The following is a 100,805-nucleotide window of genomic DNA, read 5'->3' on the forward strand; positions in this document are numbered from 1 at the left end:
GCAGGACGACGGCCACGCCGTCATCCACGGTCACTTCCAGGGCCTCATAAGGACCGGTCAAGGCTACAGGCATGTTCATTTGTATTCCTGCGTGTTCGATGTAGCGCTCAGATCACCTTGCGTTCGCGCAGCGCCTGGATGCGCGCGGCATCCAGGCCCAGCTCGCGCAGCACTTCGTCGGTATGCTCGCCCAGCAGCGGCGGCGCGCGGTCCACGCGCAATTCCGCGCCGCCGAAGCGCAGCGGATTCATGACCTGGGGCACGGATCCCGCCACCGGGTGCGGCAGATGGCGCAGCATGGCGCGATGCACGACCTGCGGGTCGTCGAATACCTCCGGCACGGAATTGATGGAGCCCGCCGGCACGCCCGCTCTTTTCAGGCTGTCCAGCCAGTACGCGCGCGGCCGCGCCGCGAAGATGGCGTCCAGCAAGGGATCCAGGGTGGCCTGGTTCCTGACGCGCTGGCCATTGGTGGCATAGCGCTCGTCGCGCGCCAGCGCCGGCTGCCCTATCACTTCGCAGAGCGCGACGAATTGCGCATCGTTGCCCGCCACGACGACGATGTCGCCATCGGCGCAATGAAACGTCCGCTGCGGCTGGATATTGGGATGGGCGGTGCCGGTGCGGCGCGGTACCCGCTTGCCCAGCAGGAAATTCATCGCCTGGTTCGCCAGCAGCCCCACCTGGACGTCCAGCATGGCCACGTCGACGTATTCGCCCTGTCCCGTCTGGGTGCGGCGCAGCAGCGCCGCGACGATGCCCAGGGCCGCATAGACGCCGGTGCTCAGGTCGACGATGGGCACGCCTACTTTCTGCGGACCGCCGCCGGGCTTGTCGTCGCGCTCGCCGGTCACGCTCATCAGGCCGCCCATGGCCTGGATCAGAAAGTCGTAGGCCGGCTCGGCCGCGCGCGGACCGGTCTGGCCGAAGCCGGTCACGGAGCAATACACCAGCCGAGGGTTGATCTTCGACAGCGCCGCGTAGTCCAAGCCCAGGCGCGCCAGCGTGCCGACCTTGTAGTTCTCCAGCACCACGTCGACGTCGCGGCACAGGGTCTTGACCAGCTCCTGTCCTTCGGCGGTCTGCAGATCCAGCGTGATGGAGCGCTTGCCGCGATTGGTGGCGACGAAATACGCGCCATCGGCCGTATCCTGGCCGGCCTGGTCTTTCAGGAAGGGCGGCCCCCAGGAACGGGTATCGTCGCCGCGGCCCGGGCGCTCCACCTTGATGACGTCGGCGCCCAGGTCCGCCAGGATCTGGCTGGCCCACGGGCCGGCCAGGACGCGGCTCAAGTCCAGCACCTTGATATTCGATAACAGCGGCTGCAAGGCCTACCCCCTCTATCTCAATGGGGGCCAGTCTAGGAAACGGGGGCCAGGCCGGGTACTGCCTGGGACCGCAAAGCTGATATGTGCGTGGCGCTACAGCGCACGACGGCGCAAGCCGGTATCGTCGCGGCTAGGCCCAAGCCAGTAACGACGAATAACGACGAATAACACGGACGGCGGAGACAACATGAAAACACTCGCATCCCTGCGGACGGCCATGATCGGCGTTTCGCTCTTGGCCGCCGCGGCTGCGGCGCCGGCCGCCACCGCGGCCAGCGACGCGGCCACCGGCTTTCCCAACCATCCATTGCGCATGATCGTCCCGTTCACGCCCGGCGGCGGCGCGGACCTGACCGCCCGCATGATCGCCGAACCACTGGGGAAGGTACTGGGACAACCCGTCATCGTGGAAAACAAGCCGGGCGCCGGCGGCACGCTGGGCGCGACGCAGGTCGCGCGCGCCGTGCCGGACGGCTACACCATGCTTTACACCACGCCGGGCCCGCAGATCACCAACCCCTATCTGATGAAGAGCCTGCCCTACGACCCGCGCAAGGACCTGGTCCCGGTATCCAAGCTGGCGGTGGTGCCGGCGGTGCTGATCGTAGGCAAGCGCCTGCCGGTGTCCACGGTAAGCGAACTGGTCCGGTACGCCGCCGCGCATCCGCACGAGGTGCGCTTCGCCAGCGCCGGCATCGGTTCGAGCAGCCACCTCGCTGGCGAGCTGTTCAAGGCCATGGCGGGCGTGGAGATCGATCACGTGCCGTATGCCGGCACGAGCGCCGCCCTGCGCGACGTACTGGGCGGGACGGTGGAAATCGCGCTGGATAGCGTCGCGGTCTATCTGCCGTATATCCAGTCCGGCACGGTGAAAGCGCTGGGCGTCACGACGCCGGCCGCGCTGCCCATGCTGCCCGGCGTCCCGCCGATCGCCAGGGACCTGCCCGGCTTCGATGCCGCCCCCGTCAACTATCTGACCGCACCCGCCGGCACGCCGCCCGCCGTCATCGCGAAGCTCAACGCCGCCGTCGTAAAGGTGCTTGAATCGACCGAGCTGCGCACGCGCATGATGGACATCGGCGTACTGCCGGAAAGCAGCACGCCGCAGGCCATGGCGGCACTGATCGATGCGGAAGCCGCGCGCTGGAAGAAGGTGATAGAAACCTCGGGCGCGCGGCTCGACTGAACGAGGATCAGGACGCCGTGCGCACCGGCACGCGCTGTGCCAGCGCGCACAGCAACTCGTAGCCTATAGTGCCGGCGGCCTGGGCGACCTCGTCCACCGACGGGCCGTCCACACCCCAGAGCGACACGGGCGCGCCGACGCCGGCCTGCGGCACGGGCGTCAGATCCACCGCCAGCATATCCATCGACACCCGGCCCAGCACGCGCGTGCGCGTGCCGGCCACCACGATAGGCGTGCCCGTGCCGGCATGGCGCGGGTAACCGTCGGCGTAGCCGCAAGCCACCACGCCGATGCGCATGGGCGCATCGGCGACATACAGGCCGCCATAACCGACGGCGTCGCCGGCCTGCAGGTCCTGCGTCGCGATGATCCGCGAACGCAGGGACATCGCGGGTTTCAGGCCGAAGGACGCGGCATTGGCGTCGGCGAATGGCGATGCGCCATACAGGCAGATGCCGGGGCGCACCCAGCTGGCCATGCCGGGGCGCGCCAGGGCGATTTCCGGATAGCGCAAGGTGGCGGCGGAGTTGCAGATGCTGACCGGCCCGGGCAGTCCGCCGGTGACCCGCTGGAACACGCCGAGCTGTTCCGCCACCCCGTCCGGCGCATCCGCGTTGGCGAAATGCGTCATGCGGCCGACGGTGCCCACGATGCCCTGGCTGTGCAGCTCCAGGGCGCGCGCGTGCGCGGCCGCATAGGCGCCGGGCGCGAATCCCAGGCGGTGCATGCCGCTATCCAGTTTGACGAACACGTCCAGCGGCCGCGCCGGCCGCGCGCGCGCCAGCATGTCCAGCTGTTCGGCGCTGTGCACGACGGAGGTCAGACGATAGCGGTCGGCGTAGTCCAGGTCCGCCGGCTCGAAACAACCTTCCAGCAGCAGGATGGGACCGGTCCAGCCAGACTCGCGGCATTCGATGGCTTCGGCCAGATCCAGCATGGCAAGCCCGTCCGCCTTGGCGAATCCCTGCACGCCCTGCGCGGTGCCATGGCCATAGGCATGCGCCTTGATCACCGCCCAGATGGACGGTGCCGTCGCGGGCGCTCCGTCCGTGTTGGCCGCCGCCGCGGCCGCCTGCCGCAGGTGATGGCGGACGACGGCAAGGTTGTGCGCGAGCGCGGAAACGGAAATAGTGACGGAAATCGGTCGTGGCATTGCGGCTATCCTGAGGCCCGATAAGTCTACCCGATCGATCCCGCCCGCATGCGCCGCGCGGCGCGGGCGCGGGCCACGTCACCGCATGGGCGATCAACGCCCGTCCGAACGATAAAATGCGCGATTGCATGGACAGGGCCCACTCACCCGCCGCTATGGCCGTCGATCACTACGAGAACTTTCCCGTCGCTTCGCTGCTGCTGCCGCGCCGCTTGCGCGCGCCGGTGCGCGACATCTACCGCTTCGCGCGCAGCGCCGACGACATCGCCGATGAAGGCAGCGCCGACGATGCGCGGCGCCTGGCGCAGCTGGAAGCGTATCGCGCGGAACTGCACCGCATCGCGCAGGGCAAACCCGGCGCGCGTCCCGTGGCCGATCCCGGACTGGCCGCGATCTTCGATCCGCTGGCGGCGACCATCGCCAGCCACCAGTTGCCCATCACGCCGTTCTACGACCTGCTGTCCGCCTTCGAGCAGGACGTGCGCGTCAAGCGCTACGCCGACGACGCCGCGCTGCTGGACTACTGCGCGCGCTCGGCCAATCCGGTCGGCCGGCTCATGCTGCATCTGTACGGCGCCGCCGACGCGGACAATGTGCGCGACGCCGACGCCATCTGCACGGGCCTGCAGTTGGTGAATTTCTGGCAGGACGTGCACATCGACTGGCGCAAGGACCGCGTCTATCTGCCGCAGGATGCGCTGCGCCGGCATGGCGTGACGGAAGAGGACATCGCCACCTGCCGGCTGACGCCGGCCTGGGAATCGCTGATGCGCGACATGACCGGCCGCACGCGGGCGCTGTTACACTCCGGCGCTCCCCTGGCCCGCCGGCTGCCCGGCCGCATCGGCCTGGAGCTGCGCCTCGTGGTGCAGGGTGGACTGCGTATACTGGAACGCATCGAGCGCGCGCGCTACGACGTGTTCATGAATCGCCCGGAATTGGGTGCAAGGGATTGGGGCGTCATGATGTGGCGCGCTTTCAGCTGACATGACTCCCGACGAATACTGCCAGGACAAGGCCGCCAAGAGCGGCTCCAGCTTCTACTACGCTTTTCTCTTCCTGCCGCCCGAACGGCGGCGCGCGATCACGGCGCTGTATGCCTTCGGCCGCGAAGTGGACGACGTGGTCGACGAAGCCAGCGACGCTTCCGTGGCGCGCATCAAGCTGGCATGGTGGCGCACCGAAATCGATCGCCTGTACGGCGGCGCGCCGGAGCACCCGGTGACGCGCGCGCTGCAACCGCATCTGCAGGTCTACGGCATACCGCGCGACCGCATGCTGGCGGTGGTCGACGGCATGGAAATGGACCTGGACCAGACGCGCTACCTGGACTGGCCGGGACTGCGCAAGTACTGCTGGCATGTGGCAGGCGTCATCGGCGAGATGTCGGCGTCCATCTTCGGCTACACCGATCCCTCCACGCTGGTCTATGCCGAAAAGCTGGGCCTGGCCTTCCAGATGACCAACATCATCCGCGACGTCGGCGACGATGCCCGGCGTGGGCGCATCTATCTGCCCATCGACGATTTGCAGCGGTTCGAGGTCAAGGCGGCGGATATCCTGAATGGCCGGTATTCCCCCAACTTCAGCGCCTTGATGGCCTTCCAGGCGGAGCGCACCCGCACGCTGTACAAGGAAGCCATGTCGGCGCTGCCCGAAGCCGACCGCCGCGCGCAGCGGCCCGGGCTGATGATGGCGGCGATCTATCACGCCCTGCTGGACGAGATCGAACGCGACGATTGGCAGGTACTGCACCAGCGGATTTCCCTGACGCCGCTGCGCAAACTGCTGCTGGCCTGGCGCACCTGGGTGGGTGGCGGCCGCGGGCTGGTGCGCCGGTTGTCGCGATGAAAGCCGCGGTCGTCGGCGCGGGCTGGGCGGGCCTGGCCGCGGCCACGGCGCTGCGCGAGGCCGGCGCCGACGTCACCGTCTATGAAAGCGGGCATACCCCGGGGGGACGCGCGCGGCGCGTGCCGCATCCGCCACACGATGAGGGCGCGGCCGCCTTCGACGGCCCGCTGGACAACGGCCAGCACATCCTGCTGGGCGCCTATACCGACACGCTGGCGCTGATGCGCCGCCTGGGCCGCGATCCGGAGGCCCTGTTCCTGCGCCTGCCGCTATGCATGGCCTCCCTGGATGGCGCCTTCCGCCTGGCCGCCCCGCGCCTGCCGGCGCCATGGCATGCCGCCGTGGCGCTCCTGCGCGCGCGTGGGCTGTCCTGGCGCGATCGCCTGGCCAGCCTGCGGCTGATGCGTGGCTTGCGGAATGCGAACTGGCAGGTGCCGGCCGGCGAAACCGTGGGCGGCCTGATGCGGCGCCATGGCCAGCCGCGCGGCGCCGTGCGGCTGCTCTGGGAACCGCTGTGCCTGGCCGCGCTCAACACGCCTGTGGAACAGGCCTGCGCGCAGCTTTACGCACGTGTATTGCGCGATAGCCTTGGCGGCCCGCGCCCGGCCACGGATCTGCTGCTGCCGCGCACGGACCTGTCAGCGCTGTGGCCCGATGCCGCGGCTGCCGGCTGCCGGATGCGCTACGGCCATGCCGTGCGCGCGGTCGCGCCCGGGACCGACGGTATCTCGATAGACGGCGAGCGCTATGACGCGGCGGTGATCACGGTGCCGCCGCAATCGGCCGCTCGCCTGCTCGGGGCCGGACCGGCGCGTGAACTGGCCGCGGAGCTGGATGACCTGCCGCATGCGCCCATCGCCACCCTGAACCTGAAGCTGCGGGCGCCCTGGCCTTTGCCCTATCCCATGATGATGCTGGCCGACGAGCCTGCGCGCGGCTACCACGGGCAGTGGATCTTCGACCGGACCGCATTGCTGGGGCGCGACCAGACCGGTGCGCTATCCCTCGCCGCGCTTCAGGGCGCGGACGCGCCGCCGACTACCGACGCGCCCAAGGGCGCGGGCGCGCCGCGGACCGCGAACGCAGCAGGGCGCGCGGGCGCCGACATCACCATCGTCGTCAGCGCGGCCATGGCGATGGCCGGCCAGGACCGAGCCACGGCCATCGGCGCCCTGCTCGCCCAGGTGCGCGAACAAGCCTCGCGCGCCGGCCTGCCGCCCATGCCGGCGGTGGCGGCCTCCGCCCTGCTCATCGACAAGCGCGCCACCTTCCTGGCGGTGCCCGGCCTGCGGCGCCCCGCGCAACATACGGTGTGGCCCACCCTGGCCCTGGCCGGCGACTGGACCGACACCGGCTACCCCGGTGTGCTCGAAGGCGCCGTCCGCAGCGGCCTCGCGGCGGCGGCGGCCATTCTGGAGCAGCGGCGCGGCTGAGCCATACGTTCGATCCCCAGCGCGATCCGGGGCTTCTGATCGCCCAAGCCATCGCCAAGACTTTGGCGGCCCACGGCCATAACGCGGTTGGCGACGCCGCCGTGCACGCCTGGTATCGGTAACGCATGGAGACCGGCACCTGGCCGCCCTTGCGCTGACCGCGGTGCCGTCCCGCCGCTACGCCAGGCTGCGCACCGTATAAAGCCCCGCCGCCGTCAACAGCAGGGAGCCGGCCAGGCTGGCGCCGGCGTACAGCAGGGCGACGCCGTAGGCGCCCTCTTCCACGAAGGCAACCGTTTCCGCCGAAAAGGTGGAAAACGTCGTCAGGCCGCCGAGGAAGCCGGTGATGCAGACCAGGCGTATCCACACGGGCCATTCCGGATGGCCCGCGACCAGCGCGACCATCACCCCTATCAGATACCCTCCGGCCAGGTTCGCCGCCATGGTGCCCCACGGCCAGCCGCCCGCATTGAAGAACAGGCCGAGCACCCAGCGCAGCCAGGCGCCCAGGGCAGCCCCGATACCGACGGCGAGAAAATTTCCAGCAGTGAACATAGTCTTGCCCCGCGCCTGCGCGCCCGCTCAACGGAAACGAGCCGGATTATCGCAATAAACGCCGGCGCATCAATATGGCGGCGATCCACACCGCCGCCACGCCGCTGACGACAAGCTGGATCAGGTTAGGCCACAGTTGCGGCGGCCGCTCGCCCAGCGCCAGCGGCCGCAGGATATCGACCGCCGCCGACAGCGGCAGCCAGCGCATCACGGCGACCAGCGGCGCGGGCAGCTGCGACACCGGGAAGAACACGCCCGACAGGAACACCATGGGCGTGATGACGAGGGTGAAGTAGTACATGAAGAAGTCATAGCCGCGCGCCAGGGCGCTGACGATGATGGCCATGCCGGCGAACAGCAAGCCCATGGGGACCAGCACCAGCGGCACCCATGCCAGCGTCGCGGCGCGCGAGATATCCAGGGCGACCACGACGAGCAGGATGGCGAGGCCGCTTTTCATGGCCTTGGCCGCGGCCCACAGGATCTCGGCCCACACCACATCGTCCAGATCGAGAGGCGTATTCAGCATGGCGTCCCAGGTGCGCTGGATCTGCAGCCGCGAAAACGCGTTATACGTCGCTTCGAACGTGGCGCCGTACAAGGCGCCCACGCATATGGAGCCCGCCGACAGATAGGTGACGTAGGGCACGCCTTCCACGCCCGGCAGCATGCCTCCCAGGCCATAGCCCAGCGCCAGCAAGGCCACCATGGGATCCAGGACGTCGCCCAGGATGGTGGTAAGCGCCGTTTTGCGCCACACCAGGAAATTGCGGCGCACCACCGCGAAGCTGCGCGTGGTCGGCCAGGGCCAGCGCCACAGCGGCGGCATGGTGGACGTGCGGTTCGCGGGTGTCTGCATCGGCATGCCCTAGGTATCCTCGCGCATATCGCGGCCGGTCAAGCGCAGGAAAAGATCTTCGAGATTGGCGGGACGATGCAGATACCGTACCCCCGCCGCCACGCGCAGCGTGCGCACGATCGGATCGGCATCCGCGGTGTAGCAGAACGCCGTTTCGCCGCTGACTTCGATGCGCGCGGCCAGCTCCCCGCGCCAGGCTTCCAGCCAGGCCTGCAGGCCATCGCCATACGCTTCCACCACTTGAGGCTCGACGTGCCGGTCTATCAACTCGCGCGGCGTCCCCTCGGCGATCATGCGGCCACGATCGATCACGCCCAGGCGATGGCACAAACGCTCGGCCTCGTCCATGAAATGGGTGGTCAACAGGATGGTCTTGCCGCGCGCCAGTAATGCCTTCAGACGCTCCCAGATCAAATGGCGAGCCTGCGGATCCAGCCCCGTGGTCGGCTCGTCCATCACGATCAGCGCCGGGTTGTTGATCAAGGCACGGGCCAGCGTCAGGCGCCGCTTCATGCCGCCCGACAGCTCGCCGATGCGCGCATTGGCCTTGCCGGCCAGCGCGGCGAAATCCAGCAATTCCGGAATGCGCCCGCGGATCTCCGCATCGTGCAAGCCGAAATAGCGGCCGAACACCAACAGGTTTTCCACCACAGTGAAGTCGGGATCCAGGTTGTCCATCTGCGGAACGACGCCTACGCCCATGCGAGCCTGGCGGGCCAGCGCCGGAACCGGTAATCCAAGAAGTTCGATGCTGCCGCCATCAAACGGCGTCAGTCCCAGCAAGGTGCGCAGCGTGGTCGTCTTGCCCGCGCCATTGGGTCCGAGCAACCCGTAGCACTCGCCGCGGCGCAGGAAAAAAGAGAGGTCCCGCACGATGGGGCGGCCGTTGTAGCCCTTGCGCAGACCTTCGACGCGCAAGGCGGCGGACTCGCTGGCGGATGAGGGAGTAACGACGGTCATCGCCGCATTCTAGCCGCGCGCCAGGATACGCGCCGAGACATCGGCCGCGCTTTCGCGCATCAGGAACCAGGACGGGGCATTTCCACTGGCTGGAAATGTCGCCGTGCCGCTGGCGCCGCCGTCCTCTACACTCGCCGCACAACAAGCACCGCGCCCATCGACCGCGCGGCCGAGTGTCGCCGGCACCTGGCGTGCCGGATGTGGAGACAAACCATGCAGCATTATCCCGCCCGCCGCCGCGTGCTGACGGCTGCCGCCGCCATCGCGACCACCGCCCTCGCCCCCTGGCCGGCACGCGCCGCCACCGCCCCGTCGCCGGCGCTGCCCAACAAAACCTTGCGGCTGATCGTGCCTTTCGCACCGGGCGGCCCGGTCGACAGCCTGGGACGCCTGCTCGGCAAAATCATGAGCCCCATGCTGAAGCAACCCGTCGTCGTGGACAACCGTCCGGGCGGTGGCGGCGTGGTCGCGCTCAACGCCGTCAGCAGCGCGCCAGCCGACGGCTCGACGATGGTGCTGTCTTCCATCACGCTGGTGACGACGCCGGCCATGATGCCCGTCGCGTACAACGCCGAAAAGGATTTCGAGCCCATCACGGTGGCGGCCTTCATTCCCCATATCCTGGTGGTGCGCGCCGATTCCCCGGCCAGGACGCTGGCGGACCTGGTGACGGCCGCCAAGGCCAGGCCGGACAGCATGAGCTACGGCTCGTCGGGCAACGGCACATCGGCCCATCTGGCCGGCGCGCTGTTCGCCGACCGTGCCGGCCTGCAAGTCACCCACGTACCTTATCGCGGCGCGGCGCCGGCGCTGACCGATCTGCTGGCCGGGCGGCTGCAGTTCATGTTCCTGGACACGCCCACGCTGCTGCCTTATCTGCGAGCCGGCAAACTGCGTGCGCTGGCGGCGGCGCCGGCCGCGGGCGCCAAGGCCTTGCCGGATGTACCGACCATCGCCGCGTCGGGTTACCCCGGTTTCGATATCCATGCCTGGTATGGGGCGCTGGTCAAGGCTGGGACGCCGGAGCCGACGCGCCAGGCGCTATACGACGCGGTTCGCGATGCCCTGGGCAGCGACGAGGCGCGGCAATATCTGGCGTCGGTAGGCATCGACCCGGGCGGCATGCCGCCCGGGCAGTTCGCCAGCCTGATCCATGACGACCTCGCCCAATGGAAAGACACCATCGGCCGCCTGCATATCTCCATCGGCTGACCCGGCTGTTCCATCACCGCCTTTCGAAGAGAGCACCATGCGCATCGCGATTCCCGACGACTACCAGGACTGCGTACGCGGCCTGGACTGCTATGCCCGGCTCGCCGGCCACGACGTCACCGTCTTTCACGACAACGTGAAGGACATCGACGCGCTGGCGGAGCGGTTTCGCGATGCCGAAGCCATCGTGCTGACGCGCGAGCGCACGCAGGTCGGGGAAGCGCTGCTGCGCCGCCTGCCCCAGCTGCGCCTGATCAGCCAGATCGGCAAGGTGGCCCCGCATCTGGACGTCGCGGCGTGCACCGCCCACGGCGTGGCGGTGGCCGAAGGCTCGGGTTCCGGCGCGGCCACGGCCGAACTGACCTGGGCGCTGATGCTGGCCAGCCGCCGGCACCTGGTCACGGAAGCGAATCGCCTGCGCGACGGCCTGTGGCAAGGCACGCTGGGGCAGGAGTTGCGCGGCCAGCGCCTGGGCGTCTGGAGCTACGGCCGGATCGGCAAACAGGTGGCAAACTACGGACGCGCCTTCGGCATGAAAGTCTGGGTATGGGGCGGCCCGGGTTCGACTACCCAGGCGCGCCAGGACGGCATCGAAGTCGCGCCCAGCCGCGAGGCCTTCTTCGCCGAAAGCGACGTCCTGACGCTGCACCTGCGGCTGGGGCCTGCGACGCAGGCAGCCATCGGCGCCGCGGACCTGGCCCGCATGAAAACCACGGCGCTGATCGTCAACACCAGCCGCGCCGAGCTGATTGCCCCCGGCGCGCTGGAAGCGGCGCTGCACGCGGGCCGGCCACGCTACGCCGCGGTCGACACGTTCGAATCCGAACCCATCCTGGGCGCGGACCATCCCCTGCTGCGCCTGCCCAACGCGCTATGCACGCCGCACCTGGGCTTCGTTGAGAAGGACAACTACGAAGCCTATTTCGGCACGGCTTTCGACAACATCAACGCGTTCTGCGCCGGCACGCCGACCAATCTGGTCAATCCGGAGGTGTTGCGTACCGAAGGCTGACGGCGCGGCAGGCGGATGGCGCCGCGCTCCTGCGCGATTGCGCGATTGCGAACCCCGCGGCGAGAGCGCGGCGCGCCGCCTCATTCCTTCAACAGCCGCGCCAGGCGATCGAGCAGCGGACGCTGGCTCTCCAGTATCTTCTCGTGCGCGCGCGGCAGGCTGAACCAGGCTGCGCGGTCCACTTCCGGAAAGACCTGCAGCCGTCCGCTGCGCGGCGGCCACTCCATCTCGAAGGTGTTGCTGCGCAACGCCGCGACATCGAAGTCGCCCGCCACCGCGAAAGCGACCACGCGCTTGCCGCCGCGCTGGACGATTTCTCCCAGGGGCAGCAGCGGCTCGCCGGGAGCGGCGCCCAGTTCTTCGCGGAATTCGCGCACGGCGGTGGCAAGCGGATCTTCACCCGCATCGATTTCGCCCTTGGGTATGGACCAGGCGCCCGCGTCGCGCGCCCGCCAGTACGGTCCACCGGGATGGACGAGCAGGACGGACACCTCCATTCCCGGTCCGGCACCCGCGGGGGTGCCGGACACGCGGTACATCAGGATGCCCGCGCTGGCCTTCGCCACCTACAGCACCGCGTGCGCCTTCACGTAAGCCTTTACGGCCTGGGCGTCGCAATCCATGACCTGCACGCGCTGGGGCAGCGATTCCAGATCGGCCAGCCCGGCCGGCGGCGGCACCGGACGGCCCAGGGCTTCCTGGATCGTGTCCGAGAACTTCGCCGGCAGCGCCGTTTCCAGCACCAGCATGGGCACGCCCGGCTCGACATAGGCGCGGGCCACCTTCACCCCGTCGGCGGTATGCGGATCGATCAGCACACCGGCTTCGTCGTAAGTGGAGCGGATGGTGGCCAGCCGGTCCGCGTGCGTGCTGACCCCGCCGACGAAACCATAGTCGGCTTCGAAGGACGGCTGCAGCGCCGACAGGTCGAACTGGCCCGTTTCCGCGAGTTCGCGCCACAAGGCCTTGACGCGCGACGCGTCGCCGCCCATCAGGTCATACACGAAGCGCTCGAAATTCGACGCGCGCGAAATATCCATCGACGGACTGGAGGTCGCGTACGTGTCGACGGCGGATCGCGGCCGGTAGATGCCCGTGCGCAGGAACTCTTCCAGCACATTGTTTTCGTTGGTGGCCAGCACCAGGCGCCGCACCGGCAGGCCCATGCGGCGGGCGATATGCCCCGCCAGGATATTGCCGAAGTTGCCCGAGGGCACCGCGAAGGAAACCTGCTGGTCCGCCCGCGTGGTCGCGCGCAGCCAGCCGTGGATGTAATACACCACCTGCGCGGCGATACGCGCCCAGTTGATGGAATTCACGGCCCCCAGACGGCAGCCCGCCTTGAAGTCCAGGTCGCCGGCCAGCAGCTTGACGATGTCCTGGCAATCGTCGAACACGCCGCGCACGGCGATGTTGTGGATGTTGGCGTCCTGCAGCGAATACATCTGCGCGCGCTGGAAGGGGCTCATGCGGCCGTGCGGCGACAGCATGAAGACCGCCACGCCCTTCTTGCCGCGCAGCGCGTATTCCGCCGCGGAGCCGGTATCCCCCGAGGTCGCGCCCAGGATATTCAGCGTGGTGCCGCGCTTGGCCAGCACGTATTCGAAGACCTGGCCCAGGAACTGCATGGCCATGTCCTTGAACGCCAGGGTCGGGCCGTCCGACAGGCCCAGCAGGCTCATGCCCCCGGACAGCGGCCGCACCGGCACGATGTCTTCGCTGCCGAACACCTTGTCGGTATAGGCGGCGCGGGTCAGGCGATGCAGGTCGTCCGCCGGAATGTCGTCGGCGAACAGCCGCAGCACTTCGAAGGCCAGATCGGCATAAGGCAGGCCGCGCCAGCCTTGCAGGGTCTCGGCCGACAGCCGCGGCAGGGTTTGCGGTACCGCCAGGCCGCCATCCGGCGCCAGGCCTTCCAGCAGGATGTCGGAGAAATCCTGCGGCGCCATGCCGCCGCGCGTGGATACGTATTTCATGACAAGGTCTCCATGCGGATGCGTGTCACCCGGGAACGCACGAAGGGCAAGCCTTCGATGCGGCCGATGGCTGTGTTGACGGCGCCTTCCACCGCTTGATGCGTCAGGAAGATGATGTCCGCGCCGCCGATATGCGACGGCTGCTGGATCATGGAGCCGATCGAAATCTTGTGCTCGGCCAGGATGCGGGCGATGTCCGCCAGCACGCCGGGCTGGTCGTCCACGCGCAGGCGCAGGTAATAGGACGTCGACACCTGGTCGATGGACAGGATGGGCGTATCCGCCATCGCGTCCGGCTGGAAGGCCAGGTGCGGCACGCGGTTGCCCGGGTCGGCGGTATGCAGCCGCGTCACGTCCACCAGGTCGGCCACCACGGCGGACGCCGTCGGTTCTTCACCGGCGCCCTGCCCGTAATACAGCGTGGGGCCGACGGCGTCGCCGCGCACCAGCACGGCGTTCATGGGGCCTTCCACATTGGCCAGCAGGCGCTCGGCCGGGATCAGCGCCGGATGCACGCGCAGTTCGATGCCGTCGGGACGCCGGCGCGTCATGCCCAGCAGCTTGATGCGATAGCCCAGGCGTTCGGCGTGCGCGATGTCTTCCTGCGCCAGCGCGGAAATGCCTTCCACATAGGCCTTGTCGAACTGCACCGGCACGCCGAAGGCCAGCGAGGCCAGCAGCGTCAGCTTATGGGCGGCATCGACGCCTTCGATGTCGAAGGTGGGATCGGCTTCCGCATAGCCCAGGCGCTGCGCTTCGGCCAGGACTTCGGCGAAGGGCTGGCCGCGCGTGCGCATTTCGGAAAGGATGAAGTTGGTGGTGCCGTTGATGATGCCGGCCACCCACTCGATGCGGTTGGCGGTCAGGCCTTCGCGTATCGCCTTGATGATGGGGATGCCGCCGGCGACAGCGGCCTCGAAAGCCACCATCACGCCGCGCGCCGAGGCCGCGGCGAAGATTTCGTTGCCATGCTTGGCCAGCAGCGCCTTGTTCGCCGTGACCACGTGCTTGCCCTGGGCGATGGCTTCCAGCACCAGCTCGCGGGCCAGCGTGTCGCCGCCGATGAGTTCGACGACGATATCGATTTCCGGATTGCGCACGACCTGGTGCGGGTCCGTCGTGATCGCCGCCGCGTCGCCGACGCGGCTGGCCGCCTTGGCGGCATCGCGCACGGCGATGTGGCTGACTTCGATGCGACGGCCCGCGCGCCGTGCGATTTCTTCGGCATTGCGCGACAGCACCGTAAAGGTCCCGCCACCCACCACGCCCAGGCCCAGCAGGCCCACCTTCATGGGATTCATTTTGAGTTATCCATCACGCTTCAAATCACCCGCATCACATGACACGGCTCTCCCCAAACGCAGACGCCGCGGATCCGGCTCCGCCGGTCCGCTGGCGTCGCCCCCTTGAGGGGGAAGCGCACAGCGCTTCGGGGGTGGGCCTTCCCTCCGGTCCGCTGGCGTCGCCCCCCTTGAGGGGGAAGCGCGCAGCGCTTCGGGGGTGTCATTTCAGCAATCCGTCCTTGCGGAACATCTCTTTAATGCCGCGGACCGCCTGGCGGGTCCGTTGCTCGTTTTCGATGAGCGCGAAGCGCACATAGTCGTCACCGTATTCGCCGAAACCGATCCCCGGCGAAACGGCGACCTTGGCGTCGGCCAGCAGGCGCTTGGAGAACTCCAGCGAGCCCAGGGCCTTGTAGGGCTCCGGAATCTGCGCCCAGATATACATGGACGCCTTGGGAATCTCCACGTTCCAACCCGCTTCGTGCAAGCCGCGCGCCAATACGTCGCGCCGGCTGCGGTACTGTTCGACCACCTGCTTGACGCAATCCTGCGGCCCATCCAGCGCCGCGATCGAGGCGACCTGGATGGGCGTGAACGTCCCGTAATCGTGATAGCTCTTGATCCGCGCCAGCGCATGGACCAGCTCGCGATTGCCCACCATGAAGCCGATGCGCCAGCCGGCCATGTTGTAGCTCTTGCTCATGGTAAAGAACTCGACCGCCACGTCGCGCGCGCCGGGCACCTGCATGATGGACGGCGCGACATAGCCGTCGAAGCAAATATCGGCGTAGGCCAGATCATGCACCACCAGGATGTCATGTTCCTTGGCCAGCGCCACGACGCGCTCGAAGAAGCCCAGGTCCACGCATTGCGCCGTGGGATTGCTGGGAAAGCCCAGCACCATCATCTTGGGCTTGGGTATGGATTCGCGCACGGCGCGCTCCAGTTCCTCGAAAAAGTCCACGCCCGGCGTCATGCGCACCGAACGGATATTCGCGCCCGCGATGACCGCCCCGTAGATATGGATGGGATAGCTGGGATTGGGCACCAGCACGGTATCGCCGCGATCCAGGGTGGCCAGCATCAGGTGCGCCAGGCCTTCCTTGGACCCGATGGTGACGATGGCCTCGCTGTCCGGATCGATATCCACCGCATAACGGCGCTGGTACCAGTCGGAGATCGCCTTGCGCAGCCGCGGTATCCCCTTGGACACCGAATAGCCGTGGGTATCGGGCCGGTTGGCGGCCTCGATCAGCTTATCCACGATATGGCGCGGCGTGGCGCCGTCCGGATTTCCCATGGACATGTCGATGATGTCCTCTCCGCGCCGTCGTGCCGCCATTTTCAATTCGGCCGTGATATTGAAAACGTAAGGCGGCAGGCGCTCGATGCGCGAGAAGTTCCTCATGACGGGAATCCTTGATGCGGGAGGGGAATTAGGGGCTAACCCGATAATCTAGCCTATGCAGAGCAACCCGGCAAATGGCACGAAAAAAGCACTTTTCCCCCGTGTTGAGCGCGCAACATGCGTGCATTGCGATGCGCTATCATCCGCACAACAAGCCGGAGTCCTTATTGAAGCTGCATACTGAGCCTGCGTCGGCGCTGAATACCGTGACCGCTTATGGTGACGGATACATCGAAGTCAACCTGGTACGCTTTTCCCACGCGGTCGCCTTCGGGCCCGAAGGCGCAGTCGCCGAATGGCCGGTCAAGGCCGCGGACCAGATCACCTCATCGCTCTTGCGACAGGCCGCCGGCCTGCCCGAACCGGTCCGCGATCCGCTCGCCTTCCTGGACGAGCCCGATACCGCGCCCGCGCTTCCCCCCAACGCCCCCGAAGTCCTCCTCATCGGCACCGGTGCGCGCCAGCGCTTCCTGCGGCCGGAAGTGCTGCGTCCGCTGCTGACGGCGGGCATCGGCATCGAAACCATGGATACCCAGGCGGCGGCACGAACCTACAACATACTGATGTCGGAAGGCCGGCGCGTCATCGTCGCCCTGATTCCGACCGGAGAATCCGAAGAATGAAGCCGATCATAGGCAAACCGGCCCCGCTTTTTACCGCTGACAGCACCATCGGCCCGATCAGCCTGGAGCAATGCCGAGGCCGCGCCGTGGTCCTGTACTTCTATCCCAAGGACAACACGCCCGGCTGCACCACCGAAAGCCAGGACTTCCGCGACATGCACGCCGATTTCCTGGCGGCGGGCTGCGTGGTCATCGGCATCTCCCGCGATTCGCTCAAGTCGCACGAAAACTTCCGCTGCAAATACGACCTTCCCTTTCCACTGATCACCGACCCCGACGAAACCGTGTGCAATCTGTTCGGCGTCATCAAGCAGAAAAACATGTATGGCAAGCAGGTGCGCGGCATCGAGCGCAGCACCTTCCTGATCGATGCCTATGGCGTGCTGGTGCAGGAATGGCGCGGAGTCAAGGTTCCGGGCCATGCCAAGGAAGTCCTGCAAGCCGCCAAAAGCATCGGTTGACCGATTTCCCGTAGTTCGGGGTCCGTCCGGGCCCCAGTCAGGCGATATTGCCGGCCCCCCAAGGAGAGTGACTCCATGCCGCTTCCCAAGTTGCCCACCCGTCCCGCCGCTATCCTGACCTTCCCTTCGGGCGAAGCCGCCCGCGCCANGCAGGCCGCCCGCTCGGTCAAACCGTCGGCCGAACAACCCGAGCGCGAAGTCGTCCAGCCCCAGCTGGCCGGCATCGCCACCCCCCAACCGCAGCCCCTGGCGCCGCGCAAGACCGCCGCGCGCAAGGAAACCGGCCGCAAAGCCGCGGCCGCCCAGCCGGACGCGGCGCCCGCCGCCGCACCGGTGCTGCGCGCCGCCCCCACGCCCGCCGCGACACCGTCGCGCAGGCCCCGCGCGCGCCCCGACACCGGCGTCCGCAAGCTGTTCGTGCTGGACACCAACGTGCTGCTGCACGACCCCACGTCCCTGTTCCGCTTCGAAGAGCACGACATCTTCCTGCCGATGATGACGCTGGAAGAGCTGGACCATCAGAAGAAAGGCATGTCCGAAGTCGCGCGCAATGCGCGCCAGGTCAGCCGTTCCCTGGATGCCTTGGTCAGCGACACCGTCAAGCTGGACGAGGGCCTGGCGCTGAACGCGCTTGGCAATAAGGACGCCGCCGGCCGCCTGCTGCTGCAGACCACCGCGATCCACAGCACGCTGCCCTCCGACCTGCCCATGGGCAAGGCGGACAACCAGATCCTCGGCGTCGTGCGCGCCCTGCAGGAAAAGTACCCCGAGCGCGAAGTCGTGCTGGTGTCCAAGGACATCAACATGCGCCTGAAGGCGCGTGCGCTGGGCATGGCCGCGGAAGACTACTTCAACGACCACGTCCTGGAAGACTCGGACCTGCTCTACACCGGCGTGATGCAGCTGCCGGAAGATTTCTGGAACAAGCACGGCAAGGACGTCGAATCCTGGCAGCAGGGCGGCACCACCTTCTACCGCATCAACGGGCCGCTGTGCGCGCAGTTCGTGGTCAACCAGTTCGTGTACTTCGAAGGCCAGATGCCGCTGTACGCGCAGGTGCGCGAGGTCAGCGGCAAGACAGCCGTGCTGGCCACGCTGCGCGACTACACGCACGGCAAGAACAATGTCTGGGGCATCACGGCGCGCAACCGCGAACAGAATTTCGCGCTCAACCTGCTGATGAATCCCGAGTGCGACTTCATTTCGCTGCTGGGCCAGGCCGGCACGGGCAAGACCCTGCTGGCGCTGGCGGCGGGCCTGACCCAGGTGCTGGAAACCAAGCGCTATACGGAAATCATCATGACCCGCGTCACGGTACCCGTGGGCGAGGACATCGGCTTCCTGCCGGGCACGGAAGAAGAAAAAATGCTGCCGTGGATGGGCGCCCTGGAAGACAACCTGGACGTACTCAACATGGGGGACGGCGACGGCAATGGCGACTGGGGCCGCGCGGCCACCATGGATCTCATCCGTTCGCGCATCAAGGTGAAATCGCTGAACTTCATGCGCGGCCGTACCTTCCTGAATAAATACCTGATCATCGACGAGGCGCAGAACCTGACACCCAAGCAGATGAAGACGCTGGTGACGCGGGCGGGCCCCGGCACCAAGGTCATCTGCCTGGGCAATATCGCGCAGATCGACACGCCGTATCTGACGGAAGGCAGCTCGGGCCTGACCTATGTGGTCGACCGTTTCAAGGGCTGGCCGCATTCGGGCCACGTCACCCTGCAGCGCGGCGAACGCTCGCGCCTGGCCGACTATGCCGGCGACGTGCTGTAGCGACGGGGCGCGGGACCATGCCATGACCTCGGGCGCCGCGGGCATGCGGGCGTGGGAAGCCTCGGTGTGCGAGGAGGACGCCGCATGACGGCCGTGCTTCCCCTTGGCATCACCATGGGCGATGCCGCCGGCATCGGTCCCGAGATCGTCGTGCAGGCCTACGCCCAGGGCCTGGCGGCCCCCGCCATCGTTTATGGCGACGCCGGCGCGCTGCGCCGCGCGGCGCAAATGCTGGGCGCGCGCCTGGACATCGAGGAGATCCCGGACGCTGCCCATGCCGCGCCACGCGCGGACCTCATTCAGGTGGTGGCCTGCCACCCCGCCCTGCCCGCCGACCTGCCGCCCGGCCAGGTCGACGCGCGGGCCGGACGCGCCGCCTACGAATATGTATGCGCGGCCATCGACGACGCCATGGCGGGCCGCATCCGCGCCATCGTCACCGCGCCGCTGAACAAGGCATCCATGCACGCCGGCGGCATCGATTATCCCGGGCACACGGAAATCCTGGCCGACCGCAGCGGCACCCGGGATTTCGCCATGATGCTGGCCAACCGCGAATTGCGCGTCCTGCTGGTCACCATCCACCTGGCCCTGGCCGATGTTTTCGCCCGCATCACGGTGGAATCCGAATTGCGCGCCATCCGGCTGGCCCACGCGGCCTGCCGGCAGATGGGGATCGACCGGCCGCGGGTGGCGGTGGCCGGCCTGAATCCGCATGCCGGCGAAAACGGCAAATTCGGCCGCGAGGAAATCGACGTCATCGGCCCCGCCATCCAGGCCGCGCGCCAGGAAGGCATGGATGCCAGCGGTCCCTGGCCCGGCGATACGATATTCATGCGCGCCCGGCGCGGCGATTTCGATATCGTCGTCGCGCAATACCATGACCAGGGACTGATCCCGGTCAAATACCTGGGCGTGGAAGAAGGCGTCAACGTCACCGTCGGCCTGCCCTTCGTCCGTACCAGCGTCGACCACGGCACCGCCTTCGATATTGCATGGCAGGGCGTCGCCGATCCGACCTCGCTCATCGTCGCCTTCGACCTGGCCTTGGCCATGACAGGCCATTGAAAGAATCGCGGATCGTCCAGGTCTACAATAAGCGCCTTCTGATTTTCACCATCCCGGCCGGCTGGCGCGGTTCGCGCATGGCATGACCGTCTTCCGTCGCAGCTCATGAACCGCTTCACTCGCTTTTTGCCGGACCGCTTCCTGCTGTTCCTGGTCACCACCGTCATCCTCGCCAGCCTCTTTCCCGCGCACGGTCGCGGCGTGCCGATATTCAGCAACATCACGAATATCGCGGTCGGACTGCTGTTTTTCCTGCACGGCGCCCGCCTGTCGCGCGAAGCCATCGTCGCCGGCATCACGCATTGGCGCTTGCACACGCTGATCTTCACGACCACCTTCATCCTGTTTCCCCTTATCGGACTGGCGCTCAAGCCCGTGCTGATGCCGCTGGTCACACCGGAGCTCTACCTGGGCATCATGTTCCTGTGCTGCCTGCCCGCCACCGTGCAGTCGGCGATCGCCTTCACGTCGATGGCGCGCGGCAATGTACCGGCCGCCGTATGCAGCGCGTCCGCGTCCAGCCTGCTGGGCATCTTCATCACCCCGCTGGCGGTCGGCCTGGTGGTGGTCAATGCCGGCAATGCGCCCGTGTCCTTCGACGCGGTCGGCAAGATCATGCTGCAGTTGCTGCTCCCCTTCGTACTGGGCCAGGTACTGCGGCGCTGGATCGGCGGCTGGGTGCACAAGCGCAAGTCGCTGCTGAAGATCGTCGACCAGGGCTCCATCCTGCTGGTCGTGTACACCGCGTTCTCGGAAGCCGTGAATGAAGGCCTGTGGCACAACACGCCCGTGCCGGCGCTGCTGGGCCTGATCGTCGCCTGCGGCGTCATCCTGGCCGTAGCGCTGCTGATCACGGCGGTGGCGGGCCGCGTGATGGGCTTCAGCGTGCCGGACCGCATCACGCTGATGTTCTGCGGTTCGAAGAAGAGCCTGGCCAGCGGCATCCCCATGGCGCAGGTGCTGTTCGCCGGCCACGCGGTGGGCGCCATCGTGTTGCCGCTGATGATGTTCCACCAGATCCAGCTGATGGTCTGCGCCATGCTGGCCGGCCGCTTCGCCAAGCGTCCCCCCGCCGGCGACGGCCACGGCCACGACTGACCGGCACATAAGGCCGGCCGCCTTGTAAAGATCCGGACACACGGCTGTAAAGCGGCTGACACGCCGCTGTAAATCGCCGGAAATGCAGGCGGCGCATGCTGGACCCCGCTCATCCCATGAGGGCAATCCGGGGTCCGCCAGCATGAACCGCACCACCTACGCCTGTATCCTGCGCGCCTGTGCGCCCGCCCTTGCCGTCCGCACGCTGGCCAAGGGCCGATCAGATCCCCTGTACTCCACCGCCCTGTGGGAGCGTTTCGGCTTCGGCTATGCCCTGCCGACCAGCGGCGTGGCGCCGGTCTGGATACACGCGGTCAGCCTGGGGGAAACGCGCGCCGCGCAGCCTCTGGTGCAGGAACTGCTCAAACGCCGCTGGCCGGTCATCCTGACGCACGCCACGGCGACCGGCCGCCGCGAAGGCGCCCGCCTCCATGGCGCCGCGATCGACGCGGGCCAGTTGCGCCAGGCCTGGCTGCCCTACGACACCCCAGGCGCATGCCGGCGCTTTCTGGAAGAGGTAGCGCCGTCCTGCGGGATCCTGCTGGAACGCGAAGTGTGGCCCAACATGATCCACGAAGCGAACGCGCGCAACGTCCCCATGGTGCTGGCGAGCGCGCGCTTGTCGGAACGTTCCGCCAAACGCGGCCGCTATGCCGGCCGCGTCCTGCGCGATGCCTATGCCGGGCTCGATCGCGTGCTGGCGCAGACCGAGCAGGATGCGGAGCGCTTGCGTTCCAGCGGCGCCCGCAATGTGCAGGTGTGCGGCAATATCAAGTTCGATATGGCGGCGCCCGGCGACCAGATCACCCTGGGCCGCGCGTGGCGCCAGATGTGGGGCAGGCGAGTCGTGGTGATCGCCAGCACCCACGAGGGGGAGGAAGCGGCGTTCATCCAGGCCTACATGGCGCGCGAGCAAGGTGGACGCGGCACGCCTGGCCGACATGCCGGGCATGCCGCCCAGCACCGCGAAGTGCCGCTGCTGATCATGGTCCCCCGTCACCCGGACCGTTTCGACGCCGTGGCGGCACAGCTCGCCCACAGCGGCTTGCGCTGGGCGCGCCGCAGCGCCGTGGACCTGTTGCAACCCTTGCCCCCCGCAACGCAAATCCTGCTGGGCGATAGCATGGGCGAACTCTACGCCTACTACGCCGCCAGCGACGTCGCTATCGTCGCCGGCAGTTTCACCGCAGCGGGCGGCCAGAACCTCATCGAACCCTGCGCCGTCGGCACCCCCGTGGTAATGGGACCGCAAGCGCGCAACTTCTCCCAGGCGACCCTGGACGCGCTGTCCAGCGGCGCCGCCCGGCGCGCGGCGGACGTGGCCGACGCCCTGGACACCGCCATCAAGCTGCTGGACAACGCCCCCGCCCGCGCCGGCATGATCGCCGCCGGCAGGGATTACGTGGCATCCCACACGGGTGCCAGCGAGCGCATCCTGGGGACGGTATCGCAACTATTGTCCGAACGAGGCCTGATCCCCGGGAAGCTGGGCGCGGTACCGCGCAACATCCCGGCTCTGCAATTCCTGTTCTAGGCCCGCTTCACCACTGGTAGCGCGCGGTCGCCAGTACGGTGCGCGAGGCGCCCCAGTAGCAGATCATCGGGCTGGTGCAGTACGCCAGATATTCCTTGTCGAACAAATTGCTGGCGTTCAGGGCCAGCCGCCAGCGTCCCGTATCGTAGTGCACGGCCGCATCGATCAGCACGCGCGACGGCAGGACAAGATCGTTATCGGCCGCCCCATAAGTCTTGCCGACATAGCGCGCGCCGGCCCCGAATCCCAGCCCGCTCAGATCCCCGCCACGTATCGTGTAGTCAGCCCAGGCCGAGGCCATATGCTTGGGTACGCCGGTAGGATGCTTCCCTTGCGTGGCAGTGGTGGACTTCGTCACCACGTTATCCAGATAGGCATAGGACGCGATCAAGCTCAGCTCGCGGCTCAACTCGGCATGCCCCTCCAGCTCCACCCCGCGCGAGCGGATCTCGCCCGCTTGCACCGAGGCCAGCGGATGGCTGGGATCGGGATCGGGCGTCACGACGTTTTCCTGACGCAGATCGAACACCGCCACGGTCGCATAACTGCGCGACCGCTCGGGCTGGAACTTGATCCCTACTTCATATTGCTTGCCGCGTGTCGGAATGAAGGGGTTGCCGTCCCAGTCGGCGCCGCTCTGCGGCTGGAATGAGGTCGAATAGCTGACATACGGCGCTATCCCGTTGTCGAACTTGTAGCTCAGTCCGCCGCGCCATGTGAAGGCGTGGTCGCCGGTGCGGCTCGATGCCATATTGGCGCCAGTCATCGCGCTATCCTGCACGTCCCGCGTGCTCGCATAGTCGCGCCGGCCGCCCAGCGTCAACAACCATCGATCCCAGCGCAGCTGCTCCTGCAGATAGGCGCCGATCTGCGCCAGCCGCGTCGTCTCGTCCACCGTAACCGGCACCCGCGGATAGCCGTTGTAATCGGGATGGAAGATGTCGATGGGATAAGCCGAAAAGAATTGCCCGCCGCGCCGGATATCGTTTTGCAGATACTGGTAATCCACTCCCGCCAGCACGGTATGCCGCACCGGACCGGTACCGAAATCCAGCTGCGCCTGGTTATCGATGGTGAACTGCGACATGTGTTCGCGGTTGATATTCGCCCACATGTAAGCGCTGCGCTGGTCCGGCGTCAGTGGGCTGGACAGCGAGGTCTGGTAGTAATCGACGTCGTCATGCAGATAGCGCACGTTCTGCCGTACCTGCAATAGGTTGTTGAAGCGATGTTCCAGCAGATAGCCCGCCGAATACTGCGTACGGCGAAACCTGTCCGTATCAGGATTGCCCAGATACTCATCCGGATGCAGATGCCCATTCGGATTCCATCGCACCGTGCCGGCCGCCGGCACCGGGTTGAACAAGCCGCCCTCCGGATCGTATTGATAGCTGCCGAGGAAGGTCAGCTTCGTATCGCTGCTGGGTTGCCATGTCAGTGCCGGCGCAATGCCGATGCGCTGCTCCTCGACATGGCGGGTCTGGGTATTCGCATCGCGGCCCAGGCCCGTCACGCGGTATAGCCATTTGCCGTCCTGGTCGACCGGTCCGCCGAAATCGAAGCCCAGCTGATAGCGCTGGTCGTTGCCTACGCCCATCTCGATCGAATGCAGCGGTTCAGCCGAAGGACGCTTGGTGACCATATCCACCAGGCCGCCGGGGCTGGCCTGCCCATAGAGGACCGACGCGGGTCCGCGCAGCACATCGATGCGCTCCAGGAAGTACGGATCGATGCGTGGATTGGCGAACCAGGTCGTGCGGTTCAGCTTCATGCCGTCCAGATAGGAGTCCGCCGCGAAACCGCGTAGGGTCAGCTGGTCGAAGCGCAGGTCGTTGTCCTGGCTGTATACGGCTGGCACGTAGCGCAAGGCCTGATCGAGCGTCTGGGCCGCCTGATCGTCCATTTGCTGGCGGGTGACGACGGAGATCGATTGCGGGGTGTCGATCAGCGCCGTATCGGTCTTGCTGCCGGCGCTGCTGCGGGTGGCGACATAGCCCGCCACCGGTCCATCCGCCGTCTCGACCGCATCGCCGGTCACGCTGATCACCGGCAGTTGCTGAGGCTGCTGCGCGCCGGCGGGCGCCGCAAGGCATGCCGCCAGGCCAAGCGCGATACCGGACATCCGCCACTCGGGACGACCACTCTGAAATACGAACATCAAGGCTGCTCCGCTGCGCGAGGTGCGGCAAAAAAACGACGCGCGTTCACGCCCCCGCCCCATTAGTTTCTGTTAATCGAAATCATTCGCATTTAAACGTGTAAACTGGGATTCCGGCGGTCAAGAATATTCGCCAACCCGCCGACTTCAGGCCGTATAGAGAACTTCATCCAAAAAACTACGGGAAATGGACAATATCTGGAGGCGCCGCTTTGCTCCCGGCTATCAGCGCCTGAAGCGTCCCGTCATGGCATACCGGTTCGACTATCCCCATGGCAGTCGCGAAATCTGGCACAGCCACGAACAAGGCCAGCTGGTCTACGCCCTGCGCGGCGTGGTGCGCGTCCTGACACCCGAAGGCGCCTGGACGGTGACGCCGACGGATGCGTTGTGGATCGCCCCGGGCGTGGACCATGAGCTGCACATGGTCGGCCAAGTCGCCCTGCGGGCGCTGCGCATCGAGCCCGACACGGCGCCATGGCTGTGGAAAGTGTGCCGCCACCTTGCGGTCGGGCCCTTGTTGCGTGAGTTGATCCTGGCGATGCTCGAAGACCCGCCGGAGTACCCGCCTGAAAGCACCGCGGCCCTGTGCGTGCCGCTGCTGCTGCGGCAACTTCAGCAGGCGCCCGCGCTGGAACACGGCAAGCTGCCGCTGCCGCGCGACAAGCGCCTGCTGAAAGTGTGTGAACTATTGATGGAAACGCCAGGCAGCATCGCCACCATGGATGTGCTGGGCATGCATGCGGGAGCCAGCATGCGTACCCTGGGCCGCCTGTTCAAGCGGGAAACCGGCCTGACGTTCAGCCAATGGCGGCAGCAGCTGCGGCTGGCCGAAGCCGTGTGCCAGTTGTCGCTGGGGACTCCGGTGGCCAGCGTCGCCCGCGATCTGGGCTACGCCACCGCCAACGCCTTCAGCACCATGTTCCATCGCGCCCTGGGCGCGCCGCCGCAGCGCTACATGCGCCAGGCCCATGCCGGCATCCGGCAGGATGGCGAGGCGCGCCGCGACGTCGTATAGGGTCCGGGCGCCCGGAGCCCAGGCAACACACGGCCGCGCGGCGCATGCGCGGCCACGCCGATATCAATACTGCGGCCCGGCGGTGAAATTCAGGAAGCGCGTGCTCATACCCTGGAAGGTCAGCCGCACCGTGCCGATCGGGCCGTTACGCTGCTTGCCGATGATGATCTCGGCCGTGCCCTTGTCCGGCGAATCGGGGTTGTACACCTCGTCCCGGTAAATGAACAGGATCACGTCCGCGTCCTGCTCGATAGCGCCGGATTCGCGCAGATCGCTCATCACCGGACGCTTGTTGGGCCGCTGCTCCAGGCTGCGGTTCAACTGCGACAGGCCGATCAAGGGGCAATTCAGCTCCTTCGCCAGCCCCTTCAGCGAACGGCTGATTTCCGAGATTTCGGTGGCGCGGTTTTCGCCGCCACCGCCGTTGCCCGACATCAGCTGGATATAGTCGATGATGATCAAGCCCAGCTGGCCGCACTGCCGCGCCAGCCGGCGCGCCCGCGCGCGCACTTCCATCGGGCTGAGGGCCGGCGTTTCATCGATGTAGACCTGCGCGTCCTGCATCAGCTGCACGGCGTGCGTGACGCGCGGCCAGTCCTCGGCGATAAGCTTGCCGGTCCGCATGCGGTGCTGGTCCAGCATGCCGACGGAACCCAGCATACGCATGGCCAGCTGCACCGCGCCCATTTCCATGGAGAACACCGCCACCGGCAAGCCTTGCTCGATGGCGACGTGTTCGCCGATGTTCATGGAAAACGAAGTCTTGCCCATGGAAGGCCGCCCGGCCACGATCACCAGGTCGCCCGGCTGCAGGCCGGACGTCATCTTGTCCAGGTCGGTGAAGCCCGTGGGCACGCCCGTGACATCGGATTCGGTATCGCGGTGATAGAGCTCGTCGATGCGCTCGACGACCTGGGTCAGCAGGGGCTGGATTTCCTGGAAACCGGCGGCGCCCCGCGCCCCTTCCTGGGCGATCTTGAACACCTTGGACTCGGCTTCATCCAGGATCTGGCGCGCCTCCTTGCCCTGCGGGTTCAAGGCGGCGGAAGAAATCTCATCGGCAATGGTCACCAGCTTGCGCAGCGTGGCGCGCTCGCGCACGATCTCCGCATAGCGGCGGATATTGGCGGCCGACGGCGTGTTGTGCGCCAGGGAATTCAGATAGGCGATGCCGCCGACGTCTTCCGACTTGCCGGCGCTGACCAGCGACTCATGCACCGTGATGACGTCGGCCGGCCGCGCCAGGCCGATCAGGCGGGCGATGTGCTGCCAGATCAGGCGATGGTCGTGCCGATAGAAGTCTTCCTCGATCAACACGTCGGCGATACGGTCCCATGCCGCGTTGTCCAGCAGCAGGCCGCCCAGCACGGATTGCTCCGCCTCGATGGAGTGCGGGGGCACACGCAGGTAGTCCAGCGTGGTATCGCCTTGGGGATTCATAGGTTCATTCATGGTCGCAACGCATCCGCAACACGGAAAAAGCCCTGAACGTCGCGGGACCGCAGCCATCCCAGCAACGGCCGCAGCGGCCAGGCGATCCCGCGCAGGAAACGACCCAGCCGCAGCAGGCGGGCGCGCACTTCGGGATCGGGATTGACTTCAAAGTAGGACCTCAGCATAACCTGACCCAACGTCGGCATGATGGCCGAAGGCAGCTTGCGCATGGAAAGCACCGACGCCACCATCTGGAACAGATCGTAGGCCTGTCCCAGCGGGCGGGACAGCGCCTCGCCGATGTTTTCCTCGAAATCGATGCGCCACATGTCGTTGCCGCGCACCGTCAGGTTGCGGATCTGCGCCCCGCCGTGGCAAAAGCCGCGTTGGTGGAATTCGGCAAGATCCCGGCCGGCCCAGGCGGCGAGCTCGACACGGGACTGGTCGCTGCCATGGCGTAGCAGCTCGTTCAGGTCCTTGCCCACGTGTTCCAGTATCAGCAGGCCGGGCTCGTGCCACCAGATGTCGGGCACGCGGCAATCCGCCGCGCGCAGGCGCCGCAGCCGCTCGGCCTCGTAGTCGACGCCATTGCGCAAAAGGACACGGGGGTTGGGGAATTCCCCGAGCACCAGCTTGCAGCCGATAGCCAGCAAGGCGGCCCGGGTATAGCGCAGGGCGTAGCTGACCATGCCTCGCACGCTGGGGCGGCGGTACTTGACCACGAACGGGACGCCGTCGACGGTGACTTCGTCCACCGACGGCAGCGGCGCCTGCCTGGCGCGCGCCAGCCAGTCCTGAAGACCCGGCGGAGGGGATACGTGTTCGGGCGGCAAGGTCAGCGGGGCTCGGGAAAAGGAGATGAAAAAAGCCGGCTCCAAGCCGGCTTTTTTTTGCCTTGGGGCCTTGGGGCCACCGGGCCGCCCCGAGGCTAAAGCCTCCTCGTGGGCAGCAAGCCGGAATTACCGGCGCGGCAACGTCAGGCGATTTCGCCTTCGACCACCACGGTGACTTCCACCACCACGTCGGCATGCAGCCCGATTTGCACGGGATACTCGCCGATGGCCTTCAGCGGGCCGGAGGGCAGGCGGACGTTGGCCTTTTCCACCGACTCGTAGCCGGCCTTGTGCAGGGCCGCGGTGATGTCGGCGCTGGTCACGGAACCGAACAGGCGGCCGTCGACGCCGGCCTTCTGCTGGATCTTGACCTGTTGGCCGTTCAGGCGATCCGCCACGCCTTGGGCGGCGGACAGCTTCTCGGCCTGGACCTTTTCGAGTTCGGCGCGACGCGCTTCGAACGCTTCCAGGACCTTGGGCGTGACACGCTGAGCCTTCTTCTGCGGGATCAGCCAGTTGCGGGCGAAGCCGTCGCGAACGCGGACTTTATCGCCCAGATTGCCCTTGCCGGGCACTTTTTCGAGCAGGATCACTTCCATCGCGATCTCCGGATCAATTGTGGTTGTCGGTGTAGGGCAACAGCGCCAGGAAGCGCGCGCGCTTGATGGCGGTGTCGAGCTGGCGCTGGTAGTGCGCCTTCGTACCGGTCAGGCGAGCCGGAATGATCTTGCCGTTTTCCTGGATGAAGTCACGCAGCGTGTCCAGATCCTTGTAATCGATCTCTTCCACGCCGGCCGCCGTGAAACGGCAGAACTTGCGGCGCTTGAACAGCGGATTCTGCTGCGTGAATTTGCGTTTTTCCTTGCGCTTACCGAAGAAAGCCATGATGTGCCTCTTGATTCGTGTGGGTCGTCGACCCGTAATCTTTACCAGAGCGGAGCGGTGACCGCCCCATCGTTCCATTCCCGTACCGGCATTCCGGCGGCCGGGACCATCCGGGGCATTAGCCCACCAGCGGATCCTGACCTGCCGACACCCGCGTCACACGCTGAAGATGCAGCTTCAACTTGACCGCTCCCTGGCGAACCGGAGCCAGAAAGCCCTGCACCTGCAGCGATGCGCCAAGCTGGATATCAGCCAGCATCAAGGCCAGATCCCCCAACGCCACCGCCTGTATCGTCAGTTCGACGCGGCGCGGATGGCCTGCCTCGATCACTTCCGATGCATGTTCCAGCAGCATTTCCAGCACCGGGATGCCGGCGGGGGTGTGGCGCAGCGGTTCCCTTTCGAGTACCTGCGCGCTCAATGCCGTTTCATTCATCGCTTACCGGCCGGTTTGCCGGGATGGCAGGCGGTTGCGCCGGCCGTTTATGACGCCAACTTACTCAGCCTGGGTGGCAGCCGCTTCCGCGGACGCCTTACGGGCTTCTTCACGCTCGACCGACTTCATCATGATCGAGGCGCCGGTCTGGGCCTTCTTGGTCTTGATGACCAGGTGGCGCAGGACAGCGTCGTTGTAGCGGAAGGAATGCTCCAGCTCGTCCAGGGTGGACTGGTTGCACTCGATATTCAGGCACACATAGTGGGCCTTGACCAGCTTCTGGATCGGGTAGGCCAGTTGGCGGCGGCCCCAATCTTCCAGGCGGTGCACGGTACCGCCCTGGCCGGTGACCAGCGACTGGTAGCGTTCGACCATGGCAGGCACTTGCTCGCTCTGGTCGGGATGGACAATGAACACTACTTCGTAGTGACGCATGGGTAAAACTCCTGGTGGATGTCCCGGCACGGACCCGAGGATCCCGATCCCGCAGGAATGACTTGGATCGAACTAATTGGGATCGGCCGGGGGACAGCCCGCCGCCCGAAAACGGACGGTCGAGCAGGAAAGCCGTCGATTATCGCCCGAATCCGACGCTTGTGCAAGCGCACAACGCGCCGTCGCGCCCATGCAACGGCGGGCGAACCGATGGTCAGAGCGCGGCCGGCCCCGAGCCTTCCACCACCGCGTAGGCGGAATGATTGTGGATGGATTCGAAGTTTTCGGCTTCGACGCGATAGGCGGCCACGCCCGCGCGAACCGACAGGCGCGCCGCCACGTCGCGGACCAGGTCTTCGACGAACTTGGGGTTGTCGTAGGCGCGTTCGGTGACGAACTTCTCGTCCGGGCGCTTCAGCAGCCCCCAGACTTCGCAGGACCCTTCGTCCTCGATCAGGCGGATGATTTCGTCCACGCCGACGTCGTCGCCGATACGGGCCGCCACCGTCACGTGCGAGCGCTGGTTATGCGCGCCATACTCCGAAATCGCCTTGGAACAGGGGCACAGGCTGGTCAGCGGCACCTGCACGATCAGCTCGAATTCGACCTGCTCGCCGGCGGCCCGCGCGATCCACTGGATCTCGTAATCCATCAGGCTCTGCACGCCCGACACCGGCGCCGACTTGTTGATGAAATACGGGAAGGCCGCGGTGATGTCGCCACGCTCGGCATGCAGCAAGGGCAGCATTTCGCGCGCCATGGCGCGGAACGACGCCGGCGTCATGGGCATGCTGCGGTATTTTTCCAGCAGCGCCACGAAGCGGGACATGTGCGTGCCCTTTTCTTCGGCCGGCAAGGCGACCGTCAAGGTCCAGTTGGCCACCGTCGCCATTGCGCTGCCATCCGCGGACTGGACCAGCATGGGATGGCGTACGCCGCGTATGCCCACCCGCTGGATGGGGATGTGCCGCGTATCGGCCGAACTCTGCACGTCCGGCATGATGAGAGCGGGAGCTATCGGGGAATTCATAGATCTGGCCTGTGACAAACGGGCTGCCTGAGCGCCGTCCAAAATGTCGATGGACGAGCATTATCGCCCAACGCAATCCATACGTCCGGGAAAACCCTTTTCCCGACAGGTGTCAAGGAATCCCGCGCCGCGCGGTTACCGCCAATCCGGCCGTGGCGCACCCGCGGTTCGACGCCGGCCCGCCCACGGCTTACCCGCGGTTCACCCTGGGCAGCGGACGCGCCAGCAGATCGCCGAAACGCGCACGCACCGAAGCCTCGATGCCGGGGGCATCCAGACCCACACCCGCCAGCAAGGCCTGCTGATCGCCATGATCGATGAAGCGGTCCGGCAATCCCAGCTGCAGTACCGGCAGGGTGATCCCCGCGGCATTCAAGGCCTCGCAGACCGCGCTGCCCGCCCCGCCCATGATGGCGCCCTCTTCCACCGTCACCAGCGCATCGTGGCTGGCGGCCAATTCCTGCACCAGCGCCTCGTCCAGCGGCTTGACGAAACGCATGTCCGCCACGGTGGCGCCCAGCGCCTCGGCGGCTTTTTCCACCGCGGGCAGCAGCGTGCCGAAACACAGGATGGCGATGGTGGCGCCATGCCGGCGCACCACGCCCTTGCCCAGCGGCACTTCCTCCAGCGTCGTCGGCACGGCGGCGCCACGGCCGCCGCCGCGCGGATAGCGCACGGACGCCGGGCCCGCATGGCGGTAACAGGTGGTCAGCAGCAGGCGCGCCTCGGCTTCGTCGGAAGGCGTGGCCACGACCATATTCGGTATGCAGCGCAGGTAGGCGATGTCGTAGTTGCCGGCATGCGTGGCGCCGTCGGCGCCGACCAGCCCGGCGCGGTCCAGGGCGAACGTCACGTCCAGGTTCTGCAGCGCCACGTCATGTATCAGTTGATCGTAGCCGCGTTGCAGGAAGGTCGAATAGATCGCCACCACGGGCTTCTGCTGTTCGCAGGCCAGGCCCGCGGCGAAGGTGACGGCATGCTGCTCGGCGATGCCCACGTCGAAGTAACGCGACGGAAAACGCCGCTCGAATTCCACCAGGCCGCTGCCCTCGCGCATGGCCGGCGTGATGCCGACCAGCTTTTCATCCTGTGCGGCCATATCGCACAGCCACTGGCCGAAGACTTGCGTGAAGGTCAGCTTGGACGGCGCCTTGGCCGGCACGATGCCGATCTCCGGATCGAATTTGCCCGGGCCGTGATACAGCACGGGGTCGGCCTCGGCCAGCTTGTAGCCCTGCCCCTTGCGCGTCACCACATGCAGGAATTGCAGGCCCTGCAAGGCCTTCAGGTTCTGCAGCGTGGGCAGCAGCGCGTCCAGGTCGTGGCCGTCGATCGGGCCGACGTAGTTGAAGCCGAATTCCTCGAACAGCGTGGCGGGCGTCACCATGCCCTTGGCATGTTCCTCGATGCGGCGCGCCAGTTCGAGCACCGGCGGCACATGCTGCAGCACGGCCTTGCCGACATTCTTGGCGGCGGCATAGAAGCGGCCCGACATCAGCCTGGCCAGGTAGCGGTTCAAGGCCCCCACCGGCGGCGAGATCGACATATCGTTGTCGTTCAGGATCACCAGCAGGTTGATGCCCGGCGTGACGCCCGCATTGTTCATGGCTTCGAAGGCCATGCCGGCCGACATGGCGCCGTCGCCGATCACGGCGATGTGCTGGCGCGATATCCCCGCATTGCGCGACGCCACGGCCATGCCCAGGGCAGCCGAAATGGACGTCGACGAATGGGCCGTGCCGAAAGCGTCGTATTCCGATTCGGACCGCCGCGGAAAGCCGGAAATGCCATCGGCCTGCCGCAGCTTGGCCATGCCTGCGCGGCGGCCGGTCAGGATCTTGTGCGGATAGGATTGATGGCCCACATCCCAGACGATGCGGTCATGCGGCGTATCGAACACGTAGTGCAGGGCCAGCGTGAGCTCCACGGTGCCCAGATTGGACGACAGATGGCCGCCGGTGCGCGAAACCGAGGTCAGAATGAAGGCGCGCAATTCGTCGGCCAGCTTTTTCAGCGAGCGCCGGTCCAGTCGCTTCAGATCCGCCGGACTATCGATGGCTTCCAGGAATTCAGTGGTCATGCTTTTCGCAACCAAGGTCGTGGACCGCGCGCGCCGCAAGGCGCCTCAGCGGTCCCGCAATACGATGAAATCGGCCAGCTCCGCCAGCCGGGCGCGCCCTTCGCCCAGCGGCACCAGGGCCTGCAGGGCAGCCTCGCGCAGGTCCTGGGCAAAGGCGCGCGCCTGCTCCAGGCCCATCAGCGAAACATAGGTCGGTTTGTTGTCGGCGGCATCCTTGCCCGCCGTCTTGCCCAGCCTGGCCGAGTCCGCCGTCACGTCCAGAATATCGTCCACCACCTGGAAAGCCAGGCCTATGGCCTGGGCGTAGTCATCCAGGGCCTGCCGCGCGCTGGAACTGGCGCCCGACACGATACCGCCCAAGGCCACGCTGACCGCCAGCATGGCGCCCGTCTTCATGCCATGCATGGTCTGCAGCGCTTCACGGTCCAGTTGCCGGCCCACGCTTTCCAGATCGATCGCCTGCCCGCCCGCCATGCCCAGGCTGCCGGATGCGCGCGCCAGCGCCTGCGTCGCCTGCACCACCAGCGCCGGTGCGATCGGCATATCCGCCAGCAATTCAAAGGCCAGGGGCTGCAAGGCGTCGCCCACCAGCATGGCCGTGGCTTCGTCGTATCGCACATGGGTGGTCGGGCGGCCGCGGCGCAGGGTGTCGTCGTCCATGCACGGCAGGTCGTCGTGTACCAGCGAGTAAGCGTGGATCAGCTCCACCGCCGCGGCGGCGCGGTCCAGGGAGGCCTCCACGGCCATGGCGTGGCCGCTGATCGGGCAGGCCTGGCCGGCGGCATAGACCAGGGCCGCGCGCACCCGCTTGCCGCCCCCGAGCACCGCATAACGCATGGCGTCATGCAGGCGCGTGGGCACGGCGTCGGCCGGCGGCAGCAGTTCGTCCAGCGTCCTTTCGACGTGCTCGGCGCGGCCGGCCAGCCATTCCTGGAAAGCGAGATGGGATTGCTTCATCCGTTCGATTCGTCATCCAGCGCGCCCGGCTCCAGCGGACGAAGCAAGTCGCCTTCCAGTACGCGAACCTGCTGTTCGGCTTGCGCCAGGCGTTCCTGGCAGATGCGCGTCAGCTCCACGCCGCGCCGATAGGCCGCGAGCGACTCTTCCAGCGGCAAGGAGCCGTCTTCCATGGCCGCGACCAGGGATTCGAGCTGCGCCAGCGCGGTCTCGAAATCCTGCGGCAACGTGGACGTGGCGCGGGCCATGGCGGCCGCTCCCTCGTCGGAACGGCCAGTCGGCGCGGGAGAAACATCGTGCGGATCGGCTTGCGTGGGTGCCAAGCGTGTCTCCGAATAAAACTGCTGTGAATAATCCCGGAATTGTACGAGATCGGGAACTGGAGGGCCGCGCGCCGGCCCCCGCCGCCCTTGCCGCATGAGCATGCCCCATCCGGACGACCGATATGGCACGGCAATAAGTCATGAAATACGGACAGGCCGCGTGCGTGCCGACCTGCTCGCCGGCACGCTTGTAGCACCTGGGGTACAATGGCGGTTCAAATTTCGATCGGCCAGCCCGATTTTTCTTCGCGCCAGAACGGATTCGTGCCGTCCTGGCTTTTTTATCCGAGCGGAGGGAATCATGACCGACATTGGTCGGATGGCGCAATTCGTGCCAGCTCGCACCCAGCTACCCGTCAGCGCTTACTTTGACGAAGCCCGTTTCCAGCGCGAGCAAGAACTCATTTTCCAGCAATCCGCGCTGTACGTTGGCCATCGCAAAATGGTGCCCGAAGTCGGCGATTGGCGTACGCTGGTCCAGGAAAAAGGCGGACGAGCCCTTGTTCACACACCGCAGGGTATAGAACTTATCTCAAATGTCTGCCGCCACCGCCAGGCCCTGATGCTTGGCGGCGTGGCGGGCAATGTCGCGGGCAGCGCCAATACGGCGGGCAATCTGCGGGCTACCGGGGCAATATCGTCTGCCCCCTGCATCGCTGGACCTATAGCGCCCAGGGCGAACTGCTGGGCGCGCCGCAGTTCGACAGCACGCCTTGCGCCAAGCTGGATCGTTTCCGGCTGCGCGATTGCCACGGCCTGCTGTTCGAAGGCCCGCGCGATCCGCTGCAGGATATCGGCGGGCTGTTCGGACGTCCCGAATTCGATTTCGGCGATTACGTGCTGGACCGCGTGCAGATCCACCAATGCAATTACAACTGGAAGACCTTCATCGAGGTCTACCTGGAGGACTACCACGTCGGCCCCTTCCACCCGGGGCTGGGGCGTTTCGTCACCTGCGATGATCTGGCATGGGAGTTCGGCTCCTGGCACAGCGTGCAGCGCGTCGGCGTGCATCAGGCGCTGGCCCATCCGGGATCGGACGTCTACCGCGCCTGGCATGACCGCGTGCTGGACTTCCGCCAGGGGGAATCGCCCGACTTCGGCGCCATCTGGGCGACCTACTTCCCGACGCACATGATCGAGGTCTACCCCCACGTGCTGGTGCTGTCCACGCTGCACCCGCGCGGACCGCAGGACACGCTGAATGTGGTGGAGTTCTACTACCCGGAGGAAATCGTCGCGTTCGAACGCGAATTCGTCGAGGCGCAGCAAGCCGCCTATATGGAAACCGCTGTCGAAGACGACGAGATCGCCGAACGCATGGATGCGGGCCGCAAGGCCCTGATGGACCGCGGCGTCTCGGAAGCCGGTCCTTACCAGTCCCCGATGGAAGACGGCATGCAGCACTTCCACGAATGGTATCGGCGCATTATGGCGGAAACCGACCCGCATCCGTGATTCGAGCAGCACGATGAAGAACGCCGGGGACTTCCCGGCGTTTTTTTGTCTTGGTTCGGCGCGGCGGCCAGTGCGGCGGCCAGTGCGGCGGCCAGCGCGGGGCCCGGCCCGGCGGCCTCAGCCCTTTTCCCGCGGCCGGGACGGATCGCTGATCCATTCGCTCCAGGACCCCGGATACAGCCGCGATCCGGACAGGCCGGCGAGCTCCATCGCGAACAAATTGGCCGCAGCCGTAATGCCGGAGCCGCACTGATGGACGATCGCCGATGGCGCGCGATCGCCCAGCACCGCCTGGAATTCCTGGCGCAGCCGCGCGGGCGACTTGAAGCGGCCGTCGGCGTCCAGATTGTCGGTGTAGGGGCGATTCAAGGCGCCCGGTATGCGCCCCGCCTCCGGATCAATGGGTTCGACTTCGCCGCGATAGCGCGCCGCCGCGCGCGCGTCCACCAACGTAAACGACGGATCGCGCAAATTGGCCAGCACGGCTTCGGCATCGACCGCACCGACCAGCGCGGCGCGAGGCGCCGCGGCGGCAGCCGCCGCGGGCGCGGGCGGGGCGCCGCTCTCGACCGGCAGGCCGGCCGCATTCCAGGCCTGCCAGCCGCCATCCAGTACCGCCGCGCGATCATGGCCGATCCAGCGCAGCAGCCACCACAAATGCGCGGCGAACTGCCCGCCGCTGGCATCGTAGGCCACCACCAGGGTCCCCGGCCCCACGCCGTGGGCGGCGAGCAGATTGGCCAGCGCGCCGCGATCCGGCAGCGGATGACGGCCATTGCGCCCGGTATGTTCGCCCGCCAGCTCCTTTTCGTTGTCCAGGAAATGCGCGCCGGCGATGTGCGACGCTTCGAACTGGCGGCGCCCGGCCGAGAAGTCGCCCAGGTCGTGCCGCACGTCGAAAACACGCACGTCGGCGTCGTTCAAGCGGCTCGCCAGCTCGGAGGCAGACATCAGAAGGGTCGAGGTCATGCTTTTTTCTCCCGTATGGCCGCGGCCATGGCCCGCGACTCGCGCATCGTCCGCCATATGGACAGCAGTCCGGCGGCAATGATCAATCCCATGCCTGCCCAGGCAATGTTGTCGAGGTTCTCGCGCCAGAACGCCATGCCCAGGACGGCGGCGAAGATGATGGTGGTGTACTGCAGCGCCGCCGTCAACAGCGCCGATCCGAGCCCGAAGGCGCGCGTCACGGCCAGTTGTCCGAACAGGCCCGACAGACCGATGCCCGTCAAGGCGATATAGCCCTGCAGATCGGCCTTGCCCCAGCCCTCGGAACCGAGCCCGATCACGCTGGTGATGCAAACCGTGCAGGAAAAGAACAGCACGGTACGCCATTCGGGTTCACCGATGCGGCCGAGCTCGCGGATCTGCATCATGGCAACGGCGGCGGTGCCACCCGAGGTCAGGCCCAGCAGCGCCGCCAGCCATTGGTCGTGGCCGATGCTGGGCCGCAGGACCGCGATCACGCCCAGGAAACCCAGCGCCACCGACAGAATGCGCACGATGTCCCGTTGCGCGCCGCCCCACCCGAGCATCCAGGCGGCGATGAACAAAGGCGACGTGTATGACAGGCTGGTGGCGGTGGCCAGCGGCAGGTGCGCCAGCCCGTAGAAACCCAGCCACATGGAGCTGACGCCGGCCAGATTGCGCCACAGATGCGGTTTCCAGCTCGACGGAATGATGGAGTGTCGTCCGGCCCGGGCCCAGGCCAGCAACAGGATGACCGACGGCAAGCCCCGGAACAGCACGACCTGCGACAGCGAGGCTTCGTGCTCCGTGGCCAGCTTTACGCAGGAGCCCATGATGGCGAACATGAGGGACGCCAGCAACATCCAGAGAGCCTGCATGGGATAAAACCGGAACCGTCGAGTGGCAAGGAAGCGATACTATACTCCGCGCTGGCCTCGACGCCCGGGCCCTCTCCCGCGGCGCAGTGACGCCGGCGCGGCCCCCCTGTCCGCCGCGGTATGCTCGCGCGCCGCGGAACCTGGACGCCCCGGGGCCGTCAAAGCTACATCGCTCGCAAAGGGATCATAAAAACCATGAAACGTATCGTTCTATTCGTGCTGACCAACCTGGCGGTCATGCTGGTGCTGTCGGCCACGCTCCGCATCCTGGGCGTCGACCGCTTCCTGACCGCCAATGGGCTGAACATCAATGCGCTGCTGGTGTTTTCGCTGGTGGTGGGCTTTACCGGGGCGATCATTTCGCTGCTCATGAGCAAGCCCATGGCCAAGTGGAGCACCGGCGCCCACGTCATCGACCCGACTGCGCCGCGCAATCAGAGCGAAGCCTGGCTGCTGGACACCGTCCACCAATTGGCGGACCGCGCCGGCATCGGCCGGCCGGAAGTCGCCATCTACGAAGGCGCGCCCAATGCCTTCGCCACGGGCGCGTTCAAGAACGATTCGCTGGTGGCCGTCAGCACGGGCCTGCTGGAAAGCATGACCGAAGAAGAAGTCACCGCCGTGCTGGGACACGAGGTCTCCCACATCGCCAATGGCGACATGGTGACGCTGACCCTGATCCAGGGCGTGGTCAACACCTTCGTGGTGTTCCTGGCCCGGGTGGTCGGCTACTTCATCGACAAGGCCGTGTTCCGCAACGAGCGCGGCGTGGGCCCGGGGTACTACATCACGGTGATCGTCTGCGAGATCCTGTTCGGGATCCTGGCGTCCATCATCGTGGCATGGTTCTCGCGCCAGCGCGAATACCGGGCGGATGCCGGCGCCGCGCATCTGCTCAGTTCGCGTGATCCCATGATCCGCGCGCTGGCGCGGCTGGGCGGTCTGGAGGCGGGGGAATTGCCCAAGACCTTCGAGGCCTCCGGCATCAACGGCGGCGGCGCCATCAGCGCGCTGTTCGCCACGCACCCGCCCATCCAGCAGCGCATCGCGGCGCTGCAGCGCGTGCCGCTGTAAAGCGGCCGCGGCGGTCGTCGCGGCCGGCCAGGCGCGGCCGGCTAGGCGCGGCCGGCCAGGCGCGGCCGGCCAGGCACCATCGGCGGGCGCGGCACGGCCCCGCGGCGCGCCGGCCCTACGGCCTAGCACTCGACGATATTCACCGCCAGGCCGCCGCGCGCCGTTTCCTTGTACTTGATCTTCATATCCGCGCCCGTCTCGCGCATGGTCTTGATGACCGAGTCCAGCGAGACGTAATGCTGGCCGTCGCCGCGCAGCGCCATGCGCGCGGCGTTCACCGCCTTGATCGACGCCATCGCATTGCGCTCGATACAGGGAATCTGCACCAACCCGCCCACCGGGTCGCAGGTCAGGCCGAGATTGTGCTCCATGCCGATCTCGGCGGCGTTTTCCACCTGCGAGACGCTGCCGCCCAGCACCGCGGCCAGGGCGCCGGCCGCCATGGAGCAGGCCACGCCGACTTCGCCCTGGCAGCCGACCTCCGCCCCGGAAATCGATGCATTGAATTTGTAGAGCAGACCGATGGCCGCGGCCGTGAGCAGGAAATCATGGATGCCCTCGCGCGTGGCGCCGGGCACGAAGCGATCGTAGTAATGCAGGACCGCCGGGATGATGCCCGCGGCGCCATTGGTCGGGGCGGTGACGACGCGTCCGCCCGCGGCGTTCTCCTCGTTCACGGCGATCGCGTACAGGTTCACCCAGTCCATTACGGACAACGGATCGGATAGCGTACGTTCGGCGCGCTGGGTCAGGCTGCGATACAGCTCCGGCGCGCGGCGGCGCACCTTCAAAGGACCGGGCAATTCACCATCCGCGCCCGGATTGTCGATGCCGCAGCCGCGCGCCACGCAGTGCTGCATGACCTCCCAGATACGGTCCAGGCCCGCGCGGATTTCGTCTTCGCCGCGCCAGGTCAGTTCATTGCGCATCATCAGCTGCGCCACGCTCAGGCCCGACGCCGCCGTCATCTCGACAAGCTGCCGTCCGGTGCGGAAGGGATAAGGCAATTGATCGTGCGCCGCGATGACCTGGGCGTTGGGCGCCCCGGCCGTCACGACGAAGCCGCCGCCCACGGAAAGATAGCGCGCCTCGCGTAGCGTGGCGCCGGCGGCATCGAAGGCATGGAATTTCATCCCGTTGGGATGTTCCGCCATGGCTTCGCGGCGATAGAACAGCAGGTGCTCTTTATCGATGAAGGGCACCCGGTGCACGCCCAGCAGCGGCAGTTCGCGGCTGGCGCGTACCGCCTGCAGCATGCCGGCGATGGCGGAAGGATCCACGGTATCCGGCGCTTCTCCCATCAGGCCCAGCAGGACGCCCTTGTCGGTGCCGTGGCCTTTGCCGGTGGCGCCCAACGATCCGTAGAGCTCGGCGCGCACCGCGGCGACCGCGGGCAGCAGACCGTCGCGCTGCAGGCCCTGGGCGAACAGCAGCGCCGCGCGCATCGGGCCCACCGTATGCGAACTTGAAGGACCGATACCGATCTTGAAAAGGTCAAAGACAGAAACCGCCACGATGGCTCCGAAAGAACATCCCGTCCGGAAACCCCGCGTCCCGGCACGTCGCTATGATAGCCCTCGGCAGCCCGCCCATCCCGCCGCGGCCGCCGGCCGGCCGCCGCGCCGCATGAGAACGTTTTCAACGTCTCCGTCCCCCGGGCGTGGAACCATGCGATCATTGGGGCTGGCCCGTGCTGCCCAGCCGGTCATTCCACCCGTTTCAATACCCTGCGCCGACGTATGTCCGGAATCCTTGCCCTGCTCGACTTCGCTGGTTATGTGGCCCTGCTCCTGTGGGGCGTCCATATGGTCCAGACAGGCGTGCAGCGGGCTTTCGGCGCGGCCCTGGGCGCGGTGCTGGGCCGCGCGCTGGGCACGCGCCTGCGCGCGTTCGCGGCCGGCCTGGGCATTACGGCCGCCCTGCAAAGCAGCACGGCCACCGGCTTGATGATCACCGGCTTCGCCGCCGGCGGCGTGGTGGGTCTGGTGCCGGCGCTCTCGGCCATGCTGGGCGCCAACGTAGGCACGACGCTCATCGTCCAGCTGCTGTCCTTCGACCTGACGGCGCTGGCGCCCATCCTGATCCTGTTCGGCGTGTGGATGTTCCGCCGCTATCCGCCCGGCCGCACGCGCGACCTGGGCCGCGTCTTCATCGGCCTGGGGCTGCTGCTGATATCGCTGCATTCACTGGTGGACCTGTTCGCGCCATTCCAGAACGCGCCCTTGCTGCGCATTCTGCTGCAGGCCCTGGCCAGCCAGCCCGTGGCCGCGATGCTGGTCGCCGCCGCCCTGACGTGGGCGGCACATTCCAGCGTCGCGGTGGTGGTGCTGCTCATGTCCATGGCATCGCATCAACTGGTCTCGCCGGAAACGGCCTACGCCATGGTGCTGGGCGCCAATCTGGGCACGGCGGTCAATCCCATGATCGAAGGCGTGACAGGCGACGATCCGGCGGCCCGCCGCCTGCCCCTGGGCAATCTGCTGACGCGCGTCGCGGGCGTGGTCATCGGCCTGATCCTGCTGCCCTGGGTCGGCGCGTGGATGAACGACCTGACGAGCGACCCGGCGCGCGCCGTCGCCAACTTCCATACGCTGTTCAACGGCGTCGTCGCCCTGGTCTTCCTGCCGCTGCTGGTCCCGTATGCCGCGCTGTTGACGCGCTGGCTGCCGAAACGCATCGATCCCGACGACCCCGCCCGTCCGCAATACCTGGACGAATCCGCCCACGATATTCCCGCCGTCGCGCTGGGCAACGCATCGCGCGAAGCCCTGCGCATGGCCGATATGCTGCAGACCCTTCTGGTGCTGGCACGCGCCGGCTTCAAGCGCGACAACCGCCATCGCCTGCCCCAGGCCAAGCAGTTGGACACCGCCATGGACAAGCTGGAAACCGCGATCACGCTATACCTGGCGACGCTGGATCGCGAAAGCATGACCAGCGACGACGTACAGCGCATGGAAGAAATCGTGGCCTTCGCCAGCAATATCGGCCACGCCGCCGACATCGTCCACAGCGGCCTGTTGAGCCATGCCACCCGCTTGCGCAAACAGGGCTGGAAGCTGGCGCCGGACCAGCGTGAACAACTGGATGAATCGTTGGGACAGCTATTGAACAACGAACGCCGCACGGCGGCGCTGTTCGTCAACTCGGACTTGCGCCAGGCGCGCGCGCTGGCCGGCGAAAAGGAAAGCTTCCGCGCGCTGGAGGCCCAGGCGGCGGAAGCGCATCTGCAGAAGATCAAGTCGGGCCAGGTCGAGGAGGCCGAGATCGGCCAGATGTACCTGGATATCCTGCGCGACGTGAAAGGCGTGAATTCCTATCTGGTCGGCGCCGCCGCCTATCCGGTCCTGGCCAAGCAGGGAGAACTCCTGCCCAGCCGGCTGCGGGAATCGGCGAACTGAGCGCCGCCGCGCTTCGCCGCGCCGGGCGCGGCCCCGCCACCCATCGCTTCGCGGGGCGGCGCTGACCCGCTGGCGGCCGCGACTCGCACCCCCCGGCTTCTTACTTCAGATACCGCGCGAACCAGTCGCGCATCTTTTCCCAGCCGTCCTGCGCATCCTGCTGGTTGTAGCTGGGACGATAGTCCGCCAGGAAGGCGTGACCCGAGTCGGGATAGACCACGATCTTCGACGCCTTGGCGTGGTCGTTGCCTTCGGCCAGGCGCTGCTTCATGGTTTCCACGTCTTCCAGCGGAATGCTGGCGTCCTTGGCGCCATACAGGCCCAGGACCGGTCCGTGCAGTTCCTTGGTGACGTCGACCGCATTGCGCTTGATCAGCGGACCATGGCCCTGCGTGAGCTTGCCGTACCACGCCACGCCGGCCTTCACCTTGGGACTGTAGGCCGTGTACATCCAGGTGATGCGGCCGCCCCAGCAGAAGCCCGTGATACCCACGCGTTCGGCATCGCCGCCCTGCTGCGCGGCCCAGGCCACGCTGGCGTCCAGATCGGCCATGACCTGTTCGTCGGGAACCTTGGAAACGATGTCCTGGATCAGCTTGGGGATGTCGGTGTAGGTGGACGCATCGCCCTGGCGCTCGTAGAGATTGACGGCGATGGCGAAATAGCCTTCCTTCGCCAGGCGCCGGCAGATGTCCTGGATGTGTTCGTGTATGCCGAAGATTTCCTGCACGACACAGATGATGGGCACATTGGTCTTGCCCTCGGGCACGGCGTAGTAGGCGGGAATCGTGCCGTCCTTGACGGGCAGGTCGATCAGGCCGTGCGTCAGGCCCTGAGGGCTGGTATGGATCGCGGTGCTCTGCACGGCACCTGCGGCGGGCGAAAAACTCATGGCGGTATCCTCTCGCTTTGGGGTTGGGCACATGTGCGTCACGGCGGGGCGCCGCCCGGTGCCGTCCCGCCGATTATGCCGCGCATTGCCTTAACGCGTGCTGGACGGGACGCGCGGACGGGGATTAATGCGCCTGTTCCCAGTTTTTGCCCACGCCGACCTCGGCCACCAGGGGCACGCGCAACTGCGCCACATTGCACATCAGGCCAGGCAGTTCGGCGCGCACCAGCTCGATTTCCTGGTCGGGCACTTCCAGCACCAGTTCATCGTGCACCTGCATGATCATGCGCGTGAGCAGGCCTTCGCGCGCGATCCATTCATGGACGGCCACCATGGCCTTCTTGATCAGGTCCGCCGCCGTTCCCTGCATGGGCGCATTGATCGCGGCACGTTCGGCGGCCTGCCGCCGTGGTCCCGAGCCGCCGCGGATTTCCGGCAGCCACAGCCGCCGGCCGAAGACCGTCTCCACGTAGCCTTGCTCGCGCGCCAGCACCCGGGTGGATTCCATGTACTGCGCCACGCCGGGGTAACGCGCGAAATAGCGGTCGATATACGCTTGCGCCGCATCGCGGGTGATGCCCAGGTTCGACGCCAGGCCGAACACGCCCATGCCGTAGATCAACCCGAAATTGATGGCCTTGGCGGCACGCCGCTGTTCCGCCGCGACCGACTCCAGCGGCACGCCGAAGACCTCCGACGCCGTGGCGCGGTGGATGTCCTCGCCCGCGGCGAAGGCCCGCTGCAGATTGGCGTCATCCGACACGTGCGCCATGATGCGCAGCTCGATCTGTGAATAATCGGCGGACATCAGCACGCCGTGTTCGGCGATGAAAGCTTCGCGCACCCGCCTTCCGGCCGGTGTGCGCACAGGAATGTTCTGCAGGTTCGGATCCGAAGAGGCCAGCCGCCCGGTGATGACGGCGGCCTGCGCGTAATGGGTGTGCACCCGGCCAGTGGCCGGATTGATCATGCGCGGCAGCTTGTCGGTATAGGTGGATTTCAGCTTGGACAGGCCGCGGTATTCCAGCAGGACCTGCGGCAGCGGATAGTCCTGGGCCAGCTTGCTCAGGACCTCCTCGTCGGTGGAAGGCGCGCCGCTGGCCGTCTTGCGCACCACCGGCAACTGCATGCGGCCGAAGAGGATTTCGCCCAGCTGCTTGGGGGAATTCAGGTTGAAGGGCTGCCCGGCCAGCTCATAGGCGCGCTGTTCCAGCGTCAGCATCTCCTGCCCCAGGGCCGTGCTTTGCCGCATCAGTTCTTCCGCGTCGACGCGCACGCCGGTGCGCTCGATTTCCGTCAGGACCTCGGAAACCTGCAGCTCCAGCTTATAGATATGCTCCAGGCCGGCGTCGGCGCTGACGCGCGGGCGCAGCAGGTGATGCATCTGGATCGTGAAGTCGGCGTCCTCGGCGGCATAGTGGCCGGCCCGCTCGACCGGGACTTCGTCGAAGCAGATCTGGCTGGCGCCCTTGCCGCACAATTGCTCATAGGTAATGCCGCTGCGGCCCAGCCAGCGCTGCGCCAGGTCCGACAGGCTGACGCTGCGATGCGATTCCAGCACATAGGCCTGCAGCATCGTGTCTTCGGCGATGCCGGCCAACCGTATGCCTTCGTTGCGCAGCACGTGGGCATCGTATTTCGCGTTGTGCAGGAGCTTGGGCACGGCCGGGTCTTCCAGCCACGCGCGCAGGCGCGCCAGCACTTCGTCCTTGGGCAATTGATCGCCGGCCTCGGGCCCGCGATGGGCGACCGGGATATAGCAGGCCACCCCCGGCTCGATGGAGAACGACATCCCCACCAGGCGCGCCTGCATTTCGTCCAGCGATGTGGTTTCCGTATCGAAGGCCGCCAGCGGCGCGCCGCGCAGCTTTTCCATCCACGCATCGAAGGCGGCCCAGTCGGTGATGATCTGGTAATCCACCTGTTCGGGAGCGGGCGGACGCTCGGGCGCGACGCGCGAATCGCCCACCGGAACGCGTTCGGTTTCGCCGCTGACCTCGCGCAGCCAGGTGCGGAAACCATAGCGCTCGTACAGCTCCAGCAACGCTTCCTTGTCCTCTTCCTGCGTCACCAGCGCTTCCGGCCCCGCCATGGTGGCGCTCAGATCGCAGTCGCGCCGCACGGACAGCAGCTTTCGCGTCAGCGGAAAATTCGACGCCGCCAGGCGCAGGTTATCGCCCACCTTGCCCTTGATGCCGTCCGCCGCTTCCAGCAGCTTGTCGACCGAGCCATATTCGGTCAGCCATTTGACGGCGGTCTTGGGGCCGACCTTGTCGACGCCGGGCACGTTGTCGACCGCGTCGCCGATAAGCATCAGGTAATCGACGATGCGCTCCGGCGGCACGCCGAACTTCTTGACCACGCCGGCCGGATCCAGGGTTTCACCGGTCATGGTATTGACCAGCGTGACGTGGTCGTCCACCAGCTGCGCCAGATCCTTGTCGCCGGTCGACACGATGGTTTTGATGCCGTGTTCGGTGGCGATGCGCGCCAGCGTGCCGATGACGTCATCGGCTTCCACGCCTTCGATGGCGAAAACCGGCCATCCCAGCGCGCGCACCACATTGTGTATGGGCTCGATCTGAACCGCGAGATCCTCAGGCATGGGCGGACGATGCGACTTGTAATCGGGATACAGGTCGTCACGGAAGGTCTTGCCACGGGCATCGAAAATGCAAGCCGCATATTGCGCGTCGTAATCCTGCTTAAGTTTGCGCAGCATATTGACGACGCCGTACAACGCCCCCGTCGGCTCCCCCTGCGCGTTACGCAAGTCGGGCATGGCATGATAGGCGCGGTACAAATAGCTAGAACCGTCAACCAGCAACAGGGTTTTATTCATGGTCAAAAAGGAAGATGGCAGGGAGACTCCCGCCGGCAGGCAAATACCGGTGATTATGTCAGAGATACTGACGGCGGCTGACGCGCTGCGGGAGCTGGGTCCGGCCGTCAGCATTTTCGGCAGCGCGCGCATCAGCCGCGACTCGCCGCACTACGCGCAGGCCGAGGCATTGGCCGCGGCGCTGGCCCAGGCAGGTTTCGCGGTTATCGCCGGGGGCGGCCCCGGCATTATGGAAGCGGCCAATAAAGGCGCATTCGAAACGGGCGGGACCAGCGTGGGCTTGAATATCGTGCTTCCGCACGAAGCCAACAATAACGCCTACCAGACCATCAGCTTGATGTTCGAGTATTTCTACGCCCGCAAGGCGACGTTCTTCATGCACAGCTTCGCCTATGTGGCGCTGCCCGGCGGCTTCGGCACGCTGGACGAACTGTTCGAAGCGCTCACGCTGGTGCAGACGGGCAAAGTCCCGCCGGCGCCCATCGTCCTGATGGGCAAGGACTATTGGCATGGCATGGTCGACTGGATGGCCAAGACGGTGCTCAGCAACGGAATGATCGGCGCCCATGATCTGGAGCTGTTCATCGTCGAGGACGACCCGCAGATAGTCGTCAGCCGCATCGTCGATTTCCACGGCCGTTATCTGTCCCCGGAACAGTACGCACCGTCCTTGCCGGCCTAGCGCGGGCCCCGTCGCGGTCGATGGCCGCGTCGCGGGCGCACCGAAGCATGGCGGCCTCGCCGGAAATTGGGACATTTTGGTGCGCAATTGATGCAATTTGGTGCAAATCACGCACCGACTTGGTTCTTTTTTTGAGCTGGCGACGCGCCCTGGCGGGCGGCGATATGGCACGGGTTTTGCATTCTGTTGCGCGCATGCGACTGGAATCTCGGCCTGACCGCCGGGATGCCGGCAGCCCCGGACCCACCACTTGCCCTCCGAGATCCACCGCTTCATGGACGCCCTCAGCCCCCTCGTGGACACCCCGCATACGGGGGGATGGCTGGCGACCCTGGGCCTGGGCCTGACGCACCGTCACGGGCGCACGGTGCTGGCGCGACGCCAACACCTGGGCCCGCTCACCGTACAAAAGCCGCTCTACCCCGAGGCGGACAGCGGCATCTGCCACCTGACCCTGCTGCATCCGCCCGGCGGCCTGGCCAGCGGCGACACGTTGCGCTTCGATATCGCACTGGAGCAGGATGCGCACGCCGTGTTCACCACCCCGGGGGCGACCAAGTGGTACAAGGCCAACCCCGCCCATCCCTCGCGCCAGGAATTGAACATCCGCGTCGCCGACCGCGCGCGGCTGGACTGGCTGCCGCTGGAGAATATCTACTTCGACCATAGCCAGGCGCACCAGCACATCGCAGTCAGTGTCGGAACGGGCGCCAGCGCGCTGGGCTGGGACGCCGCGCTGCTGGGACGCCAGGCCGCCGGCGAGACCTGGTCCGCGGGCCAGGTGCGCAACGATTTCCGCCTGCTGGACGGGTCGGGCCGCCTGCTGTGGGCGGAGCGCCAGCGCCTGTCGGCGCGCTCGCCCGTGCGCGTCGCGCCCCAGGGCCTGGCCGGCATGCCTGCCTACGGCACCTTGTGGGCAGCGGGCGAGGCCTGCACATCCGCCCTGGCGGAGACGCTGGCGCCTTCGCTGCCTTTCGACGACGGCTTGCGCGCCGGCGCGACCAGCCCCGTGCCGGGCGTGCTGGTGATTCGCGCCGTCGCCATGCATATCGAACCGCTGCGCCATCTATTTGCTGCCCTCTGGCTGCGCCTGCGGCCGCTGGTGCACGGCGTGCCCGGCCGTCCCCTGCGCCTTTGGGCCACCTGACCCTCTCCCTGGACCCGCCATGAAGCTGACGCCCCGCGAAAAAGACAAGCTGCTGATATTCACCGCCGCGCTGCTGGCCGAAAGGCGCAAGGCGCGCGGCCTGAAGCTGAACTATCCGGAAGCCGTGGCCTATATCAGCGCGGCGCTGATGGAAGGCGCCCGCGACGGCCGCACCGTGGCCGAACTGATGGACTACGGCACCACCCTGCTGACCCGCGAAGACGTCATGGAAGGCATTCCCGAGATGATCCCCGACGTGCAGATCGAAGCGACCTTTCCCGATGGCACCAAGCTCGTCACGGTGCACAACCCCATAGTCTGAGCATCCGGACGCCCCCCCATAGCCCGATGGAGAACAGAAAGAAATGAGCCACCCGTCACGCATCGCGGCGATCGCCGCCTGGCCCGCCCTGCTGTTTGCCGGCGCCGCATCGGCGCATCCCCTGCAGGAACATATCGCGGAGGCGGCCGGCATGGCGTCCAGCGCCATGGCCGGCGCGCTGCATCCCCTGAGCGGGGCGGATCACCTGTGCGCCATGATCGCGGTCGGCATGTGGAGCGCCATGACGGCGCGGCGCGTCTGGGTCGCGCCGCTATCCTTCGCGGCCGTGCTGCTGCTGGGCGCCTTGTTCGGCCTGGCGCGCGTGCCCATGCCGGCGGTGGAGCCGATGATCGCCGCTTCGCTGCTGGTCCTGGGGCTGCTGGTCGCGGCCCGCGCGCGCCTGCCGGAATGGGCGGGCGCCGCGATCGCGGCGCTGTTCGCCTTCTTCCATGGCCATGCCCATGGCTACGAGCTGCCCGAAACGGCCAGCGCGGCGGCTTATATCGGTGGTTTCATGGCCACGACGATAGGCCTGCATTGCGCCGGCATCGGCGCGGGCCTGGCGCTGCGCCGCGCGCATGCCTGGCTGCCGCGCATCGCGGGCCTGGGCGTGGCGCTGTATGGCGTCGTGCTGTTGGCGGCTTGATGCACGCCTGACCCAAGGAGCGCGACGATGATTCCCGGCGAACTGCTGGTGGACGACGGCGAGATCGAACTCAACGCCGGCCGCCCCACCATTACCGTTACGGTGGCCAACACCGGCGACCGGCCCATCCAGGTCGGCTCGCACTTTCATTTCCATGAGGTCAATGACGCCCTGCAGTTCGACCGGGCAGCGGCGCGCGGCTTCCGCCTGAACATCACGGCCGGCACCGCCGTCCGCTTCGAACCGGGGCAGACGCGCACGGTCGAACTGGTCGCCCTGGCGGGCGAACGCGCGGTGTACGGCTTTGCCGGCCGCGTCATGGGCAAGCTGTGAAGACGGGAGCATACGCATGAGCGTGAAAATCGGCCGCCGCGCCTACGCGGAAATGTTCGGCCCCACCACCGGCGACCGCCTGCGCCTGGCGGATACCGAACTGCTTATTGAAATCGAGCGCGACTACACCGTCTATGGCGAAGAGGTGAAGTTCGGCGGCGGCAAGGTGATCCGCGACGGCATGGGGCAATCGCAGCGCATCGGCGCCGACGTCGCCGACACCGTCATTACCAATGCCGTGATCCTGGACCACTGGGGCATCGTCAAGGCCGACATCGCCCTGAAGAACGGCCGCATCCAGGCCATCGGCAAGGCCGGCAACCCGGACATCCAGCCGGGCGTCACCATCGTCATCGGGCCGGGCACTGAAATCATCGCGGGCGAAGGCAAGATCGTCACCGCCGGCGGGATCGATGCGCATGTGCACTTCATCTGCCCGCAATTGATAGACGAAGCCTTGTCCTCGGGCCTGACCACGTTGCTGGGCGGCGGTACGGGGCCGGCCACCGGCACGGCGGCCACCACCTGCACGCCCGGCGCGTGGCATATCGAAAACATGCTGGCGGCCGCTGACGGCTGGCCCATCAACATCGGCCTGCTGGGCAAGGGCAACGCCAGCCAGCCCGCCCCGCTGCTGGAGCAGATCGACGCCGGCGCCATCGGCTTGAAGCTGCATGAAGACTGGGGCACCACGCCGGCGGCCATCGATTGCTGCCTCGACGTGGCGGAACGCACCGATACGCAGGTGGCCATCCACACCGACACCCTGAACGAAAGCGGCTTCGTGGAAAGCACCGTGGCGGCCTTCAAGCATCGCACCATCCACACGTATCACACGGAAGGCGCCGGCGGCGGCCATGCGCCGGACATCCTGAAAGTCGCGGGCCTGCCCAATGTGCTGCCCTCTTCCACCAATCCCACGCGGCCCTATACGGTAAACACCGTCGACGAACATCTGGACATGCTGATGGTGTGCCATCACCTGGATGCCGCCATCGCCGAGGACGTGGCCTTCGCGGAATCGCGCATCCGCCGCGAGACCATCGCGGCGGAAGACATCCTGCAGGACCTGGGCGCGATATCGATGATCTCCAGCGATTCGCAGGCCATGGGCCGCATCGGTGAAGTCATCATGCGTACCTGGCAGACGGCGCACAAAATGAAGGTCCAGCGCGGCGCCCTGCCCGGCGACGGCCGCGCCGACAATGCGCGGGCCAAGCGCTACATCGCCAAGTACACCATCAACCCCGCGCTCACCCACGGCATGGCGCACGAGATCGGCTCGGTCGAGCCGGGCAAGTGGGCGGACCTGGTGCTGTGGGACCCGGCGTTCTTCGGCGTCAAGCCGGACATGGTACTGAAGGGCGGCATCATTACGACCGCGCTGATGGGGGACCCGAACGCCTCCATCCCCACGCCGCAGCCGGTACACTACCGGGAGATGTTCGGCACGCGTGCCGGCGCGCTGGCGCGGGGTTCGCTGACCTTCGTATCGCAGTCGGCCTACCAGGCCGGCATCGCCGCCAGGTATGGATTGTCCAAGCGCGTGGTGCCCGTCCATGGCATCCGGGGCGTACGCAAATCCCACATGGTGCACAACGATTGGCAGCCGCACATCGATGTCGATCCCGAAACCTATCGCGTCCTCGCCGATGGGCAGGAATTGATTTGCGAGCCCGCCCGGGTGCTGCCCATGGCGCAACGCTACTTCCTGTTCTGATTCTGGGGCGCGTCCTATGTGCAGATTCGCATGAGACGTATAGAAAAAGTGGTGGGCCGCGGACAGGCTGTCGCCAAGGCTTTATTGCGGCGCGCGCCCACGTTGACGCTGCCGTTCGAATCGCGCAGCCGCAGCCGGCTAGCCGCCACGCTGGACAACGGCGATGAAGTGGCGCTGTTCCTGCCGCGCGGCACCGTGCTGCGCGACGGCGACGCGCTGGTGTCCGAGGATGGCGGCCTGGTGCGCGTGGTGGCGGCGCCGCAAGCGGTGCTGCGTGCCACCTGCGTGGATCCGCATGTCCTGTTGCGGGCGGCTTATCACCTGGGCAACCGGCATACGCCAGTGGAAGTGGGTCCGGATTATCTGCAGCTGGAGCATGATCCCGTGCTGAAGGATCTGCTGCTGCGCCTGGGGCTGAATGTAGTGGCGATCGAGGCTCCGTTCGAACCGGAAGCCGGCGCGTATGGCGGCGGCCACAAGCACGGCCACGACGAGACGTTCGAGGAAGACTACGCGCTGGCGCAGCAGGCTTATCGGGAACGGCATGGGCATGACCACGGGCATGGCCATCATCACGATCATGGACATAAGCACGCCCATGATCATGATCACTCGCACGATCACGCCCACGCCCATGATCATGATCATGAACACGGGCGCGGTCAGGGTCACGATCACGGGCATGAACATGCGCACGACCACGAGCACGAGCACGAGCACAAGCACGGGCACGGCCATGATCATGACCACGACCACGGGCACAAGCACGCCCACGACCATGAGCACAAGCATCGGCACAAGCACTGAACTGATCGCCCTGCTGCACCTGGCGTCGCCGGCCTTGCCCATCGGCGCCTTCAGCTACTCGCAGGGCCTGGAGGCCGCCATCGAGGCCGGCGTGATCGCCGACGCCGACGATGCGCGGCGCTGGATCGCCCATGGCCTGGACATCGTCGCCGAAGGCGAAGCCGCCCTGCTCGGCCAGCAGTTCCGCAACTGGGCAACGGACGACATCCAGGCCATCGCCGCCTTGAACACCTGGCTGCTGGCCATGCGCGAATCCCAGGAGCTGCGCCAGGAAACCGAGCAGATGGCATGGTCGCTGTCCCGCCTGCTGGAAGAGCTGCAATGGGGCGACACGGCGAGCCGCGCCGCGCTGCGCGACATGCAGCCGCTCAGCCTGCCGACGGCCTACGCCTATGCCGCGCAGCGCGCCGGCGCGTCACTGGAAGACTGCCTGGCCGCCTGGCTGTTCGCCTGGGCGGAAAACCAGGTTGCGGCCGCCCTCAAGGCCGTCCCGCTCGGCCAGGTCGCCGGCCAGCGCATCCTGTTCGGCCTGCATGGCGCCATCCAGGCCGCCGCGCGCCGGGCCTCGGCCATGGCGGAAGACGACGCCTCGACCTTCTCGCCACTGCTCGGCATCCTGTCCGCCCGCCACGAAACCCAATACTCGAGGCTGTTCCGTTCGTGATGCGCCCAAGATCGAGGCAACGATCCGATGCAGCCATCCAACCTGACAACCCGACTTAACGACCCGCATACAGGACCCGCACCATGACGCAGCGAACCAAAAAGAATCCCCCCTTGCGGGTAGGCATAGGCGGCCCCGTCGGCTCCGGCAAGACCACCCTGACGGAAATGCTGTGCAAGGCCATGCGCGACACGTATGACCTCGTGGTCATCACCAATGACATCTACACCAAGGAAGACCAGCGCCTGCTCACGGTCGCCGGCGCCCTGCCCGCCGAACGCATCATGGGCGTCGAAACCGGCGGTTGCCCGCACACCGCCATTCGCGAAGACGCCTCCATCAACCTGGAGGCCGTGGACCGCATGCTGGGACGCTTTCCCGACGCCGACATCGTCTTCATCGAATCCGGCGGCGACAACCTGGCCGCCACCTTCAGCCCCGAACTGTCGGACCTGACGATCTACGTCATCGACGTGGCCGGCGGCGAGAAAATCCCCCGCAAGGGCGGACCGGGCATCACCAAGTCCGACCTGCTTGTCATCAACAAGACCGACCTCGCCCCCATGGTCGGCGCATCGCTGGCCATCATGGAAGAAGATACCCAGCGCATGCGCGGCGCGCGCCCCTATGTCATGAGCGACATGAAAGCCGGCGCGGGGCTGGGCGACATCGTCAAGTTCATCGAAAAGCGCGGCCTGCTGGCCGCCTGAGCCCGTGTCGGCACGCATCCGGACATGCAAATTTTCTGACACATATCTGAAAACCCTACTGGCCGGCGGGTTGAGCTTTACCTGTCGGCCAGGGATGGGATCATGCGCACATGCGATTCGTCGCGATCATCAGAGGGATTTTGTTCTATGGAAAATGCTTTTCTCGAGGCCCTGAAACGTCGTCGTACCCAGTATGCGCTGGGCCGCAAGCTTCCGCTGTCTCATGACGCGGTCACGACGCTGATCCAGGAAGCGATCAAGCACACGCCGTCGTCGTTCAACTCGCAGAGCTCGCGCGCGGTCATCCTGTTCGGCGCGCAAAGCGTCAAGCTGTGGGACATCGCCAAGGATGCCCTGCGCAAGATCGTGCCGGCCGACGCCTTCGCCGCCACTGAAAAGAAACTCGACAGCTTCGCCGCGGGCGCGGGCACCGTGCTGTTTTTTGAAGACCAGGATGTCGTCAAAAGCCTGCAGGAGAAATTCCCCCTGTACGCCGACAACTTCCCGGTGTGGTCCGAGCAGTCGGGCGGTATGGCGCAATTGTCGGTCTGGTCGACCCTGGCCAACGCCGGCATCGGCGCCAGCCTGCAGCACTACAACCCGCTGATCGACGAAGCCGTCGCCAAGGAATGGAACATTCCCGCCAGCTGGAAGCTGCGGGCGCAAATGCCTTTCGGTTCCAACGAAGCGCCTTTCAATGAAAAGGCTTTCATGGATGACGCCCAGCGCTTCCGCGTGCATCATTAAAGTCCGATACGGTAGTTGATAAGTCATAAAAAGCCCGGCCTCTGCGCCGGGCTTTTTAACTGCGATTGCAGCCGAGACAGAATGCTTGGCGATCAGTGCGGCTTGATATTGCGCTCCCGGACTATGGTCGTGCATCGCTCTGTTTCTTTCCGCGCGGCGAGGCCGCCAGATGGGCTAGGCGGGTTTAATACCGCGCTCCCTGATCAACGACGTCCATCTTTCCGCTTCCTCGGCGATCAAGTTCGCGAAGGTGCCGGGCGTGTTCGGCGTCAGCGGTGCCACATACCCTTGCGTCATGAAGGCACTCTGGAAGCGCCGATGCAGCAGAACGTGGTTCGCATGTTCGTTTAATTCCGAGATGCGCGCGGGGGATGTTCCAGACGGTGCCAACAAACCAAACCAGGTTTCCAGGTCTACGCCTAGGATCCCCGACTCTTCCATGGTTGGTACATCAGGCAACAGAGGCACCCTTTGTTGAGCCATCACGGCAATGGCTCGCACAGAGCCTTTCTTCAAGTAAGGGAGCGCGCCAGCCAAAGAGAATATGAGAAGGTCGATACGGCCACCCACCACGTCGACCATTGCGGCCGCACCACCACGATAGGGAACGTGCAGGAGCTTCGTGCGAGATTCTCTTTGGAACAATTCGCCCAGCAAATGAGTATCCGATGCAACACCGGTCGATGCATAGGTCAGGATTCCCGGATGTGCTTTTGCCAACGCGATAACGTCACCGATGCTCGCAATGGGCCCCTGCGCCGACGTCACCATCACATTGGGCATACGTGCCAGCAACGCGATCGCGGCGAAGTCGCTAGACATGTCGAAGTCAAAATGACTGTACATCGCTTTGTGGATCGTATTGGAGCGCGTACCGATATATAACGTACGCCCATCGGGTGCAGCCCGCGAAACGGCATCAGCGGCGATATTGCTGGCAGCGCCGGGCCGGTTCTCAACTACTACGTTCTGCCCAAGTTGCCTAGCGAAATGCGTAGCCAGAAGGCGCGCCAAAGTATCTGTCGCGCCTCCAGGCGGATAGCCGACGACCAACGTGATGGGACCTTGTGAATCCGATGCGTTCGAGTCGTCCGCTAAGACATTCACGGGCAACAGCCCACCAAGCAGGGAAAATGCTGCCAACTGCCGTTTGCGAATGTCTATTGCTGTCTCCATGCGGCCTCCTGATCAGAAGTGTTGAAGAGTGCCTGGCGGCACGCCCTAACCGGCTGTGTCAGTGTCCTGTTACGGAGCCCAGTTCCAGAAGATTGGACGCACAGAACAGACGTCCAAAACAAAACGGCCTTTCTTTGGCATCACTGCCAAGGAAAGGCCTCAAACCGCGTCATTCCGATGCTACGGCAACGCGCGTCAAAGGTCGCTAGGCTTCACTCCGCCACCATCACGGATGGCGGGGTGGCTGACTTATCAGGCAGCCGCGCGCGACATGCGTTTGCGTTCGTTTTCCGTCAGGAAACGCTTGCGCAGGCGGATGGACTTGGGCGTCACTTCGACGAGTTCGTCGTCGTCGATGAATTCCACCGCGTATTCCAGCGACATCTGGATCGGCGGGACCAGGCGCACGGCTTCGTCGGTGCCGGACGCGCGGATGTTGGTCAGCTGCTTGCCCTTGATCGGGTTGACCACCAGGTCATTGTCGCGGCTGTGGATGCCGATGATCATGCCTTCGTACAGCGCATCGCCGGGATTGACGAACATGCGGCCGCGGTCCTGCAGCTTCCACAGGGCGTAGGCCACGGCTTCGCCGTTGTCCTGGCTGATCAGCACGCCGTTGCGGCGCTCGCCGATGCTGCCTTCGCGCGCCGGCGCGTATTCGTCGAAGATGTGACTCATCAAGCCGGTGCCGCGCGTCATCGTCAGGAACTCGTTCTGGAAGCCGATCAGGCCGCGCGCGGGGATACGGTATTCCAGGCGGGTACGGCCGCGGCCGTCCGGCTGCATGTCGAGCAGGTCGCCCTTGCGGCGGCCCAGTTCTTCCATGACGCCGCCCTGGTGCGCGTCTTCCACGTCCACGGTCAGCAATTCGAAGGGCTCGTGGCGCACGCCGTCGATTTCCTTGAACACCACGCGCGGCCGCGAGACGGCCAGTTCGTAGCCTTCCCGGCGCATCGTTTCCAGCAGAATGGTCAGGTGCAATTCGCCGCGGCCCGACACCTCGAACACGGTATCGTCGCCGGTATCGCGCACGCGCAGCGCCACGTTGGACTTCAGTTCGCGGTCCAGGCGGTCGCGCAGCTGGCGGCTGGTGACGAACTTGCCTTCCCGGCCGGCCAGCGGCGAGGTATTGACCATGAAGTTCATCGTCAGCGTAGGCTCGTCGATGCGCAGCATGGGCAGCGCGTCTTCGGCGGGCGAGGACACGTCCATGACGGTGCAGCCGATGCCGATGCCTTCGATACCGTTGATCAGGACGATGTCGCCGGCTTCCGCCTCGCTCACCACTTCGCGCTCCAGGCCCTTGAACTTCAGCACCTGGTTGATGCGGCCCTTGCCGCTTTCGCCGTCGGGACCGAAGCGGTACTGCACGTCCATGCCGCTGCGGATGCGGCCACGGTTGACGCGGCCCACGCCGATCTTGCCGACATAGCTGCTGTAGTCCAGCGAGATGATCTGCAGCTGCAGCGCGCCGTTCGGGTCATCGTTACGCTGCGGCACGTGCTGCAGGATGGCCTCGAACAAAGGCCGCATGTCGCCTTCGCGCACGTCGGCCGTCATGCCGGCATAGCCCGACAGGCCCGATGCGTAGATCACCGGAAAATCCAGCTGTTCTTCGGTCGCGCCCAGCTTGTCGAACAGTTCGAAGGTGGCGTTGATGACGAAGTCCGGGCGAGCGCCGGGACGGTCGATCTTGTTGACCACCACGATGGGCTTCAAGCCCAGGGCCAAGGCCTTGCGCGTGACGAAAATCGTCTGCGGCATCGGGCCTTCCACCGCGTCGACCAGCAGCAGCACGCCGTCGACCATGGACAGCACGCGCTCGACTTCGCCGCCGAAGTCCGCGTGTCCCGGGGTGTCCACGATATTGATGTGGGTGCCCTGGTATTCGACCGCGCAATTCTTGGCCAGAATGGTAATGCCGCGTTCCTTTTCCAGGTCGTTCGAGTCCATGACGCGCTCGGCGACGGCCTGGTTTTCGCGGAAGGTGCCCGATTGGCGCAGCAATTGGTCGACCAGCGTAGTCTTGCCGTGGTCGACGTGGGCGATGATGGCGACGTTGCGCAAGGCGCGAGTCATAACAGATCCTTTAAGGTGAGACGGGCGCCAGGCCCGCCGGCAATTCGTTCAGAGACAGCAAGGCCTGCTTGGGGTCGGACATGGCCTGCAGCGCATCCAGGGTGACCGCGCCTTCCAGCGCGAACGGTCCCACCTGGGTGCGGCGCAGGGCCACCAGATGCGCGTGGCAGCCCAGCGCCCTGCCAATATCCTGGGCCAGGGTGCGTATATACGTGCCCTTGCTGCACAACACATCGATTTCCGCCGTCATGCCGTCGCAGCTCAGCAAATCGACGCGATGCAGGGTTACCTGCCGGGCCTCGCGCTCTACTTCCACGCCGGCACGCGCATACTCGTACAAAGGCTTGCCGTCGCGTTTCAAGGCGGAATACATGGGCGGAACCTGCGTGATCGTGCCCACAAAACGTGACAGCACGTCGCGCAAGGCGGTCTCGTCCACGCCCGCGAAACCATCCGGGGCCCGCGCCACCACGTTGCCGGTCAGGTCGCCGGAATCGGTTTCCTCGCCAAACCGCAGCGTGGCCCGATATCCCTTGTCCGCGCCCAGCATCACGCCGCACAGCTTGGTGCCCCTGCCCATGCAGCAGACCAGCAGGCCCGTGGCGAAGGGATCCAGCGTGCCGGTATGCCCGGCTTTGGCGGCGTCCAGCGTACGGCGCGCGCGCTGCAAGGCGTGATTGCTGGACAAGCCTTCAGGCTTATCCAGCAGCAGGACACCGTCGAGCATCAGCCCGCGTCGTTTGGCCATCGTCTTATCCGAAAAAAACGCCGTGACGACAGCCCCTCAGGACTGGTCTTCCGGTTCGTCGGGCTCTGCCCGGTACGACCCGGGCTGGTTGGCGCGATCGATCAGCTGCGACATTTCGATGCCGCGCGCGACCTGCTCATCGTGAAAGAAACGCAGCGTCGGCACGGTATGGATATGCAGCATGCGGTACAGCTGCGAATGCAGCCAGCCCGCCTTGTCGTTGAGCAAGCCTTCGGCCACGGCCGGCTCCGCGCCCAGCACGGTGAAATACACCTTGGCGTGCGCGTAGTCGGGCGACAGCTCGACACCGGACAGCGTGATCAGCCCCGCCCGCGCGACGTCGAGTTCGCGCTGGATCAGTCCGGCCAGATCCTTCTGGATCTGGTCGGCCAGCCGCAGGTTGCGGCCGGGGATGGCTTTGGTTTTATGACGGCTCATACTGAGCGCGCGATGCTTACAGCGTCCGCGCGATTTCCTTGATCTCGAAGACTTCCAGCTGGTCGCCCACCTGGATGTCGTTGTTGCCGCGCAGCGTCAGGCCGCAATCGAAGCCAGCCTTGACCTCGCGCACGTCGTCCTTGAAGCGGCGCAGGGAATCCAGATGGCCGGTCCAGGTAACGACGTTGTTGCGCAACAACCGTACCTGCGAATCGCGGCGCACCACACCGTCGAGCACCATGCAACCGGCGATATTGCCCACGCGGGAGACGGTATAGATCTCGCGGATTTCCACCAGACCGATGATCTCTTCGCGTTTCTCCGGCGCCAGCATGCCCGACATGGCCGCCTTAACCTCATCCACGGCGTCGTAGATGATGTTGTAGTAGCGCAGGTCGATGCCGTTGCCTTCCGCGAGCTTCTTGGCGCTCTGGTCGGCGCGGACATTGAAGCCGATGACCACCGCGTTGGAGGCGATCGCCAGGTTGACGTCGCTTTCCGAGATGCCGCCCACCGCCGCGTGCACGACCTGCACGCGCACTTCTTCCGTGGACAGCTTCTGCAAGGCGTTGACCAGCGCTTCCTGCGAACCCTGCACGTCGGTCTTGACGATCAGCGCCAGGGTCTGCGTGCCTTCGCCCATGTTGTCGAACATGGACTCCAGCTTGGCGGCCTGCTGGCGGGCCAGCTTGACGTCGCGGAACTTGCCCTGGCGGAACAGGGCGATTTCGCGCGCCTTGCGCTCGTCGGTCAACACCATGAGTTCGTCGCCGGCGGCCGGCACATCCGTCAGGCCCTGGATCTCCACTGGGATGGAGGGACCGGCGGCCTGCACCTGCTTGCCGTTTTCGTCCAGCATGGCGCGCACGCGGCCAAAGCTGGCGCCGGCCAGCACGACGTCGCCGCGCTTCAGGGTGCCGCTCTGCACCAGGATGGTGGCCACCGGACCACGGCCCTTGTCCAGGCGTGCTTCGATGACCAGGCCCTTCGCATGGGCATTGACGGGCGCCTTCAGCTCCAGGATTTCGGCCTGCAGCAGGACGTTTTCCAGCAGATCGTCGATGCCCGCGCCGGTCTTGGCCGACACGTTCACGAAGGGCACGTCGCCGCCGTATTCTTCCGGCACGACTTCTTCCGCGACCAGCTCCTGCTTGACGCGCTCGGGATTGGCGTCGGGCTTGTCGATCTTGTTCACCGCCACGACCAGCGGCACGCCGGCGGCCTTGGCATGGTGGATGGCTTCACGCGTTTGCGGCATCACGCCGTCGTCCGCGGCCACCACCAGGATGACGATGTCGGTCGCCTTGGCGCCGCGCGCCCGCATGGCGGTAAAGGCCTCGTGACCCGGGGTATCCAGGAACGTGACCATGCCGCGATCGGTTTCAACGTGATAGGCGCCGATGTGCTGCGTAATGCCGCCGGCTTCGCCCGCGGCAACCTTGGCGCGGCGGATGTAATCCAGCAGCGAGGTCTTGCCGTGGTCGACGTGGCCCATGACGGTGACCACCGGAGCGCGCGGCAACAGTTCGGCTTCCTCGCCTTCCGGCGCGGTTTCGTCCAGGAAGGCTTCCGGATCGTCCAGCTTGGCGGCGATGGCCTTGTGGCCCAGTTCCTCGACCACGATCATGGCCGTTTCCTGGTCCAGCACCTGGTTGATGGTGACCATCTGGCCGAGCTTCATCAATTGCTTGATGACTTCCGCGGCCTTGACGGACATCTTGTGCGCCAGATCGGCCACGGTAATCGTTTCGGGCACGTGGACTTCGCGCGCGATGAACTCCTGCGGCGCCTGCTCCACCGCGCCGCGGCGGTCGGATTGCTGGTTGCGGCCACCACGGCCGCCGGACTTGCCGCCGGCCTTGCCACCCGCCCGCCAGCCGTCGCGGCTGGGCGCGCCGGCCGGCTTGTCGGCCGGTTTCTTGCGCGAGGCGTCATCGGTCCAGGTGGACGAGACTTCAGCGGTCTTGATGGTCTTCTTGGCACCGGCACCGGGCGCGGGCTTGGCGTCCTTCTTGGCGCCGCCACCGGGCTTGGCCGCGGGCTTGTGCAGCGTACCGGACAGGGCCGCGGCAGCGCCCGCGGCCGGCTGTTCCGGCTCGGGCGCGCGCAGCACCTTGCGCGGACGGTTGAGCATTTCGCGCAGGGCGGCGGCTTCGGCTTCGGCGGTGCGGCGCGCTTCGTCGCGCTGCGCCGTGCTCATCGTTTGCGCGGGCGAAGCGGGCGGCGGCGGCCCACGGCGTGCATCGCCGGCGCGCGGGCCCTTGGAGACGGTGGGCTTGGGCGCGACGGGCATGCCCGGACGCGGACGGTCGTCCTGACTGGGGGACGACGGCGCGGCGGCGGCCGGTGCCTTGGGTGCGGCGGGACTTTCGGTTTCGGGCTTTTCGGAAACCGCGGTGATATCTGGCGTGTTCACGGACTCTTGCGGGACAGCTTCGACCGGCGGCTCGGCGGCGGGGCCGGCGGCTGCTGCCACGGGTGCCTCGTGTTCGGGTTCCGGCTGGATGGAAACGGGTTCGGCCTGCGGCGCCTGCGCGGGCTCGATCTGCTGGGCGGCAGCGGGTTCGGCGGGTTGCGCCGGCGTTGCCGCCTCGGCAACAGGCGCGGGCGCCTGCGGTTCGGCGGCGGCGGGCGCGCTGGCTTCGGCCTCCCGCTCGCTGGCGATGGGTTCGGGCGTCGCCGCCGGAGCCGCGGCGGCCGGGGCCGGAGCGGCGGCAGCCGTCGCCGGAGCGGGCGCGGGCGCGGCGTTGGCGACCGACGCGCCGGTTTCCGCCGCGGCCGCGGGGGCGGCCGCCGTAGCGGGCTTTTCAGCGGGCTCGGACGGCGCGCGCGCGGCGGCGGCCTCGGCCGCCAATTCGGCCGGATCGCGCTTGACGAACACGCGCTTCTTGCGCACTTCCACCTGGATGGTGCGCGAACGCCCGGTCGCATCCGCTTGACGGATCTCCGAAGTCTGACGGCGCGTCAGAGTGATTTTCTTGCCCTCGGCCGCCCCGCCATGCGCGCGGCGCAGCGAGTCGAGCAGTTTCGCCTTGTCGCTGTCGGTGACGGCATCGTCCACCGATTTGAGGTCAACGCCGGCCGAGCGCAGCTGGTCCAGCAGCACATTGGCAGGCATTTTCAGCTCGGTAGCGAACTGGGCGACGGTGTTGCTCGACATTAGGCTTTCTTCCTGTGTACGGCGATATAACAATATGACTTAGCGCAATCCAATAAAACAAGTTCGGGAGGGCCCCGGGCTGGATCTACCAGGCCGGTCGGCCCTTCCCCCTCTATTACTATTTTTCCTCGTCGAACCAGTGCGCGCGCGCCCGCATGATGAGCTCGCTGGCCTGGCTTTCGTCGAGACCCGAGATTTCGGCCAGCTCGTCCGTGGACAGCTCCGCCAGATCGTCACGGGTATGCACTTTACGCTCGGCCAGGCTCGCGGCCAGTTCGGGCGTCATCCCTTCAAGTTCGAGCAGGTCCTGCGCGGTTTCAATGCGCTCTTCCTGGGCGATGGCTTCGGTCAGGAGGGCATTGCGCGCGCGGGTGCGCAGCTCGTTGATGGTGTCTTCGTCGAACGCTTCGATCTCCAGCAATTCTTGCATGGGTACATAAGCGATTTCTTCAAGACCCGTAAAGCCTTCATCGATCAGGATGTCGGCCACTTCTTCGTCGACGTCCAGCTTGCTCATGAAGGTGCTGCGCAAGCCCGAACGTTCGACTTCCTGCCGGTTCTGGCTTTCTTCCGGCGTCATGATGTTGATCTGCCAGCCGGTCAGCTCGGACGCCAGGCGCACGTTCTGGCCCTTGGCGCCGATGGCCTTCGGCAGGTTTTCCTCGTCGACCACCACATCCATGGCGTGCTTGTCTTCGTCGACGACGATGGACTCGACGTTGGCCGGGGCCAGCGCGCCGATGACGAACTGCGCCGGGTCCTCCGACCACAGCACGATGTCCACTTGCTCGCCGCCCAATTCATTGCGCACCGCGGTGACGCGCGAACCGCGCATGCCGACGCAGGTGCCGATCGGATCGATACGCTTGTCGTAGGCAATGACGGCGATCTTGGCGCGCACGCCGGGATCGCGCGCGGCGGCCTTGATCTCCAGCAGGCCTTGCTCGATTTCCGGCACTTCGTTTTCGAACAGCTGGCGGATGAATTCCGGCGACGTGCGCGACAGGATCACCTGCTGGCCGCGCGCCGCATGGTCGATGCGCAGCACGAAGGCCCGCACGCGGTCGCCCACCCGCAGGTTTTCCTTGGGAATCATTTCCGAGCGCGGCAGACGGGCTTCGATCTTGCCCGTCTCGATGATGGCGTCGCCCTTGTCCATGCGCTTGACCGTGCCGGACACGATGGTTTCGCCACGCTCAAGGAAGTCGTTCAGCACCTGTTCCCGCTCGGCATCGCGGATCTTCTGCAGGATCGCCTGCTTGGCGGCCTGCGCGCCGATGCGGCCGAACTCGATGGGTTCGAGCGGTTCTTCGATGTACTCGCCGACCTGGATATTGGGCACGGCTTCGCGCGCGTCGGAATACATTTCCTGCTTGTCGGGTTCCTGCAGCCCGGCTTCGTCGGGCACGACGAGCCAGCGACGGAAACCTTCATGGCTGCCGCTTTCACGATCAATGGAAACACGGATGTCCGCGTCTTCCTTGAAGCGCTTTTTCATGGCCGAAGCCAGCGCGCTTTCCAGCGCTCCGAACACCACATCGCGCGACACGTTCTTTTCGCGCGCCAGAGCGTCGACCAACAGAAGAATTTCGCGACTCATCGCTTTTTGCCTTTGAAATCCAGGACCGGATCCAGCTTGGCGCGTTCGACTTCGTCGAACGTGAAATTCACCACCTGGATGTCGTCCTTCTTTGCCTCAAATTCCACGCCGAACACCGCCTTCCCCTGGTCCTGCTCCGGCGGTTGCGTGGACGCGATCAAGGTGCCGGTAAAGACCTTGCGGTTTTCCACGGGCTGCCGCAGCTTGACTTCAACTCGCTGTCCCGCGAACCGATGAAAATCGGCCTCGCTGCGCAACGGGCGATCCACGCCGGGCGAACCGACCTCCAATCGCTTGTAATCGATATTTTCGACTTCGTAGACCCGCGACAGCTGGCGCGAGACCTGCTCGCAGTCTTCGATGCGCACGCCTTCCGGGCGGTCGATCGTGACGCGCAGCAGGCCGAGCGCGGCCCGCTCGACGTCGACGAGCTCGACGTCCATGCCGGACAGCGCTTCCTGGGTCAATGCGAATAAATCAGCCATATACTCGAAAAAAATGGGCTGTAAGCCCAGCCCATTGTTATCACGCGGCACGGTACATTTCCGGCAACATGATTAGCGGCCATATCCGGATATCTGCGCTATCGGCTGCGATAGCCGATATACACCAGCCGCTGCGATATCCGTATATACATCCGGCATACACACCGGGCTGCGCCAAGCAGTTGGACGGGAAACCGGCCCACGAAAACCAGCAATCTTACCACAAATTGGGCAAAATTGCCTGATGCGTCCAGGGTTTACGTATTCGGGGCCGGACTGGACCTACCTGGATCCGCGCCCGCCGCGTCCGCCGATCACACCCAGGCGCGACTCATGGGCGGCCGCGCCGCGCGGCTGCCAATCATCGCCACGGCTGCCCCCACCGCCACCGCCGCCGCCGGCACGCGGACCCTTGGGGCCGCCGCTGCCACGCTTCTTGCCCGGCGCGACGTTCTTGCCGGGAGCGGCATTCTTGCCTGGCCGGCCGCGCTGCGGCCCTTTGCCCGGCGAACCGGGATGGCCCTGCCCCGCCTGACCCTGGCCGGCATTCCCCGCCACATTCGGCCCCATGGCATTCGCCGCCGGACCATTGCCGCCGCCCGGCTTGCCTTTGCGGCCGGATTTTCCACGCGGCTGAGGCTGGCCGCCGGACGCATGGCCCGCCGCCTGCGCCTGGCCGGGCCGTTTGCCCGGCCCGCGCCGCTGCTTGCCGCCGCGGGCGCCGCCATCGTTGCCCATGGGATGTCCGTTGGCATAGCCGCCGGTGACCAGCAAGCCGGTGCCGAAGGGATCGGATGGGTAGGACATATTGCCCAGCGGATTCTTGGCCGCGCGGCCACCGCCCTGCAGTTTGCCGCGGCGACCGATGCGGGCGCCGTTCATGCCATTGTTCTGCAAGGTGCCGAAGCCCGGCGGCAGCGCGCTGTCGTGCGATTGCGGCTGCTTGGGGCGCCGGCCGCCCTCGTCATCGTCGCGCAGCAGGCCAAGCTGAACCATCAGCGCGGTGACGAGATTGGGATCGAGCTCTTCCCAGCGACCGCGCCGCAAATTGCGCGGCAGCACGATATCGCCGAAACGCGTCCGGATGAGCCGGCTCACCGTCACGCCTATCGCCTCGAACATGCGGCGCACTTCGCGATTGCGGCCTTCGTTCAGCGTGACGCGATACCAGCGGTTGCTGCCTTCGCCGCCCAGATAGTCCAGCGATCCGAAGGCGGCCTTGCCGTCATCCAGTTCTATGCCTTCGACCAGGGACGCGCGCTGCGCCTCATCCATTTCACCCAGGACGCGGACGGCGTACTCCCGTTCCGCGCCATATCGCGGGTGCATGATGCGGTTGGCCATATCACCCGACGTCGTGAAAATCAGCAGGCCTTCGGTATTCAGATCCAGGCGGCCCACCGACAGCCATTTGCCGGTGCGCAGCTTGGGCAGGCGCGCGAAAACGCTCGCGCGTCCGCCCGGATCGTCATGGCTGACGATCTCGCCGGCCGGCTTGTGATACAGGATGACGCGGGGCGGCTTGCGCGTGTTGACACGCGTGATCAGCTTGCCGTTGACACGCACCTGGTCGCCACCGGCGACGCGCTGCCCGATATGGGCGGGCTCGCCGTTCACGGAAACGCGGCCGGCGATGATCAGCTCTTCCATTTCGCGCCGCGAGCCTATGCCGGCGTCGGCCAGCACCTTGTGCAGCTTGGGCATCACGGCTTCGCTGTTCAGGTACTTGTTCAAGCGCTGCTCCATGCGGGCAGTTTTGTCCAGGTACGCCAGGGCTTGCTCGGCTTCGCGTTCATTGCCAGGCGACACGGCCTCGGCGTCGGCGGCGCTGGCACCGTGGTGCTGGGCCGTCGCGCCGGCTTCGGTCGCGCCTTCGTTGCCCGACACGGCGTCGCCGCGGCGACGGCGGAAAGGCGTGCGCAGCTTGCGGCCCTTGCCGCGATTGCCGGACGTGGGCGCGTCGCCTTCCGGCGCGGCGGAAGGATGGGCCGAGACGGCGTCGTCCGCGGCCGCGCCCGGGCTTGCCGTGTCGGAGGAGGTAAACGAGGTGGACGGCAGCCGGGCCGGGAAGTCGCGCGGGTCGGCGTCGGATCGCCGGGGCGCCGCGGCGGCATCGCTATCGAAGGAAGCAGGGGTGCTTTCGGGAAGCGACGATTGCGCGGCGACAGGCGCGTCCATGCCCGATGCGGGCGCCTGCACGGCATCGCCGGCTTCAACCGTTTTCCGCCTGCGCGGGCGCCTGGCCGGTCCAGCCTCGGCCTGCTCCGCGGGCGCTATGTCGGCCGGCACGTCCAAGGGCAGCGCAGCCTGGTCCGCACCCGTCGAAGCGCGCGGCTTGCGGCCGCGGCCGCGCGGCGCGCGGGCGGGGACATCGCCAAAGGATTGCTCTGCCACATCGCCTTGCGCCTGCGCGGACGCATCGCCGAGCGGCGCACGATCGGCGCTGGCTTGCGGTGCGTCGTTGCCGGCATCGGCCGCTACCGCTTCGGCGCGCGCACCGCGCGGCGTCCGCGTGGATGCGCGCGACGGCGTTTTGCGCGCGGCCCGAGCGGGCGCCGGAGATGACGCATCACCGGCAGCTGCTGTCACCGATCCGGAAGACTGCGCGTGGTCCGCGGGCATGTCGACGGGCGTAGCCTCGTGAGCGCCGGCAGCGGGCTCGGCCTTGGCGCGCGCCGGGCGGCGGGCGCGGGGACGCGGCGCCGGCTTGGCGTCCGCGGTGGCTGCGTCGGCGCCGGCATCCGGGGCGGCCGGGCCGCCTTTTTCACGCGGGTCCATGACATCGTCCTGCACGTTCTTATTGATACTCACTGGGACTACTCCAGAATTCAGTCTTTACGCGGCGCGCCGGGCGCGTCGTCATTGTCTTTGTCGGTCTGGCCGGGAGGCATCTCGGGCGTCTCGCCCGGGATGGGCGGCTTGATTTCGGGCGCCGGATCGGTGGGCTCGATTTCGGGGCTTCCACCGGGTGGCACGATTTCGGGGTGCTGGCCTGGCGGCGTAATTTCAGGGCGATGGCTGCCCGGTTCGATGGTGTCGTGATCTGGCACGGGGATCTCGGGTTCTTCCGGCGTGGGGCCGGTGGCTGCCTGGATACCGGCCGGCGCGGTTCGCTCGCTGCCTGCGTCGCCATCCACGGCGGATTGTTCACCGGCTTCGTCGCCGGATGTCTGCGACTCGGCGGTCGAGACGCCGTCCGCATGCGCGTCGGCAACGTCCGTCGTCTGCGCGGCGGCCATCGCGTGCGGGGTTTCCGCGGCGTCAGCTGCGTCAGCGGCGTCGACATCGGCGGCATCTGTGACGTCGGCGGCATCGGCGACATCGGTGGCATCGGAGGCATCGGAGGCATCGGCGACATCGGTGGCATCGACAGCCTCCGCCGTGTCAGCGGCGTCCGCGGGTTCGCTCGCGGCCTCGGCGCCGGCTTGCATACCATCCGCATCCGCGTCGGCCTGGGTCTCCCCTTGCGCATCCGCCTGCTGATCGTCCGCGGCGGCGGTATTGCCGCCCGTCAGATCCAGCCCTTCCAGCGCGGCCATGGCGCCGCCCGGCTCCAGCGGCGGCAGCTCATCCAGCGCGCGCAAACCCAGGTCATCGAGGAACTGACGCGTCGTGCCGAACAAGGCCGGCCGCCCTGGCGCATCGCGATGACCGATCACTTCAATCCAGCCGCGATCTTCCAACGCCTTCACGATCTGCGAAGAAACCGTCACACCGCGGATATCTTCGATGTCACCCCGCGTCACCGGCTGGCGCCATGCCACGATGGCCAGGGTTTCGAGTACCGCCCGCGAATACTTGGGCGGCTTTTCAGGACTGAGACGCTCAAGGTAGCGCTGCATGGCGGGACGGCTCTGGAAACGCCAGCCGCCGGCCAGCGATATCAATTCCAATCCACGATCTCTCCACGCGGCCTGCAGGCTTTCCAGCAAGCTGTCCAGACGAGCATTGTCGATGCCGTCATCGTCGGTAAACAGTTTGCGCAGCTCGCCGCGCGGCATGGGTTGCGGCGCGCACAGCAGCGCCGTTTCGATCACCAGGGTTGCCTCGCTATCGTTCATCGATATGTCAATTCATCGTGGTTGATAAGGCCTTCGACTTGCCAAGGCTGAAAAACTGAAGTAATATTTCTTTCTCCAGACGCGGGGTGGAGCAGTCTGGCAGCTCGTCGGGCTCATAACCCGAAGGTCGTAGGTTCAAATCCTGCCCCCGCAACCAAACAGTACGCAGATAAGGCTTGGCGAATTCGCCAAGCCTTTTTTGCTTTGTGCGGCGCGTACAGCCGGTCGAGCGAATCGAAGCAGCGGCTGGAACCGTGGCTGAAACGACAGCCGAGCCGATGACCGGGCCAATGACGGGGCCAACGACCCGACCACCGATCAGGCCGACAACCCAGCCAACGACTGAAGAGCCAACGGAAGCAAAGGCAGCAGCCAGGAGAGAAAAAGCAACGCGCGCGCTGCTCTGCCATCCGGCGCAGGCCTGCGCGACACCAACACGCGTCTGTGCGAAAGCAGCCGCTGACCGCGGCTCGAAACAGAAAAACGCTTGCAAGAAAACCTCGGCCAAGAAGGCTGGTTTGCGATACTAAATAAATAAAGCTAAAGCGGCGCCGAGGTATGCACACGTAGATGCAAACGCAACCCAGGGACAACCACGGACCGGGAATGCCGAAAAGGAACGATAAGGCAACGGAGACGGACGGACAGTGTCCGCGTAGCCCTTGCCGGGGTACCTGGTGCGGCGTCTATGAAGTGAACCGAGCCGTCCGGCATTACCCCGATTGTCGGAGCGTCTTTTTATTGCCGTTTTAACCCTGCGCGCCGGCGGAGTGGCGAAAGCGGGGCGCGAAATACGCGAACCACCGCAACAGTCTACCGGGGCTTGCCCATCTTTAGCCGTATGTAAGGCCGTATGTAATCAAGCCAACCGCCTGCAGGAACCTACAAATTATACCCGCATTACCGGTTTCATAGGAGAAAAATCCCCGTGGCCAAATGCCGCCGGACCAGCGTCTCCAGATCGGCGGCGCCGATCCCGCGGGCAATGAAAACCAGTCGCGCGTCTTCCCTGCCCTCCGGCCATCCGGGCAGCGCCACGATGGGATATAGCTGATCATGGACGCCATGCACGGCGCTGGGCGCGGCATCGCCAGCGAAACCGACCAGCCCTTTCATCCGCAGCAGCGACTGGCCGAGTTCGCCTTGGAGCGCCGATAGGCCGCTCACGAAAGCGCCGCGGGGAACCGCTGGCGGCAGCGCCAGCGTCGTTACCGCGACATCGTGGGCCGTCTGGCTGGACATGGCGCCCCCCTGCCGCCGGGAGTTTCCGCCGTGCCGCGCCAGCCAGGCTCCGCCCGCCACGGCAACCGCCGGTCTCCCCCCGCGGTACAGGCGTTCAGCCAGCAAGCCGTCGGGCAAGGCGCCGTCAAGATCGAGCACGTGGATGCGCGCGGTCGGATTGACCTGCAGCACGGCCTGGCGCGCCGCGCCCAATCCGGCGGCGGTCGCCAGGTCGGTCTTGCTGATCGCCACTTCGTCGGCCAGGGCGAGTTGTTGCGCCGCCTCCGGCTCGCCGGCGATCTGCGCCGCGACGCGCTGTGCATCGGCCACGGCGATAGTGCCGTTGTAGACATAGCGTTCGGCCAGGAAAGGCTCGTGCCGCAGCGTGAACAGGATGGGCGCGGGACTGGCCAGGCCGCTGGTCTCGATCAGGACTTGTCGAAAAGGCGGGATGGCGCGACGCAGCGCCAGCAGGAAAAGATCGCGCAGCGTGTCGACCAGACCGCCGCGCACCACGCAGCAGATGCAGCCGCCCGCGACGACGCGGACGGTATCGCTCACATGGCGCACCAGGTGGTGATCCACGCCTATGCTGCCGAACTCGTTGATCACCACGGCCGCCTGCGCGTACCGTGGATCGCGCAGCATGCGATTGAGCAGCGTGGTCTTGCCGCTGCCCAGGAAGCCGGTCAGGACGGTGACGCCGATGCGGGCATCGGGCCTGGCGGCAGCCGTCAAGGACAAACCGCGACCGCGTTCACTTCGATCAGCGCGCCATAGTGCAGCGCCGTCGTCGGCACTACCGTACGCGCCGGCCGGGCATTGCCCATCACACTTTCGTATACGGCATTGACCTCTCCCCACAGCGAGACGTCGGGGATGAAAATCTGCACGCTGACCAACTGGTCGAGCGACGTGCCGGCCGCCTCAAGAATGGCGCGCACGTTTTCCAGGCACTGCCTGGCCTGCGCGGCGATGCCGTCGGGCAGGATCCGCTGGCCGCCCGGCGCATAGGGCAACTGGCCGGATACGAAGACAAAGCCGTTGGCCTTGATGGCTTGCGAATAATGGCCCGCCGGCAGCGGTGCTTCGGGAGTCTGGATGCGTTCGATCATGTCGGGATTCGGGTCAGGACAGGTGTAGAGCCATCATACCGGGTTCATCCGTATGGCTGGCCGCCGCCAGGCGTCGCCATCGCGGATCGAGATGGTGGTTTTCCCAAAAACCACGCCAAGGCCTCGATGCAGCATGCATCATTACTCGCCGCGATGCCTGGCATCGACGAGCAAATAAAAAACAGAAAGGAGACATCCATGAAGAGCCTGTTGGCCGTGGCGCTCAGCGCCGCCGCGATCGTCTGCGGCACGGCCACCGCCCAAACGAAAGCGCCCCCGGAAAAGAAGGAAATCAAGATAGGCGCCGCCTCCACGGGCATTACCTATCTGCCGGCCATCATCGCCAAACAATTGGGCTACTTCCGCGATGAAGGACTGGACGTCACCATCGCCGCGTTTTCCGGTGGGTCCAAGGCCCTGGAAGCGATGCTGGGCGGCAGCACCGACATGACGGCGGGCGCGTATTCCAACACGCTGACCATGGCGGCCAAGGGCCAGAAACTGGTGACCATCGCCGCGCAGGTGGTGTGCCCCGGCTGGGTCTTCGGCGCATCGAAGAAGAACTTCGACAAAGTGAAGTCGCCCGCCGACCTGAAAGGCATGCGGGTGGGTGTCAGCGCCCCCGGATCCAGCACCCACATGGTCGTCAACTACATCCTGCACAAGGCCGGACTGAAGCCCGACGACGTTTCCATCATCGGCGTGGGCCAGGCCGCGGGCGCGGTGGCCGCGGTGCGGGCGGGCCAGATCGATGCGCTGATCGTCAACGACCCGGTCGCCACCGTGCTGGTGGACGGTGGCGATCTCAAGCCTTTGGCGGAGATGCGAACGGCCGACGGCAATAAGCAGGTCTTTGGCGCGGATTATCCGGAATCCAGCATCTACGCGACCCAGGCCTTCGTCGACAAAAACCCGCGCACCGTACAGGCGGTCGCCAACGCCATCGTGCGTGCCGAACACTGGATGGCCAAGGCCACGCCGCAGCAGGTGGTGCAGACGGTCCCGGCCGAGTACGTCGTCGGCGACAAGGACCTGTATGCGAGGTCGTTCCAGAACAGCCGCCGCTGCCTGTCGACGGACGGCGTCATCACCGATGAAGGCGCCCGCACCGTGCGCGACGTGCTGTCCGCCTTCGACCCGTCGATCGGCGCCGCGCATATCGATCTGGCGACGACCTATGACAACCGCTACGTGAAGAAGGCCGGGGAAACGCTGCAATGAGAGGAGCCATGCTGCGCAGTATCGACACCCCCGCGCATGCAACGCCCTCGCGGGCGGTTGCCGCGCGCGAGGCGCTGCATTTCGACGGCGTGACCTGCACTTTCGCCAGCAACGAGGGTCGCGGCCAGACCTATACGGCGGTACGCGACGTGAACCTGGCGATCCGCGACGGCGAATTCGTCTCCGTCGTCGGCCCGACGGGCTGCGGCAAATCCACGCTGCTGAACGTGGCCGCCGGCCTGATGCGACCTTCGTCCGGCAACTTGAGCGTCTTCGGGGAGCCCTTGGCGCAGGGCCTGAACAAAGACGCATCGTACCTGTTCCAGGTGGATGCCCTGATGCCCTGGAAAACCGCGGAGGACAACATCGCCGCGGGATTGATCTTTCACGGCGCGGCGAAGGCGCGGGCGCTGCAGTCGGCGCGCGAATGGCTGGAGCGGGTCGGGCTCGCGGGGCATGGCAAGAAGTATCCCCACCAGATGTCCGGCGGCATGCGCAAGCGCGCGGGATTGGCCCAAGCCTTGATCCTCAACCCGCGGATTCTGCTGATGGACGAGCCCTTCAGCGCGCTCGACATCCAGACGCGCCATTTGATGGAAGACGAGCTCCTGCGCCTGTGGTCCGCCGATCGCAAATCCGTGGTGTTCGTGACGCATGACCTGGAAGAAGCGATCTCGCTGTCCGACCGGGTGATCGTGCTGTCGGCCGGACCGGGCACACGCCCCATCGCGGAATTCGAGATCGATCTGGCGCGGCCGCGCGAGGTCGCGGAAATCCGCATGACGCAGCGCTTCCTGCAGCTGCACACCGAAATATGGGAAGTACTCAGAGGGGAGGTCCTGAAAAGCTATGCCAGCGCTCGCTCTTGATCCGAACAACCGCGTCCTGGTGCTCTTCACCCGCCTGCTTCTGTTGGCGGGGGCGGTGTTCCTGTGGTGGCTGGGGACCAGCCGGCAGTGGCTGTCGCCTTTTTTCTTCGGCGATCCGCTGGGCGTGGCGCAGCGCATCGTGACCTGGTTCGCCAGCGGCTCGATCTTCATCCACCTGTACACCACGCTGATCGAGACGCTGCTGGCCTTCGCCATCGGCACCATACTGGGGCTGGCATGCGGGCTATGGCTGGCGCTGAACCCCTTCCTGGCCGTGGTCACGGACCCGTTCATCAAGGCCTTCAACTCCATGCCGCGGCTGATCTTCGCGCCCATTTTCGCGCTGTGGTTCGGCCTGGGCATCTGGTCCAAGATCGCGCTGGGCGTCACGCTGGTGTTCTTCGTCGTGTTCTTCAACGTGTTCCAGGGCGTGCGCGAAGTCAGCCCCGCGGTGCTGTCCAACACCCGCATGCTGGGCGCCAGCTCGCGGCAGCTGATGCGGCATGTCTATATGCCGTCGGCGATGAGCTGGGTGTTCTCCAGCCTGCATAACGCCGTGGGGATCGCCTTCGTCGGCAGCGTCGTCGGCGAATACCTGGGGTCGGAGAAAGGCGTCGGCTATCTGATCCTGCTGGCCGAAGGCGTGTTCGACATCAATGCCGTGATCGCCGGGATACTGCTGCTGACGGTGTTCGCGCTGGTGCTGGATACCACGGTATCGCTGTTCGAAGACCATTTCATGCGCTGGCGCCCGGTGGCCGGGCAAACGGTGGCCGCCAGCGCCTGAGCTTGCCGGCTTGTCGCGCCGGCCCGCGCGGCGAGCCGGAGCACCGATCCCTGAACAAACGACAAAGGAAACGTATCTTGCAAACCAACTCGATCGCCCTGACTGGCCGCGTGGCCGTGGTTACCGGCGGCGCGCAGGGCATAGGCCTGACGGTCGTACGCCGCTTCCTGGAGTCCGGCGCGCGCGTCGCCATCTGGGACGTCAATGCCGACGCGCTGGCCCAGGTGAAAAAGGACCTGGGCGGCGCCGGCCACGAGGTGCACACCGAGCACGTGGACATCGCCGACTACGCCAGCGTCGAAGCCGGCGTGGCCGGCACGCTGCGCGCCATGGGCAAGCTGGAAATCCTGATCAACAACGCCGCCATCGTCGGGCCCAACACCACGCTGGCCGAGTATCCGCTGGACCAATGGCGCAAGGTCATCGACATCGACGTCAACGGCACCTTCTACTGCTGCCGGGCGGTGACTCCCATCATGATCGCGCAGAAGTACGGCCGCATCGTCAACGTGGCGTCGATCGCCGGCAAGGAAGGGAATCCGAACGCGGCGGCCTACAGCTCGGCCAAGGCCGCGGTCATCGCCATGACCAAGTCGCTGGGCAAGGAACTGGCGGCGCATGACATCGCGGTCAATTGCGTGACGCCCGCGGTGGCTCGCACACCGGGGGCCATGGAGCAGCAATCGCCGGAGCATATCGCCTACATGCTCAGCCGCATTCCGCGCGGGCGCTTCCTGGAGCTGCATGAAGCCGCGGCGATGATCGCCTGGCTGGCCAGCGAGGAAAACTCGTTCACCACGGGAGCGGTCTTCGACCTGTCCGGGGGCCGGGCCACTTATTGACCGATCGCCAGGACGGCGGCACGTACGACCGCGTCGGCGCCGCCATCGCGCCGGACCATGTTTTCCGCCGGGTGGCGCGTGGCTGCCCGGCGCTTCCATTGCACACAGGAGTTGAAGATGAAGTTGCTACGCTACGGCGCCAAAGGCCAGGAAAAACCCGGGCTGCTGGATAGGCAAGGCCGCATACGCGACCTGTCCGGACACATCGCCGACGTCGGCGCCGCCGCGCTGTTGCCTGAAACGCTGGACCGTCTCAAGAAAATCGATGCCGAGACCCTGCCCCTGGTGCCTGGCACGCCCCGTCTCGGGCCTTGCGTCAGCGGCACCGGCAAGTTCATCTGCATCGGCCTGAATTATTCCGACCATGCCGCCGAAACCGGCGCGACCGTGCCGCCGGAGCCCATCATTTTCATGAAGGCGACCAGCGCCATCAGCGGGCCCAACGATCCCATCGAGATCCCTCGCAATTCCGAAAAAACCGACTGGGAAGTGGAACTCGGCGTGATCATCGGCAAGCCCGCAAAGTACGTTGCCGAAAGCGAGGCCATGGCGCACGTGGCCGGCTATTGCCTGGTCAACGACGTCTCGGAACGCGCCTTCCAGGCGGAGCGCCAGGGTCAATGGACCAAGGGCAAATCGGCCGACAGCTTCGGCCCCATCGGTCCCTGGCTGGTCACGCCGGACGAGATCGCCGACCCGCAGTCGCTGTCCATGTGGCTGGCGGTGAACGGCCATCGGTACCAGAACGGCAGCACGGCCACCATGGTGTACGGCGTGCGCTACCTGGTGTCCTACCTGTCGCAGTTCATGTCGCTGCAGCCGGGCGACATCATATCCACCGGCACGCCGCCTGGCGTCGGCCTGGGCCAGAACCCGCAGGTCTATCTGAAGGCGGGCGATGTGGTGACCTTGGGCATCGAAGGGCTGGGCACGCAGCGGCAGGACGTCATCCAAGGATAGGGAGAAGACGATGAAGATGCGCTACGCCGCGGCATCCGTTGCCATGGCAATGCTCGCTGCTGCCCCGCTTGCCGCGCAGGCGCAGGCCGCGCCTGAAAAGACCAAGCTGCACTTGGCCGCGGCGGGCGTGGGCTTTCCCTACCTGCCCTTCGTGATCGCCAGCAGCCGCGGCTATTTCAAGCAGGCGGGCCTGGACGTCGATATCGGCGTGTACAGCGGCGGCGCCAAGGCGCTGCAAGCCTTGCTGGGCGGCAGCGCGGACTTCGTCGCGGGCGCGTATTCCAACACCATCACGATGGCGGTCAAGGGGCAGAAGCTGGTGTCCTTCGCCATCCAGGCGAATTGCCCGGGTTTCGTCTTCGGCGTCACCAAGGCCAGCCACGACAAGATCAAGTCATACGCTGATTTGAAGGGCAAGCGCATCGGCGTCAGTTCGCCGGGATCGAGTTTTCACATGGGCGTCAATTACCTGCTGAGCCGCGCCGGCGTGAAACCTGACGAGGTATCGATCATAGGCGTGGGCTCGTCTTCCGGCGCGGTGGCCGCGGCCCGCGGCGGCCAGGTGGACGCCATGATGTCCAACGATCCGGTGGCCACCATCCTGCAGGAAAGCGGCGACCTGTTCCCGCTGGCGGCCATGCGCAGCCCGGAAGCCACGCAAAAGACGCTGGGCGGCAACTATCCGGAAGCGGCGGTGTATTCGACCAAGGATTTCGTCGACAAAAACCCGAATACGGTGCAGGCGATCACGACCGCCATCGTGCGCGCCGAGCAATGGCTGGCACAGGCCACGCCGGAACAGGTGGCCGCCGCGGTGCCGCCGGAATATGCCCTGGCCGACAAGGAAGTCTTCGCGCAGGCTTTCACCAATATGCGCGCCTGCCTGTCGCACGACGGCGTCATGACGGACGAGGCCGCGCGGACGGTGCGCAACGTACTGGCCGCCTTCGATCCCGCCATCGCGGCGGCCAAAATCGATCTGGACGCGACCTATACCAATCGCTTCGTGCAAAAGGTTCCAAAGCCATGACGGCGGCCGCGAGCGACTTCAAGGTGATGGCCAGCGGGCTGCAGTTTCCGGAAGGCCCGGTGGCGCGCGACGATGGGTCGGTCGTGCTGGTGGAAATCCAGCGCGAGACAATCAGCCGCGTCGCCGCGGACGGCCGCGTGGAAGTGCTGATCGAAACCGGCGGCGGTCCCAACGGCCTGGCCGTCGGGCCGGACGGCGCTTTCTACATTGCCAACAACGGCGGCTTCCTGTTCCAGACGATCGCCGGCTACAACCGGACTCGGGCGGGCATCCATCCCGCTTACACCAGCGGCCGGATCGAACGCTACGACCCGGCCACCGGCGAGTTGCGCACGCTGTACGACCGCTGCGGCGATGCGCCTTTGTGCGGCCCGAACGACCTGGTGTTCGACAGCCAGGGCGGCTTCTATTTCACCGACTTCGGCAAGAACCGCGAGCGCGATCGCGACCATGCCGGGCTTTACTACGCGCTGGCCGATGGATCCCGGATCGTGGAAGTCGCCTATCCGCTGACCACCGCCAACGGCGTGGGCCTGTCGCCGGACGAGCGCGTGGTCTACGTTTCGGAAACCGAAACGGGCCGCGTCTGGGCTTTCGATCTGGACGCGCCGGGCCGTGCTCGCAAACATCCCTTCCCTTCGCCCAACGGCGGGCGCCTGATATGCACCCTGCCCGGCTATCAGCGGCTGGACAGCATGGCCGTGGACGTCCATGGCAACATCTGCGTGGGTACGTTGATTACCGGCTGCATTACGGTGATCGCGCCCGCGGGAGAAATCCTGCGCCAGGTGATGCTGCCCGATCCCATGGTGACGAACATCTGCTTTGGCGGGCCGGACCGCAAGACCGCCTACATCACCCTGTCGGGCACGGGCCGGTTGATCAGCATGCCGTGGCCGGATGCGGGACTGCGGCTACCTTACGGCTAAGCGGGCGCTTTCGCTATGCTCGCTCAGGTGCCTGATCAGCGATTGCACTGGCGCGGGCAGGGTTTCGGCATCGCGCACGCAGATCTTCCAATGGCGCATGGCCCAGTCCTCGTCCAGCGGCACCGCGACCAGCGGGCCCGAGGTCACATAGCGCGCGGCATGGTGTTCGGATACCAGGGCGATGCCCAGCCGGGCTTCCACCATGCTGCGGGCCGGCTCGAAGCCGTTCACACGGATGCGGAAGCGCAACGGAAAATCCAGGTCCGCGGCGGCGCGCAGGACCAGTGAATTCAGGTAGCTGCCCGGTTGCGGCCCGACCAGATCGTGCTCGGCGACCTGGCGGAAGGTCAGCTTGCGCGCCCTGGCCAGCACATGGTCGGCCGTCATGATGACGACCAGCCGGTCGCTGTGATAGGGGTATACGCGCAGGCCCGGCGCCAGGGCGTTGCCGCCGAAGATACCGATGTCGGCGGCGTTTTCGGCCACGGCCCGGACGACTTCGGGGCTGAGGCTTTCCTGCAGGTCGATACGCAAGGCCGGATGCAGGGCCAGGAAGTCGCGGATGTCGTTCGCCAGGTACTGCACGATGGTGGACAGGCTGGCATGCAGGCGTATCTGTCCGCGCAAGCCTTCGGCGTGATCGAACAGCTCGCTTTCCATCTGCGACAGATCGCGCAGGATGACGCGCGCATGGTTCAGCAGCGAGTGCGCGGCCGGGGTAAGTTCGAGCCCTTTGTTGCTGCGGAGGAACAGCGGTGTCTTGAGCATGTCCTCCATCTGCGAAATGCGCTTGCTCACCGCCGATGGCGCGATGTTTTCGGCCTCGGCGGCGCGCGAGATGTTCAGATGTTCGCAGACCGCCACGAATAGCTTGAGCGACAACAGGTCGAAACGCATCCGCCTCCTCCAACGTCGTGGCTTGTATAGCCGGATGCCGGCGATGATGCGGCTTGCTGTCGCGCCGCGATGGACCTGCTGCCCGGCCTGAAGCTGAAAGCGCGCTGACAAGCGCGTGCGCGCCCTGGCGCGTCAGCACTATACAACGTGGGCCGTGCGACGGCGGCGGGCGGCCGGTGCGTCCGCTGCAACGCGCCATGCGACCAGCGGACGCTGCCACGCCGCCGCCCTACCGCCAAAGGCGCCATCCCTGCGCACTCCACCCGGTGCTGGCCACGATTCCTGGCGTACTGTTGGCATGCGCACGCGGATACGTCGCCCCACGGAGCCTGCCTATGAACGATCCCCATCAGCTATACATCGATTTGCGCAGGACGGATATGCTCATCGCCGAATGGCGGCACCAGCTGGATTGCCAATACCGCGTCATTGCGGGCCTGCGCCGCCAGCGCGCGCTGGCGTGGCGCGAAAAACTGCGCGCGCGCGAAATGGAAAACCGGCTCGCGGCGCTGTGCGCGCATCGCGATGCGCTGATCAGGACAGCGGCGGCCCGGGCGCGGGCCGCGGCGAGTCCCGCGACCCCGCGCGGCGATGTGCCTGACTAAGTCTGGCGCGCGGGCATGCCGGGGATGGCCGCGGCGCGGCGCCGTTGCAGCGTCACCGACCACAGCCAAAGCGGCATGGCGCCTATCGCCAGCAGGCTGCCCACCCAGCCGGTGGATGTCCACCCGTACCCCGCGGCGATCGCCAGTCCGCCCAGAAAAGGCCCCAGCGCATTGGCCGTGTTGAACGCGGAATGATTCAGCGCCGCCGCCAGGCCCTGCGCGTGCTCGGCGACATCCATCAGCCGCGTCTGCAGAACCGTGGCCAGCGCACCGCCGAGACCGATCAGGAAAACACTGAGCATCACCAGCCAGAGATTGCCTGCCATCAAGGGAAACAAGGCCAGCACTGCCGCGGTCCAAAGGAGCAGCAAGCCCGCCGTCCGCATGATGGCGCGGTCCGCATACAGGGGCACGACCATATTACCCACGGTCAGGCCGACACCGAACACGCTCATCACCAGGGGCGCCATGGCGGGCGACACATGCGTGACGGCGGTCAGCGTGTCCGCCAGATACGTATACACGGCGAACAGGCCGCCGAAACCGATGGCGCCGATGCCCAGCGTCAGCCACACCTGGCCGCGGCGCAGGGCGGTCAATTCACGCAGGGGACTGGCCGCGGGATCGGCCGGCGTGTTCGGCGCGAACAGCCGCACGCTGGTCATGGTCGCCACCGCCAGCAGCGACACCAGCGCGAAACTCCAGCGCCAGCCCACCGCCTGACCCAGCCAGTTGGCCAGCGGCACGCCGACAATCGTGGCGAAAGTCAGGCCCAGGAATACGCGCCCCACCGCGACGGTGCGGCGATTTGCCGGCACCAGCGAACTGGCCAGCAATGAGGCAATACCGAAGTACGCGCCATGCGGCAGCCCGCTCAGGAAACGCGCGGCGAGCATCGCGTGATAGTTGGGCGCCACGGCGCTCAAGCCGTTGCCGATGGCGAACAAGCCCATCAACAGGATCAGCAGCGTGCGCCGGGGCAGCCTGGCGCCCAGCACCGCCAGCACCGGCGCGCCCACGACCACGCCCAGGGCATACGCGCTGATCACGTGGCCCGCGGTCGGTGCATCGATGCCCAGGCTGGCCGCGAAATACGGCAACAGGCTCATGGTGGCGAATTCGGTGGTGCCGATGGCGAAGCTGCCGACGGCGAGCGCGACGAGAACAAGGCCAAGCCGATGCGGCACGGCGGGCTGAACGGTCATTTGAAGTGGTCCGGGTTGATGACGCGGGCGGTCATGGCGTGAGAAGCGGGACGCCCGCGGAAGCGTGGATGCAGGAATTGCTGCAATGCAGCGAGTATTTTACGCGGGCTTTGCGGGATACCAAGGGCCAGCTCCCGCCGCACGCCATGGTCAGCTAAACAAAAAGTGTCTGGTGTGGATAAGCAGGTTTCTGCCATCCCCTCATGGATCGTCCCGCACATGCCCGAGTTTTCGCGTATTCCCGCTGATGCCGGCGAAACGAAGTACGTGCGGGAAGAAGTCTCGATGGGCCTGATGGTCGGCCGCATCGTGCTCACATTGGACCCGGCCGACAAAGCGCAGGCCGAATTGCCTTCGCTGCGAGTTGCCGGTGCGGGTACGAGTACGGCGAAGCAGTAAGCAGGCAGCCAGGCGGGCACTGTATGACGCGGCGTTCCAGATCGGCGCCGCGTCAAGCCGCCCAGCCCCTCCGCTACGGTGTAAAACGCATGCAGTCCGGCAGATCGTTCGGCGATGCGCAATGCGAAGCCGCCGGCCACACGGCGCTACGCGTCGGCTCGAAGCATGAAGTCCACGTGGACCTCATCGTAGGGAAACACCACCTGTTCACCGGCGCGCTCCAGCACGCCTGCGTCCAGCAATGCGTGTACGTCGGCATGCACCGCCTTGACATCACGTCGCACACCAGCTTCATTGTCGTAGCGCAGTACGCAAACGCCATCAACGACATACGCGAGCCTGTACTTAAAGTAATGAATCGAACCCGCGGCGCCCGCCGGGGTGGCAGTCGGGCGACGAGGCAATGCCAGCGTGAGAGGCGATTGTTGGGCGCTGGGGCTTAATATCAGCTCCGACGAAGGCCGAAGTGATAAAAAATTAAATTTCAGATCGGAGCGACATCATGAAAATCCATCCCCGTTGTATCAGCAGCCATCTGTACGCCTTGGCATTTGCTGGGCTCACGCTGATGACAATGACGACGACAGCCCAGGCGGAACCGCACGTCTGTCCTGGCGGCGCGGGAAATGGTGAAGTTTTTCTCGGTATGAATCCGGGTGGACCGGGGGTTGCGCCTGCACCTCTTTGTGATTGGGCCAGCCAAGGACCAGCTGCGGCACGCAAACCGCGCCGAGACCCCGAATACTGGGGAGACCCCAATCGCAAAACGGATCTACCAAAAGGTTGGACCGCCTCCGTAGAAGGGATCGATAAACCTGTGCTTGGTGTTGCTATGGGCAAGGCTAGCCGAGCTGAGGCGATTAAGGCCGCGATGGAGGACTGTCGACGACAAGGAGCCACTCGGTGTGAGCTTCTGGCCGCAACCAACCCAGAGGAGTAGGCGCGGGAATCGCATACTCGGCTTTCTCCCTGGAGCGAGCGGCGTATCACCGCCGATGGTGCGAAGTCGAAGAAAGCCCGCCTGGCGCCTGATCGTCTGTCGCACCACGCGAACGCGGTCACGTTTTGGTCACAGCAGGACGCCCAAAAAGAAAAAACCGCCGGCCAGGGCGGTTTTAACTGCTTGATTCTCTAACAAAATTTGGCTCCCCGAGCTGGGCTCGAACCAGCGACCTGCGGATTAACAGTCCGTCGCTCTACCGACTGAGCTATCGGGGATCTGTTAGAGAAGCGAGACTATAGCACGAATTTTTTAGGGTGTGCAAATCGCACTTCGGTTCTGGAAGAAGCGGGGCCGTCGGTTGCCGGCCCCGCTCCGTTCGCGTCACGCGCGCGGGGTGTCGCGCTTGACCTTGATGAACAGCAGCACGAGGATCGCCGCGCACAGCTCCATCAGGCCGACGCTATACAGGCCCGAGGCCAAGCTGCCGGTCTTGTCCTTCAGCCAGCCCATCAGATACGGCGCGGCGAAGCCGGCCAGGTTGCCGACGGAGTTGATCAGGGCGATGCCGCCGGCCGCCGCGGTGCCGGTCAGGAAGGCGGCCGGCAGGGACCAGAACACCGGGAAGGCGGCCAGGATGCCGATGGCGGCGAAGGACAGCGCGTACAGCGCGGTCACCGGGCTGCCGAGGAAGTAGCCGGTGGCCGCCAGCCCCGCCGCCGCGACCACGCTGGCCAGCACGCTGTGCATGCGGCGTTCGCCGGTGCGATCGGAGTGGATGCCGTTCAGCACCATGGCGACGGTGCCGAGGATGAACGGGATCGCGGACACCAGGCCGATCTGAAAGTTGCCCTGCACGCCCAGCTCCTTGATGATGGACGGCGTCCAGAATGCGATGGTCGCGTTGCCGCTGACGATGCAGAAGTAGATCAGCGCGCATAGCCACACGCGGCCGTTGAAGGCATCGCGCAGCGACGAATGCTTCGCCGGATCGCGCGACTCGCTTTCCAGGTCGCGCACGACGATGGCGCGCTCGCTATCCGTCAGCCATTTGGCGTCCTTGGGTTTCTCGGGCAACCAGGCCAGCACGGCGAAACCGGCCAGCACCGACGGGATACCTTCGATCACGAACAGCCATTGCCAGTTCGTCAGGCCTTCGACGCCCGACATGGCGCTCATGATGAAGCCGGCGATCGGCCCGCCCACCACGCCGGCGATGGCGAAGGACGTCATGAAATAGCCGTTGATGCGCGCGCGGCGATCGGCGGGAAACCAGTACGTCAGGTACAGCACCACGCCGGGGAAGAAGCCGGCTTCGAATACGCCAAGCAGGAAGCGCAGCACATAGAACTGCGTCGGCGTCTTGACGAAAATCATCGCCATGGAGGTCAGGCCCCACAGGATGGTGATGCGCGCCAGCGTGCGGCGCGCGCCGATCTTTTCCAACAGCAGGTTGCTGGGCACTTCGAACAGGAAGTAGCCGATGAAGAAGATGCCCGCGCCCAGCCCGTAGACGGTTTCGCTGAACTGCAGGTCCTGCAGCATCTGCAACTTGGCGAAGCCGATGTTGACGCGATCGATCCACGCCAGCACGAACAGGAAGACCAGGAAGGGGATCAGGCGCGCGGCAATCTTGCGGTATGCAAGCGTACGCTCGGTCTGGAATGGCGCGTTGGTTGCTCCACCCGGCGCCGGGGTAACGGTGGACGACATGGGTATGCTCCGTAGGTAAAGGAGATAAAAGCCCCGCCCCGCGGCGGGGGTTGTTTGAAATCGGTGCAACTACGGCCAGTTAGGTGCGGCCGGCCAGGCGCGGCCGGCCAGGTGCGGCCAGCCAGGTGCAGCCGGCCAGGCACGATCGGCCGGCCGCGGCCGATCCACGCACGGCCGGCTTGAAGCTAGCCGCCCAGCGCAGGCTCGATCGCGCCGGCCACCTGCAGCACCCGCGCATCCGCGCCGCGCAGGCCGCAGACCGCCAGGCCGATGCCGGGTTGCCCGGTCGGCAGCGAGACGCCGCAGCCGTCCAGGAAATTGATAACGCTGGTGTTGCGCAGGACCAATGCGTTGACCGAGAAGAAGGCCTCATCGGTCTGCAGATCGTCGACGCGCGGCGGCAGTACCGCGACCGTCGGCATCAGCCAGGCATCGGCATCGCGCAAGCGCTCGGCCGCCGCGGCCATGACGCGCGCGCGTTGATCAATCAGCGTGATGTAGTCGGCCGCCGACAGCTTCTCGCCGCGGCGGATGCGCATGGCGACGCGCTGGTCGTATACCTCGCCCTGCCGGGACAGCAGGTCGCGATGCCAATGCCAGGCTTCGGCCGCCGTGAAGCCGCCGCCGCCGTTGATCGAAGGAATATCCTGCAGCTCCGGAAAATCGAAGGGCACGATCTGCGCGCCCAGCCCGGACAGCCTGGTAACGGCCGCGTCGAAGGCCGCGGCCACGACGGGATCGACGCCGTCGAACACGAAATCCCGCGTCACGTACAGGCGCAATCCTTTCAACGGCGCCGGCCGCGCATCCAGGACGTCGCCGCTCAGGATGCGGTCCATGATGGCGCAGCAATCGACCGTATGCGCGAGCGGTCCGGCTGAGTCCAGCGTGCGCGACAGCGGCACCCCGCCCTGCAGCGAAACGCGGTGCGACGTCGGCTTGAAACCGGTCAGGCCGCAGAAAGCCGCGGGGATGCGGATGGAGCCGCCGGTATCCGTACCCAGCGTGGCCACGGCCATGCCCTTGGCCACACTGACGGCGCCGCCGGAAGTGGAGCCCCCGGCCACGCGCGCTTCGTCATGTGGCGCGCGCGGCGTGCCGTAATGGGGATTCAGGCCCAGTCCGGAAAAAGCGAACTCGCTCATATTGGTACGGCCCAGCAGCACCGCGCCGGCGGCGCGCAGGCGCGCGACGGCCACGGCATCCTGCGCGGCGGGCGCGGACCCCGCCAGCGCGCGGGAGCCGGCCGACGTCACCTGGCCCTGCACGTCGAACAAGTCCTTGATGGAGACCGGCAGGCCGGCGATGGCCGACGGAACGTTGCCGGCGCGCCGCGCCGCATCGCTGGCGCGCGCCGCCTGTAAAGCGGCTTCCGCATCCACATGGAGATACGCCGCCCCGCCCGCCTTGCGATACGAGTCGATAAGCGCCAGCGACTGCTCGACGAGCTTTTCGCTGGTGGTGCGTCCGGCCTGCAGATCGGCCTGCAACTGCCTGATGGGCTTGATGGTCTGCATCATGGGATCCTTTCCGGCACGGCCGGTTCAGTCGGTGACGGGCAGCACGCGCACGCGATACGCATGGCGCAGGGTACGGTTCAACACGGGGTCGTGCAGTTCCATCTCGAACTGTTCGCCATAGCCCAGCTGGCCCATCACGGTTTGCGTACCGCAGTACATGGCGGTCCCGACAGGCAGGCCATCCTTGCCGGCGTATTTTTCGGCCAGCTCGCGCGGGTCGCGCAGGCTGGTCATCGGGCCTTCCTGGTACAGGGCGCGCTGGCCGTCGCGCACGCGCCAGGTGCGGGAAACCAATTGATCCCAATGACCGGCGACTTCCTCGAAGCGCCACAGCTCGCGGCTGACCGGCTTGGCGCACATCTGCTTGGAGACGGTGACGTCGTAGGCCTCGACCTTGCGATCGGTGTGGTCGGAGCCTATGCCCACCAGCAGGCCGTCCGGGGTGGACAGCAGTACGGCTTCGACTTCGCCGGACGAGTCGGCGCGCGGGACTTCGATTTCCTCGTCGGTAGTCAACAAGGCGGCGGCCAAGGGGTAATAGCAAGGCACGGTCGAAGGCGGCTTGACGCCGATTTCCTGCAGTTCACGGATATGGTGCTGCACGGCTGCCTCGTCGCGGCCCGCCCATCCCGCGATCACCAGGCGGTCGATCAGGATGGTGCGGTCGCCCAGACCGGCGACGTGGAAATTCAATTGCGGCATGGCGATAAACCTCTAGTGATGCTGCGGCCGCGCGGGCCGGCTCAGATGGAACGGATGATGTTCTTGCGGAATTCGTCGATGTGATCGCGGATGGCCTCGCGCGCGGCGGGAATGTCGCGGCGCTCCAGCGCATCCAGGACGGCCATGTGCTCGTGGTACACGTTGGCCAGGTGCACCGGGTCCTGCAAGGACAGGAACCAGAAGCGCGCCTGCTTTTCATGCAGGCCGCGCAGCAGTTCGGCCAGCACGCGGTTGCGCGACGCGGCCGAAATGGCGTTGTGGAACTTCAGGTCCAGCTGCATCAGGCCATTGATGTCGCGGTGCTCGAGCAGCGTGGCGGAGCGTTCGACGATGTCCTTCATGGCCTGGATGTCGCTGCCGTGCGCGCGTTCCGCGGCCAGGGTCACACACAGCAGTTCGTTGGTCAGGCGGACCTCGATCATGTCCAGCACTTCGTTCAACGACAGCGGCGCGACCAGGACGCCCTTGCGCGGCAGGATGGATACGAGGCCGTCGCTTTCCAGCCTGTGCAGCGCCTGGTGCACGGGAGTACGCCCGAGTCCGAGCAGCGCGCCGACCTGGGATTCGTTGATGGCTTCCCCGGGGCGGAATTCGCAGGAAATGATGCGGCGCTTGATCTCGGCGTAGGCGAGCTCGCGCAGGGCCGCGCCGGATGACGGGCGGCCCGGGTCGGCGGTGCTCGGGACGACGCCTTGGGCGAGGGTTGGAATGGGCGGGTTGGCCATGGGACGAGAAAGTAAAACGCAAGTGATAATACTCTGATATATCACACAGACCGTATCAGGGATTACCCTGCCGAAGCGGCGGATGCGGACAGGAGGAGCGGTCCCCACCGCCTCTGGCCCTGCCCCGCTGGCACTGGCACTGGCACTGGCACTGGCACTGGCACTGGCACTGGCATCGGGCGGCGCGCGGGCCGTGGGTGTGCGCCCCCTGTATCCAAAAATTCTGATATGATCTCGGTCTTTTCCGGGGCAGCCGTCCCGGGCGGTTCAAGCTAAAACACAAGCAAGAACGACAAGCCGGCATAGCTCAGTTGGTAGAGCAGCGCATTCGTAATGCGAAGGTCGTAGGTTCGACTCCTATTGCCGGCACCAGAATTCAAAAGGCCAACCCTCAGGGGTTGGCCTTTTTGCTTGGCGCCTTGTTGCCGCCCTGCCCTCCTCACGCTCCTTTCTTCTTGATCACGCTGACCGAACCGTCCGGTTCCAGATAAGCCCGGCGCACGTCCGCAAGGTCTTCCACCCCCTTCTGCCGCAGCTCGCTTTGCAGGTCCTCCAGGGTCATGCTTTCGCGCCGCATCGCGCGCTTTTGCAATTGCCCGTCCTTGACCAGGCACAGCTTGGGCGGCTGCAGGAAGGGCCGCGTGGCAGGCCATGCATAGGCCACCCTGTCGATGACGACACTCCAGAAAACGATGGTGGCGATCAGCACCATGCCATCGGGCACCGCCTTGTACTCGCCGGCCATGGCGTTCTGGGCCGCATCGGCGATCAGTACGACCACCAGCAGATCGGCGATACCCAGCGAGCCGACGTCGCGGCGGCCGGCGATGCGCAGCAGTACGAAAATGAACCAGTACGTCAGGGTGCCGCGGATCATGATTTCCAGCGGCGACATGCTGAATTTGATGATGTTGTCCCATTGGATATCCATGGGCGGCCTCCTCCCGATGCGCGGTCTCAGCCCATCAGTAAGCAACCGACGAGCCCGGGTCCGACAGTTGCTTCGGCGGCACGGGGAGGATGCCATCATGAACGCCACCGAGCGCGTCGCCATCTTCATGCGCGACCACCATTTGACGCTGGTCACGGCGGAATCCTGCACCGCTGGATTGATTGCCAGCACGCTTGCCGATATTCCGGGCGCGGGCGCCTTGCTGGACTGCGCCTTCGTCGTCTATTCGCCCGACGCCAAAAAGCGTTGCCTGGGGGTCTCGCAGCGCACCCTGGACACGCACAATCTGACCAGCGAAGCCGTGGCCCGCGAGATGGCCTTGGGCGCGGCGGCACGCAGTCCCGCCAATGTGGCGATCGCCAATACCGGCCTGGCCGATGACAGCGACGACGGCATTCCGGCCGGCACCCAGTGCTTCGCGTGGATATTCAAGGCCGGCCCGGCCGATGCGAATCCGGCGGTGATCACGGAAACCCATCGTTTCGACGGCGGACGCCACGGTATCCGCAAGGCCGCGGCCACTTTCGCGCTGGAGAGAATGACGGCGCTATATGGAGAATGGCGGCGCGACGGGAGATAGCATGCATCGCATCATTACGGCCCCCGCGCGGCGACGGCGGATAGGCCCGTCCCGCTGCAACCCTACTCATCTATCGTCTCTCCTCGTCCCCCGGCAATACAGTCGTCCACCGGCGGGCATAACAGTTGCAGCCGGACCGCCTGTTTGCACGGAGGTCGCATGAACGCCAAATTGGTCGATCCGGCATCGCGCCGGCAGGTATTGAAGGCAATCACGGTCGGATTGCCGGCTGCCGCGCTGACGGGCCGGGTGCAGTCCGTCCAGGCCCAGACCAGCGGCGGCGCGCCACAGCCCGCGCCTGGCGCCGCGCCGCCGGATGCCGCGACGCCGGGCATGCCCATGCCCGGAGCGGCCGCGGCGGGTTCGGCCGCGCAGGCAGCGGCAACCAACCCCACATGGAGATTCTTCAACACGGACGAGGCCGTGCTGATGGACGCCATCGTCGCGCGCCTGATACCCGCGGACGATCTTGGTCCCGGCGCCCGCGAGGCCGGGGCGACGGTGTACATCGACCAGCAGCTGGCGGGCGCCTGGGGCGCCGGAGAACAGTTCTATCAATCCGGGCCTTTCGCGGCCGGCACGCCGCAGCAGGGCTATCAGCTCTCATACACGCCCGCCCAAATGTTCCGTACCGGACTGGCGCGCTTCGCGCAGGCGGTCACGCAGGCCCAGGGCGGCAAGTCCTTCGCCGAGCTGGACGCCGCGACGCAGGACGAGATGCTCGGACGCATGGAAACCGGCAAGCTCGACTTTTCACCGCTGCCGTCGGCCGTGTTCTTCGCGGCATTGATGGACGCCACTGTGGAAGGCTTTTTCTGCGATCCCATCCATGGCGGCAACCGCGACATGGCGGGATGGAAGCTGGTGCAGTTTCCCGGCGCCTACGCCAGCTATTCCAACGATATCGAGCGGCACGGCGTGGCCTTCGTGCGCGAACCGGTATCCATCGCGAACAGCCCGGTGCACGACATGAGGATGGAAGGCCGGCACGACATGCCCGCCGCCGCGCCCGCTCCGGCGGCTGCGCCCGCCCCTGGCGGCAAGCAGCCCGACATGTCGACCCCGCATACGCAACTGCGCTCGCCTTCCGTGGAGGCCGCATGACGCGCACGCTACCCNNGNTNGACGTCGCCATCNTCGGCGGCGGCTGGACCGGCTCCATCATCGGCAAGGAACTGGCGGCCAATGGGCAAAAAGTCGTCGTGCTGGAACGCGGCCAGCCGCGCTGGCCGTCGCCGGACTTCCAGGGCCCCATGGTGCATGACGAAGTGAAATACGTGCGCCGTCACGCCTTGCATCAGAATGCCGCCACCGAGACCTTCACCTTCCGCAACAACATCAACCAGACCGCCCTGCCGATGCGGCGCTGGGCCTTCGCCTATCCCGGCACCCATCTGGGCGGCGCGGGCAACCACTGGTCCGGCGCCTACTACCGCTTCGACGAGGTCGAGTTCAAGCTGCGGTCGCACTACACGCAGAAGTACGGCGCCAGGATTTTCGACGAGGACATCACCGCGCAGGATTGGCCGGTGACGTACGAAGAACTCGAACCCTACTACGACCGGTTCGACAAGCTGATCGGGGCATCCGGCTTTGCCGGCAACCTGAAGGGGCAGAAGCAGGAAGGCGGCAATCCCTTCGAACCCTGGCGCTCCAGCCCCTACCCCAATCCGCCGATGAAAGTGCCTTATGCGCCCGCCCTGTTCGGCGAAGCGGCGCGCAAGCTGGGCTACCACCCCTATGTGCAGCCGTCGGCCCTGTGCACGCGACCTTATGTGAACACCGAAGGGCTACACATGAACGCCTGCGTGTACTGCGGCTTCTGTTCGAACTATGGCTGCGAACATTTCGCCAAGGCATCGCCGCAGGTCTGCGTGCTGCCGGTGGCGATGAAACTGGATACCTTCGAAATACGCACCGGCACGCACGTGCTGCGCGTCGAACTGGACAAGGACCGGAAGCGCGCGACCGGCGTGACCTATATCGACGAAGCCGGCGAGGAAGTCTTCCAGCCCGCCGAGCTGGTCTTCCTGTGCGCCTTCAGCATCAACAACGTGCGCCTGCTGCTGCTGTCGAACATCGGCAAGCCTTATGACCCGCAGGCCAACGAAGGCGTGGTGGGCCGCAACTACACCCACCAGACCACGTCCGGCGTCGGCCTGTTCTTCGATGAACAGACGCCCATCAATCCTTTCATGGGCGCGGGCGCGGTCGCCGTGACCATGGACGATTACTGTACCGATAACTTCGACCACGGGCCGCTGGGTTTCGTCGGCGGCGCGTACATCCAGATCCAGGTGGTCAGCGGCACGCCGATCAGCAATCACCCGGTGCCGTCGGGAACGCCGACCTGGGGCGGCGAATGGAAGAAAGCCGTCAAGCGCTACTACAACCACGCAATCCCCATCACCATCACGGGCTCGGCGCAGCCGACGCGCGGAAGTTATCTGGACCTGGACCCGACCTACAAGGATGCGTGGGGCCAGCCGCTGCTGCGCATCACCTACGACTTTCCGGACAACGATATCCGCATGTCGCGCTTCGTCACGGAAAAGGGCGACGAGATCGGCAAGGCGATGCGTGGCGTCATTCGCACGGAGCCCGCGGCGCGCACGCGGCCGTATTCGGCCGCCAGCTACCAGTCCACGCACCTGACCGGCGGCGCCGCGATGGGCGACGACCCGCGTACCAGCGTGGTGAATCGCTATGGGCAGTGCTGGGATGTGCCGAACGTCTTCGTCACGGGCGCCGCGTTGTTCCCGCAGAACTCCTGCTACAACCCCACCGGCACGGTGGGCGCGACGGCTTACTGGATGGTTGACGCCGTCAAGCGCGATTACCTGAAGTCACCCGGGCCGCTGGTGAAGATATGAACCAGAACATGGCCGCTCTCGTGAAAGGCGCCACGATGGTGGGCGGGTCGTTCGTCTTGCTCGTCGCCATCGTATCGGGGCTGTTCCATATCCCGCAGCATCGCGAAAAACCGCCTGGACCGCCCGCCGGCGGCGTGGCTGGCTCATCGGCGCCCGCGCCGGTGACGCCGCCGCAAGCCTCGGCGCCGGGGGCGCCGGCGCAGCAGGGATCGGCGCCTGGTGCCGCCGGGGCACCCTCGGCCGCCGCGGCGCAGCAGCCGCAAACGCCGCCGCGCAAGGCCACGGACTTTACGTTTCCACAGGCGCGTTTCGAACAAGTGCTTGCGCAGAATGCCGATGCACCGGTCGATGCTTCATTGGCCAATTCCGGCAAGCCGTCGGCGGGCGTGGCGGCCTGCGCCTCCTGCCACGGCGCGCAGGGTGTGCCGGCCGCCGGCACGCCCTTCCCCATCCTGGCCGGGGCACCGCCCGCCTACGTCGCCAAGCAACTGCTCGACTATCGCGACGGGACGCGCCAGCATCCCATCATGACGGGCATCGCCAAGGGTCTGGACGACAAGGATATCGCGGCGGTGGCGCGGTACTACGGCAGTCTGCCGGCACCGGCGATCAAGCCGCCAGCCGCCAACGCGCAGGACCGCGGGCAGCGCCTGCATGGCTTCGGCGACAACGGCCTGGCGCTGGCGGCCTGCGCGAACTGCCACGGCGCGAACGGAGAAGGCGAAGCGCCGATGCTGCCGCGCCTGGCGGCGCAGCCCGAAGCGTATATCGCTGGCCAGCTGGACGCCTTCCGCAACGGGCAGCGGGCCAACGACGACCTGGGCACGATGCGGGACATTGCCAAGCGGCTCAGCGCGGAGGATACGGCCGCGCTGGCGAAATACTACGCCGGCATGCGGTCGCAATAGGCGGTCGCAACGGGCGGCTGCTGTGCCGGCATGCCGCCCTGGCCGCCTGGAATCAATGGCCCGGCCTGGTGTCGGCGCCGCGATGGCCGGGCCCCTTGTCGCTGTTTGTCGCGCTGCCCTTGGCACTGTCGCTCTTGCCCACCGTGCCCCTGGACGAGGCGTCGCCGCCGGGCTGCGTATCGTTGCCATGATGCCCCTGCATATCGTTGGCGCTACCTCGCCCCTGGCCGGAGTTCGTACGCGACCCGGACGTGGAGGTCGCGTCACGCCCCTGCCCCTGGCCGTCTCCCGGCCCCGCCGCGCTGGAGCCCGCGGGATTGGTCGCGCCGGATTCGGGATGCTTCCACTGTCCGCCGCCCGAGCCGCCCGTCTGTCCGCTGGATCCCTGCGTTGCCTGCGCGGTCAACTGCGCAGGGCCCTGCGCGTGGGCGACGCACAGCGCCGCGCCGGCCAGGGCCAGGCCCGCGAGCCAGTGGGCGGCATGGCCGCGGCCCGCGCCGCCGCGCGCACCGGCGCGGGCCGGGACACCATATCCCCGCAGCGCCGCCGGCGTAGCGTTAGTCGTGATGACTATTTTCATAATGACCTCCTTGATACGGGCGCCCGCAATGGCGCCGGTTGGATAGGCCCATGGCCGCCGGCGATACCGCGCCGCGTACGACCCGGCGCGGCGGCCGAGGCGTTTCAGGCCACCGGAGCCAGCTCCACTTTCATCCAGCCCGGCTGCCGCGTATCGAAGGCCTTGTAGGCGTCCAGTACGGACGACAGCGGTTCACGCTTGGTCAGGATGGCCGAGGGATCGATGCGGCCGGAGCGCACCAGCTCGATCAGCATGGGAACGTACTTGCGGTGATTGCAATTACCCATCCGCACCGTCAGGTTCTTGTTCATGGCCATGCCGATGGGGAAGATGTTGTCGTTCGGCGGATAGACGCCGATGATGGCCAGCGTGCCGGCCTTGGCCAGCGCCTGCACCGCCCAATTCAAGGCCTGCGCCGGCGCATCGCCAGGCACCCAGTTGCCGTCGTGGGGATGGGCATGCGGCGCGATCTCGCGCGATTGCGCTTCCATCGTGGCATTCTCCTCGGGCTTGGACGCGGGCCCTTCGTGCGCATGGACGGCATCCACGCCGACGGCGTCGATGGCGCGGTCGACGCCGATGCCGCCGGTCAGGCGCTTGATGGCCTCGACCGGATCTTCCGCGTTGAAATCGATGGTCTCGGCGCCCTGCGCCCGCGCCATCGCCAGCCGGTCCGGCACGGCATCGATGGCGAATATACGGCCCGCGTGCATCAGCTTGGCCGAGGCAATGGCGAATTGCCCGACCGGACCGCAACCGAACACTGCGACGGTGCGGCCCGGCTCGATGTCGGCCAGGTCGGCGCCGAAATAGCCCGTGGGAAAAATGTCGGAAATCATGATCGCCTGATCGTTATCGACCTCGTCCGGCAGCTTGACGAGATTCACGTGCGCGTAGGGGATGCGCGCTTTCTCGGCCTGCAGGCCGTTGAAACCGCCGGCCTGGTCGGGACCGCCATAGAAGGCCGTGCCCGCTGATTTGCCATGCGGATTCGCGTTATCGCACTGCGCGTAATAACCGGCCCGGCAGTACGAACAGTAGCCGCAGGCGATGGTGGACGGGATGACGACGCGGTCGCCGATCTCCAGGTTGCGCACGCCGGGACCGAGCTGCTCGACGATGCCTACGCCTTCGTGCCCGAGTATCGTTCCGGGCTTCACGCCTTCCATGGTCCCGCGTATGAAATGCAGGTCAGTGCCGCAGATCGCGCTGGCCACGATACGCACGATGGCATCGGTGTCTTCCTGCAGTTGTGGATCGGGTACGTCTTCCAGGCGGATGTCGCCGATGGCATGAAATACGACAGCTTTCATGTGAAGCTCCTTGAAAAGTGGGATTGCCGGCCGGGCCGGCGGCGGATGCGTGGCGATGCGAACCCGGGCATCATGGCGCGCCGCAGAGCACCCGCGGTGGACATCGACGACCGCAGCAAGCGGCATGCGCGGCATCTCGACGACCGTGCCGCGGCGTCACGGCGGCGCGGTGCGGCACCGTACCGGCATAGGACGTGCTGGATGAGCCATGCTGAACAACACCGGCGCCGGCGCCCGGGACCGCCTATACCGGCGGCAGCCTCCCGCACGTCCGCGCGCCGGATGCCCAACCCACCACCGAGAACGCCATGGACCCCGACATTCACGATCCCGCGGATGCGGCGCTGCGCATCCTGATGTACTTCATCATGCCGCTGTGGATAGCCGCCGGCACGGCCGATTATTTATGCCACCGCCGGACCGACATCGCGCGCACCGCGGGCCCGAAGGAGTCGATGCTGCATCTGCTGATGTTCACCGAGATCGGCATCCCTTTGCTGGCCTGCCTGTTCCTGGAGATCAACGCGCTGGTATTCCTGGTCATGATCGTGGCCTTCGTCGCGCACGAAGCGACCGCGCTGTGGGACGTCGGCTACGCCAGCAGCCGGCGCCATGTAGGGCCCTTCGAGCAGCATGTGCACAGCTTTCTGGAACTCCTGCCGCTCGCGGCGGGCATGCTGTTGGCCGTGCTGCATTGGCCGCAGTTCCTGGCGCTGTTCGGATTGGGCCAGGAGCCGGCCCGCTGGGACCTGCGCCTGAAGGAACAGCCGCTGCCGGGCAGCTATGTGGCCTTCGTCCTGCTGGCGGCCTTGCTGCTGGAAATGCTTCCCTATATGGAAGAACTGCTGCGCGGACTGAAGGCGCGCAGGACAGACCCGGGCCCGCGATCGTCCACCCGGCCCCGCGCGAACCTATAGAGAAATCGCCGGACCCGGGCTGAGCCATGGGAGCCGGACATGGGGGCTGGATGTGGGGGCTGGATGTGGGCCGAAGACCCGCGGCGTCCCGCCAGCGCGATTCGCACGGCAGCGGCCGCATGTATTCATATAAATCATATATATAATTCTGCCATCGGAGCAGATTGGCCCCGGCCTTACAATCCCGCGCGATCATTGTGGAAGCGATATGAACCGTCAGCCGTCGTCGGCCGTGCCATTGGGCAGTCCCCTTTACGAGCAAATCAAGCAGGCAATCCTGGGCGCCCTGGCCCATGGGGAGTGGAAGCAAGGCGAGGCCATACCACCCGAAAAAGTCCTGGCCGAACGGTTCGGCGTATCCATCGGCACCCTGCGCAAGGCCGTCGATGAACTCGCGGCCGAGAACATCCTGATCCGCCATCAGGGCCGCGGCACCTACGTCGCCGTGCACACGCGCAACTCGCACTTCTTCAAATTCTTCCGCATCGTTCGGCAGGACGGCGACAAATCCTATCCCACGACCGAACTGATGCGCTTCCGGCGCATACGGGCGTCCGCGCTGGTCCGCGAAAAGCTGGGATTGCCGGCGGCCAGCCACGTGTTCGAGTTCAGCAACGTACTGTCCCTGCACGGCGAAGTGGTGATGGTGGATGAGGTCAGCTTGCCGGAAGCCCTGTTCCCCGGCATGACCGAACGCCATCTGCGCGAACGCCCGAGCACCTTGTATAGTCTTTACCAGGACATGTTCGGCGTAAACATCATCGCAACCGACGAACGCCTGCGGACCTGCCGCGCCAGCGCGATCCATGCGCCATGGCTGGGCGTCCCGGAAGGCGAACCTTTGCTGCAGATCCGCCGCGTGGCCTATTCCTATCACCGCCAGCCGGTGGAATGGCGCGTGTCCCACGTGAATACCGAAGCCTACGAATACCTGGGCCAGGAATACACCGGCGGCGCCTGACCGGCGGCACGCCTGCCAGGGACATCGTCATGGACATCGGATTTATCGGTTTGGGCAATATGGGCCGCGCGATCGCGGCCAATCTGATCAAGGGCGGCCATGCATTGACCGTCTGGAACCGCTCGCCACACGCCGCGGCACCGCTGCGCGAGCTGGGTGCGCGCGTGGCAGAGGATCCGTCGCGGGCCTGCGACGCCGACGTGGTGTTCAGCATGCTGGCCGACGATCAGGCCGTCGCCCAGGTATTCCTGGATGATGGCGCGCTGTCGCGCATGCGCAAGGGATCGGTGCACGTCAACATGGCGACGATCTCCATTCCCGCCGCGCGCCGCCTGGCCGATGCCCATGGCGCGCAAGGCATAGGCTACGTGGCGGCTCCCGTGATGGGCCGTCCCGACGCCGCGGCCGCCGCCAAGCTGACGCTGCTGGTCGCCGGCAAGCAGGACGCGATACACATCGTCGAACCCTTGTTCCCGCTGGTCGGCCACAAGACGGTGATGCTGGGCGAGTCGCCCCATACCGCCAACGCCATGAAGCTGACCGTCAACTTCATCCTGACCAGCGCGGTCGAAGCCCTGGCCGAAGGCACCGCATTGGCCAAGGCATACGGCATCGACACCGGCACGGTGGTGGACCTGCTGACCAGCACCATCCTGCCCGGCCCGCTGCATACGGGTTATGGCGCCTTGATGACCAAGGGCAGCTACGAACCCGCCAGCTTTCGCGCGCGCCTGGGCTTGAAGGATGTGTTGCTGGCCCAGGAAGCCGCGCGCGAGGCGGGCGCCGCCCTGCCGCTGTCGGAAGTGGTCGCGGCCAGCATGCGCGAAGCGGTGGACCAAGGCCTGGGCGACCACGACCTGGCGGTACTGGCGCAGGTGGCGCTGAACCGCAACAAGCGGTGATCGCCGGCCGCTGTGTTTATTGCGAACCCAGCTTTCGTATCAGCGCGCCCAGCGCGGCGCTTTCCTCTTCGGTCAGGTCGGTCAGCGGCGCGCGCACGGGGCCGGCATCACGGCCGACCAGGCGGGCGCCGGCCTTGACGATGCTGACCGCATAGCCGGCGCGCCGGTTGCGGATTTCCAGATACGGCAGAAAGAACTCGTCCAGCAGCTTGCCCACGGTGGCATGGTCGTCGCCGGCGATGGCGCGGTAGAACTGCATCGCCGTCTTCGGGATGAAGTTGAAAACCGCCGACGAATAGACCGGCACGCCCAGGGCCTTGTAGGCCGCCGCATAAACCTCGGCGGTCGGCAGGCCGCCCAGATAGGCGAAACGGTCGCCCATGGCGCGGCGCACGCGCACCATGTTCTCGATATCGCCAACACCATCCTTGAAACCGATCAGGTTGGGGCAGCGGTCCGCTACACGGCGTAGATGGTCGGGGCCCAGGCGCGAATTCGCGCGGTTGTAGACGATCACGCCTATCTTCAGGGACTTGCAGACCTGCTCCACATGGTCGGCAATGCCGTCCGCGCTGGCCTCGGTCAGGTAATGCGGCATCAGCAGGATGCCTTTGGCGCCCAGCCGTTCGGCTTCCTGGGCGTAGGCGATCGCCGTGCGCGTGGGACCGCCCGCGCCGGCCAGGATAGGCACCTTGCCGGCGCAGGTTTCGACGGCGGTACGAATGACGTCGGCGTATTCCGCCGGCGCCAGTGAAAAGTATTCGCCCGTGCCCCCCGCCGCGAACAGCGCGCTGGCGCCGTAAGGCGCCAGCCATTCCAGTCGTTCGATATAGGTCTTGGGACGGAAATCACCCTCCTCGTCGAAGTCCGTGACAGGGAAGGAAAGCAGGCCCTGCGAGATGATTTGCTTGAGTTCTTGCGGCGTAGTCATGTGTGCGCGTACCGAGACAAGTTGGCGGGTGGGCGATAGGTTATACGTTATCGTACAACATCAAGTCCGCCACGACAAAGGAGTTTCTGCCGGTCGCTCAAGTTGGCCGGATTGCCCCACTTGGCTGACAACTTCGACCTCGTCGTTGTACGATGACAAACATGCCTCCGTCCGGACCGAACACCTCCCGAACCGATATGTCGCAGCCGCAGAATCCCCACGCCCCTCTGTACATCCGCATCCATGACGACGACAACGTCGCCATCGTCGTCAACGACGGCGGCCAGCCCGCCGGCGCCGTGTTCGCCGACGGACTGGTTCTGCGCGAGGCCGTGCCGCAAGGCCACAAGGTGGCGCTGCGCGACCTGGCCGAGGGCGAAGCGATCGTCCGCTACGGCGTGGTCATCGGATACGCGGCGCAAGTCCTGCCCCGCGGCAGCTGGGTGAACGAACGCGTCACCACCCTGCCCGCCGCGCCGGCGCTGGACGCGCTGCCCATCTCCACCCGCGTGCCCCCGGCGGCGGAGCCGCTGCAGGGCTACACCTTCATGGGCTATCGCAATGCCGATGGATCGGTGGGCACCCGCAATATCCTGGGCATCACCACCACGGTGCAATGCGTCTCCGGCGTGGTCGAGCATGCCGTCAAGCGCATACGCGCCGAACTGCTGCCGCGCTATCCCAACGTGGATGACGTGGTCGGCCTGGAACATACCTACGGCTGCGGCGTGGCCATCGATGCGCCGGACGCCATCATTCCCATCCGCACGCTGCGCAATATCGCCCGCAATCCCAACTTCGGCGGCACCGCGATGATGGTCAGCCTGGGCTGTGAAAAGCTGCAGCCCGACCGCCTGATGCCGCCCGGCAGCATTCCGATTGCCGGCGGCGGCCATCGCGTCGACACCGTGACGCTGCAGGACGAGGCCCACGTGGGTTTCGAATCCATGGTGGCCTCCATCATGAAAACCGCCGAACACCATCTGGCGATACTGGACGCGCGGCGCCGCGTCGAATGCCCCGTATCCGACCTGGTGGTGGGCGTGCAATGCGGCGGCAGCGACGCGTTCTCCGGTATCACGGCGAATCCGGCGGTAGGCTATGCCAGCGATCTGCTGGTGCGCGCCGGCGCCACCGTCATGTTCTCGGAAAACACGGAAGTGCGCGACGGCATCGCGCAGCTGACGGCGCGCGCCGCCACGCCGGAAGTCGCGCAGGACTTGATACGCGAAATGGCCTGGTACGACGCCTATCTGGCGCGTGGCAACGCCGACCGCAGCGCCAATACGTCGCCCGGCAATAAAAAAGGCGGCCTGTCGAACATCGTCGAAAAAGCCATGGGCTCGATCGCCAAGTCGGGACGGTCGGCGATTTCCGGTGTGCTGGCGCCGGGCGAAAAACTGACGACCAAGGGCCTGGTGTACACCGCCACGCCGGCCAGCGACTTCATTTGCGGCACGCTGCAGCTGGCCGCCGGCATGAATCTGCACGTCTTCACGACGGGACGCGGCACGCCTTACGGGCTGGCCGAGGTGCCGGTCATCAAGGTCGCCACGCGCAACGATCTGGCGCGGCGCTGGCACGACCTGATGGACGTGAATGCCGGCCGCATCGCGACCGGCGAAGCGACGATCGCCGACGTCGGCTGGGAGCTGTTCCACACCATGCTGGACGTCGCCAGCGGCCGCAGGAAAAGTTGCGCGGAAGCGCTACGGCTGCACAATGCGCTGGCCCTGTTCAATCCGGCGCCGGTGACCTGAAGCCTGGCTGGCTTACCCCGCGTCCGGTTGCGCATCGGGCGCGGCCTGCGCGAAAGCGGGCAGCGCCAGGCAGGCCGCGTCGATGCGCACGATGTTCGGCATGGCCGACAGATCGCAATCCAGCCGGCGCGCGTTGAACACCTGGGGCACCAGGCAGGCATCGGCCATCGTGGGAGTGTCGCCGTGGCAGTAGGTGCCCGTATCGGGCGAATCCGCCAGCATGCGCTCCAGCGCCAGCAGGCCGCTCTCCACCCAGTGCCGGTACCAGCGGTCGCGCGCCTCGTCGGGCAGATCGAACTCGCGCTTCAGATAGCGCAGCACGCGCAGATTGTTCAGCGGATGAATATCGCAGGCGATGCCCTGCGCCAGTGCGCGCACGCGCGCGCGGGCGATGGGCGTGGCCGGCAGCAGCGGCGGCTGGGGATGGGTTTCTTCCAGGTATTCGATGATGGCCATCGACTGCGTCAGCACCGCGTCGCCATCGACCAGCGTCGGCAACAGCGCCTGCGGATTCAGCCGCGTGTATTCCGGCTTGAGCTGCTGCCCGCCATCCTTCAGCAAATGCACCGGTGCGTATTCATACGGCAGCCCCTTCAGGTTCAGCGCGATGCGCACGCGATAGGCGGCGGAACTGCGGAAATAGCTGTATAGCTGCATGCGGCCTCCGGGCAATGGTGTACGGACAGGGTCGGCGGATAGGTCCCGAACGGCGGGATGGCGTCCTTGCCCGGCACGGGGCAAGGACGGGCAGTCGCTCAGCCCGCGGGCCGCGACGGCGGGGCCGCCTCGGGGGTCTTGCGGGACAAGCCCCTGGGCAGCGGGAAAGCGACGTTTTCCTCCAGCCCCGGCATGGTTCGGACGGATACCGCGCCCAACTCCCTGACACGGTCGATCACCTGCTGCACCAGCACTTCCGGCGCCGAGGCGCCGGCCGTGATGCCGATGCGCTTGCGGCCCCGCAGCCAGGCCGGATCGATGCCTTCGGCGCCGTCGACCAGATAGGCCGCCACGCCCTTGCGCTCCGCCACTTCGCGCAAGCGATTGGAGTTCGAGCTGTTGGGGCTGCCCACCACCAGCACCAGGTCGCATTCCGGCGCCAGCACCTTGACGGCATCCTGGCGATTCTGCGTCGCATAGCAGATATCGCTTTTGCGGGGTTCGACGATGGCGGGAAAACGCGACCTCAGGGCCGCGGCCACCGCCGCCGCATCGTCCACCGACAAGGTGGTCTGCGTGACGAAGGCCAACTGCTCCGGATCGGCCACATTCAAGGCTTGCACGTCCTCGACCGTTTCCACCAGGTACATGCCGTCGCGCGACTGGCCCAGCGTGCCTTCGACTTCCGGATGGCCCTTGTGGCCGATCATGATGATCTCGCGGCCCGCGGCCCGCATGCGGGCGACCTCGACGTGCACCTTGGTGACCAGGGGACACGTGGCGTCGAAGACCTGCAGGCCGCGCCGCTCGGCCTCGGCCCGTATCGCCTTGGAAACGCCATGCGCGGAGAACACCACGATGGCGCCCGTCGGCGCGTCGTCGAGCTCGTCGATGAAGATCGCCCCCTTGCGGCGCAGGTCTTCGACCACGTAGCGGTTGTGGACGATTTCGTGGCGCACATAGATAGGCGCGCCATGCAGCTCCAGCGCGCGTTCGACAATGTCGATGGCGCGATCGACGCCGGCGCAAAAGCCGCGCGGCTGCGCCAGCAGGACTTCGGCCTGCGGCGCGGTGACGGTTTCCGCGGTGCCGCTCATTACAAAACTCCCAGTATCTTGACATCCAGCCGCAGGGCCGTGCCCGCCAGCGGATGGTTGAAATCGAACAGCGCGCCGTCGTCGTCCAGCGACTTCAGCACGCCGGAGTAGCGGCCGCCGTTGGGCGCCTGGAATTCGACCAGGTCGCCCGGTTCGAACGTGGCGTCTTCGCCGGCATGTTCGGCCAGCATGGCGCGGCTGACGCGCTGGATCAGCTCCGGATTGCGGTCGCCGTAGGCCTGCGCCGGCGGCAGGGTGACGCTGAACTGGCTGCCTTCGGGCTGGTCCAGCAGCGCGGCTTCCATGCCGGGCGCCCACTGCCCCATGCCCAGTTGCAGTGTGGCGGGGCGGCCCGTGAAGGTATCCGCGAACACCGACCCTTCGCCCGGCCCGGAGGCGAGGACGATGCGGTAATGCAGGGTCAGGTAGGAATCCGGACGGACAAAAACGTTCGTGCTGGGCGTAGCGGTGCTCAAGATGTGCCACCGTAATGGGGTGAATCCGCCATTTTAGTCGCGAGCGCGGCGGCCCGCCCCGCCATGAGCCCATCCATGCCCGCTTCCCACCCGCCCCTTCCCGACGCGGAACGCCCGCCCGAACGCCTGCTGCGCNACGGCGCNNCCGTCCTGACCGACGCCGAGCTGCTGGCGATCGTCCTGCGTACCGGCACGCCCGGCCGCCCGGTGGTCGCGCTGGCGCACGAGATCCTGACCCACTTCGACGGCCTGCGCGGCCTGTTCGGCGCGAGCGCCGACGCGCTGGTCCGCGTCCACGGCCTGGGCCAGGCCAAAGTCTGCCAACTGCAGAGCGTGCTGGAACTGGCCCGCCGCACCATGCGCGAGGAGCTGACGCAAGGCTGCGCGCTGGACCAGCCCGGCCGCGTCAAGCAATACTGCGTGGCCATGCTGGGACACCACGAAGTCGAGCACTGCATCGCGCTTTACCTGGATAACCGCCTGCGCCTGATCGCCACCGGCGAGGTCGCGCGCGGCACGCTGTCGCAGGCCTCGGTCTACCCCCGGGAAGTCGTGCGCGATGCGCTGCGGCATCACGCCGCGGCGCTGATACTGGCGCATAACCACCCTTCCGGCCTGGCCATACCCAGCGATGCCGACGAACGCCTGACGCGGCATCTGCGGCAGGCGCTGGCGCTGGTCGACGTGCGGCTGCTGGATCACCTGATCGTCGCGGGCGGCGCCGCGCTGTCGATGGCGGAACAGGGACGGATGTGACCGGGGCGGGCGCGGCGGGATGGCCTGGGGA

Annotated in this window: 92 protein-coding genes, 3 tRNA genes and 3 pseudogenes (1 of these 98 only partly in view); 46 read left to right on the top strand and 52 right to left on the bottom strand. The window is 66.2% G+C overall.

Features of this window, described 5'->3' with window-relative positions:
- A protein-coding gene (locus ACNA0R_RS22870) for an enoyl-CoA hydratase/isomerase family protein (RefSeq protein WP_415828368.1) crosses the window boundary here: on the bottom strand, nt 1–79 show its 5' portion. The gene continues 719 nt to the left of window position 1, outside the view; only the first 79 of its 798 coding nucleotides appear in the window; the start codon lies at nt 77–79; its stop codon lies beyond the left edge, outside the window.
- 28 nt (nt 80–107) lie between these two features.
- Complete coding sequence (locus tag ACNA0R_RS22875; RefSeq protein ID WP_415828369.1) at nt 108–1,328, bottom strand: CaiB/BaiF CoA transferase family protein; 1,221 nt, start codon at nt 1,326–1,328, stop codon at nt 108–110.
- Nucleotides 1,329–1,515: 187 nt separating this feature from the next.
- On the opposite strand from ACNA0R_RS22875, the gene ACNA0R_RS22880 reads away from it, so the two are divergent.
- Nucleotides 1,516–2,514, top strand: a complete 999-nt coding sequence (locus tag ACNA0R_RS22880; protein WP_415828370.1) for a Bug family tripartite tricarboxylate transporter substrate binding protein — start codon at nt 1,516–1,518, stop codon at nt 2,512–2,514.
- A gap of 7 nt (nt 2,515–2,521) precedes the next feature.
- Here the strand turns inward: ACNA0R_RS22880 and alr are convergent, their stop codons facing one another.
- Complete coding sequence (alr, locus tag ACNA0R_RS22885; protein WP_415828371.1) at nt 2,522–3,667, bottom strand: alanine racemase; 1,146 nt, start codon at nt 3,665–3,667, stop codon at nt 2,522–2,524.
- A gap of 155 nt (nt 3,668–3,822) precedes the next feature.
- Here alr and hpnC point away from each other — a divergent pair, with 155 nt between their 5' ends.
- From hpnC to ACNA0R_RS22900, 3 genes are read left to right on the top strand one after another with little or no spacing between them, the layout of a single operon-like run.
- Complete coding sequence (gene hpnC / locus ACNA0R_RS22890) at nt 3,823–4,653, top strand: squalene synthase HpnC (protein WP_415828454.1); 831 nt, start codon at nt 3,823–3,825, stop codon at nt 4,651–4,653.
- 1 nt (nt 4,654) lies between these two features.
- Nucleotides 4,655–5,518: a presqualene diphosphate synthase HpnD gene (gene hpnD / locus ACNA0R_RS22895; RefSeq protein ID WP_415828372.1), complete on the top strand. Its 864-nt coding sequence runs from the start codon at nt 4,655–4,657 to the stop codon at nt 5,516–5,518.
- A complete protein-coding gene (locus tag ACNA0R_RS22900; RefSeq protein WP_415828373.1) occupies nt 5,515–6,951 on the top strand; it encodes a hydroxysqualene dehydroxylase in 1,437 nt (478 codons plus the stop codon). Before hpnD ends, ACNA0R_RS22900 begins: the two co-directional genes overlap by 4 nt.
- 177 nt (nt 6,952–7,128) lie before the next feature.
- Here the strand turns inward: ACNA0R_RS22900 and crcB are convergent, their stop codons facing one another.
- The 3 genes from crcB to ACNA0R_RS22915 are packed head-to-tail and all read right to left on the bottom strand — an operon-like array spanning nt 7,129 to nt 9,325.
- A complete protein-coding gene (crcB, locus tag ACNA0R_RS22905) occupies nt 7,129–7,506 on the bottom strand; it encodes a fluoride efflux transporter CrcB (RefSeq protein WP_415828374.1) in 378 nt (125 codons plus the stop codon).
- A 46-nt stretch (nt 7,507–7,552) separates the two neighbouring features.
- On the bottom strand, nt 7,553–8,365 hold the full coding sequence (locus ACNA0R_RS22910) for an ABC transporter permease (protein WP_415828455.1): 813 nt from the start codon (nt 8,363–8,365) through the stop codon (nt 7,553–7,555).
- 9 nt (nt 8,366–8,374) lie between these two features.
- A complete protein-coding gene (locus tag ACNA0R_RS22915) occupies nt 8,375–9,325 on the bottom strand; it encodes an ATP-binding cassette domain-containing protein (protein WP_415828375.1) in 951 nt (316 codons plus the stop codon).
- A gap of 213 nt (nt 9,326–9,538) precedes the next feature.
- Between ACNA0R_RS22915 and ACNA0R_RS22920 the strand changes: the two genes are divergently transcribed.
- Both ACNA0R_RS22920 and ACNA0R_RS22925 read left to right on the top strand, forming a co-directional pair.
- Nucleotides 9,539–10,537, top strand: a complete 999-nt coding sequence (locus ACNA0R_RS22920) for a Bug family tripartite tricarboxylate transporter substrate binding protein (RefSeq protein ID WP_415828376.1) — start codon at nt 9,539–9,541, stop codon at nt 10,535–10,537.
- A 37-nt stretch (nt 10,538–10,574) separates the two neighbouring features.
- Nucleotides 10,575–11,549 (top strand): D-2-hydroxyacid dehydrogenase family protein, encoded by a 975-nt coding sequence (locus ACNA0R_RS22925; protein ID WP_415828377.1) that lies wholly within the window; start codon nt 10,575–10,577, stop codon nt 11,547–11,549.
- Between the two features lie 80 nt (nt 11,550–11,629).
- On the opposite strand, the gene ACNA0R_RS22930 is transcribed toward ACNA0R_RS22925, so the two are convergent.
- The 4 genes from ACNA0R_RS22930 to alaC all read right to left on the bottom strand — a co-directional run bounded on the left by ACNA0R_RS22930 (nt 11,630) and on the right by alaC (nt 16,216).
- Nucleotides 11,630–12,115, bottom strand: coding sequence for an NUDIX domain-containing protein (locus tag ACNA0R_RS22930; protein ID WP_415828378.1), 486 nt, complete (start codon nt 12,113–12,115; stop codon nt 11,630–11,632).
- A complete protein-coding gene (thrC, locus tag ACNA0R_RS22935) occupies nt 12,116–13,525 on the bottom strand; it encodes a threonine synthase (protein ID WP_415828379.1) in 1,410 nt (469 codons plus the stop codon).
- Nucleotides 13,522–14,826: a homoserine dehydrogenase gene (locus ACNA0R_RS22940; protein ID WP_415828380.1), complete on the bottom strand. Its 1,305-nt coding sequence runs from the start codon at nt 14,824–14,826 to the stop codon at nt 13,522–13,524. The genes thrC and ACNA0R_RS22940 overlap by 4 nt, the downstream gene beginning before the upstream one ends.
- 202 nt (nt 14,827–15,028) lie before the next feature.
- Complete coding sequence (alaC, locus tag ACNA0R_RS22945) at nt 15,029–16,216, bottom strand: alanine transaminase (protein WP_094842831.1); 1,188 nt, start codon at nt 16,214–16,216, stop codon at nt 15,029–15,031.
- A gap of 167 nt (nt 16,217–16,383) precedes the next feature.
- Between alaC and ACNA0R_RS22950 the strand changes: the two genes are divergently transcribed.
- The 6 genes and pseudogenes from ACNA0R_RS22950 (at nt 16,384) to ACNA0R_RS22975 (ending at nt 22,782) form a co-directional block, all read left to right on the top strand.
- Nucleotides 16,384–16,839 (top strand): Mth938-like domain-containing protein, encoded by a 456-nt coding sequence (locus tag ACNA0R_RS22950; protein WP_415828381.1) that lies wholly within the window; start codon nt 16,384–16,386, stop codon nt 16,837–16,839.
- Nucleotides 16,836–17,300 (top strand): peroxiredoxin, encoded by a 465-nt coding sequence (locus tag ACNA0R_RS22955; RefSeq protein ID WP_415828382.1) that lies wholly within the window; start codon nt 16,836–16,838, stop codon nt 17,298–17,300. The genes ACNA0R_RS22950 and ACNA0R_RS22955 overlap by 4 nt, the downstream gene beginning before the upstream one ends.
- A 149-nt stretch (nt 17,301–17,449) precedes the next feature.
- Nucleotides 17,450–19,082, top strand: a pseudogene (locus tag ACNA0R_RS22960) (PhoH family protein); the annotation flags it as partial.
- 84 nt (nt 19,083–19,166) lie between these two features.
- On the top strand, nt 19,167–20,150 hold the full coding sequence (pdxA, locus tag ACNA0R_RS22965; RefSeq protein ID WP_415828383.1) for a 4-hydroxythreonine-4-phosphate dehydrogenase PdxA: 984 nt from the start codon (nt 19,167–19,169) through the stop codon (nt 20,148–20,150).
- Between the two features lie 105 nt (nt 20,151–20,255).
- The gene (locus ACNA0R_RS22970) at nt 20,256–21,248 is read left to right on the top strand and encodes a bile acid:sodium symporter family protein (protein WP_415828384.1); all 993 of its coding nucleotides are present in this window, start codon (nt 20,256–20,258) and stop codon (nt 21,246–21,248) included.
- 142 nt (nt 21,249–21,390) lie between these two features.
- The gene (locus ACNA0R_RS22975) at nt 21,391–22,782 is read left to right on the top strand and encodes a 3-deoxy-D-manno-octulosonic acid transferase (protein ID WP_415828385.1); all 1,392 of its coding nucleotides are present in this window, start codon (nt 21,391–21,393) and stop codon (nt 22,780–22,782) included.
- Between the two features lie 7 nt (nt 22,783–22,789).
- Here ACNA0R_RS22975 and ACNA0R_RS22980 read toward each other — a convergent pair whose 3' ends face one another.
- A complete protein-coding gene (locus tag ACNA0R_RS22980) occupies nt 22,790–24,904 on the bottom strand; it encodes a TonB-dependent siderophore receptor (RefSeq protein ID WP_415828386.1) in 2,115 nt (704 codons plus the stop codon).
- Between the two features lie 223 nt (nt 24,905–25,127).
- On the opposite strand from ACNA0R_RS22980, the gene ACNA0R_RS22985 reads away from it, so the two are divergent.
- Nucleotides 25,128–25,958, top strand: coding sequence for a helix-turn-helix domain-containing protein (locus ACNA0R_RS22985; protein ID WP_415828387.1), 831 nt, complete (start codon nt 25,128–25,130; stop codon nt 25,956–25,958).
- 63 nt (nt 25,959–26,021) lie between these two features.
- Here the strand turns inward: ACNA0R_RS22985 and ACNA0R_RS22990 are convergent, their stop codons facing one another.
- The 10 genes from ACNA0R_RS22990 to ACNA0R_RS23035 all read right to left on the bottom strand — a co-directional run bounded on the left by ACNA0R_RS22990 (nt 26,022) and on the right by ACNA0R_RS23035 (nt 34,296).
- Nucleotides 26,022–27,398 carry a replicative DNA helicase gene (locus tag ACNA0R_RS22990; protein WP_415828456.1) on the bottom strand — a complete coding sequence of 459 codons (1,377 nt, stop codon included), beginning with the start codon at nt 27,396–27,398 and terminating at the stop codon, nt 26,022–26,024.
- Between the two features lie 8 nt (nt 27,399–27,406).
- Nucleotides 27,407–28,231: a BUD32 family EKC/KEOPS complex subunit gene (locus tag ACNA0R_RS22995; protein ID WP_415828457.1), complete on the bottom strand. Its 825-nt coding sequence runs from the start codon at nt 28,229–28,231 to the stop codon at nt 27,407–27,409.
- 137 nt (nt 28,232–28,368) lie between these two features.
- A complete protein-coding gene (rplI, locus tag ACNA0R_RS23000) occupies nt 28,369–28,824 on the bottom strand; it encodes a 50S ribosomal protein L9 (protein ID WP_415828388.1) in 456 nt (151 codons plus the stop codon).
- Between the two features lie 13 nt (nt 28,825–28,837).
- The gene (gene rpsR, locus ACNA0R_RS23005) at nt 28,838–29,110 is read right to left on the bottom strand and encodes a 30S ribosomal protein S18 (protein ID WP_066352664.1); all 273 of its coding nucleotides are present in this window, start codon (nt 29,108–29,110) and stop codon (nt 28,838–28,840) included.
- Between the two features lie 118 nt (nt 29,111–29,228).
- Nucleotides 29,229–29,546, bottom strand: coding sequence for a primosomal replication protein N (gene priB, locus ACNA0R_RS23010; RefSeq protein WP_415828389.1), 318 nt, complete (start codon nt 29,544–29,546; stop codon nt 29,229–29,231).
- A 60-nt stretch (nt 29,547–29,606) separates the two neighbouring features.
- Nucleotides 29,607–29,981, bottom strand: coding sequence for a 30S ribosomal protein S6 (gene rpsF, locus ACNA0R_RS23015; protein WP_415828390.1), 375 nt, complete (start codon nt 29,979–29,981; stop codon nt 29,607–29,609).
- Between the two features lie 214 nt (nt 29,982–30,195).
- Nucleotides 30,196–31,011: a GTP cyclohydrolase FolE2 gene (gene folE2, locus ACNA0R_RS23020; protein ID WP_415828391.1), complete on the bottom strand. Its 816-nt coding sequence runs from the start codon at nt 31,009–31,011 to the stop codon at nt 30,196–30,198.
- 190 nt (nt 31,012–31,201) lie between these two features.
- The gene (dxs, locus tag ACNA0R_RS23025; protein ID WP_415828392.1) at nt 31,202–33,091 is read right to left on the bottom strand and encodes a 1-deoxy-D-xylulose-5-phosphate synthase; all 1,890 of its coding nucleotides are present in this window, start codon (nt 33,089–33,091) and stop codon (nt 31,202–31,204) included.
- A 45-nt stretch (nt 33,092–33,136) separates the two neighbouring features.
- On the bottom strand, nt 33,137–34,048 hold the full coding sequence (locus ACNA0R_RS23030; RefSeq protein WP_415828393.1) for a polyprenyl synthetase family protein: 912 nt from the start codon (nt 34,046–34,048) through the stop codon (nt 33,137–33,139).
- Nucleotides 34,045–34,296, bottom strand: coding sequence for an exodeoxyribonuclease VII small subunit (locus tag ACNA0R_RS23035; RefSeq protein WP_415828458.1), 252 nt, complete (start codon nt 34,294–34,296; stop codon nt 34,045–34,047). Before ACNA0R_RS23035 ends, ACNA0R_RS23030 begins: the two co-directional genes overlap by 4 nt.
- A gap of 376 nt (nt 34,297–34,672) precedes the next feature.
- Between ACNA0R_RS23035 and ACNA0R_RS23040 the strand changes: the two are divergent.
- Nucleotides 34,673–35,829, top strand: a pseudogene (locus ACNA0R_RS23040) (aromatic ring-hydroxylating oxygenase subunit alpha).
- A gap of 117 nt (nt 35,830–35,946) precedes the next feature.
- On the opposite strand, the gene ACNA0R_RS23045 reads toward ACNA0R_RS23040, so the two are convergent.
- Complete coding sequence (locus tag ACNA0R_RS23045; RefSeq protein ID WP_415828394.1) at nt 35,947–36,798, bottom strand: sulfurtransferase; 852 nt, start codon at nt 36,796–36,798, stop codon at nt 35,947–35,949.
- Nucleotides 36,795–37,676, bottom strand: a complete 882-nt coding sequence (locus ACNA0R_RS23050; RefSeq protein ID WP_415828395.1) for a DMT family transporter — start codon at nt 37,674–37,676, stop codon at nt 36,795–36,797. Before ACNA0R_RS23050 ends, ACNA0R_RS23045 begins: the two co-directional genes overlap by 4 nt.
- A 195-nt stretch (nt 37,677–37,871) precedes the next feature.
- On the opposite strand from ACNA0R_RS23050, the gene htpX reads away from it, so the two are divergent.
- Nucleotides 37,872–38,750 (top strand): protease HtpX, encoded by an 879-nt coding sequence (gene htpX, locus ACNA0R_RS23055; RefSeq protein ID WP_415828396.1) that lies wholly within the window; start codon nt 37,872–37,874, stop codon nt 38,748–38,750.
- A 122-nt stretch (nt 38,751–38,872) separates the two neighbouring features.
- Here the strand turns inward: htpX and ACNA0R_RS23060 are convergent, their stop codons facing one another.
- Nucleotides 38,873–40,264 carry an L-serine ammonia-lyase gene (locus ACNA0R_RS23060; RefSeq protein WP_415828397.1) on the bottom strand — a complete coding sequence of 464 codons (1,392 nt, stop codon included), beginning with the start codon at nt 40,262–40,264 and terminating at the stop codon, nt 38,873–38,875.
- 225 nt (nt 40,265–40,489) lie between these two features.
- On the opposite strand from ACNA0R_RS23060, the gene ACNA0R_RS23065 reads away from it, so the two are divergent.
- Nucleotides 40,490–42,151, top strand: a complete 1,662-nt coding sequence (locus tag ACNA0R_RS23065; protein ID WP_415828398.1) for a Na/Pi cotransporter family protein — start codon at nt 40,490–40,492, stop codon at nt 42,149–42,151.
- A gap of 100 nt (nt 42,152–42,251) precedes the next feature.
- Here the strand turns inward: ACNA0R_RS23065 and ACNA0R_RS23070 are convergent, their stop codons facing one another.
- Together ACNA0R_RS23070 and polA are read right to left on the bottom strand one after the other, a co-directional pair.
- Nucleotides 42,252–43,043, bottom strand: coding sequence for a dienelactone hydrolase family protein (locus ACNA0R_RS23070; protein WP_415828399.1), 792 nt, complete (start codon nt 43,041–43,043; stop codon nt 42,252–42,254).
- A 124-nt stretch (nt 43,044–43,167) separates the two neighbouring features.
- Entirely contained in the window at nt 43,168–45,885 is a 2,718-nt protein-coding gene (polA, locus tag ACNA0R_RS23075) for a DNA polymerase I (RefSeq protein ID WP_415828400.1), read from the bottom strand.
- Here polA and ACNA0R_RS23080 point away from each other — a divergent pair.
- From ACNA0R_RS23080 to ACNA0R_RS23125, 10 genes are all read left to right on the top strand, one after another.
- Complete coding sequence (locus ACNA0R_RS23080; RefSeq protein WP_462935920.1) at nt 45,884–46,567, top strand: LOG family protein; 684 nt, start codon at nt 45,884–45,886, stop codon at nt 46,565–46,567. The two genes, polA and ACNA0R_RS23080, sit on opposite strands and share 2 nt — an antisense overlap.
- A 274-nt stretch (nt 46,568–46,841) precedes the next feature.
- The gene (locus ACNA0R_RS23085; protein ID WP_415828402.1) at nt 46,842–47,714 is read left to right on the top strand and encodes an urease accessory protein UreD; all 873 of its coding nucleotides are present in this window, start codon (nt 46,842–46,844) and stop codon (nt 47,712–47,714) included.
- Nucleotides 47,715–47,733: 19 nt separating this feature from the next.
- Nucleotides 47,734–48,036, top strand: coding sequence for an urease subunit gamma (gene ureA / locus ACNA0R_RS23090; protein WP_415828403.1), 303 nt, complete (start codon nt 47,734–47,736; stop codon nt 48,034–48,036).
- A 43-nt stretch (nt 48,037–48,079) separates the two neighbouring features.
- Nucleotides 48,080–48,682 carry a HupE/UreJ family protein gene (locus ACNA0R_RS23095; protein ID WP_415828404.1) on the top strand — a complete coding sequence of 201 codons (603 nt, stop codon included), beginning with the start codon at nt 48,080–48,082 and terminating at the stop codon, nt 48,680–48,682.
- 27 nt (nt 48,683–48,709) lie between these two features.
- Entirely contained in the window at nt 48,710–49,015 is a 306-nt protein-coding gene (locus ACNA0R_RS23100) for an urease subunit beta (RefSeq protein ID WP_086065949.1), read from the top strand.
- 16 nt (nt 49,016–49,031) lie between these two features.
- Nucleotides 49,032–50,735, top strand: coding sequence for an urease subunit alpha (gene ureC, locus ACNA0R_RS23105; protein ID WP_415828405.1), 1,704 nt, complete (start codon nt 49,032–49,034; stop codon nt 50,733–50,735).
- A gap of 30 nt (nt 50,736–50,765) precedes the next feature.
- Nucleotides 50,766–51,542 carry an urease accessory protein UreE gene (gene ureE / locus ACNA0R_RS23110; protein ID WP_415828406.1) on the top strand — a complete coding sequence of 259 codons (777 nt, stop codon included), beginning with the start codon at nt 50,766–50,768 and terminating at the stop codon, nt 51,540–51,542.
- Nucleotides 51,514–52,206 carry an urease accessory protein UreF gene (locus ACNA0R_RS23115; RefSeq protein ID WP_415828407.1) on the top strand — a complete coding sequence of 231 codons (693 nt, stop codon included), beginning with the start codon at nt 51,514–51,516 and terminating at the stop codon, nt 52,204–52,206. The genes ureE and ACNA0R_RS23115 overlap by 29 nt, the downstream gene beginning before the upstream one ends.
- A gap of 83 nt (nt 52,207–52,289) precedes the next feature.
- The gene (gene ureG / locus ACNA0R_RS23120) at nt 52,290–52,916 is read left to right on the top strand and encodes an urease accessory protein UreG (RefSeq protein WP_415828408.1); all 627 of its coding nucleotides are present in this window, start codon (nt 52,290–52,292) and stop codon (nt 52,914–52,916) included.
- Between the two features lie 147 nt (nt 52,917–53,063).
- Entirely contained in the window at nt 53,064–53,663 is a 600-nt protein-coding gene (locus ACNA0R_RS23125; protein WP_415828409.1) for a nitroreductase family protein, read from the top strand.
- Between the two features lie 174 nt (nt 53,664–53,837).
- On the opposite strand, the gene ACNA0R_RS23130 is transcribed toward ACNA0R_RS23125, so the two are convergent.
- The 9 genes from ACNA0R_RS23130 to scpB all read right to left on the bottom strand — a co-directional run bounded on the left by ACNA0R_RS23130 (nt 53,838) and on the right by scpB (nt 67,410).
- Nucleotides 53,838–54,839, bottom strand: coding sequence for a Bug family tripartite tricarboxylate transporter substrate binding protein (locus tag ACNA0R_RS23130; protein WP_415828410.1), 1,002 nt, complete (start codon nt 54,837–54,839; stop codon nt 53,838–53,840).
- Nucleotides 54,840–55,091: 252 nt separating this feature from the next.
- Complete coding sequence (gene typA / locus ACNA0R_RS23135) at nt 55,092–56,918, bottom strand: translational GTPase TypA (RefSeq protein ID WP_415828411.1); 1,827 nt, start codon at nt 56,916–56,918, stop codon at nt 55,092–55,094.
- A 10-nt stretch (nt 56,919–56,928) separates the two neighbouring features.
- Nucleotides 56,929–57,666 (bottom strand): tRNA pseudouridine(55) synthase TruB, encoded by a 738-nt coding sequence (truB, locus tag ACNA0R_RS23140; protein WP_415828412.1) that lies wholly within the window; start codon nt 57,664–57,666, stop codon nt 56,929–56,931.
- 36 nt (nt 57,667–57,702) lie between these two features.
- Nucleotides 57,703–58,104: a 30S ribosome-binding factor RbfA gene (gene rbfA, locus ACNA0R_RS23145; protein WP_415828413.1), complete on the bottom strand. Its 402-nt coding sequence runs from the start codon at nt 58,102–58,104 to the stop codon at nt 57,703–57,705.
- Between the two features lie 16 nt (nt 58,105–58,120).
- Nucleotides 58,121–61,264: a translation initiation factor IF-2 gene (gene infB, locus ACNA0R_RS23150; protein ID WP_415828414.1), complete on the bottom strand. Its 3,144-nt coding sequence runs from the start codon at nt 61,262–61,264 to the stop codon at nt 58,121–58,123.
- Nucleotides 61,265–61,382: 118 nt separating this feature from the next.
- On the bottom strand, nt 61,383–62,864 hold the full coding sequence (gene nusA / locus ACNA0R_RS23155; RefSeq protein WP_415828415.1) for a transcription termination factor NusA: 1,482 nt from the start codon (nt 62,862–62,864) through the stop codon (nt 61,383–61,385).
- Nucleotides 62,861–63,349 carry a ribosome maturation factor RimP gene (gene rimP, locus ACNA0R_RS23160; RefSeq protein ID WP_415828416.1) on the bottom strand — a complete coding sequence of 163 codons (489 nt, stop codon included), beginning with the start codon at nt 63,347–63,349 and terminating at the stop codon, nt 62,861–62,863. The genes nusA and rimP overlap by 4 nt, the downstream gene beginning before the upstream one ends.
- A 282-nt stretch (nt 63,350–63,631) precedes the next feature.
- Entirely contained in the window at nt 63,632–65,407 is a 1,776-nt protein-coding gene (gene rluB, locus ACNA0R_RS23165) for a 23S rRNA pseudouridine(2605) synthase RluB (RefSeq protein WP_415828459.1), read from the bottom strand.
- Nucleotides 65,408–66,177: 770 nt separating this feature from the next.
- The gene (scpB, locus tag ACNA0R_RS23170) at nt 66,178–67,410 is read right to left on the bottom strand and encodes an SMC-Scp complex subunit ScpB (RefSeq protein WP_415828417.1); all 1,233 of its coding nucleotides are present in this window, start codon (nt 67,408–67,410) and stop codon (nt 66,178–66,180) included.
- An 80-nt stretch (nt 67,411–67,490) separates the two neighbouring features.
- Between scpB and ACNA0R_RS23175 the strand changes: the two genes are divergently transcribed.
- Nucleotides 67,491–67,567 (top strand) — tRNA-Met (locus tag ACNA0R_RS23175).
- A 752-nt stretch (nt 67,568–68,319) separates the two neighbouring features.
- Here ACNA0R_RS23175 and ACNA0R_RS23180 read toward each other — a convergent pair.
- Together ACNA0R_RS23180 and ACNA0R_RS23185 are read right to left on the bottom strand one after the other, a co-directional pair.
- Complete coding sequence (locus tag ACNA0R_RS23180) at nt 68,320–69,375, bottom strand: CobW family GTP-binding protein (RefSeq protein WP_415828418.1); 1,056 nt, start codon at nt 69,373–69,375, stop codon at nt 68,320–68,322.
- Entirely contained in the window at nt 69,366–69,746 is a 381-nt protein-coding gene (locus tag ACNA0R_RS23185) for a RidA family protein (protein ID WP_415828419.1), read from the bottom strand. The genes ACNA0R_RS23180 and ACNA0R_RS23185 overlap by 10 nt, the downstream gene beginning before the upstream one ends.
- A gap of 198 nt (nt 69,747–69,944) precedes the next feature.
- Here ACNA0R_RS23185 and ACNA0R_RS23190 point away from each other — a divergent pair, with 198 nt between their 5' ends.
- From ACNA0R_RS23190 to ACNA0R_RS23220, 7 genes are all read left to right on the top strand, one after another.
- A complete protein-coding gene (locus ACNA0R_RS23190; protein ID WP_415828420.1) occupies nt 69,945–70,967 on the top strand; it encodes an ABC transporter substrate-binding protein in 1,023 nt (340 codons plus the stop codon).
- An 8-nt stretch (nt 70,968–70,975) separates the two neighbouring features.
- Complete coding sequence (locus ACNA0R_RS23195; RefSeq protein ID WP_415828421.1) at nt 70,976–71,836, top strand: ABC transporter ATP-binding protein; 861 nt, start codon at nt 70,976–70,978, stop codon at nt 71,834–71,836.
- The gene (locus tag ACNA0R_RS23200; protein ID WP_415828422.1) at nt 71,817–72,623 is read left to right on the top strand and encodes an ABC transporter permease; all 807 of its coding nucleotides are present in this window, start codon (nt 71,817–71,819) and stop codon (nt 72,621–72,623) included. The genes ACNA0R_RS23195 and ACNA0R_RS23200 overlap by 20 nt, the downstream gene beginning before the upstream one ends.
- Before the next feature lie 77 nt (nt 72,624–72,700).
- Nucleotides 72,701–73,465 carry an SDR family NAD(P)-dependent oxidoreductase gene (locus ACNA0R_RS23205; protein WP_415828423.1) on the top strand — a complete coding sequence of 255 codons (765 nt, stop codon included), beginning with the start codon at nt 72,701–72,703 and terminating at the stop codon, nt 73,463–73,465.
- A 117-nt stretch (nt 73,466–73,582) separates the two neighbouring features.
- Nucleotides 73,583–74,425, top strand: coding sequence for a fumarylacetoacetate hydrolase family protein (locus tag ACNA0R_RS23210; protein ID WP_415828424.1), 843 nt, complete (start codon nt 73,583–73,585; stop codon nt 74,423–74,425).
- A gap of 16 nt (nt 74,426–74,441) precedes the next feature.
- Nucleotides 74,442–75,455 (top strand): ABC transporter substrate-binding protein, encoded by a 1,014-nt coding sequence (locus tag ACNA0R_RS23215; protein ID WP_415828460.1) that lies wholly within the window; start codon nt 74,442–74,444, stop codon nt 75,453–75,455.
- Nucleotides 75,452–76,384: an SMP-30/gluconolactonase/LRE family protein gene (locus tag ACNA0R_RS23220; protein WP_415828425.1), complete on the top strand. Its 933-nt coding sequence runs from the start codon at nt 75,452–75,454 to the stop codon at nt 76,382–76,384. Before ACNA0R_RS23215 ends, ACNA0R_RS23220 begins: the two co-directional genes overlap by 4 nt.
- Here ACNA0R_RS23220 and ACNA0R_RS23225 read toward each other — a convergent pair.
- Complete coding sequence (locus ACNA0R_RS23225; RefSeq protein ID WP_415828426.1) at nt 76,370–77,281, bottom strand: LysR family transcriptional regulator; 912 nt, start codon at nt 77,279–77,281, stop codon at nt 76,370–76,372. The two genes, ACNA0R_RS23220 and ACNA0R_RS23225, sit on opposite strands and share 15 nt — an antisense overlap.
- Nucleotides 77,282–77,616: 335 nt before the next feature.
- Between ACNA0R_RS23225 and ACNA0R_RS23230 the strand changes: the two genes are divergently transcribed.
- Nucleotides 77,617–77,886 (top strand): hypothetical protein, encoded by a 270-nt coding sequence (locus ACNA0R_RS23230; RefSeq protein WP_415828427.1) that lies wholly within the window; start codon nt 77,617–77,619, stop codon nt 77,884–77,886.
- On the opposite strand, the gene ACNA0R_RS23235 is transcribed toward ACNA0R_RS23230, so the two are convergent.
- A complete protein-coding gene (locus ACNA0R_RS23235; RefSeq protein WP_415828428.1) occupies nt 77,883–79,091 on the bottom strand; it encodes an MFS transporter in 1,209 nt (402 codons plus the stop codon). The two genes, ACNA0R_RS23230 and ACNA0R_RS23235, sit on opposite strands and share 4 nt — an antisense overlap.
- 174 nt (nt 79,092–79,265) lie before the next feature.
- Between ACNA0R_RS23235 and ACNA0R_RS23240 the strand changes: the two genes are divergently transcribed.
- The gene (locus ACNA0R_RS23240; RefSeq protein WP_415828429.1) at nt 79,266–79,490 is read left to right on the top strand and encodes a hypothetical protein; all 225 of its coding nucleotides are present in this window, start codon (nt 79,266–79,268) and stop codon (nt 79,488–79,490) included.
- 146 nt (nt 79,491–79,636) lie between these two features.
- Here ACNA0R_RS23240 and ACNA0R_RS23245 read toward each other — a convergent pair whose 3' ends face one another.
- From ACNA0R_RS23245 to ACNA0R_RS23270, 6 genes are all read right to left on the bottom strand, one after another.
- Entirely contained in the window at nt 79,637–79,774 is a 138-nt protein-coding gene (locus ACNA0R_RS23245) for an HVO_A0114 family putative DNA-binding protein (RefSeq protein WP_415828430.1), read from the bottom strand.
- Nucleotides 79,775–80,632: 858 nt separating this feature from the next.
- Nucleotides 80,633–80,708: transfer RNA gene (locus ACNA0R_RS23250), tRNA-Asn, on the bottom strand.
- Between the two features lie 106 nt (nt 80,709–80,814).
- Entirely contained in the window at nt 80,815–82,143 is a 1,329-nt protein-coding gene (locus ACNA0R_RS23255; RefSeq protein WP_415828431.1) for an MFS transporter, read from the bottom strand.
- Nucleotides 82,144–82,328: 185 nt separating this feature from the next.
- Nucleotides 82,329–83,660: an amidase gene (locus ACNA0R_RS23260; RefSeq protein WP_415828461.1), complete on the bottom strand. Its 1,332-nt coding sequence runs from the start codon at nt 83,658–83,660 to the stop codon at nt 82,329–82,331.
- Nucleotides 83,661–83,687: 27 nt separating this feature from the next.
- Complete coding sequence (locus ACNA0R_RS23265; protein ID WP_415828432.1) at nt 83,688–84,365, bottom strand: DUF2848 domain-containing protein; 678 nt, start codon at nt 84,363–84,365, stop codon at nt 83,688–83,690.
- A gap of 41 nt (nt 84,366–84,406) precedes the next feature.
- Complete coding sequence (locus tag ACNA0R_RS23270; RefSeq protein ID WP_415828433.1) at nt 84,407–85,111, bottom strand: GntR family transcriptional regulator; 705 nt, start codon at nt 85,109–85,111, stop codon at nt 84,407–84,409.
- A 296-nt stretch (nt 85,112–85,407) separates the two neighbouring features.
- Here ACNA0R_RS23270 and ACNA0R_RS23275 point away from each other — a divergent pair.
- Nucleotides 85,408–85,483 (top strand) — tRNA-Thr (locus ACNA0R_RS23275).
- Nucleotides 85,484–85,550: 67 nt separating this feature from the next.
- On the opposite strand, the gene ACNA0R_RS23280 is transcribed toward ACNA0R_RS23275, so the two are convergent.
- On the bottom strand, nt 85,551–86,042 hold the full coding sequence (locus ACNA0R_RS23280) for a DUF421 domain-containing protein (RefSeq protein ID WP_415828434.1): 492 nt from the start codon (nt 86,040–86,042) through the stop codon (nt 85,551–85,553).
- A 97-nt stretch (nt 86,043–86,139) separates the two neighbouring features.
- Between ACNA0R_RS23280 and ACNA0R_RS23285 the strand changes: the two genes are divergently transcribed.
- The 4 genes and pseudogenes from ACNA0R_RS23285 to ACNA0R_RS23300 all read left to right on the top strand — a co-directional run bounded on the left by ACNA0R_RS23285 (nt 86,140) and on the right by ACNA0R_RS23300 (nt 90,424).
- The gene (locus ACNA0R_RS23285; protein ID WP_415828435.1) at nt 86,140–86,643 is read left to right on the top strand and encodes a CinA family protein; all 504 of its coding nucleotides are present in this window, start codon (nt 86,140–86,142) and stop codon (nt 86,641–86,643) included.
- Nucleotides 86,644–86,802: 159 nt separating this feature from the next.
- Entirely contained in the window at nt 86,803–87,747 is a 945-nt protein-coding gene (locus tag ACNA0R_RS23290) for a gluconate 2-dehydrogenase subunit 3 family protein (protein ID WP_415828436.1), read from the top strand.
- A gap of 33 nt (nt 87,748–87,780) precedes the next feature.
- Nucleotides 87,781–89,516, top strand: a pseudogene (locus ACNA0R_RS23295) (GMC family oxidoreductase); the annotation flags it as partial.
- Nucleotides 89,513–90,424, top strand: a complete 912-nt coding sequence (locus tag ACNA0R_RS23300; RefSeq protein ID WP_415828437.1) for a c-type cytochrome — start codon at nt 89,513–89,515, stop codon at nt 90,422–90,424. The pseudogene ACNA0R_RS23295 and the gene ACNA0R_RS23300, both read left to right, overlap by 4 nt.
- 52 nt (nt 90,425–90,476) lie before the next feature.
- Here ACNA0R_RS23300 and ACNA0R_RS23305 read toward each other — a convergent pair whose 3' ends face one another.
- Nucleotides 90,477–91,004 carry a hypothetical protein gene (locus ACNA0R_RS23305; RefSeq protein ID WP_415828438.1) on the bottom strand — a complete coding sequence of 176 codons (528 nt, stop codon included), beginning with the start codon at nt 91,002–91,004 and terminating at the stop codon, nt 90,477–90,479.
- 104 nt (nt 91,005–91,108) lie between these two features.
- Entirely contained in the window at nt 91,109–92,317 is a 1,209-nt protein-coding gene (locus ACNA0R_RS23310) for a zinc-dependent alcohol dehydrogenase (RefSeq protein ID WP_415828439.1), read from the bottom strand.
- A 308-nt stretch (nt 92,318–92,625) separates the two neighbouring features.
- On the opposite strand from ACNA0R_RS23310, the gene ACNA0R_RS23315 reads away from it, so the two are divergent.
- From ACNA0R_RS23315 to ACNA0R_RS23325, 3 genes are all read left to right on the top strand, one after another.
- Nucleotides 92,626–93,234 (top strand): diguanylate cyclase, encoded by a 609-nt coding sequence (locus ACNA0R_RS23315; RefSeq protein ID WP_415828440.1) that lies wholly within the window; start codon nt 92,626–92,628, stop codon nt 93,232–93,234.
- A 208-nt stretch (nt 93,235–93,442) separates the two neighbouring features.
- Nucleotides 93,443–94,195, top strand: a complete 753-nt coding sequence (locus tag ACNA0R_RS23320) for a GntR family transcriptional regulator (RefSeq protein ID WP_415828441.1) — start codon at nt 93,443–93,445, stop codon at nt 94,193–94,195.
- A gap of 29 nt (nt 94,196–94,224) precedes the next feature.
- Entirely contained in the window at nt 94,225–95,097 is an 873-nt protein-coding gene (locus ACNA0R_RS23325; RefSeq protein ID WP_415828442.1) for an NAD(P)-dependent oxidoreductase, read from the top strand.
- A 16-nt stretch (nt 95,098–95,113) separates the two neighbouring features.
- Here ACNA0R_RS23325 and kdgD read toward each other — a convergent pair whose 3' ends face one another.
- Nucleotides 95,114–96,028 carry a 5-dehydro-4-deoxyglucarate dehydratase gene (gene kdgD / locus ACNA0R_RS23330; protein ID WP_415828443.1) on the bottom strand — a complete coding sequence of 305 codons (915 nt, stop codon included), beginning with the start codon at nt 96,026–96,028 and terminating at the stop codon, nt 95,114–95,116.
- Between the two features lie 197 nt (nt 96,029–96,225).
- Between kdgD and garD the strand changes: the two genes are divergently transcribed.
- Entirely contained in the window at nt 96,226–97,788 is a 1,563-nt protein-coding gene (gene garD, locus ACNA0R_RS23335; RefSeq protein ID WP_415828444.1) for a galactarate dehydratase, read from the top strand.
- Between the two features lie 12 nt (nt 97,789–97,800).
- Here garD and maiA read toward each other — a convergent pair whose 3' ends face one another.
- The 3 genes from maiA to ACNA0R_RS23350 form a co-directional block, all read right to left on the bottom strand.
- Nucleotides 97,801–98,445, bottom strand: coding sequence for a maleylacetoacetate isomerase (gene maiA, locus ACNA0R_RS23340; protein ID WP_415828445.1), 645 nt, complete (start codon nt 98,443–98,445; stop codon nt 97,801–97,803).
- Nucleotides 98,446–98,543: 98 nt separating this feature from the next.
- On the bottom strand, nt 98,544–99,542 hold the full coding sequence (gene ispH, locus ACNA0R_RS23345; RefSeq protein ID WP_415828446.1) for a 4-hydroxy-3-methylbut-2-enyl diphosphate reductase: 999 nt from the start codon (nt 99,540–99,542) through the stop codon (nt 98,544–98,546).
- Nucleotides 99,542–100,018: an FKBP-type peptidyl-prolyl cis-trans isomerase gene (locus tag ACNA0R_RS23350; protein ID WP_415828447.1), complete on the bottom strand. Its 477-nt coding sequence runs from the start codon at nt 100,016–100,018 to the stop codon at nt 99,542–99,544. Before ACNA0R_RS23350 ends, ispH begins: the two co-directional genes overlap by 1 nt.
- Before the next feature lie 145 nt (nt 100,019–100,163).
- Here ACNA0R_RS23350 and radC point away from each other — a divergent pair.
- The coding region (radC, locus tag ACNA0R_RS23355) for a RadC family protein (protein ID WP_415828448.1) at nt 100,164–100,774 on the top strand (611 nt) is incomplete at its 5' end.
- Nucleotides 100,775–100,805: the final 31 nt, after the last annotated feature.

This window comes from Bordetella sputigena (assembly GCF_965137885.1).
GTDB classification, from domain to species: domain Bacteria; phylum Pseudomonadota; class Gammaproteobacteria; order Burkholderiales; family Burkholderiaceae_B; genus Bordetella_C; species Bordetella_C sputigena.

Coding starts and splice junctions, on each gene's coding strand:
- ACNA0R_RS22880 (WP_415828370.1), top strand. CDS start 1,516: ATGAAAACACTCGCATCCCTGCGGACGGCCATGATCGGCGTTTCGCTC.
- alr (WP_415828371.1), bottom strand. CDS start 3,667: ATGCCACGACCGATTTCCGTCACTATTTCCGTTTCCGCGCTCGCGCAC.
- hpnC (WP_415828454.1), top strand. CDS start 3,823: ATGGCCGTCGATCACTACGAGAACTTTCCCGTCGCTTCGCTGCTGCTG.
- hpnD (WP_415828372.1), top strand. CDS start 4,655: ATGACTCCCGACGAATACTGCCAGGACAAGGCCGCCAAGAGCGGCTCC.
- ACNA0R_RS22900 (WP_415828373.1), top strand. CDS start 5,515: ATGAAAGCCGCGGTCGTCGGCGCGGGCTGGGCGGGCCTGGCCGCGGCC.
- crcB (WP_415828374.1), bottom strand. CDS start 7,506: ATGTTCACTGCTGGAAATTTTCTCGCCGTCGGTATCGGGGCTGCCCTG.
- ACNA0R_RS22910 (WP_415828455.1), bottom strand. CDS start 8,365: ATGCAGACACCCGCGAACCGCACGTCCACCATGCCGCCGCTGTGGCGC.
- ACNA0R_RS22915 (WP_415828375.1), bottom strand. CDS start 9,325: ATGACCGTCGTTACTCCCTCATCCGCCAGCGAGTCCGCCGCCTTGCGC.
- ACNA0R_RS22920 (WP_415828376.1), top strand. CDS start 9,539: ATGCAGCATTATCCCGCCCGCCGCCGCGTGCTGACGGCTGCCGCCGCC.
- ACNA0R_RS22925 (WP_415828377.1), top strand. CDS start 10,575: ATGCGCATCGCGATTCCCGACGACTACCAGGACTGCGTACGCGGCCTG.
- thrC (WP_415828379.1), bottom strand. CDS start 13,525: ATGAAATACGTATCCACGCGCGGCGGCATGGCGCCGCAGGATTTCTCC.
- ACNA0R_RS22940 (WP_415828380.1), bottom strand. CDS start 14,826: ATGAATCCCATGAAGGTGGGCCTGCTGGGCCTGGGCGTGGTGGGTGGC.
- alaC (WP_094842831.1), bottom strand. CDS start 16,216: ATGAGGAACTTCTCGCGCATCGAGCGCCTGCCGCCTTACGTTTTCAAT.
- ACNA0R_RS22955 (WP_415828382.1), top strand. CDS start 16,836: ATGAAGCCGATCATAGGCAAACCGGCCCCGCTTTTTACCGCTGACAGC.
- pdxA (WP_415828383.1), top strand. CDS start 19,167: ATGACGGCCGTGCTTCCCCTTGGCATCACCATGGGCGATGCCGCCGGC.
- ACNA0R_RS22970 (WP_415828384.1), top strand. CDS start 20,256: ATGAACCGCTTCACTCGCTTTTTGCCGGACCGCTTCCTGCTGTTCCTG.
- ACNA0R_RS22975 (WP_415828385.1), top strand. CDS start 21,391: ATGAACCGCACCACCTACGCCTGTATCCTGCGCGCCTGTGCGCCCGCC.
- ACNA0R_RS22980 (WP_415828386.1), bottom strand. CDS start 24,904: ATGTCCGGTATCGCGCTTGGCCTGGCGGCATGCCTTGCGGCGCCCGCC.
- ACNA0R_RS22985 (WP_415828387.1), top strand. CDS start 25,128: ATGGACAATATCTGGAGGCGCCGCTTTGCTCCCGGCTATCAGCGCCTG.
- ACNA0R_RS22990 (WP_415828456.1), bottom strand. CDS start 27,398: ATGAATCCCCAAGGCGATACCACGCTGGACTACCTGCGTGTGCCCCCG.
- rplI (WP_415828388.1), bottom strand. CDS start 28,824: ATGGAAGTGATCCTGCTCGAAAAAGTGCCCGGCAAGGGCAATCTGGGC.
- rpsR (WP_066352664.1), bottom strand. CDS start 29,110: ATGGCTTTCTTCGGTAAGCGCAAGGAAAAACGCAAATTCACGCAGCAG.
- priB (WP_415828389.1), bottom strand. CDS start 29,546: ATGAATGAAACGGCATTGAGCGCGCAGGTACTCGAAAGGGAACCGCTG.
- rpsF (WP_415828390.1), bottom strand. CDS start 29,981: ATGCGTCACTACGAAGTAGTGTTCATTGTCCATCCCGACCAGAGCGAG.
- folE2 (WP_415828391.1), bottom strand. CDS start 31,011: ATGAATTCCCCGATAGCTCCCGCTCTCATCATGCCGGACGTGCAGAGT.
- dxs (WP_415828392.1), bottom strand. CDS start 33,091: ATGACCACTGAATTCCTGGAAGCCATCGATAGTCCGGCGGATCTGAAG.
- ACNA0R_RS23030 (WP_415828393.1), bottom strand. CDS start 34,048: ATGAAGCAATCCCATCTCGCTTTCCAGGAATGGCTGGCCGGCCGCGCC.
- ACNA0R_RS23035 (WP_415828458.1), bottom strand. CDS start 34,296: ATGGCCCGCGCCACGTCCACGTTGCCGCAGGATTTCGAGACCGCGCTG.
- ACNA0R_RS23045 (WP_415828394.1), bottom strand. CDS start 36,798: ATGACCTCGACCCTTCTGATGTCTGCCTCCGAGCTGGCGAGCCGCTTG.
- ACNA0R_RS23050 (WP_415828395.1), bottom strand. CDS start 37,676: ATGCAGGCTCTCTGGATGTTGCTGGCGTCCCTCATGTTCGCCATCATG.
- htpX (WP_415828396.1), top strand. CDS start 37,872: ATGAAACGTATCGTTCTATTCGTGCTGACCAACCTGGCGGTCATGCTG.
- ACNA0R_RS23065 (WP_415828398.1), top strand. CDS start 40,490: ATGTCCGGAATCCTTGCCCTGCTCGACTTCGCTGGTTATGTGGCCCTG.
- ACNA0R_RS23070 (WP_415828399.1), bottom strand. CDS start 43,043: ATGAGTTTTTCGCCCGCCGCAGGTGCCGTGCAGAGCACCGCGATCCAT.
- ACNA0R_RS23080 (WP_462935920.1), top strand. CDS start 45,884: ATGGTCAAAAAGGAAGATGGCAGGGAGACTCCCGCCGGCAGGCAAATA.
- polA (WP_415828400.1), bottom strand. CDS start 45,885: ATGAATAAAACCCTGTTGCTGGTTGACGGTTCTAGCTATTTGTACCGC.
- ACNA0R_RS23085 (WP_415828402.1), top strand. CDS start 46,842: ATGGACGCCCTCAGCCCCCTCGTGGACACCCCGCATACGGGGGGATGG.
- ureA (WP_415828403.1), top strand. CDS start 47,734: ATGAAGCTGACGCCCCGCGAAAAAGACAAGCTGCTGATATTCACCGCC.
- ACNA0R_RS23095 (WP_415828404.1), top strand. CDS start 48,080: ATGAGCCACCCGTCACGCATCGCGGCGATCGCCGCCTGGCCCGCCCTG.
- ACNA0R_RS23100 (WP_086065949.1), top strand. CDS start 48,710: ATGATTCCCGGCGAACTGCTGGTGGACGACGGCGAGATCGAACTCAAC.
- ureC (WP_415828405.1), top strand. CDS start 49,032: ATGAGCGTGAAAATCGGCCGCCGCGCCTACGCGGAAATGTTCGGCCCC.
- ureE (WP_415828406.1), top strand. CDS start 50,766: ATGAGACGTATAGAAAAAGTGGTGGGCCGCGGACAGGCTGTCGCCAAG.
- ACNA0R_RS23115 (WP_415828407.1), top strand. CDS start 51,514: ATGAGCACAAGCATCGGCACAAGCACTGAACTGATCGCCCTGCTGCAC.
- ureG (WP_415828408.1), top strand. CDS start 52,290: ATGACGCAGCGAACCAAAAAGAATCCCCCCTTGCGGGTAGGCATAGGC.
- ACNA0R_RS23125 (WP_415828409.1), top strand. CDS start 53,064: ATGGAAAATGCTTTTCTCGAGGCCCTGAAACGTCGTCGTACCCAGTAT.
- ACNA0R_RS23130 (WP_415828410.1), bottom strand. CDS start 54,839: ATGGAGACAGCAATAGACATTCGCAAACGGCAGTTGGCAGCATTTTCC.
- typA (WP_415828411.1), bottom strand. CDS start 56,918: ATGACTCGCGCCTTGCGCAACGTCGCCATCATCGCCCACGTCGACCAC.
- truB (WP_415828412.1), bottom strand. CDS start 57,666: ATGGCCAAACGACGCGGGCTGATGCTCGACGGTGTCCTGCTGCTGGAT.
- rbfA (WP_415828413.1), bottom strand. CDS start 58,104: ATGAGCCGTCATAAAACCAAAGCCATCCCCGGCCGCAACCTGCGGCTG.
- infB (WP_415828414.1), bottom strand. CDS start 61,264: ATGTCGAGCAACACCGTCGCCCAGTTCGCTACCGAGCTGAAAATGCCT.
- nusA (WP_415828415.1), bottom strand. CDS start 62,864: ATGAGTCGCGAAATTCTTCTGTTGGTCGACGCTCTGGCGCGCGAAAAG.
- rimP (WP_415828416.1), bottom strand. CDS start 63,349: ATGGCTGATTTATTCGCATTGACCCAGGAAGCGCTGTCCGGCATGGAC.
- scpB (WP_415828417.1), bottom strand. CDS start 67,410: ATGAACGATAGCGAGGCAACCCTGGTGATCGAAACGGCGCTGCTGTGC.
- ACNA0R_RS23185 (WP_415828419.1), bottom strand. CDS start 69,746: ATGATCGAACGCATCCAGACTCCCGAAGCACCGCTGCCGGCGGGCCAT.
- ACNA0R_RS23190 (WP_415828420.1), top strand. CDS start 69,945: ATGAAGAGCCTGTTGGCCGTGGCGCTCAGCGCCGCCGCGATCGTCTGC.
- ACNA0R_RS23195 (WP_415828421.1), top strand. CDS start 70,976: ATGCTGCGCAGTATCGACACCCCCGCGCATGCAACGCCCTCGCGGGCG.
- ACNA0R_RS23200 (WP_415828422.1), top strand. CDS start 71,817: ATGCCAGCGCTCGCTCTTGATCCGAACAACCGCGTCCTGGTGCTCTTC.
- ACNA0R_RS23210 (WP_415828424.1), top strand. CDS start 73,583: ATGAAGTTGCTACGCTACGGCGCCAAAGGCCAGGAAAAACCCGGGCTG.
- ACNA0R_RS23215 (WP_415828460.1), top strand. CDS start 74,442: ATGCGCTACGCCGCGGCATCCGTTGCCATGGCAATGCTCGCTGCTGCC.
- ACNA0R_RS23220 (WP_415828425.1), top strand. CDS start 75,452: ATGACGGCGGCCGCGAGCGACTTCAAGGTGATGGCCAGCGGGCTGCAG.
- ACNA0R_RS23225 (WP_415828426.1), bottom strand. CDS start 77,281: ATGCGTTTCGACCTGTTGTCGCTCAAGCTATTCGTGGCGGTCTGCGAA.
- ACNA0R_RS23230 (WP_415828427.1), top strand. CDS start 77,617: ATGAACGATCCCCATCAGCTATACATCGATTTGCGCAGGACGGATATG.
- ACNA0R_RS23235 (WP_415828428.1), bottom strand. CDS start 79,091: ATGACCGTTCAGCCCGCCGTGCCGCATCGGCTTGGCCTTGTTCTCGTC.
- ACNA0R_RS23255 (WP_415828431.1), bottom strand. CDS start 82,143: ATGTCGTCCACCGTTACCCCGGCGCCGGGTGGAGCAACCAACGCGCCA.
- ACNA0R_RS23260 (WP_415828461.1), bottom strand. CDS start 83,660: ATGCAGACCATCAAGCCCATCAGGCAGTTGCAGGCCGATCTGCAGGCC.
- ACNA0R_RS23265 (WP_415828432.1), bottom strand. CDS start 84,365: ATGCCGCAATTGAATTTCCACGTCGCCGGTCTGGGCGACCGCACCATC.
- ACNA0R_RS23270 (WP_415828433.1), bottom strand. CDS start 85,111: ATGGCCAACCCGCCCATTCCAACCCTCGCCCAAGGCGTCGTCCCGAGC.
- ACNA0R_RS23280 (WP_415828434.1), bottom strand. CDS start 86,042: ATGGATATCCAATGGGACAACATCATCAAATTCAGCATGTCGCCGCTG.
- ACNA0R_RS23285 (WP_415828435.1), top strand. CDS start 86,140: ATGAACGCCACCGAGCGCGTCGCCATCTTCATGCGCGACCACCATTTG.
- ACNA0R_RS23290 (WP_415828436.1), top strand. CDS start 86,803: ATGAACGCCAAATTGGTCGATCCGGCATCGCGCCGGCAGGTATTGAAG.
- ACNA0R_RS23300 (WP_415828437.1), top strand. CDS start 89,513: ATGAACCAGAACATGGCCGCTCTCGTGAAAGGCGCCACGATGGTGGGC.
- ACNA0R_RS23305 (WP_415828438.1), bottom strand. CDS start 91,004: ATGAAAATAGTCATCACGACTAACGCTACGCCGGCGGCGCTGCGGGGA.
- ACNA0R_RS23310 (WP_415828439.1), bottom strand. CDS start 92,317: ATGAAAGCTGTCGTATTTCATGCCATCGGCGACATCCGCCTGGAAGAC.
- ACNA0R_RS23315 (WP_415828440.1), top strand. CDS start 92,626: ATGGACCCCGACATTCACGATCCCGCGGATGCGGCGCTGCGCATCCTG.
- ACNA0R_RS23320 (WP_415828441.1), top strand. CDS start 93,443: ATGAACCGTCAGCCGTCGTCGGCCGTGCCATTGGGCAGTCCCCTTTAC.
- ACNA0R_RS23325 (WP_415828442.1), top strand. CDS start 94,225: ATGGACATCGGATTTATCGGTTTGGGCAATATGGGCCGCGCGATCGCG.
- kdgD (WP_415828443.1), bottom strand. CDS start 96,028: ATGACTACGCCGCAAGAACTCAAGCAAATCATCTCGCAGGGCCTGCTT.
- garD (WP_415828444.1), top strand. CDS start 96,226: ATGTCGCAGCCGCAGAATCCCCACGCCCCTCTGTACATCCGCATCCAT.
- maiA (WP_415828445.1), bottom strand. CDS start 98,445: ATGCAGCTATACAGCTATTTCCGCAGTTCCGCCGCCTATCGCGTGCGC.
- ispH (WP_415828446.1), bottom strand. CDS start 99,542: ATGAGCGGCACCGCGGAAACCGTCACCGCGCCGCAGGCCGAAGTCCTG.